Below are 113,534 nucleotides of genomic sequence, written 5' to 3' on the forward strand. Positions count from 1 at the left end.
CACCCACGAAGGCCGCGGCGCCCGCCGGTGCCCGGTGATCCGGCGAACCGGTCAGATAGCGGATGCGCAGCGGCTGTACGGCGGCCCCGGCGTCGATCGCGGCCTGGAACGCGGCGGGCCTGAACCGGCCGCCGGGTCCGCTGCCGCACCAGGTACTGCCCTCGGGGAAGACCACGACGCGGGCGCCGCCGCGCAGCGCCGAGGCGAGGCTCCGCACGGTGGCGGGCAGCGTGCGCAGCCGCTCGCGCTCGACGAACAGGGTGCCCCCGGCCGCCGCCAGCGGGCCGAGCACCGGCCAGTGCCGGATGCCGCTCTTGGCCAGCATCCGGCCGGGGCACACGGCCGCGACCAGCGGAATGTCCAGCCAGGAGACATGGTTGGCGACCACCAGCACCCCCGGAGCGCAGGCGTGCTCGCCCTCCGCGCGGCACCGCGCGACGGGCGGCCCGGTGATCCGCACCCGTACCCCGAACGCCCGCAGCACCGCGTGTGCCCAGCACCGGATCAGCCGCTCCCGCCGCGCCCCGCCGGTCAGCGGCAGCGCGAGCGGGGCGCACAGCACCCCGGCGAGGGTCAGCGCGCATCCGGCCAGCAGCAGGGCCGCCGCCGGTACCGGACGGCGGGCCGGGCCCGTGTGGACGGCGCAGCCGGGCGGGGTGCACGGGGAGGCGGGCAGCCAGTGGCTCATTGCTGCGGGGCGAGCGAGAGGAAGTGGCGGAGGTAGCGCGGGTCGGTGCCGCGCAGTGACAGGAGTACGTAGAGATCGGCGACGTTGAACTCGGGGTCGTGGGCGGGCGCCCCGCAGATCCGGGCGCCGAGGCGCAGATAGCCGCGCAGCAGCGGTGGCAGCGCGGTGAGCCCGCCGGGGCCGCCGGGAAGCGGCGCGGGGGCCTGCCAGAGGCGGTGCGGGGAGACCCAGTAGTCCTCGGGGGCCAGGTGCTTGTCCCGTACGGTCTCCCAGGCGCGGGCCGCGGCTCCGCCGCCGTCGGCGAGGGATATCGAGCAGCAGCCGGCCAGCCAGTTGTGGCCGGTGCGTTCCATGTAGCGGGCCAGTCCGGCCCAGATCAGGGCGATGACGGCGCCGTCGCGGTGGGCCGGGTGGACGCAGGAGCGGCCGACCTCGACCAGGTCGTCGCGGATCGGGGCGAGCCTGGCGAGGTCGAACTCCCCCTCCGCGTAGAGGCGTCCGGCGATCCGGGCCCGCTCGGGCGGCAGCAGGCGGTAGGTGGCGACGATGTCGCCCGTGGCCGTCTCCCGGACCAGCAGGTGGTCGCAGTACGCGTCGAACGCGTCGCTGTCCAGGCCGGGTTCCGGGCCCTCCAGCCGGGCGCCGAACTCGGCGGCGAAGACCTGGTGGCGCAGGCGCTGGGCGGCGCGCACCTCCTCCTGGTCCACGGCGAGGGAGACCCGGTAGCGCGGCGGGGCGGCGGGCCGTGGGGCAACCGGCGGTGCGGTGGTGAGGGGGACGGCGGCAGGGGCGGTGGAGGCGGTGGGCAGCGCGTGCATGACGGTCTCCGGGGACGGATCGGCAAGGGCGGCTGCCGGACCGCCGCGGCAGGCGCGGCGGTCCGGCTCCTTACTTCTTCCGTGACCGGCTGGATTCGACGTGACCGCCATGGAGAGGCGGGATGTGCGACGGCTGAATCCCGTGGTGCGCGCCGGCCCCGCTCACCGGCCGACCGCGCGGGTCAGCTGCCCGCGAGCGCTCCCGTGATCTTCTCCGAGGCGGTCTTCGCCTCGGCCGCCGGGTCACCGCCCTGGAGGACGGCCGTCATGTAGAGCTTGATCGGGTTGTCGGCCTCCACCGCCGCCCACTGGGGCGAGTTGGGGGTGGCGTGGCCCTCCGCGGCGCCCTCCGCCATCGCGGCGGTGCTCTCCTCGCCCTCGATGACGTGGGCCAGGGTGGTCTTGTTGGGCACGTAGCTCATGGTCTTGGCCAGTTCCTCCTGCCACTTGGCGCCGGCCAGTTCCTTGATCACGTCGATGCCGGCGCTCCGCCGGTGCGCCTTCTCCGGAACGATCAGATCGGATCCGCCGGTGAATACCGAGCCGGGGGACTTCGCGGTCTTGCCGGGGATCGGGAAGTATCCCAGTTTTCCCTTGAGTTCGGGATTCGTCTTCTCGATAAGCGTGGCCGTGCTGGGGGTGGAAATGATCTGTGCGACATCCCCCTTGGCGAACACATTGCCCTGCGGGGGCTTTTCCTCGTCCGCGTCCTTGGGGCCGTTGCCGAGCGCCTGGAGCTGCTGGTAGAACTTCATGCCGCGCAGGGCCGCGGCGGAGTTGAGAGTGCCCTTCCAGTCGCCGCTCTTCTCGCTCGCGAGTTCGCCGCCCTCGTCCCAGATGAACCCGGCGAGCACGTACCAGTTCTGGCCCGGCAGGTACATGCCCTGATTGCCGTCGCGGTTCAGTTTCTCGCTGTCCGCGATCCACTGCGCGCGCGTCTTCGGCAGGGTCTTGATGCCGGCCTCCTCGAAGAGGTCCTTGTTGTAGATGACCACCCGGTTGGCCGCGTACCAGGGGATTCCGTACTGGACGCCGCCGATGCTGCCCGGTTCGGCAAGGCCGGGCAGCCAGTCCTCGCTGCCGAGGTCCCGCATCGACTCCAGGGTCAGATCGCGCAGCCCGCCGCTCTCCGCGTACTGGGCGACCTGGGTGTTGCCGACCTCGATGACGTCCGGGGTGTCCTTGCCGCCCAGGGCGTCGATGACCTTCGGCCCGATACCGCTCCAGCTCTGGATTCTGAAGTCCAGTTCGACCGATGAGTGCGCCGCTTCGTACGACTTCTTGAAATTGGCCAGGAAGTCGGGGCTCACGCTGTCCTTCATCAGCCAGATCGTGACTTTTTTGCTGTCGGAGCCACCCGAACCGGGGATCACACCGCAGCCGCCGAGTGCGGCTACGGATATCAGGGCAACAGCTCCTACGAGCATGCGGTTCTTCACGGGGTCACCTTCTGCGAAACGGCACGACAAGATCAGGACCCGGTGTGGGGGACTGCGGGCTGCGCTCGCACGGGCGTGGCTGGATTTTGGTATGGACCAATACTTTGGTCAAGGCCGGTTCCGGCCGCGCGAACGCACCGCCAACTCTCGCGAACACCGCCAAGGTGGGGCACCTTGGTAGAGGCGAGAGGAGACATAAGATGTCAAACCATACGTATCGCGTCACAGAGATCGTAGGAACCTCCCATGAGGGCGTCGACGCGGCAGTCCGCAACGGGGTCGCGAGGGCTTCGGAAACGTTGCACAATCTCGATTGGTTCGAGATCACAGAGGTGCGCGGCCAGATCAAGGACGGCCGGATCGAGCACTATCAGGTCGGCCTGAAGGTCGGCTTCCGGCTCGACGACAAGGACTGACGCGGAGCGCGCGCGGCGGTGCCCGCGCACCCTGCGGCGCGGGCGCCGCCCGCAACCCGCAGCGGCCTGGAATCGGACTGTTTATCCTGGTCGGCCCGCCCCGAACCGTACGGAGTCCCCACCCCCATGCCCACCCCCCACGACCCGTACGTCAGGGTCCGCGGCGCCCGCGAGCACAACCTCCAGGACGTCCGGGTCGACATCCCGCGCGACACCCTCACCGTCTTCACCGGCGTCTCCGGCTCCGGAAAGTCTTCGCTGGCCTTCGGGACGATCTACGCGGAGGCGCAGCGCCGCTACTTCGAGTCCGTAGCCCCGTACGCCCGGCGGCTGATCCACCAGGTCGGCGCACCGGCGGTGGGCGAGATCACCGGGCTGCCACCGGCCGTGTCACTGGAGCAGCGCCGCTCCGCGCCCGGCGCCCGGTCCTCCGTGGGGACGGTGACCACGCTGTCCAACTCGCTGCGGATGCTCTTCTCCCGGGCCGGGACGTATCCGGAGGGTTCCGAGCGGCTGGACTCCGACTCCTTCTCGCCGAACACCGCCGCCGGGGCCTGTCCGCGCTGCCACGGTCTGGGCCGGGTGCACCGCACCACGGAGGAGCTGCTGGTCCCCGACCCCTCGCTGTCGATCAGGGACGGCGCGATCGCCGCCTGGCCGGGGGCCTGGCAGGGCAAGAACCTGCGCGATGTGCTGGACGCCCTGGGATACGACGTCGGCCGGCCGTGGCGCGAGCTCGACCCGGCAGACCGGGAGTGGATCCTGTTCACCGACGAGCAGCCGGTGGTGACGGTCCATCCGGTGCGTGACGCGGGCCGGATCCAACGCCCGTACCAGGGTACCTACATGAGCGCGCGCCGCTATGTGATGCACACCTTCGCGGACACCAAGAGCCGGTCCCTGCGGACGAAGGCCGAGCGCTTCCTGACCAGTGAGCCGTGTCCGGTCTGCGCGGGCAGCCGGCTGCGACCGGAGGCCATGGCGGTCACCTTCGCCGGCCGGACGATCGCGGAGCTGGCGGGGCTCCCCCTCACCGGGCTCGCCGAGGCACTGACGGCGGCCGGCGGAGGCGACACCGCCCGGGTGCTGACGGCTGATCTGCTGGCCCGGATCGAAACGGTCACCGAGCTGGGGCTCGGCTATCTCAGCCTGGACCGCACGGCCCCGACGCTCTCCTCCGGTGAGCTGCAACGGCTGCGGCTGGCGACCCAGTTGAGGTCGGGGCTGTTCGGCGTCGTCTACGTACTGGACGAGCCGTCCGCCGGTCTGCACCCGGCGGACACCGAGTCGCTGCTGGGGGTGCTCGGCCGGCTGAAGGAGGCCGGGAACACAGTGTTCGTCGTGGAGCACCAGATGGATGTGGTGCGGCGGGCGGACTGGCTGGTCGACGTGGGGCCGCTGGCCGGTGAGCACGGCGGCCGGGTGCTGCACAGCGGGCCGCCGGCCGGTCTCGCCGATGTCGGCGAGTCGGCGACGCGCCGCTTCCTCTTCGACGACGCGCCGGCCCCGGCGCGCGAGGTGCGGGAGCCCACCGGGTGGCTGCGGCTGCACGGGGTGGAGCGGCACAACGTGCGCGGCGTGGACGCCGCCTTCCCGCTCGGGGTGTTCACCGCCGTCACGGGGGTCTCCGGCTCCGGCAAATCGACGCTGGTGGGGCAGGTCCTGGCGGACGTGCTGGCCGACCGGCGGGCCCCGGCGCAGGCCGAGGCGGATCAGCCGCGCGAGCGGCCGGTACCCGGGTGCGCGTCGGCCGAGGGGCTGGCGGCGGTGGACCGTCTCGTCCAGGTCGACCAGAAGCCGATCGGCCGTACGCCGCGTTCCAACCTGGCGACGTACACCGGGCTGTTCGACGTCGTGCGCAAGCTGTTCGCCGGGACGGACACGGCGGTCGAGCGCGGTTACCGGGCAGGACGGTTCTCCTTCAACGTGGCGGGCGGACGGTGCGAGACCTGCCAGGGTGAGGGGTTCGTCTCCGTGGAGCTGCTCTTCCTGCCCAGCACGTACGCGCCCTGCCCGGACTGCCACGGGGCGCGGTACAACCCGCAGACCCTCGAAGTGACCCTGCGCGGGCTGAACATCGCCCAGGTGCTGGATCTCACGGTGGAGTCGGCGGCCGAATTCTTCGCCGGTACGCCAGGTGCCGAACGCAGTCTGCGGACCCTGCTGGATGTGGGGCTCGGCTATCTGCGGCTCGGGCAGCCGGCGACCGAGCTCTCCGGTGGCGAGGCCCAGCGGATCAAGCTGGCGGCCGAGCTCCAGCGCGCCCGCCGGGGCCACACCCTGTATCTGCTGGACGAGCCGACGACGGGGTTGCATCCGGCCGATGTCGAGGTGCTGATGCGGCAGTTGCACGGCCTGGTCGACGCGGGCAGCACCGTGGTGGTCGTCGAGCACGACATGACCGTGGTCGCGGGCGCCGACTGGGTGATCGACCTCGGGCCGGGCGGCGGCGACCGGGGCGGCCGGATCGTGGCGACGGGACCGCCCTCGGCCGTGGCGCGGGTGGAGGGCAGCCGGACGGCGCCGTACCTCCGGGCCGCGCTCCACCTCGGCTGACCATTCTTTCCTCCCCAACTTGCCTATTTGTCATGCCGGTTGCCGGTTCGGGCAGCCGAAGGAAATAAAACAGTAAAGAACGTTGACAGTTAGCTGGTCCAGACCAATTATGGGCATACCTCACGGCCGCTCCACGCCGTGCGGTACGTGACCCCCGGCCGGGATTCACAGGAACGGACCACGCCCTCCACGGGCGTGGCAGAGCCGTGCGATCCGCCCGTTGTCTCACTCCGCTGGGAGCTACCCCATGAGACGTCCAAGAACAGTCGCCGCCGTCCTGAGCGCGCTGGCCACGGCCGTCGCGTCCGCCGGCCTGGTCCTCGGATCAGGCGCCGGTGCGCAGGCCGCCGCCACCGCCGCCGCTCCCCTGCCCGCGCATGTCTTCGCCCCGTACTTCGAGGCGTACAACGGAGACAGCCCGGCCGCCCTCTCGCAGGCGTCCGGTGCCAAGTACCTGACCATGGCCTTCGTCCAGACAGAGGCCAAGGGTTCCTGCACCCCGTACTGGAACGGGGATTCGAGTACGCCGATCGCCCAGTCCGAGTACGGCGCCGACTTCACGACCATCCGGTCCCGCGGCGGCGACGTGATCCCGTCGTTCGGCGGCTTCGCGGCCGACAACGGCGGCACCGAGATCGCCGACAGTTGCACGAGCGTCGACTCCATCGCCGCCGCGTACGAGAAGGTCATCACGACCTACGACGTGTCCCGCCTCGACATGGACATCGAGGACAACTCGCTCACCAACAAGGCCGGGATAGACCGCCGCAACCAGGCGATCAAGAAGGTCCAGGACTGGGCCGCCGCCAACGGCCGCTCGGTGCAGATCTCGTACACCCTGCCCACCACGACCAGCGGTCTGGCCGCCAGCGGGCTCGCCGTGCTCAAGAGCGCGGTGGCCAACGGCGCGCAGGTCGACGTCGTGAACCTCATGACGTTCGACTACTACGACGGCGCCTCGCACAATATGGCGCAGGACACCCAGACGGCGATCACCGGCCTGAAGGGCCAGCTGGCCAAGCTCTACCCGTCGAAGACCGAGGCCCAGCTGTGGGGCATGACCGGGATCATCGAGATGCCGGGCATCGACGACTACGGCCCCGCCGAGACGTTCACCACGGCCGACGCCACCTCGGTCTACAACTGGGCCGTCTCCAAGGGCGTCAGCACCCTGTCGTTCTGGGCGCTGCAGCGCGACAACGGCGGCTGCCCCGGCACCGGCGGGAGCGACACCTGCTCCGGGATCGCGCAGGACACCTGGTACTTCAGCCACACGTTCGCGCCCTTCACCACGGGCGGCGGCACCGGTCCGGTGACGGACGACTACTCGGTGGCCGTGGCACCCGGTTCGGCGACGGTCGCGCCCGGCGGTTCGGCCACGGCGACCGTGAGCACCGCGGTCACCTCCGGCAGCGCGAAGACCGTGGCGCTGACGACGAGCGGGGCGCCGGCCGGTGTGACGGCCACGCTCAGCCCGACGTCGGTCACCGCGGGCGGGACGTCGAAGCTGACCGTCAACGCCTCGGCCTCTGCGGCGCCCGGCACGTACAAGGTCACTGTGACCGGTGCGGCGGGCACGCTGAGCCACGCGGCGACCTTCACGCTGACGGTCTCCGGTCCCGGGGGCGGTACCGGTTCGCTGGTGAACGGCGACTTCGAGACGGGGTCGCTCGGCCCCTGGACCTGTGAGTCCGGTGGCGCGGTCGTCTCCTCCCCGGTGCACGGCGGCTCGCACGCGCTCGCCGCGGCGGCCACCGCCTCGCAGACCGGCGAGTGCACGCAGACGCTGACGCTTTCCCCCAACACCAAGTACACGCTGAGCGGTTGGGTGCAGGGCAGCTATGGCTACCTCGGCGTCAAGGGCGGGGCCACGGCCAGCACCTGGGGCTCGTCCAGTGGTTACGCCAAGCAGTCGGTGGCCTTCACCACCGGGGCGAGCGGTGCGGTGACGGTGTATCTGCACGGCTGGTACGGGCAGGGCACGGTCTACGGCGACGACCTCTCCGTGACCTCCTGACCTACGGGACGGCGAAATGACGGAGCCCCGGCTCCGGGGGCGGGCGGCCTCCGGAGCCGGGGCTCCGTCGTCTCAGCGGTGGACCTTGCGGGTCGCCCGCAGCCATTCCTTGTTCATCGCGGAGATCGACGGCAGCGGGATGCCCTTCGGGCAGGCCGTGGCGCACTCCCCCGTGAGGGTGCAGCCGCCGAAGCCCTCTGCGTCCATCTGCCCCACCATGTCCAGTACCCGGGTCTCACGCTCCGGGGCGCCCTGCGGCAGCACGTTCAGGTGGTTGACCTTCGCCGAGGTGAAGAGCATCGCGGAGCCGTTGGGGCAGGCCGCCACGCAGGCTCCGCAGCCGATGCACTCGGCGTGCTCGAAGGCGAAGTCGGCGTCCGGCTTGGGCACCGGGGTGGCGTGCGCGTCCGGTGCCGTACCGGTCGGGGCGGAGATGTAGCCGCCGGCCTGGATGATCCGGTCGAAGGCCGAACGGTCCACGACCAGGTCCTTGACGACCGGGAAGGCCGAGGCGCGCCAGGGCTCGATGTCGATGGTGTCGCCGTCCTCGAAGGACCGCATGTGGAGCTGGCAGGTGGTGGTGCGCTCCGGGCCGTGGGCGTCCCCGTTGATGACCAGGCTGCACGCGCCGCAGATGCCTTCGCGGCAGTCGTGGTCGAACGCGACGGGGTCGTCCCCTTCGAGGATGAGTTCCTCGTTGAGGGTGTCGAGCATCTCCAGGAACGACATGTCCTGGGAGATGCCGTCCACTTGGTAGGTGGACATGGCGCCGGGGGCGTCGGTGTTCTTCTGGCGCCAGACGCGCAGGGTGAGCTTCATGCGTAGCTCCGCTGAGTGGGGTGGACGTACTCGAAGACCAGGTCTTCCTTGTGCAGGACGGGAGCGTCACCGGTCTCGGTGAACTCCCAGGCCGCGGCGTAGGAGAACTCCTCGTCGCGCCGGGCGGCCTCGCCGTCCGGGGTCTGCGACTCCTCGCGGAAGTGCCCGCCGCAGGACTCGGCGCGGTGCAGTGCGTCGAGGCACATCAGCTCGGCGAGCTCCAGGTAGTCGACGATGCGGTTGGCCTTCTCCAGCGACTGGTTGAACTCCTCGCCGGTGCCGGGGACCTTGATGCGCCGCCAGAACTCCTCGCGGATCAGCGGCAGCTTGCCGAGCGCCTTGCGCAGCCCCTCCTCGGTGCGGGCCATCCCGCAGTACTCCCACATGAGTTCACCGATCTCCCGGTGGAAGGAGTCGGGGGTGCGGTCGCCGTCGACGGCCAGCAGCAGGTTGATCCGGTCCTCGGTCTCGGCCACCGCCTCCTCCACCTCCGGGTGCGAGGCGTCGACCTTCTCGTGGTGCGGGTTGCGGGCCAGGTAGTCGTTGATCGTCGACGGGAGGACGAAATAGCCGTCCGCGAGGCCCTGCATCAGCGCGGAGGCGCCGAGCCGGTTCGCGCCGTGGTCGGAGAAGTTGGCCTCGCCGATCGCGAACAGGCCGGGGATCGTGGTCTGGAGGTCGTAGTCGACCCAGAGCCCGCCCATCGTGTAGTGCACGGCCGGGTAGATGCGCATCGGTGTCTCGTACGGGTTCTCCGCGGTGATCTGCGCGTACATGTCGAAGAGGTTCCCGTACTTCTCCTCGACCTTCGCCCGGCCCATCCGCTGGATGGCTTCCGCGAAGTCCAGGTAGACGCCCTGCCCGCCGGGGCCGACCCCGCGGCCCTCGTCGCAGACGTTCTTCGCCGCGCGGGAGGCGATGTCGCGGGGCACCAGGTTCCCGAAGGCGGGGTAGATGCGCTCCAGGTAGTAGTCGCGCTCGTCCTCGGGGATCTCGCCCGCGGGACGGGTGTCGCCCTTGGCCTTCGGGACCCAGATGCGGCCGTCGTTGCGCAGCGACTCGCTCATCAGTGTCAGCTTGGACTGGTGGTCACCGGTGCGCGGGATGCAGGTGGGGTGGATCTGGGTGAAGCACGGGTTGGCGAAGTAGGCGCCGCGCCGGTGGGCGCGCCAGATGGCGGTGGCGTTGGAGTTCATGGCGTTGGTCGACAGGTAGAAGACGTTGCCGTATCCGCCGCTGGCCAGCACGACCGCGTCGGCGAAGTACGTGTCGATCTTCCCGGTGACCAGGTCGCGGGCGACGATGCCGCGGGCCTTGCCGTCGACGACGATCAGGTCGAGCATCTCGGTACGGGAGTGCAGCTCGACGTTGCCCGCGGCGATCTGCCGGGACAGCGCCTGGTAGGCGCCGAGGAGCAGTTGCTGTCCGGTCTGGCCCCGGGCGTAGAAGGTGCGGGAGACCTGGACGCCGCCGAAGGAGCGGTTGTCGAGGAGTCCGCCGTACTCGCGGGCGAAGGGGACGCCCTGGGCCACGCACTGGTCGATGATCTCGACGGAGATCTGGGCGAGCCGGTGCACGTTGGACTCGCGGGCGCGGAAGTCGCCGCCCTTGACGGTGTCGTAGAAGAGCCGGTGGACCGAGTCGCCGTCGTTGCGGTAGTTCTTCGCGGCGTTGATGCCGCCCTGGGCGGCCACCGAGTGGGCCCGGCGGGGCGAGTCCTGGAAGCAGAACTGGACGACGTGGTAGCCCTGTTCGGCCAGGGTCGCGCCGGCCGAGCCGCCGGCCAGACCGGTGCCGATCACGATGACGGTGTGCTTGCGGCGGTTGGCCGGGTTGACCAGCTTCGCCTCGAAGCGGCGGGTGTCCCAGCATTCCGCGACGGGCCCGCCGGGGGCGCGGGTGTCGGCGAGGGGCTCGCCGGTCGCGTAGTGCGTGTAGTCGTTCATGTCAGCTCACCACTCCGGTCATGACGGCGACGGGTACGGAGACGAAGCCCACCGTCAGCACCAGCGCGAGCGCGTTGGCGAGGGTCTTCAGGACACGGTCGCGGGTCGCGCGGCCGGCGCCGAGGGTCTGTGCCGCGCTCCAGAACCCGTGCTGGACGTGCAGGCCCATGGCGAGCATGGCGACGATGTAGATGACGTTGCCGTACCAGGTGGAGAAGGTGTCGATGACGTTCTGGTACGGGTGTCCGGACTGGAATCCGCCCGAGTGCACGGTGCCCGTCGTCAGGTCCAGGATGTGCCAGACGATGAACAGCGCGAGGATGATGCCGCCGTAGCGCATGGTGTTGGTGGCATAGCTGGCGCGCGGCTTCCGGTGCACGTACTTGCTGGGCCGCGCCCTGAGGTCGCGGCGGCTGAGCTGGTACGCGGAGACGGCGTGCAGGACCACGGCGGCGACGAGCACCAGCCGGACGATCCACAGCGCCCACTCGTGGTGCAGGAACGGCTCGCCCATCACACGCAGCCAGTGCGCGTAGCCGTTGAACTCGCCCGGTCCGAAGAAGATCTTCAGGTTGCCGACCATGTGGACGACCAAGTAGAGGAGCATGATCAGACCGCTCACGGCCATGATCGTCTTCTTGCCGACGGACGAGTCCCAGAGCGAACGCGTCATGGACGGCCGTCGGTCCGTCCGTGTTGCCAATGCCATGGACACGACGCTAGAGCCGAAGGCGCCGATCAGTCCAAGACATGGAGCAGCTCATGTCCATAGCCGCTGACTATCGAGCGAGCTACGGTGGACGCATGCAGTTCCAGCAGCTGATGTACTTCGTGGCCGTGGCCGAGGCCCGCCACTTCACCCGCGCCGCCGAGGACGTACATGTGTCGCAGCCCTCGCTCTCGCAGCAGATCAGGGCGCTGGAGAGCGAGCTGGGGGCCGAGCTGTTCAGCCGAGCCCGGGGGAACATCGCGCTGACCGACGCGGGCGAGGCGCTGCTGCCGCTGGCCCGGCGCATCCTGGCCGACGCGGACACCGCCCGGCACGAGGTCCAGGAGCTGGCCCAGCTGCGCCGCGGCCGGGTCCGGCTCGGCGCGACGCCCAGCGTCTGCACGGGGCTGCTGCCCGACGTGCTGCGCGCCTTCCACGATCTGCACCCGGGCATCCAGCTGCTGCTGGAGGAGGGTGGTTCGCACGACCTGGTACGGGAGCTGGCGCGCGGCGCCCTCGATCTCGCCCTCGTGGTGCTTCCGCTCCCCGCGGCCTCACCGGCCCTGACCACGGTCGAGCTGCTCCACGAGGATCTGGTGGTCGTCTCCTCCGCGGCCGGACCCCGGCCCGGCCGGGGAGGGCGCGTCCGGATCGCGGATCTGCAGAGCGAGCCGCTCGTGATGTTCCGGCACGGCTACGACCTGCGGGAGCTGACCGTGGCCGCCTGCCGCGCCGAGGGCTTCGAGCCGTCGTTCACCGTGGAGGGCGGCGAGATGGACGCGGTGCTCGGTGTCGTACGGGCCGGTCTCGGCATCGCGGTGGTCCCGAGCATGGTGGCCACCCGGGCGGGCCACGACCTGCGGACGACGCCACTGGCGAAACCGGGGCTCCGCCGCACGATCGCGCTCGCGCACCGCAGTGACGTGGCTCCGCCACGGGCGGCGCGCGAGTTCCAGCGGTTGCTGCTGGCGAGCCGGGCGGACGCCTCGCCTCCGGGCGCCTGACGCGCCCGGGGCCGGAGCGTCCGCCGGCTCACACCGCGTCCGCCAGCAGCAGCGAGTGGATCCGGTCCGGGGCGCCGGGCCGGGCGTAGTACCAGCCCTGGGCCGTGTCGCAGCCCAGCTCCCGCAGCTGCTCCGCCTGGGCCCCCGTCTCCACGCCCTCGACCGTCACCGCCAGGTCCAGGCTGTGCGCGAGCGACACGATGCCCTCGACGATCTTCAGGTCCACCGGATCGGCCGGGTGGTGCTGCATCCCCTGGGTGAAGGAGCGGTCCAGCTTCAGCACACTCACCGGCAGCCGTCGCAGGTTCGCCAGGTTCGAATAACCCGTGCCGAAGTCGTCGAGCGCTATGCCGACGCCCATGTCGGCCAGCTGCCGCAGCGGCTTCAGCAGATCGTCGTCGGCGCCGATGAGCGCCGACTCGGTGACCTCCAGGCACAGCGCCGCGGGCTCCAGCCCGGAGCGCTCCAGGACGTCGACGGTCTCGGCGACCAGGCGCGGATGGTGCAGCTGGGCGGGCGAGAGGTTGACGTTGATCCGCAGCGGGCCGCCGTCGGTGTGCCGCTCCTGCCAGAAGTTGGCCTGCCGTACCGACTCCTCCAGCACCCAGCGGCCGAGCGGCACGATCAGCCCGGTGTGCTCGGCGAGCGCGATGAAGCGGTCGGGCCCCAGCACCCCGTGCTGCGGGTGGCACCAGCGCACCAGTGCCTCCGCACCGTGCACCGAACCGTCCCCGAGGTGCACCAGCGGCTGGTACTCGATGAAGAACTCGCCGCGCTCCAGCGCGGCCGGCAGCGCCGTGGTCAGCCCGTGCCGGGTGATGGCACGGGCGTCCGCCTCCGCGTCGGCCAGCTCGAAGCGGTTGCCGCCCGCCGACTTGGCCCGGTACATCGTGATGTCGGCGCTGCGCAGCACCTCGGCGGCGCTGCGCTCACCGGCCGGCCCCTCGACGACCCCGATGGACCCCCGGACGGTGAGCTCACGCCCGTCCAGCCGGATCGGTGTGCCGAGCACCCCGAGGATGCGGCAGGCCAGTTCGTCGACCTCCGAGGCGGTGTCGGGACCGGTCGTCAGCGCCACGAACTCGTCGCCGCCGAGCCGTGCCACCATCTCGCCCGGCGCGGTCGCGCAGCTCTGCAGCCGGTCCGCGACCTCGACGAGCAGCCGGTCGCCCGAGGCGTGACCCAGGCTGTCGTTGATCGCCTTGAAGCCGTCCAGGTCCAGGTAGCAGAGCCCGAAACGGCTGCCGTCACCGGCCGAGAGCGCTTTCTCAAGGCGCTCGAAAAAAAGCGTCCGGTTCGGTAGGCCGGTCAGCGCGTCGTGCGTGGCCTCGTAACGGAGGCGCAGATTCAGCAGCCTGCGCTCCGTGGTGTCCTCCATCAGCGCCAGCTGGTACTCCGGGTTGCCCTCCGCGTCGCGCAGCAGCGAAACCGTCAGATTGGTCCACAGGACCGTGCCGTCGTTGCGGTAGAACGCCTTCTCGACCCGGTAGTGGTCGCGCTCGCCGCTCACCAGCTCGTTGTAGTACTTCCAGACCTTCGGGGAGTCCTCCGGGTGGACCCACTCGTTGACCCGGTGGCTGCGCACGTGGTGGTCGAGCCCGCCGAACATCCGGGTGAGGGTGTCGTTGACCTCCAGCACGTTGCCTTCGAGGTCGGCGATCCCGATGCCGATGGCGGCGTCCTTGAAGACGGCCCGGAACCGCGCCTCCGTCGCGTGCAGCGCCTGTTCTGCGTGGGAGCGCGCGGCGAGCGCCGAGCGGGCGATGGCCTCCTGCTCGGCGAGGGTCCGCTCGCGCAGCGCCTGGCTGAAGCCGCCCGCGACGGCGTGCTGGATCCTGGCGCAGCGGGACCGGCTGTCCTCGGTCGCCAGTGCCACCGGGCCGTTGTTCCCGCAGTACAGGACGAGGTAGGAGTCGACGACGCCGAGCGTGGAGCTGAGCGCGTCCGGGTCCGTGCAGTGCGCGGCGACGAGCGCGCCGCCCACCCCGGCCGCCGACACGGCGTCGAAGGGGCGGGCGTGCAGGGTGTCGCTGAGCATGCGGGCCAGCGGGAGCAGATGGTGTTCGAACTCCGGGCGGGTCAGGGAGGTGGCCGTCGACGGGAATATGGCCCGGCTCCAGATCGTGGCGAATCGCCGGAGCCGGTCCTCGGGGCCGTCGGGCTCCGCGTCCGGCGCGCCGGACGACTGGGCGGGAATGCTCACGCCTTGCGTCCCACTCCCGCGAAGCCCGAGAAGGCGTACGGGTCTTCACCGCCCTGTGCCACCGGGGTGTCGGGGCGCCAGCTCGGCATCGGCACCAGGCCGGGGTCGACCATCTCGTACCCGTCGAAGAACCGGCCGATCTCGTCGGACGAGCGCATGACCAGCGGGTTGCGGATGTTCTTGTACACACCGACCGCGCCGCCGGCCTCCTCCCGCGTCAGCGGGATGCCCTCGTACGAGGCGTGGGTGACGACGAGGAGGCTGCCGGGGGCCAGGAGGTCCCGCAGTTCCGCGACCGCCTTGTGCGGTTCGTCGGAGTCCTCGATGAAGTGGAGTACGGCGACGAGCAGCAGCGCCACCGGCCGGTCGAAGTCGAGGAGTCCGGAGATCTCCGGGTTGTCCCGGATCTCCTGCGGGCGGCGCAGATCGGCGGTGGCGATCACCGCTGCGGAATTGCCCTCAAGTACGGCCTGGCTGTGGGCGACCGCGACCGGATCGTGGTCGACGTATGCCACCCGGGCCTCGGGGGCGATGCCCTGGGCGACCTCATGGACATTACCGAAGGTCGGTATCCCGGAACCGATGTCCAGGAACTGGGAGATCCCCTCATCGAGGGCGTAGCGCACTGCCCTGCGCATAAAGGCACGGTTCGCCTGCATGATCTTGGGAAGTCCCGGCATGAACTCCATGGCCTTGCGGGCCGCTTCCCGGTCCACCTCGAAATTGTGCGAGCCGCCCAGATAGAAGTCATACATTCGGGACACGCTCGGCACCGAAATGTCAATGCCTTGCGGTGCCCAGGCGGGACGCTCCATCGATCTCTCCAACAAGTCGCCACGGCGATCCGGCCATGTTCATGGTCAGTGTTGACCAGAGGCTACTGATCGCCCGCCAGGAGAGCGAGCGGAAACGGAAATTAGCGGTCCGTTATTGGTCACACTCGTGGCAACTGCAACCGCCTCGTCGCTGCGTGTGACATTCGACCGGCGGAACGCCTGAAAAAGGTTCGCAATAGAACTACTTTGACGTATCGGCCGACTCGGCATTGCGGGACACCGCGCGCCATCTCCCCACGGCTGCGGTGCTGTTGGCACCGGCCGGCCCGCCGGCTCCGGAGCGGGTGCGCGGCCGCCGCACGCGAGCCGCCCCGCCGGATGTGCATGCCAACTCTCCTTCCGACGCTGCCAGTTGCGATGCGAAATCGTGTGACGCATGCCCATGGAGGCGTCCCTGCGGGCCCTCTTTGTTCAATGCGTCCGCAGAATTTCCCCCGGCCGCAAACACCCAGTGCTTCAGGTCCCCACCATCAGGGGAATCGGGCGGCCGTGCGGCGTGCCGCCGTGCGGCCCGGAACATGCTCCCGGTCGTGTACGGATCACTCATCGGCCGGCTCTCGGCGGCCGTCGCACTCATCTGGCTGCTGACCGCCCCGGTGCCCGCGGTCGCGAGCAACTGCGGGTACGCCTCGATCGGTGACGACGGGGGCAGTTCGGCGGTCGCCAGCAGTGGTGACGGCAGTTGTCACGCGGGACCGAAGCCCGAGCCCACGCCACCGCCCGCGCCCCGGCCCCCACCGCCTCCGCCGCCACCACCGCCTCCTCCTCCGCCACCACCCCCGCCACCGCCTCCCCCTCCTCCATCACCGCCCCCACCAGCACCGGCGCCACCGCCGCCGCCCGTGCGGGAGCCGGCACCACCGCCTCCTCCCCCACCGCCGCCCCCTCCGTCGCCGACCCCCTCACCCTCGCCCTCGCCGTCCGTGCGCCCCTCGCCCCGGCCGGTGGCGCTGCCCGCCTACCGCAGACCGGTCCGGAAGGCCCCGGAGCGCCATACCTCCCTGGTCACGCTCACCTTGATGATCACAGCCCCCGCGGTGTTCGCCGTCGCCGTGCTGCGGCCCCGTTCCCGATGACCTTCGGAGACCCACATGTCGGAATGGCTTGTTCTCACCTTCGCCTTGGTCGCGGCCACCGCCGTGGTGCTGACCATCGCCGTACTCAACAACCGCCGGCTTCCCGAGGACGACGACCCGTCCGAAACCCCTGACGTCATCGAGTACATGACGATGATGATCGGCGTGGTCTACGCGATCGTGCTGGGCCTCGCCATCGCGGGCGTCTGGGAGGGCCGCGGAGCGGCCCAGGAGTACGTCCGCCAGGAGGCGCAGGCGCTCCACGAGGTCGACGCGCGCTCGTCCGTCTACCCGGTCGAGGTACGCACCCGGATCCGCGCCGATGTCGACGCCTATGTCAGCTTCGTCGTGCACGACGAGTGGCAGACCATGATCGACCACGGCAGGCTCGACAAACGCGGCTCGCAGCTCCTGGACCGGGTGCGCGCCGACGTCACCGACTACAAGCCGAAGACGGACCACGAGGGAGAGGCGTACCAGCCGCTCGTCGACCAGATCGCCGCGGCCGACGACGCCCGCAGCGCGCGCGGGCAGAGCGCCGGGGCCACCATGCCGGGGGTCGTCTGGTTCGGGCTGATCATCGGGGCGCTGGTGACCGTGGGACTGATCTTCACCCTGCAGATCCGGCGCACGTTCCGCGAACTCCTGCTGGCCGGCCTCTTCAGTGTCCTGATCGCCTTCCTGCTCTTCCTGATCTGGGACTTCGACTCACCGTTCGGCCGGGGCCTCTCGGCCACCGCCGCACCGTTCCTCGATCTGTTCCCCCGGGCCTCAGGGGGTTAGGTTCTTTCGTTCGGATCAGGGCCGTGCGCCGCTCGGGGGACAGCGGCGCACCATTGGACGACTCCGATCGCGGGCGAAATGCGCCACTTCTAGCGTTGGCGGCATCGAGGTGCATTTCTGACGCTTTGCGGGAATCCGTTCCGCAACTGCTCCTCGGGGACCCGGAGGAATCACCATGCGCGCAATACGTGTCGCTCCCCTCGCGCTGCTCGGCGCGGCGGCACTCGCCCTGACCGCCCCCGCCGTGACCGCGTATGCCGCGACCGAGGGCGGACCGCCCGGCGGCGGGAGCGGATACACCGTCACGCCCTCGGTGATCGCGCCGGGCGGTCAGGTGACCCTGGCCGCCAAGGGGTGCTCGACGACGGCCACGGCGTCCTCCGGGGTGTTCGACACCGTCACCATCCCCAGGGACGGCACCGCCAGGGCAACGGTCGACTGGGATGCCAAACCGGCCGCCGTGTACGAGGTGACGTTCACCTGCAACACATCGCCGAGCTCCACGGCGAAGGTGAACCTCACGATCAGCGCGGCCACGAGCACGCCCACCACCAGCTCCACGAGCACCACCAGTTCGACGGCCTCGCCCGCCGGCGTTCAGGGCGGTCTCGGCGGCAGCATCGACAGCCCGGACATGGCGATGATCGTGGGCGGCACCGCGCTGGCCGTGGCCGCCGCGACCAGCACCGTCTTCGTGGCGCGCCGGCGCAGGGAGAACCGCTCGCACTGACCGGCACCGCCGGCGGGAACGGCAGTCGCCCCGGGTCCTTTCACAGGACCCGGGGCGACGTGGTTATCGGTCCGGCAGGTATGTCCGTGAGGTCAGACCGCCCCATGACCGTTCCTCCGGCGGCGCATGATGTACATGCCTCCGCCGAGGGCCGCGGAGGCGACCAGGCCCGCGCCCACACCCATGTCCGCAGGGCTCGCGGCCATCGAGCCGCCGAGGCCGCCCTGCGCGCCGCGGCTGTTGAGCACGGTGAACCGGTGCCCGGCCGTCCGGTCGGTGCCGTCGCAGCGCACCGTCAGGTTGTAGGAGCCGGGCGTGGCGTCGTTGAAGATCCGGACCCTGGCGTGACCGACCCGGCCCGCCGAGAGCCGCGTGGTCCGGAAGGCGTTGGACGAGACGCTGCCGCCCCGGCCGCAGCCCTCCGCGCTGACCTGCATGGCCGCGCCCTGGTGCACGCGCTCGGGATCGACGGTCACGTTGTTCGGACCGTTGTTGCGGCCGTTCCCGTTCCCGTTGTTGTTCCCGTTGCCATTGCCGTTGTTGTTGCCGTTCCAGTTGTTGTTGCCGTTGCCGTTGTTGTTCCCGTTTCCGTTGCCATTGCCGTTGTCCCAGTTGCCCGGGTCGTTCCAGTCGTTCTGGCTGTTCCCGTTGTTCTGGCCGTTCCCGACATCTCCACCGGCCGCAGCCATCGGGGCGCCGATCCCGAGGGCGGCGACGGCGGTCGCGGCGACAACGAGAGCGCGTGTAGCACGCATCGTTCGAACCTCCAGCGGGAAGCGCCCCCGGAGCTCGGTGCGCCGGGATGGATCGACGAGAACGCCTCCCATGACGAACCCTCACCAGATCCTTGATCCACCGCATTTCGACGCTGCTCCACCCCGGTGATCCGACACACCGTGCGCACACCGGTGGAACTGATGGATTCGCAGGTCACAGAGCGTCAGAACTTTTATCCGCGCACTACTCCGATACGCAGCCGCCCGCCCGGCCGCCACCCGTTCGCCCCTCCCTGATCGCCGCCCGGCCGCCCCGCGCCTAGCGTTCCCCTCGTCGCGACGAAGGGAGAACCATGGGCCGGGACAACTGGCACCCCGAACGGATCAGACACTCGCCCTGGGGCGCGCTCGCCCTGGTGATGCTCACCGGTCTCGCACTGATGCGGAACGGCGCGGACCTCTCACCGGGACCGCCGCAGCCGGTCGCCGCCACGTCGGTCGGCCACCAGAAGGCGGTGCCCTCGGCGCCCGCGTCGGGGCCGGTGGTCAAGCCGCTGGCGTACGCCCCCGTCGACCGCGTCGCCATCCCCTCGATCCAGGTGGACGCGCCGGTCATCGACGTGAACCTGGACCCGGACGGCTGGATCGAGACGCCGCCCCCGCAGGACCCCAACCTCGCCGGCTGGTACCAGAACGGCATCGCGCCGGGGCAGCCGGGCACCTCGGTCGTCGTCGGCCACGTGGACAACGAGGCGGGCCCGGCGGTCTTCTACAGCCTGGGCTCGCTGAAGAAGGGCAACCGCATCGAGGTCACCCGCAGCGACGACCGGGTCGCCGTGTTCGAGGTGTACGGGGTAGAGGTGTTCGCGAAGAACGACTTCCCCGGCGCCCGGGTGTACGGCGACACCGGCAAGGCGGAACTGCGGGTCATCACCTGCGGCGGCGGATTCACCAAGGCCAACGGCTACGACGGCAACGTCGTGGTCTTCGCCCGGCTGGTCGCGACGCGCTGACGACCGCTGCCGGGTGGCGGTCCCGTCCCCCGGCAGCAGCCGCCGCACGGCTCAGCGGCGCTGCGGCACGGTGAGCCGGTAGCCCTCGTCCAGCAGCTCGGGCAGATAGCGCCCCAGCGCGGCCACGCTCTGCGAACGGTTGCCGCCCGCGTCGTGCGACAGCACCACGACGCCGGGTGCGGCCCCCTCCCTGACCCGGTCGACGATGCTGTCGGTACCGGGAACCGTCCAGTCCAGCGTGTCCACCGTCCAGGCCATCGGCTCCATGCCCATCGCCGCGCCGATCTCGAAGGAATTGCGGTTCCAGGCCCCGTAGGGCGCCCGGTACCAGAGCGGCGGCGCGCCGGTGATCTTCTCGATCACCTCGCTGGTGCGCCCCAGTTCATCGGTGATGCCCGCCCGGGAGAGCTTGGTGACCAGCGGATGCGTCCACGAGTGGTTGCCCACCGTGTGCCCGTCGTCGGAGATCCTGCGCACCAGGTCCTGGTTGTCGTTGGCCATCTCCCCGCAGAGGAAGAACATGGCCCGCACGTCGTGCTCGCGCAGCGTGTCCAGGATGTGCGGGGTGTAGAGCGGGTCCGGGCCGTCGTCGAAGGTCAGCACCATCGCGTGCCCGATGTCGGGCAGCTGCTCGAACGGCCGGGTACGCACGGGCGGCGCCGCGGGGCGGTAGCGGGGCGGGGTGTTCGCTGTCATGGGGCTCAGACGATAGGACAGCGGCTCGGTCCTGAGGGCCGCGGGCGGCCCCGCCGCGGCGTCGGACGGCGCCACGGGGCGCCGGAAGGGAGTGCCTGCGGTGTCCGCGGCGACCAGGCGCACGACGGAGGCCGCGCCCAGCCCGGCGGCCAGTCTCAGCAGCGTCCTGCGCATCGGCAGCCTCTGATCATTTTTCATGACCAACTGCTCGCACGTCCTGGCTGCCACCCCCCTCAACGACACCGGTCGTGCGGCGTTTTGCACCCAATGGGGGGAGCCCGTCCGTGGCAACCGGCGTCCGCGCACCCCGGTCGCCGGGAGCCCGCACGGGCGGGCCGCGCGGCAGCGGATAGCCTCACTGCCGTGACAGACCAGCAGCCTCACCAGTTCGAACGTGGCACAGACGGCCCAAAAGTGATCGTCGCGGGCCTCGACGGTTCGGAGTCGTCCATGCGTGCCGCGGCCTATGCCGCCGGGCTCGCCCGTCGGCAGCGGGCCATGCTCGCCCTCGTCTACGTACAGCCCGTGCTGCCCGCGGGTGCCGCACTCGGTGCGCCGGTCGGTGATACGACCGGGGAGGTCGCGGAGGGTCTGGTGAACGAGATCCGGGAGTCGACCGAGCGGATGAAGGACATATGGGATGTGCGCTGGGAGTTCCACACCTTCCGCGGTGATCCGTACAACGGTCTGGTGACGGCAGCGGACGAACTCAAGGCGGACGCCGTGGTGGTGGGCGCGTCGGAGTCGGCGGGCCACCGTTTCATCGGATCGGTCGCCGTCCGTCTGGTGAAGGCCGGTCGCTGGCCCGTCACTGTCGTCCCGTAACGCCCTCTCCCCCGCGCTCCCGCACTCGCCGCCCGACCGCTCACCGCACCATTCGCCGCCCCGTGCGACCGCTCGTCGCACGGGGCGGCGTTTGTCCTGTTGCCAGGGGCCCGGATGCGTTCGTATACGCGAGTCAGCAGCGAGGCGGCAGGGCCTCCGCGGGGAAGGGCGTTCACCATGACCACGACGACGACCGACGAGCGGGCCCTCGCGGATCTGCAGCGTGAGCACGGCCCGGCCCTGTTCCACTTCCTGCTCGGTCTGACCTTCGGCGACCGGCAGCGGGCCGAGGATCTGCTCCAGGAGACCCTGGTGCGGGCCTGGCAGCACCCGGAGGCCTTCGAAGCCCCGTACGAGTCCATGCGGCCCTGGCTGTTCACCGTGGGCCGGCGGCTGGCGATCGACGCCCGCAGGTCGCGGCTGGCCCGGCCCGCGGAGGTGGGCGACGCGGTGCTGGAGAGCGCCCCGTGCGCGCAGGACACCGCCGAGTCCGCGGTCGCCGCCCTCGATGTGCGCGAGGCGGTGCGCGGCCTCAGCCCGGAGCACCGGGCGGTGCTGGTCCAGATCTACTTCCGGGGCCTGAGCGTGGGCGAGACGGCCGAGGTGCTCGGGATTCCGGCCGGGACCGTGAAGTCCCGTTCGTACTACGCGCTGCGTCTGCTCTCCCGCAATCTGCCGGGCTACTCAAGGAGGTCCTCCTCGCTGAGCAGCGGGAGCAGGGCCGCGGCCTCCGCCACCGCCACGTAGTCGGCGGCGCAGCGGTCGCAGCTCCGCAGATGGCGGGATACCTCCAGCGCCTCCGGGGCCGGGAGCGCGTCCAGCACGTAGGCGCCGAGCAGTTGCCTCATGTGCGGTCCCTCTCCGGGCTCTGCGGTCATCACACCCTCTTGTCTGTGACGCATCCGGTGCGACGGATCCTGTCCTTCTGGCCACGCGGGGCGCGCTCCCCCGGTTCAATGCTGCGTGTGGGGGCGTACCGAGAACGGAATGGGGCGAGACGCGATGCGTCCGGAACGTCAGGACGGATCCAGTGGCGGCGGGCTGCTGATCCCGATGGCCTGGATGTACGCGGAGTACATCGCAGACGAGCTGCTGCGGACCGGGGAGCTGATGGAACCGGCCACGCTGGAGTACCGGGCGGGGCGTGACGCGCTCGCCCTCACGGTCTTCCTCTCGGACGGCGCGGCGGCGCGGGCGCTGCCCGCCACCCGGGTGGACGAGCTGCGGCTGCTGACGGCGTACGGGGCCCCGTGGCGCGGCTGGGTCTGTGAGCGGCTCGACGCGCTGGAGGCGGCGCGGGGCGGCCCCGATCCAGATCTGGCGCTGGCACGGGCGGCGTGGCGGTGGCTGGAGGACACCGAACTGCTGGCGGCCGACCTCGACGCGATCGGCCCGCCGCCCGGGGAGCCGGCCGACGGCCCTCCGGACCCGGAGGAGGAGGGGGCGGCGGCCCAGGTGTGGACGCCGGCCTGGCAGCTGGGACTGCCGCTGGGTCACCTGTCGATCCATCTGTACTGAGAGGCTGTCCGTCCGTACCGAGAGCCTGCCGGCCACCGCTCAGGAGCCGTGCACCCCGGCTCGGTACTTCGGCAGCCGTACCGTGATCCGCATTCCGGCGCCGATGCCCGTCTCGATGACGAGCCCGTAGTCGTCGCCGTACACCTGGCGCAGCCGTTCGTCCACGTTGAGCAGGCCGACACCGGTGGACTTGCCGCCCTCGCCGCGCAGGATGTGGCGCAGCCGTTCGGGGTCCATGCCGATGCCGTCGTCCTCGATGACCACCTCGGCCTCTGAACCGGCGTCCAGGGCGCTGATGGTGATGCGGCTGGAGGTGACCGCTCCTTCGAGTCCGTGTTTGACGGCGTTCTCGACGAGGGGCTGGAGGCAGAGGAACGGCAGGGCGACGGGCAGCACCTCCGGGGCGACCTGGAGGGTGACCGCGAGCCGTTCGCCGAAGCGGGCCCGGACCAGGGCCAGGTACTGGTCGATGGAGTGCAGTTCGTCCGCGAGGGTGGTGAAGTCGCCGTGGCTGCGGAACGAGTAGCGGGTGAAGTCCGCGAACTCCAGGAGCAGTTCGCGGGCCTGCTCGGGGTCGGTGCGGACGAAGGAGGCGATGGCGGCGAGTGAGTTGAAGATGAAGTGCGGGGAGATCTGCGCGCGCAGGGCCCTGATCTCGGCCTCGATGAGCTGGGTGCGTGAGCGGTCGAGCTCGGCGAGTTCCAGCTGTACGCAGACCCAACGGGCGACCTCTCCGGCCGCTCTCGCCAGGACGGCCGACTCCCTCGGCGCGTAGGCGATCAGGGCGCCCAGGACGCGGTGGTCGACGGTGAGCGGCACGGCGACGGCCCACCGCAGCGGGCAGTCCAGATCGTCGCAGTCGCTGCGGAAGGCGGTGTCGCGGCCGCTGGCGAGCAGCTCCGCCACCTGTTCCATGACGTGTTCGCCGTGGTGGCCGCCCTCGCCGTCCCAGACGAGGACCCGCTCCCGGTCGGTGAGGCACAGGGCGTCGGTGCCGAGCAGGGAACGCAGCCTGCGGGCGGACTTGCGGGCGCTGTCCTCCGTGAGTCCGGCGCGCAGCGGGGGCGCGGCCAGCGAGGCGGTGTGCAGGGTCTCGAAGGTGGCGTGCTCGACGGGGGTGCCGACGTCGCTGGTGCGGACGGGGCGGGCGGTACGGCGACCGGTCAGCAGCCCGGCCCCGAACAGCAGGACGCCCAGGAGCACGATGACGGCGTATCCGGCCCCGGTCACCGGTGCCTCCCGGAGGTCAGCGCTTCGGGCAGGTGGAAGCGGGTCATGGCGGCGTTGGTCCCGGCGGGTATCCGGCCGGGCGTGGCCAGCGACACGAGGATCATCGCGAGGAAGCCGACGGGCACGGACCAGACTGCGGGCCAGGCGAGCAGGGCGTGCGGCCAGCCGGGCGGGCGCACCGCGCCGCTGACGGTGATCGCGACGGAGAGCATGGCGGAGCCGCCGCCGAGCAGGAGTCCGGCGACGGCGCCGGGCGGGGTGAGGCGTCGCCACCAGATCCCGAGGACCAGCAGCGGGCAGAAGGAGGACGCGGAGACCGCGAACGCCATCCCCACGGAGTCCGCCACCGGCACCCGGCTGACCAGCAGGGAGCCGGCCAGCGGGACGGAGATGGCGAGGACGGTGGCCAGCCGGAAGTGCCGTACGCCGCGCGAGGGCAGGACGTCCTGGGTGATGACTCCGGCGACGGCCATGGTCAGTCCGGAGGCGGTGGACAGGAACGCGGCGAAGGCGCCGCCCGCGATGAGCGCGCCGAGCAGGTCGCCGCCGAGGCCGCCGATGACCCGGCCGGGCAGCAGCAGTACGGCGGCGTCCGCGTCGCCGCCGTGGATGAGCTCGGGGGCGTACAGCCGGCCGAGTGCGCCGTAGACGGGCGGCAGCAGGTAGAAGACGCCGATCAGGGCGAGGACGGCGACGGTGGTGCGGCGGGCGTCGCGGCCGTTGGGGCTGGTGTAGAAGCGGACGACGACGTGCGGCAGGCCCATGGTGCCGAGGAAGGTGGCGACGATGAGCCCGTAGGTGGCGTACAGCGGGTGGTCGGCGCGGAAGACGGACAGCTGCTCGTCGAAGGTGACGCGGGGCCGTCCGTCGCCTTGCCAGGCCAGCACCAGGAAGAGGGCGGGGACCAGGAGCGCGGTCAGCTTCAGCCAGTACTGGAAGACCTGGACGAAGGTGATGGAGCGCATGCCGCCCGCGGCGACGGCCAGCACGACCACGGAGGCGACCAGGACGTCCCCGAGCCAGCCGGGTGCCCCGGTGAGGATCTTCAGGGTCAGCCCGGCACCCTGGAGCTGCGGCACGAGGTAGAGCCAGCCGGCTCCGACGACGAGCACGCTGACGAGCCGGCGCACCTGCCGGGATTCGAGCCGTCCCTCGGCGAAGTCGGGCAGGGTGTAGGCCCCGGAGCGGCGCAGCGGCGCGGCGACGAAGACCAGCAGGACGAGGTACCCGGCCGTGTAGCCGACGGGGTACCAGAGCATGTCGGGGCCGTGCACGAGGACCAGTCCGGCGATGCCGAGGAAGGAGGCGGCGGAGAGGTACTCGCCGCTGATCGCGGCCGCGTTGAGGCGGGGGCGTACGGTGCGGGAAGCGACGTAGAAGTCGGACGTGGTGCGGGATATGCGCAGTCCGAATCCGCCGACGAGGACGGTGGCGGAGACGACGGCGGCGACCGCCGTCACCGCGTAGGCGCGGCTCACTGTGCGGGGCGGCCTTCCACGAGCCGGGCGAAGTCGTGTTCGTTGCGCTCGGCCCGGCGCACGTACCACCAGGCGATCAGGGTGAGCGGCGGGTAGGCGGCGAAGCCGAGGACGGCCCATACGACGGCGTCGCTGCGCAGTGCCGCGAAGACCAGCGGCAGGGTGCCCGCGACGACGGCGAGCGCGGCGAAGGCGGTGAGCCCGGCGCGCAGTTGGCTGCGCATCAGCGAGCGCACGTAGGCACCGCCGAGCGCGGTCTGTTCGTCGATCTCCGACTGGGTGCGGTAGCGCGGCAGCGGCCGTACCCGCCGGGGCTCCCCCGTCACCACTTCGCGCCGGGGCGTTGACTCTGCGGACATGGGGCCGGAGTGTACGCAGCACCGGACCCCGCTGGGAAGGGCTTCGAAACGCGGGTAGCCGCTGGTCAGCGGCCGCCCTGCCGCATCAGCAGATCGCGCAGCGCACGGGTGTGGCGGCGGCTGACGGCGAGTTCGGCGGTGCCGATGCGCACGCTCATGCTGCCCGCGTCGAGCCGCAGTTCGTCGATCCGGCCCAGCGCCACGAGGTGGCGGCGGTGGATGCGGACGAAGCCGCGGGTCCGCCAGCGCTCCTCCAGGGTGGTCAGGGGCACCCGGACCAGGTGGCTTCCGGTGGCGGTGTGCAGCCGCGCGTAGTCGCCCTGGGCCTCGGCGTAGGCGATGTCGTCGATCGGGACGAAGCGGATGACGCCGCCCAGTTCGACCGGGATCTGGTCCTGTGCGGTGTCGTGGACGGGTGCGGAGCGCTCCCCGACCTGTTCGGCGACGCGGCGCACGGCTTCGGCCAGGCGCTCGCGGCGTACCGGTTTCAGGACGTAGTCGACGGCCTTGAGGTCGAAGGCCTGTACGGCGAAGTCCTCGTGGGCGGTGACGAAGACGATGAGCGGGGGCGCGGCGAATCCGGCCAGCAGCTGGGCGACGTCGAGGCCGGTCAGCCCGGCCATGTGGATGTCGAGGAAGACGACGTCGATGGCGGCGGGGTCCTCCGGCCCCGCGTCGACCGCGCCGCCGATGCGGCGCAGCGCCTCGGTGGCTCCGGTGGCTCCTTCGGCGCTGCGGATGCGGGGATCGGCGCGCAGGAGGTACAGGAGCTCCTCCAGGGCGGGTTCTTCGTCGTCGACGGCGAGTACGCGCAGCATGAGGCCGGAGTGTAGACCGGCCGGGCGGCGTGGGAACCCGGCGGCCGGGCGGCTACTTGAGCAGTTTGGAGAGCCTGCGGTCGGCGAGCGGCTTTCCGCCGGTCTGGCAGGTCGGGCAGTACTGGAGCGAGGAGTCGCTGAAGGAGACCTCGCGGATGGTGTCGCCGCAGACCGGGCAGGCTTCTCCGGTACGTCCGTGGACCCGCATGCCGCTGCGTTTCTCGGCCTTGAGCTTCTTCGCCGCGAGGCCGCTGGAGCGGGCGACGGCATCGTCGAGGGTGGTGCGCAGGGCGGTGTGCAGCCGGGTGATCTCGTCGTCGGTGAGGTGCGCGGTGAGTTTGAAGGGTGACATCTTCGCGACGTGCAGGATCTCGTCGCTGTAGGCGTTGCCGATGCCGGCGATGAGCGACTGGTCGCGCAGTGCGCCCTTGATCTGGCGGCGCTCCCCTTCGAGCAGTGCGGCGAACGTGTCCCGGTCGAAGGACGGGTCGAGCGGGTCGGGCCCGAGGCGGGCCACGCCGGGCACCTCTGCCGGGTCGTGGACGAGGTGGACGGCGAGGCGCTTGGTGGTGCCCGCCTCCGTGAGGTCGAAGCCGTCGCCGCCGGTGAGTTCGGTGCGCAGCGCCAGCGGCCCCTTGCCGGGGCGCGGCGGGGTGGCGGGGAAGCTGTCCTTCCACTGGAGCCAGCCGGCCCGTGCGAGGTGGGTGAGCAGGTGCAGGGGGCCGACGGCGATGTCCAGGAACTTGCCGTGCCGCCGGACTGCGGTGACCGTGCCGCCGTGCAGGGCGGTGAGCTGCGGGTCGTACGTCTTCAGGACGCTGATGGCGAGCGGGAGGACGCGGTCGATCTCCCTGCCGACGAGGTGCTCGTCGAGGAAGACCCGCAGGGCTTCGACTTCCGGCAGTTCTGGCATGTTCCCAGCCTGCCGCAGGCGGCGCCGGGGTGGCTACCGGAGGCCGTACACCCGCTCGGCGGTGGTGGCGAGGACGGCGGCCCTTTCATCGGGCCCGAGGCCGCTGATCAGGGTGTGGGCGGCCTCGACGACCTCGGTGTACGTGGCCGCGAGCCGGCACACCGGCCAGTCCGAGCCGAACATCAGCCGGGTCGGCCCGAAGGCATCGATGACGGTGTCCGCGTAGGGGCGCAGGTCCTTGACGGTCCAGTTGTGCGGATCGGCCTCCGTGACCAGGCCGGAGAGTTTGCACACGGTGTTGGGGAGGGCGGCCAGCGCCCGCACGTCCTCGGCCCAGGGGTGCGGGCCGCCGGTGGCGATGGGCGGTTTGCCCGCGTGGTCGAGGACGAAGGTGAGGCCGGGCAGCAGTTCGGCGGCCCGGACGGTGGCGGGCAGCTGGTGGGGCTGGACCACCAGGTCGTAGACGAGTCCGGCGTCGGCCACCGCCGCCAGACCGCGCAGGACGTCGGCGCGCAGGAGCCATTCGGGGTCGGGTTCGCCCTGGACCTGGTGGCGCAGCGAGACGAGCCGGTCGCCGCCCGGCAGCGCGCGCAGGGCGGCGAGGGTGTCGGCGATGTCCGGCGCGGTGAGGTCGCTCCAGCCGACGACGCCGGCGACCAGATCGCTGCCGTCGGCCAGCGCGAGGAACTCGGGGGTCTCCTCCGGGGCGGTGACGGTCTGCACGAGCACGGTGGCGGTCACGCCGTTGGCGCGGGCCTCCGGTTCCAGGTCTGTGAGGGAGAAGTCGCGGCGCAGGGGCGCCAGTTCCTCGCCGGTGATCCACTCCTGGTCGCGTACCGAGAGGTCCCAGACGTGGTGGTGGGCGTCGACGATCCGTGGGGTGGCGGTCATCTCACAGCTCCCAGGCGACGGGGAGTCCGGCCTGCGCGCCGTCCGAGGAGTAGTCGTGCGTGACGTCGAGGAGCTCGTCCATCCTGGCCTGCCAGGCGACGTTGACGGGGAGTTCCTCCAGTTCGGCGAGGAGGCGGGCGTAGTCCTCGCACTCGATGACGTGGAACAGCTCGGTGCCGCTGCGCCAGATCGTCCAGGAGGTGGCGCCCGCCGCGCGGATCGCCCGGGTCAGTTCGGCCGGGACCTCGCGGTGGGCGGCCTCGTACTGGGCTATGCGGTCCGCGCGGACCTTGGTGTGCAGGGCGATGCGCATGTCAGTTTCCGTTCTCGGGCAGCAGTCCCTCTTCGCGCAGCTCGTCCCAGAGCGCGTCGGGGACCGGGTCGCGCAGCAGGGCGGCCGCGTCGCGCACCTCGTCCGGGGAGCGGGTGCCGACGAGGACACCGGCGACGGCGGGGTGGGTGAGCGGGTAGTGCAGGGCGGCGGCGCGCAGCGGTACGCCGTGGCCCTCGGTGACGGCCTTGAGGCGCAGGGCCCGGTCCAGGAGGGTCAGGGGTGCGGCGGTGTAGTCGTACGTCGCGCCGGGGCGCGGGTCGGCGAGGAGGCCGGAGTTGAAGACCCCGCCGACGACGACGCTGCGGCCGCGCGCGGCGGCCTCCGGCAGCAGAGTGCTCAGGGCGGACTGGTCGAGGAGGGTGAAGCGGCCTGCGCAGAGCACCACGTCGGCGTCGGTGTCGCGGACGAAGCGGGTGAGCATCGCGGTCTGGTTCATGCCGGCTCCGATGGCGCCGATCACGCCCTCCGCGCGCAGCTTCTCCAGCTCCGGATAGGCCTCCTGGAAGGCGGCTTCCGCGTGGTCGTCCGGGTCGTGCAGGTAGGCGATGTCGATGCGGTCGAGGCCGAGCCGTTCCAGGCTGTCCTCGATGCTGCGGCGGACACCGGCGGCGCTGAAGTCCCAGCGGCGGCGGTGGGTGGCCGGCACGGCGAAGCCCTCCGAGAGCTCTTCCGACGGGGCCGACCCGCCGTCGGGCAGCGGGTCGAGGACCCGGCCGACCTTGGTGGACAGCACGTACGAGTCGCGGGGGCGGGCGCGCAGCGCCTCACCGAGCCGCCGCTCCGAAAGGCCCAGTCCGTAGTGCGGGGCGGTGTCGAAGTAGCGGACGCCCTCGTCCCAGGCGGCGTCGACGGCGGCCGCGGCCCGCGCCGGTTCGACGGCGGTGAAGAGATTGCCGATCGCGGCCGCCCCGAAGGACAGCTCGGTGACCTCTACCGCGCTGTTTCCCAGCCTGTTGCGCCGCATCGCTGTGCCGCCCTCCCCGATGATCGCTCTGCCCTCTCCGCAATATTCATCGGATCACTCGGATGCGTCAACACCCAGGAGACGATCAAGTAGGGCGATTTCCCGGAAACCTGTCCGATCTATGGCGTCGCGCTCGGCCCGCCGGACGAGACCTGCCCGCCGGACGAGACCCGCAGACCGGACGAGCCCCTGCCGACACGGGCCGGGGCCGGTCAGCGGACGGGCAGCGCAGCGAGCAGCTCCGCCACCTCTTCCTCCGCGCAGCGCCCGAGCCGCTCCAGATCGGGCAGCGCCTTGCCGTCGGCCACCAGACCGACCTGAACCCGGCCGCCGTACGTCGTGAGCGCTACGGCCAGTGACTGGCCCCGGGCCAGCGGCGCCATCGGGTAGAGCGCGCGCAGCGGGCAGCCGGCGAGGGAGAGCGCGGAGCGCGGCAGCGGCACGCTGGTGACCAGGACGTCGAAGAGCATCCGGGCCGCGTTGCCGGCGAGCGGGGCGCCGAAGCGGTGGGCCAGCGAAGGAAGCTGGTCGGCGAGTACGGCGACCGCGCCGGCCCCGCGCAGCGGCCCGGCGGCCTTGTTGCGGTCCATGGCGCCGCGTACCGCCCGCAGCCGCTCCCAGGGGTCGGGTTCGGAGACGGGGAGGCCGAGCAGATAGGCGGACAGCCGGTTCCCGGTGGCGGCGCCTCCCGGGCGGCGCCGGGAGACGGGGACCAGGGCGCGCGGATCGGCGCCGGGCAGCGGCTCGCCGCGCTCCAGCATCCAGCGGCGCAGCGCTCCGGCGACGACCGCGAGCAGCACGTCGTTGGATGTGCCGCCCGCGACCCGGCGGATGCGCTGCACGGCGTCGAGGTCCAGATCGGCGGTGGCCAGCCGGCGGGTGCCGCTGGAGCTGGCGCTGAGCGCCGTCGCCCCGCGTAGGTCGAGGCGGCTGGCCCGTACCAGGGAGGCGCCGACGCCGAACGCCCGGCCGAGGTCCTCGATGCGGCCGAGCGCGAGACCGGCGACCTGGCGCGGACCGGGCATCCAGGAGCGCGGCGGCACCGGCCCGGTCCGGCCGGCCGGTACTCCGGTGCGGCCGCGGCTCGTGACGGAGGCGATCTCGTCGAAGATCCCGGCCCCGATGGCGACCGCGCGCATCCCGTCGGCGAGCGCGTGGTGGAGCTTGACCAGGACGGCGAAGGGTCCGTCGGCGGCGCCGCCGATCACGTACATCTGCCAGGGCGGCAGCCCCCTGCGCAGGGGCTGTTCCATCAGTTCGCCGGCGAGCCGGGTGGCCGCCGCCATGAACGCGTCCTCGCCGCCGGTCTCCGTACCGGGCAGCTCCACCCGTCTGACGTGCCGGTGGACGTCGAAGTCCTTGTCGGCCGACCAGGCGGCGCCGCCGACCGGCAGCAGTACGTCGCGCACCCGCATCCGCAGCCGGGGGATCGCGGCGGCGCGGGCGCCGAGCAGCTCCAGCAGGTCGTCCAGGCCGGGCGCGGGGCCGGCCTCCGGGGAGAAGACGGCGAGTGCGCCGAGGTGCATGGGGTGGGCATCGGACTCAAGGTGCCAGAAGGCCAGATCGAGAGGTGCCAGAAGCTCAGTGCCCAACGGGTCCTCATGTCATCGAAGACAAAGACTGACGGAGATCACGAAACCGCGAAGTCACGAAACCGCGAAACCGCGAAACCGCGAAACCGCGAAACCGCGAAACCGTGAAAACAACAGTCAATCCCTCTCGATCGGTTACGGTCAAGTACAGACATGTTACGTTCTGTTACTTTTCAGTAGTGTTCATCGCCGCCGCCCGTCGCGTCGATCCGGCAGCTCAGTCGCGGGGCGGAATGCCGAATTCGCACCAGACGCACTTGCCGGTGCCCCGGGACTCGACGCCCCAGGCGTCCGCGAGCTGGTCCACCAGCATCAGCCCCCGGCCCGACACCCCGGATTCGCCCGCGTCCCGGCGGCGCGGCAGCGCACTCGACCGGTCCTCGACATCGACCCGGAGCCGCCGCCCGGCCCCGGTGAGCACCCGGATGGTGACGATCGCGCCGCCGTCGGTGTGCATCAGCGCGTTGGTGGTCAGTTCGTCGGCGGCCAGCTCGACCTCGTCGGCCCGGTCCTTCGCGCCCCAGGCCCGCACCGCCGCACGGATCATGTGGCGCGCCGAGCTCAGCGCCTCCGGGTCGTTCTGCGCCACGTGCTGCTGGAGCCGGCCGCCGGGCTGCGGCGCGTGGGCGGCCCTGCGGCGAAGCAGCAGCACGGCGACATCGTCGTCCCCGCCGCGCTCGTCGACCCATTCGCAGAGCCGGTCGGCCAGCTCCTGGAGATCCTGCGGACCGTTCCTGACCATGTCGGCCAGCAGCTGCGTGCCCTCGTCGAGATCCGCTCCGGGGAGCTCCACCAGCCCGTCGGTGAACAGCACCATGGTCTGGCCGGGATCCAGCTCGACCGTGCTGACCGGGTACTCCAGCCGGCCGAACATCGCGGAGAGGCCCAGCGGCAGCCCGCCCTCGACGGGCACCTTGCGGCAGGTCCCGTCGGCCTCCCGGACCAGCGGGTCCACATGACCGGCCCTGACCAGCTGCACGACCCCGGTGGTCAGGTCGGCCTCCGCGTAGGTGCAGGTGGCGAAGCGGTCGGTGTCCAGCTCGTGCAGGAAGACGGAGGCCCGCGCCATCACCGTCGCGGGGCTGTGGCCCTCTGCGGCGTAGGCGCGCAGCACGATGCGCAGTTGCCCCATGACGGCCGCGGCGTGGGTGTCGTGCCCCTGTACGTCACCGATGACGGCGCCCACCCTGCCGCCGGGCAGCGGGATGACGTCGTACCAGTCGCCGCCAATGTCCCGGCCGAGGCGGGCCGAGCGGTAACGGACGGCGGTCTGCGCGCCGGGCACCTCGGGGATCCGGCGCGGCAGCATGGCCTGCTGGAGCCCCTCGGCGAGGTCGTGCTCCTGCTCGTAGAGCATGGCGCGCTGGAGGCTCTGGGCGATGGAGCTGCCGAGGGCGACGAGCAGATTGCGTTCGTCGCCGGTGAAGCCGTCCTTGTCGCTGTAGAGCAGCCCGAGCGCGCCGATCGGGCGGGCCTGGGCGATCAGGGGCAGATAGGCGGCGGAGGTGATGCCGAGATGGCTGATGTTGGTCCACAGGATCGGGTACGAGGTCGCGAAGTCCTCGGCGGACTCGATGAAGCGCGGGGTGAGCGTGCGCACGACCTCGCTCATCGGGTACGGCTCGTCCGTCCGGGTGTAGCGGGTGCCGGGCACGAAGGAGCCCTCCGGTCCGTCCGCCACCAGGTGGATGCGCCCGGCCTCTATCAGCCCCATGACCAGGCTCGTCGCGCCCAGGTGCGCGAGCCCCTGGGAGTTCTTGAGCACGTCGGTGACGTCCCGGACGGTACGGGCGTGCGCCAGCGCGGCGGTGGTGGCCTCCACCAGACTGGTCCGGCGCCTGCGCTCCCGGTCCAGCTCACGGCGGGCGGTGGAGTCGGCCAGCTCCTGGGTGGCGTCCCGGACGATGCCGATGATCCGGTGGGGCCGCCCGTTGGCGTCGCGCTGGACGAAGCCCTGGGTATGGGTCCAGCGCAGGCTCCCGTCGCGGCGCAGGCTGCGGAAGTACGCCCCGTAGTTGGTCCGGCCGCTCTTGAGCGCCTGCGCGACCAGCGCGTCCAGCCGTACGCCCTCGTCCGGGGGCACTCGCACGGCGAGCGACTCCGGCCGGTCGTCGTACTCGTCGGCCCGCAGGTCGAACACGTCCAGGGCGGGCTCGTCCATGTGCATGAGGCCACTGTCGAGGTCCCAGTCGAAGCTGCCCATTCGGTTCAGGGCGAGACTGAGGTCCGGGTGGGCGGGCCAGTCGTCCGGGAGTGACAGGGCACCCGCGACCCGATCATCCATGTGGGTCACTCTGCCACCATTTGTCCGATTCTTCGAGTGTGCTGTCCACCAGCTGAACGTGCGATGGGACACATTCCCCGGGCCGGCCCACAGCCCTGTATCCCAAGGATTCGGCGTGCGGAGCCGCGCCCGGGAGTACCGGATACCCCCGCAGAGCGCCGACCCGCCCCGAAACCGGACGCGGGCAGCGGCTAACGTGTGCGGGGGCGAACTAAGCCAAGCCTTACCAAGGCGATCCCTGTCCGTGTTCGCCCGCCGTCCAGCTGTCCGTCCACCGTTGTCCGCCCGCTCTTCGCCCGTTCTAAGGAACAGCCCTCCATGACACGCCCCGTCCGCGTAGCCATCGTCGGAGCCGGTCCCGCCGGAATCTACGCAGCGGACGCGCTGCTCAAATCCGAGGCCGCCGCGGAGCCTGGCGTGTCCATCGACCTGTTCGAGCGGATGCCCGCCCCCTTCGGCCTGATCCGGTACGGCGTGGCGCCGGACCACCCGCGGATCAAGGGCATCGTGCAGGCGCTGCACCAGGTCCTGGACAAGCCGCAGCTGCGGCTCTTCGGCAATGTCGACTACCCGAACGACATCGGCCTGGACGAGCTGCGGTCCTTCTACGACGCCGTGATCTTCTCCACCGGCGCCGACGCGGACCGGGCCCTGGACATACCGGGCAGCGAGCTGGACGGCTCGCACGGTGCCGCCGACTTCGTCTCCTGGTACGACGGCCACCCGGACGTGGCGCGCACCTGGCCGCTGGAGGCCGAGAAGGTCGCGGTCCTGGGCGTCGGCAACGTGGCCCTGGACGTGGCCCGGATGCTCGCCAAGACCGGCGACGAGCTGCTGCCGACCGAGATCCCCGCCAACGTGTACGAGGGCCTCAAGGCCAACAAGGCGCTGGAGGTGCACGTCTTCGGGCGGCGCGGTCCGGCCCAGGCCAAGTTCAGCCCGATGGAGCTGCGCGAGCTGGACCACTCGCCCAACATCGAGGTCATCGTCAACCCCGAGGACATCGACTACGACCAGGGCTCGATCGAGACCCGGCGCGGCAACAAGCAGGCCAACATGGTCGCCTCCACGCTGGAGAACTGGGCGATCCGCGACATCGGCGACCGGCCGCACAAGCTCTTCCTGCACTTCTTCGAGTCCCCCGTCGAGATCCTCGGCGAGGACGGCCGGGTCGTCGGCCTGCGCACCGAGCGCACCGAACTGGACGGCACCGGCAACGTACGCGGCACCGGCCGCTTCAACGACTGGGACGTGCAGAGCGTCTACCGCGCGGTCGGCTACTACTCGCAGGAGCTGTCCAAGCTCCCCTTCGACGTCGCCTCCGGCACCGTCCCGCACGCCGCCGGACGGGTCCTGGCCGGTGACGAGCCGATGGAATCGGTGTACGTCACGGGCTGGATCAAGCGGGGCCCGATCGGCCTGATCGGCCACACCAAGGGCGACGCCAACGAGACCGTCGCCTGCCTGCTGGAGGACCACACCAACGGCCGGCTGGCCGCTCCGGCGCAGCCCGAGCCGGAGGCCGTCACCGAGTTCCTGCGGGCCCGCGGCGTCCGCTACACCACCCGTGAGGGCTGGTACCGCCTGGACGCCCACGAGCGCGCCCTCGGTGCGGAGCAGGACCGCGAACGGGTCAAGGTCGTGGAGCGCGACGCCATGCTCGACGCCTCCGAGCCCGGCAACTGACACGACGGCGAAGGCCCCGGAGCCCCCCTGCGCGGGGATGGCTCCGGGGCCTTCGCCGTGGCCCGGATGTCAGCGGCCCTGGAGTGCCTTCACGTTGTCACCGAAGGTCCAGTTCTTGGACCCGTCCCAGTTCAGCGACCAGTCCATCAGGCCCTTCAGGCTGCCGCCGTAGTGGTTCCAGGCCTGGGACACCAGCCCCGGCGCCATGTAGCCGCCGCCCGCGCCCGGCTGGGCGGGCAGTCCCGGGACCTGCTTGTCGTAGGGCACCTTGACGGTGGTGCCCTGGATGACGAGTCCCTTGTCGAGACAGTCCGTCTGCGCGGTGAACCCCTCGACGGTGCCGGCTTCGTACGAGTCGCCGGAGCAGCCGTACATGCTGCCGTTGTAGTACTGCATGTTCAGCCACCAGAGCCGGCCGTTGTCCGCGTACTTCTTCACGATGGGCAGGTACGCGCCCCAGATCGAGCCGTAGGTGACGCTGCCGCCGGTGACGTAGGCCGTCTCCGGAGCCATCGTCAGGCCGAAGTTCGACGGCATCCTGGCCAGCACCCCGTCGATGATGCGGATCAGGTTGGACTGCGAGGCCGAGAGCTGGTTGATGTCGCCGCTGCCGCTCAGCCCGGTCTCGATGTCGATGTCGATGCCGTCGAAGTTGTACTTCTTGAGGATCGGCACCACCGTGTCGACGAAGCGGTCGGCCACCGCGCTGGAGCTGAGGTCGATCCCGGCCGCCGCGCCGCCGATGGACATCAGGGTGGTGAGCCCGGACGCCTTCGCCTGGCACATCTCGGCCGGGGTGGGGACCTTGACGGTCGAGTCCATCCCGTCCTCCCACAGCACGGTGCCGTCGGAGAGGATGACCGGGAAGGCCGCGTTGATCACGTTGTAGCCGTGCTGGGTGATGCGGCTGTCGGTGACGGGGATCCAGCCCAGCGGCGGGTGCACCCCGTTGGAGGCGCCGTCCCAGTTCTCCCAGTACCCCTGGAGCACCTTGCCCGCGGGCTTCGACTTGACGGCGCAGGTGTCGTCCTGCGCGGAGCTCGGTGTCGCCGCGACCAGCATCTGTACGACGCATGCCGCCGCGATGCCGACGCCCAGCAGACGTGATGTCCGACCGAACATTTCCGGTTCCCTTCGTGGGGTGGAGACCAGAGAAGCCGAAATCGCCATGGTCCTGACAAGTCAGAGCCCTGGCATCCCGGCCGCCACAACGCGGCACACGCTAAAGTGGTCCAGACCTTCCGTCAATAGGTCTGGACCATACGCGGGAACGCCGGGCTCATCCGGTGACGGGCACCGGGGCCTCGCCCTCGCCGTCCGGCCACGGCAGCCGGATCGCCGTCTGCGGCTCCCCCGTCATCGACGGCACCAGCTCCTCGGGCGGATCGTCCGGCTCCGCCGGGGTACCGGTCGGCTCCTCCGTCGGGAGATCCGGGGGTTCGGTCGCCTCGCCCGAAGGCACCCCGCTCGGACAGCCCGCCATCCGTCCGGCTTCCGGCGCCCCCGAGGGGCTCGCGGTCACGGCGGCCTCCTCCCCCGGCGGAGTCGGGACGCCGGGAGTGGGGCAGTCCGTCGGCTCCCCGGGCGGCACCTTCGGCAGCGGTCCGGTGATGTCGGCGTCCGGGGCGTACGGCGGCGGCACCCGGGGGGTGCGGTCCCGGGCGCCCTCGTCCCCGGTCCGCCGCTCGATCCAGGCGTCGTTCACCACATCGACGATCACCAGACCCGAGACCTCGCGCGGGGCGGGCCCGACAGCGACGATGCGGGCCGGGTCGTAACCCGTCCACTCCCCCGCCCGGCCGTCCGGCACGCGTGCCCGGTCCGGCGCGGTCAGCGGGTTCCCGCAGGCACACCTCACCCTCGGCAGCCCGTAACCGTCCGCCAGCACGGCGGTGCCCGCCTGGAGCACGGACTGGAACGTGGTCACCGACCCCCCGTCGAAGCCGTGGTTGGCGACCCGGGTGTCGGCGCGCAGCAGGACCGGGGTCAGCCCGCGCAGGAATCCGGGAATCCCGGCCGTGGAGACGCTCGCCGCCCGCGCGAACGCCGCCCCCTTGCCGCGGTCGGCGGTGAGCAGCCGGATCTGCTTCTCGACATCGCAGGAGGCCACGGACCGGACGCCGCCGTAGAGACCGGGCGTGGCGCCGGTGATCTCGTGGACCGCTCCACCACCGGAGCCGGGGGACTTCTTGGGGGCGGTGCGCGAGGGCGTCGGCGCCGCACCGGACGGCCGGGCCGTCGACGCGGTGAAGGGGTGCGGCCCCCGCGACGCGGCGGGCTGGAGCAGGACCGCCCGGACGTCGGCCGTCCCCTTGGTGCCGTTGCTGCTGCCGTGGGTGGCCTGTGCGCAGCCCGCGGCGAGGAGTATCCCGGCGGACAGGGTGGCGCCGGCGGCGCGGCGCAGGCGTATGGGTGAGCGCACGAAGAGATCTCCTGCCGGTTCACCGGTCCCGAGTTGTCCCCTCATGTCTGCCGCAGTTGCCCCCGCCCCGCAAGCCGGGGGCGGACGGCGGGCGCGACAGCGGCACAGCGCCGGAACCATTCACTTGAACACGTTCAAGAAAGTCTCTAGAGTCGGCGCGAGCAAGCAGTTGAACGTGTTCAACAGGGGGTGGGTCATGTCTGTTCTGGTCGGCCTGATCGTGATGCTCGGCATGCTGGTGATCGTGCCGGCCGGGCTGCGGCTGGCGGGCGTGCCGGAGCTCGACCGGATCCGGCGGCTGTGGCCGGTCTTCGCCGTGCCCGGAGCCGTCTCCCTCTGGCTGCCGCGCGGCCCCGCCGCCACGGCCCTCGCGCTCTGCTACGCGCTCGGGGCCGTGCTCCTCGCGCTGCACGCCCCGCCCCGGCTCGTCCGCCGCTCCGCGCCGATCCGTGCCCGGCGTACGGCACCGGCCGAGACAGCGCTGCTCACCGCTCTCGTGACGCCCTCGATCGCGGCCGTCGCGCTGGTCGCGGAGCGTTCCGGCAGTCCGCTGTTCGGATTCGGCCCCGGCATCCTGGCGCTGACCGTGCCGCACTTCCACTTCGCCGGGTTCGCCGCCGCACTGGTCTCCGGACTGCTCTGCCGGCTCGTGGACAGCCCGGCGGGCCGGTTCGCGGCGATGAGCGTGCCGCTGGGCACCCTGCTCGTCCTGATCGGCTATTTCGTCGGGGACTGGGCCGAACTCGCCGGGGCGGTCGTGCTGACGGCGGGGATGTGGACCACCGCCCTGCTGACCTGGCGGCGGCTCCGCACCGGCCGCGACCGGGCCACCCGGCTGCTGCTCGGCACCTCGGCCGGTGTGCTCGCGGTGACCATGGCGCTGGCGCTCAGTTGGGCCCTGGGCGAGGCCACCGGACTGCCCCACCCCACCCTGACCTGGATGGCCGCCACCCACGGCGTCGGCAACGCGCTGGGCTTCGCGCTCTGCTCGGTGCTCGCCTGGAAGCGGCTCCGCGACCGCACCGACCACGAAGGACGCATCGCATGAGCTCCCTGACCTACCCGGAGGCGGGCGCCACCCGTCTCGGCCCGCTCCCCGACGGCTACCACCACCTCCACCACCGCGACCGGGTCGGCCACGGCCGCGCGGACTTCGAGGCCGCCGGGGCCGCCGTCACCGGGTTCCGTATGCACCGGGCCTCCGGCGCCGGGGTCGAGGCCTCGGCACCACGCGCCGAGCCCGGCGGGGCCGTTCGGGTGTCCCTCGGCGTCGGCCCGGTCCGGTTCTCCGCACCCTGCCGGGTCGTCTGGACCGAGTACGGACCGCGGCGCATCGGATTCGCCTACGGGACGCTGGCCCGGCACCCCGAGTGCGGTGAGGAGTCCTTCGTGGTCGACCTGGCCGACGACGGGACGGTGTCGTTCACCGTCATGGCGTTCAGCCGCCCGGCCCGCTGGTACACCCGGCTCGCCGGTCCGCTCGTACCGGTGGCCCAGCGCTGGTACGCGCGCAGGCTCGGCCGCACCCTGCGCCGGATCGTCACACGGGAGCGCCGGCGGCCGAACTGACGCGCCGGAAGGCGCAGCGGGCCCGATACTGGGCGCGATGGAGTGGTTCAACGCAGACGGGTACTGGCTCAGCCGGCTGATCTTTCAGCGGGCGCTCGCCGTCATCTATCTGACCGCCTTCCTCACCGCCGCGCTCCAGTTCCGGGCGCTGACCGGTGAGCGCGGCATGCTGCCCGTTCCCGCGCTGCTGCGGCGCACCGACTGGCGCACCGCCCCCGGGCTCTTCCGGCTCCACTACTCCGACCGGTTCTTCGTACTGGTGGCGTGGACCGGCTGCGCGCTCTCCGCCGCCCTGATCGCGGGCGTGGACGGCCTGCTGCCGCTGTGGGCGGCGATGCTGCTGTGGGCCCTGCCCTGGGCGCTGTACCTGTCGATCGTCCAGGTGGGGGACGTCTGGTACGGCTTCGGCTGGGAGTCGCTGCTGCTGGAGACCGGGTTCCTCGCCGTCTTCCTCGGCAACGGGGACACCGCTCCGCCGGTGCTGGTCCTGTGGCTGCTGCGCTGGGTGCTGTTCCGGGTCGAGTTCGGGGCCGGGATGATCAAGATCCGCGGCGACGCGTGCTGGCGCGGGCTGACGTGTCTGTACTTCCACCACGAGACCCAGCCGATGCCGGGGCCGCTGAGCTGGTTCTTCCACCATCTGCCCCGGCCTCTGCACCGGGCGGAGGCGGCGGCCAACCATGTGACCCAGCTGCTGGTACCGGTGCTGCTCTTCACCCCGCAGCCGGTGGCGAGCGCGGCGGCGGGGCTGATGGTCCTGACCCAGTTGTGGCTGGTGCTGTCCGGGAACTTCGCGTGGCTCAACTGGCTGACGATCGTGCTCGCCCTGTCGGCCGTCGACTGGTCCCGGGTGGCGGAGCCGCCCGCACAGTCCGCCGCGCCCCTCTGGTACGAGGTGGTGGTCATCGCCGTCACCGCGCTGGTGCTGTTCCTCAGTTACCGGCCGGCCCGCAATCTGGTCTCGCGGCGCCAGGTGATGAACCGCTCCTTCGACCCGCTGCACCTGGTCAACACCTACGGCGCCTTCGGCAGCATCAGCCGGGTCCGGCTGGAGGTGGTGGTGGAGGGGACGGACGAGCGGACCGTGGGTCCGGACACGGTCTGGCGGGAGTACGGCTTCCGGGGGAAGCCCGGCGATCCGCGGCGGCTGCCGCGCCAGTTCGCCCCGTACCACCTGCGGCTCGACTGGATGATGTGGTTCGCCGCGCTCTCGCCCGCCTATGCCCGCCCCTGGTTCGGGCCGTTCGTCCAGCGGCTGCTGGAGAACGACCGGGACACGCTGCGGCTGCTGCGGCACAACCCGTTCCCGGACGCGCCGCCGGAGCACGTCCGCGCCAGGGTGTACCGCTACCGGTACACGACCTGGCGCGAACTGCGGGACACCGGGCACTGGTGGCACCGCACCTATGTGCGGGAGTTCATGCGCCCGGTGCCGCGCCCCGGACCGGTCAGCCCTTCCAGTCGACCTTGAACACCCAGGCGTGCTCGCCGGTCCTGCGGGCCGCCGCCGGTACGTCGATCACCAGCGAGTCGCCGGTGGTGCGCCAGCTCAGCGGCCGGTCGTACCCGAGCAGCGTGATCCGGTCGCCGCCGCGGACCGGTACCGGCGCCTGGACGGTCAGGGTCGCGCCGGGCCGGACCAGCGAGTGGATGTAGAACGCCCGGTCCGGCCGGACGGTGAACCGCAGGTCCTCGCCCAGCTGCGGCATCCGCGACCAGTACGTGGTGTCGTAGATCGCCTCTCCGTTGGTCCTGAGCCACTGCCCCGTCTCGCGCAGCCTGCGCTGCATGATGTCGGGGATGGTGCCGTCGGCCTTCGGCCCGATGTCGAGCAGGAAGTTGCCGTTCTTGGAAACGATGTCGACGAGCGAGTGCACGATCTCCTCCGCCGTCATGTACTTCTCGTCCGGGGTCTGCGCGTTGTAGCCGTAACTGAACGGATCGAGGCCCCGGCTTGACTCCCACTTGGCGGTGACGATCTGGTCGTACGTCGTGTACTCGGGCGTGGTGAAGTCGTGCGAGCCGATCCCGGAGCGGTCGTTGACGGTCACGTCGATCGGCCGGGCCCGGTTCTTGGCGTGGTTGAAGTACTCGGCGAGCACCCGGTGGCTGTCGTTGTCGCCGCCGATGTCGCACCAGATGATCTCGGGGTCGTACCCCTCGATCAGCTCCAGCATCTGCGGGCCCTGGAACTCGGTGACGTAGTCCTTGCCCGCCGTGTGACCGGTGTACGGGACGGGCTCCAGGGTGTACGGATTGCGCGGGGCGTGGCCCATCCACGGGTGGTCCGGGTTGAACCACTCGGGCATGGAGAAGTACAGCCCCCGGTGGAGCTCTGGGGCGTAGCGCCGTGAGGCGTCGAAGAGTTCCCTGATCACATCGCGTTTGGGGCCCATCTTCACCGAGTTGCGGTCGGAGAGCTTGGTGTCCCAGAGCGCGAAGCCCTCATGGTGTTTCGAGGTGAGGACGTGGTACTGCGCGCCCGCGTCCCGGAACAGTTCCACCCAGGCGCGGGGGTCGAAGCGCTCGGCACGGAACCGCGGGATGAAGTCGTCGTAGGCGAAGGACTCGCCGTAGGTGTCGCGGTGGTGGGCGTAGGTGGGGTTGGCCGGGTCCTGCATCTGGTTCCAGTACCACTCGGCGTACTGCGTGCCGACCGGAGCCCAGGCCGGGACGGAGTAGACGCCCCAGTGGATGAAGATCCCGAACTTCGCGTCCTGGTACCAGTACGGCGCCTGGTGGGTGGAGAGGGAGGCGTCCGTGGGCGTGTAGTCGGGGACGCCGAGGGTCAGCGAGCGCCGGACCGTCGCCGCCTGCTGACCCCGGCCGCGCGCGACCACGCTGCCGTCCCGGGCCGTCCCGGCGGCGGTGCCCGGTCTGTTGCGGATGCCGATGCGGACGCGGGCCTGGTCACCGGGGGCGAGCCGGGTGATGCGGGCGGGTGCGACGGTGCGCGCCCCCGGCACGTCCACCGAGAGGCTGAGTCCGTCGGCGGCGAGGATGCCCACGGTGCCCGCGTTGACGACGGTGGCCTCGACGCTCTGGGCGCCGTTGTCGAGCAGCGAGGTGGTGGAGTGCGCGTCCCGTACGGCCAGGGCCCGTCCCTCTGCGGCCGGCTGGAGGGAGAGCGCGAAGATGTGCAGCGCGGACTTGTTCTCCTGTGCGGGCTGGGTGGTGGGGAGCGTCAGCGCGACGGCCTGCCTCGCCGGGTCGAGCGGGATCTCGGACACGGCGATGGAGACCGGGTGCGGGTCCTTCGTGCCGTCGGGGGTGTAGCGGTAGGCGGAGGTCAGGTCGCCGCTGCCGGAGTACCAGTCGGGTCCGGCGAGGGCCGGTTCGGAGGTGGTGCCGTCGGCGTAGTGCACCGTCGCCCTGCCGGAGGCGGCTCCGTAGCTGCACGCGGTGAGGAAGAGGCCGGACAGGTAGCGGCCCGGCGGGAGGTCGATGCGCTGGCCGAGGGCGACGACGTTGTTCTTCGCCCCGGCCCCCGCTGCCGGGAAGCGGAAGAGGGTTCCGGCTATCTCCCGTTCTCCTGCCGGGAGTTCCTCGCCGGGGAAGGTGTAGCCGGAGCCGTCGAAGCTGCCGCCCCGGTCCTGCGCGGTGTCGATGCCGTCGTTGTCGAACCAGTCGTCGAGGGGGACGGGGACGGCCGGGGGTACGGCCCCCCAGTCACCGCCGTGCCGGGTCTCGGGCGCGGTCCCGGTTCGCGGGGCCGCTTCGGCGGTGGCGGGGGTGAGCAGGGCGGCGCCGACTGCCGCCCCTGCCGTCATTCCGAGTACATGGCGCCTGGGAAGTTCGGTCATGACGTCCGATGATTGGAGCAGGACGTGAACCTGTCAATGCAATCTTCCAGACAGAACGAAACTTCTCTCCCACATCCATCGGATGACTCGGCGGACGGAACGGGGCGGTCCGGAGATCCGGCGTCCGCCCCGCCCGCTGTCGGCTACCTCTCCTGCTCGCGGGCCCGCAGCAGCCTGCTGATCTGCTTGACGAGTTCGTCGTCGCTGGTCACCGGCTTGCTGGAGACCAGCGCGCCGAGCCGCTCCGCGGTCTGGAAGTCGTACGCCCGCTCCTGCTCCTCGCCGGGAACCCGGTCGTACTCCTCCTTGGCGCGGAAACCGACGGTCAGGTCCACGGCCTTGGCGATGAGCCAGGTCAGGATGAAGGAGAAGGCGATCACGGCGACGATCGCGACGAGCTGCTTGCCCAGCAGCCCCCAGCCGCCCCCGTAGAAGAGCCCCTTCTTGCCGCTGATGCGCGCGGTGGCGAACAGCCCGACCATGATCAGGCCGATCAGACCGCCGACCCCGTGCACACCCACCACGTCGAGTGTGTCGTCCACGTTGAAACGGAACTTCAGGGTGATAGCGAACGCGCAGACCGCGCCGACCACGAGGCCGGTGATGACCGCGCCCAGCGTGTTGATCTCACCGCAGGCCGGGGTGATCGCGACCATGCCCGCGACGGCGGAGGAGACGACCCCCATCGTGGTGACCCGGCCGGTGCGCCACTTCTCCACCAGCGGCCATGTGACCATCGCGCCCGCGGCACCGAGCTGGGTGTTGATGAAGGCCGCGGCCGCGGTGCCCTGGTCGCTCAGCGCCGAGCCGGAGTTGAAGCCGAACCAGCCGAACCAGAGCAGGCCCACCCCGATGACCACAAGCGGAATGTTGTTGGGGCGCTCCTCACGGCGGGCGAAGTCGCGCGGTGCCCGCAGGACGAGCGCGACGGCCAGGCCCGCCACACCGGAGTTGAGCTCCACCGGGAGACCGCCGGCGAAGTCGAGGGCGCCGAGGTGCCTGACGATCCAGCCGTCCGTGTCGAACACCCAGTGCGCGATGGGGATGTAGACGATGAGCAGCCACAGCACAACGAAGATCAGCCAGCCCCGCATCGTGGCGCGGTCCGCGATCGAACCGCTGATCAGCGCCACCGTGATGATCGCGAAGCCCATCTGGAAGGTGCTGTAGACGTAGGTGGGGATCGACCCGCTCAGCGTGGTCAGGCCGATGTCGTGCATGAACACGTGATCGAGGTTGCCGATGACTCCGGCGCCTCCGACATCGGGCCCGAAGGCGAGGGTGTATCCGATGACCCACCAGACGAGGGTGCCGAACGCGAGCGCGGCGAAGCTCATCTTGATCATCATCAGCACGTGCTTGGTGCGCACCATGCCGCCGTAGAAGAACGCGAGACCGGGCGTCATCAGCAGCACCATGGCGGTGGAGGCGAGCAGCCAGGCGGTGTCACCGGAGTCGTACGCGGGTGGCATCGGCGCGGGAGCGGTGTTCATCGGCGGATACCTCGTGGGTGTCGTGGGGGCGGGCAGGGCGCGGGCATCGGCGCTACGGCTTGCGCAGGTCGGGGACCGGATGGCCGGTGAGCAGCCGGCGCACGGACTGCCAGGCGGCCCGGTGCGCCGCGGCGACCCGGATCGGGCTGTCGTCCAGCAGCCGCACCCAGGCGCCGCACTCCCGGGGCAGGACGCTCACCCCGTAAAGGACGCCGAGCGGTGCCAGCGCCCCGTGCAGGGCGTCGGCCACTTCGGCGGCGGGGGCGCGGTCGGTCACCACGAAGAGCGAGGCGACATGGTCGTGGCCGGCGAACACACCGGGGCCGAGGACTCCCGCACCGTCCGGACCGGGGGCCAGGCGCAGGGTGTCGAGGGCGAGCAGGGTGCCGTCGGGCCTGCTGACGCGCAGGTCGGTGGCGAGCACCCGGTAGGCGTGGCGTTCCCCCCGGGCGAGCCGCCCGGCGGTGAGGGTGTCACCCACGACGACGGTCGCGCCGCTCGCCACCGTGACCTCGGTGCGCTGGTAGAAGCGCGCGTCCGCGAACGGGATCAGCGGGTCCGGCAGGTACTCGACGTAGCTCCCGGCCTCCGCCGTCAGGTGCACCCGCTGGCTCGCGTAGTCGTGCTCCATCCGGAAGACCTTGGTGGCGGCCTGGGTGGTCAGATGGACCTGGGTGTCCGGGCCGCAGCGGAAGTCCATGCGGTAGCGGTCGGCCTGCGCGTAGCCGCCGCCGGTCGCCATCAGGTAGACGTAGCTCATGCCGGGCAGCGCGGGATCGATCCAGAGCGGCCGCATGATCTGCAGCGGTGTCTTCTGGTAGCGCTCGACGAGTTCGGTGCGGCCGCCCCGCACGGCGAAGGCCAGATCGAGGATGCCGACCTTGGCCGGGGACCCGGGCGCGAGCGTGTCGGGCACGGAGGCCAGGGCCGCCACGTCCGGCGGGATCCGGACGGCGGCGTAGTACTCCTCTGCCAGCCGGTCGGCCGGTGGCCGGTGCGGGGCGAGCGTCATCTCAGATCAGCACCTTGCGGCGCGATTCGAGGTAGACCGCGATGTCGTCGATGCCGACGCCGGTCAGGCAGTCGGTGAGGACGACGGGGCGGTTGTCCCGGACCCGGTGGGCGTCGGACTCCATGACGTTGATGTCCGTGCGCACGTACTGGGCGATATCGATCTTGTTGATGACGAGCAGATCGCACTCGGTGATGCCGGGGCCGCGCTTACGGGGCATCTTCTCGCCCTCCGCGGTGTCCAGCACGAAGAGGAAGAGGTCCACGAGGGCCGGGCTGAACGTCAGCGTGAGGTTGTCGCCGCCGGACTCGTAGAGCAGCGTGTCGGTGTCCGGGAAGCGCTCCAGCATCTCGGCGCCGGCCGCCAGGTTCATCGTGGGGTCGTCGCGTACGGCGGTGTGCGGGCAGGCGCCCGTCTCGACGCCGACGACCCGTTCCGGTTCCAGCACACCGGCCAGGGTGCGGCGGACGTGCTGGGCGTCCTCCTGGGTGTAGATGTCGTTGGTGATGACGGCGGGGCGGTGGCCGCGCTCGATCAGCATCGGCACCAGCGCCTCGATGAGCGCCGTCTTGCCGGAGCCGACCGGTCCGCCGATGCCGACCCGCAGTACGTTGTCGTCCATGGTGCTCCCTGGTGTGAGACGGGGTGAAGGTTTCAGCTGGCGAAGAGCCGGGCCTCGGCACGTTCATGACGGCCCGACATGATGTCCGAGGCGAAGACGGTGGCTCCCACGTCGTCGAGTTCGCGCCGCAGCGCCGCCTCGACGGCCTCCTCGATGACGGGCGCGGCACCCCGCAGGAGCGTCTGCGCCGAGCGGTGGTCGGTCAGCCTGAGGCGCAGGGCCGCGCCCGCGAAGCTGACGCAGAAGGCGAAGAGGTCGGAGGCGACGGCCTGCCGGACCGGGACGCCGGTCGCCGCGTAGATGACGCCCGCGGCGACCGCCTGGGTGCCGGGCGCCTCCCGGCGCACCACGCGGCCGAGGTAGTCGCCGATCTCCGGGCGGTCGAAGACCTCCTGCCCGAGGTCGAGCAGCTGGCGTCCGGTCCGGGTCGCGGCCTGGCGCATCTCGCGGCCCAGCTTGGTCGCGAAGAGGTGCTCGTCGATCCGGACGACGGCCGCCGGGTCGCCCGCCGCCGTCGCGCGGTGGGCGAGGGCGAGCGCCGTGGCGTCGGCGGGACCGACGCCGTGCAGCAGCAGGTCGTGGAGCAGCTGCGGAACGGTGGCGGTATCGACGGCCCCGGCCTGGGCGAAGCCCTCCAGGCTGTGCGACAGCGTGTAGAAGCCGCTCGGGAACGCCGAGTCGGTCAGCTGGAGGCTGACCAGCAGCGGCCCCAGGGCGGTGGCGCCCGCGATCACGGCGGGCGGGGGTTCGCCCACACTGCCGTCCTCGTTGCGGTACATCGGCCCTAGACCAGGAAGTACAGGTGGTTGAGGGGCAGCGACTCGGCCGGCTCGATGGTGGCGACCTTGCCGTTGAGCGTGACCTTGAACGTCTCCGGGTCGACCTGGATGTCCGGCAGGGCGTCGTTGCGGACCATGTTGTGCTTGCCGATGGTGCGGGTGCGCCGGACCGGCAGGATCTTGCGTTCCAGGCCGAGTTCGGCGGGGACACCGGCGGCGATGCCCGCCTGGGACATGAAGGTGACGTGGGTGGACTGCAGCGCCTTGCCGTACTGGCCGAACATCGGCCGGTAGATGACCGGTTGCGGAGTGGGCAGTGAGGCGTTGGGGTCGCCCATCTGGGCCCAGGAGACGATGCCTCCCTTGATCACCATCTTCGGCTTGGCCGCGAAGGAGTGGATGGGCCACAGCACGATGTCGGCGATCTTGCCCTTCTCGATCGAGCCGACGTGCTCGGCGATGCCGGAGGCGATGGCCGGGTTGATGGTGACCTTGGCGAGGTAGCGCAGCACCCGCTGGTTGTCGTTGCGCGCCGAGTCGCCCTCCAGCCTGCCGAGCTTGTCCTTGCAGTGGTGCGCGGTCTGGAACGCCCGGGTGACGGACTCCCCGACCCGGCCCATGGCCTGGGAGTCGGAGGAGAACATGCTGATCACGCCGAGGTCGTGCAGCACGGACTCGGCGGCGATCGTCTCGGCCCGCACCCGGCTGTCCGCGAAGGACACGTCCTCGGGGATGTCGTGGCTGAGGTGGTGGCAGACCATGACCATGTCCAGGAGCTCGTCCACCGAGTTCTTGGTGTAGGGCAGGGTCGGGTTGGTGGAGGACGGCAGGATGTTCGGCTCGCCCGCGACCCGCATGATGTCGGGGGCGTGGCCGCCGCCCGCGCCCTCGCTGTGGAAGGTGTGGATGGCCCGGCCGTCGATCGCGGAGCGGGTGTCCTCGAAGAAGCCGCTCTCGTTCAGGCTGTCGGTGTGGATGGAGACCTGGATGTCGTGGGCGTCCGCGACGTTCAGGGCGTTGTCGATGACGGCCGGGGTGGCGCCCCAGTCCTCGTGCACCTTGAGGCCGCAGGCGCCCGCCACGATCTGCTCGTTGAGCGCTTCCGGCAGGCTGCCGTTGCCCTTGCCCATGATGCCGAGGTTGACCGGGAAGCCCTCGGCGGCCTGGAGGAACCTGGCGATGTTGAAGGGGCCGGGGGTGCAGGTGGTGCCGTTGGTGCCGTCCGTCGGTCCGGTGCCGCCACCGATGAGGGTGGTGATGCCGTTGGTGAGCGCCTGTTCGGCCTGTTGCGGGGCGATCAGGTGGACGTGGGTGTCGATGGCGCCCGCGGTGGCGATGAGGTGCTCCCCCGCGATGGCCTCGGTGCCCGCGCCGATGACCAGGTTCGGATCGACGTTGTTCTGGGTCTGCGGATTGCCGGACTTGCCGATGCCGACGATGAAGCCGTCCTTGATGCCGATGTCGCACTTGACCACACCGACCATCGGGTCGATGACCACGACGTTGGTGATGACGGTGTCGAGGGCGCCCTGGGCGGCGGTGATCTGCGGGTCGGAGGCCATGCCGTCCCGCATCGTCTTGCCGCCGCCGTAGAGGACCTCGTCGCCGTACTGGCCCTCGCTGTAGTCCTTCTCGACCTCGACGACGAGGTTGGTGTCGGCCAGGTGGAAGCGGTCTCCGACCGTCGGGCCGAACATGTCGGTGTACTGCTTGCGGGGCAGGATGGGCATCAGCGCGAACCCTTCTTCTTTTCCTTGGCGGCCTTGGCGGCTTTACCGGCGGGCTTGGCGGCGGGTTTGGCAGCGGGTTTGGCGGCCGGCTTCGAGGCGGGCCTGCCGGCCCCGGTGCTCCTGGCGGCGGTGTTCTGCGCGCCCTGGAAGCCCTGCTCGATGGCCTTGCGGACGGCTTCGACCCGTGCGGGGTGGGAGGCGAGGCTGCCGTTGAGCAGCCCGCTGAAGCCGATCAGCCGGCCGGTCCCCCCGTACGCGCACAGCTCGACCTCGCGGGAGCCGCCGGGCTCGAAGCGCACCGAGGTGCCGGCGGGGATGTTGAGGTGCATGCCGAGCGTCTCCTCGCGGTCGAACGACAGCGCCGAGTTGACCTCGAAGAAGTGGTAGTGCGAGCCGATCTGCACCGCACGGTCACCGGTGTTGCTGACGGTGACCTTCAGTGTGCGGCGGCCCGCGTTGATCTCGATGGGGTCCTTGCCGTAGAGGTACTTCTGACGGAACGTCATGCGATGCTCCTGATGACTTGGCCCGCTCCATCGGCGGACGGCTGCTGATGCGGGTGCGGATGGCCGGGGCCGTGATGGTGGTGACCGTGGCCGTGGCCGTGGTCGTGTCCCCCGCCCGGTGGGTGGGTGTGGGAGTGGCCGTGGTTGTCGGCCGCCGTCAGCCCGGCCGCGATGCCGTCGTCGCCGTGTTCGCGCCGGCGCAGCCGGGCGTCGGCCACCCGTTCGGCCAGCACCCTTCGCAGCGCGGACGCGGACACGAGGGGGCCGGCGCCGTCCACCGCGGGGCCGGCCGGTCCGGTGGGCTCGGGCACCTCGGCCGGCGCGAACCCGGCCGGAAGCAGCGTCACCCGCTCCGCGCCGAGCAGCCGGCAGCGCCGGACGCCCTCGGCCGGGTCCGGGTCCCCGCCGGTGAACGCCACCTCGACCAGGGCGTGCCGCCCGTAGCGGCGTACGAGTGCGGCGGTCCGGTACAGCTCCGCGTCCTCGAACGGGTCGCCGGACGGAGCCGTGACCAGCAGGGCGGAGTCCGCAGGTACTCGGCACGCCGCCGCGCGCAGCCAGCCGACGAGGTGCTGCGCGGTGCCGAACGGCTCGGTGAGCACGGTCGCCCCCAGGTCGCCGCCGGCGACGGCTCGCAGCGTCCTGGCGGCGTCCGCGACGAGTCCGGGGTCCCGGCCGAGCGTCATCGGGACGACCGCGGTCTCCTCACCCCGGCGCCGGTGCGCGGAGATGCTCCGGAACAGCTCGCGCCCGCTCGGCACGACGCTCACCCCGGGGTCCACGAGTCCCGCCAGCGCACGCCCGTAACCGGCTTCGTGGCCGCACACGGCGATGACGGCGCAGCGCTCGGCCACCGGGGTCAGCCCCCGATCGGGTCGTGGCAGGACACCAGCTTCGTACCGTCCACGAAGGACGCCTCGACCTGGAGCAGGCCGAGCATCTCCCGTACGCCGGGCATGGTGTCGGGCTCGCCCACGACATGGCGGCCCAACTCCATACAGTCCGCGACGCTCCTGCCGTCACGCGCGGCTTCGAGGATCGCCTCCGTGATCAGCGCGACGGACTCGCTGTAGTTGAGCTTGAGGCCGCGCTCCTGGCGTTTGCGGGCCAGGTCGGCCACCACGTACACCAGCAGCTTGTCGATCTCGCGAGGGGCGAGGTTCATCGTCGGTACCTTCCTCGGGTTGTACGGGCTGAGGGCTCGGGAGCGGGGCCGGGACGGTCAGCCGCTCCGGCGGAGCCGGGGCAGCAGCGGCACGGCGGCCATCAGCGCCCAGGTCGTGAGAATGAACGGCCAGGTGAAGGTGTGGCCGCCGAAGGTCTTGAAGATGGACGTCAGCGACGCCGTGAGCCCGGTGCTGACGGCCGCGCCGAACAGGGCGTAGGCACCGTTCCAGACCGTGTTCGCCAGGAACACCGCGCCGAGGGCGATGGCCACGAGCACCGCGTTGTATCCGTAGATGCCGTTGGCGATCAGCGCCGTCGGGGCGCCGAGCACCCACGCGGCGACGATGCCGACCACGCTGCCGCCCGCCGCGTAGAGCACGACGCGCGGGCCGGCCAGGGCGAGGCCGACGAGCATGATCAGCCCGACGTACCAGCTGTCGATCAGGAAGACCTGCGAGACGTTGTTGAAGAACGCGTGCCACAGGGCGGTCCAGGTCCACCCGGTCTCACCGGTCGTGGTGCTGGCCACGGAGGCCGGGTCGCCGTGCCAGACCCGTGCGAACGAGGGGGCGCCGACCACCATCACTCCGGAGACCAGGCAGAAGGGCGCGGTGAGCGGGGTGAGCCCGTAGGGCGCGAGGAGGGTGCCCAGGGCGGCCATCAGAACGGTGCACATGACGGCGCCGACGACGGTCAGCACATAGGTGGCGAGATGGTTGCCCAGCGAGGAGACGAGGGCGATGCCCGTGAGGCAGCCCGCGTATCCCTGGAGTCCGAGCGCGATTCCCGACCGGTCGACGGCGAGGGCATAGGCGGTCGCGGTGGCGATCAGGGTGCCGAGCGTGGCGTAGAGGCCGTTCTGCCAGCCCGACACCCACAGCGCGACGAGGATCGCCACACCGGTCAGCAGCCCGGCCTGGAGATCGACCTGCCCGAACCCCCGCAGGGAGGCCAGTAAGTACGCGGACGGCTGGCGGCTCTCCAACCGCCGGACGATGTCCGGCTCGGCGAGGGGCAAGGCAGACTCCAGCGGCTCGGCAGCGCGGAGGCCCGTCGGCCCGACAGGCCGGGAGCGCATCCCTACATCTGCCATCAAGGCACAGAGTGTTCGGATAATCGCGCTGCGGGCTCTCCGGTTGACCCACCCGGGTACGGGCTCGGCGGGGCAGGCGTGCTGCGTCCCGGCCGGGCCCGCCCGTTCCATAGGTTCGCGGGATGTCATCCAGGATGAGGCTGCACCTGCACAGTCACCCCGACCATCACCCGGGGGTGCAGCTCTCCGTGGTCGGTGCCGTCGCGGTCGGCGGCGCCGCCGGAGCCGTCGCCCGGTACGGCGCCGACCGCATCTGGCCCACCGGCACCTCGGCCTTCCCATGGACGATTCTGCTGGTCAACACGGTGGGCTGCTTTCTGATGGGCGTCCTGATGGTCACTCTGAAGCTGCGTTTCCCCGGCGCGCCCCGGCTGATCAGTCCGCTGCTCGGCACCGGCGTGCTCGGCGGGTTCACCTCGTTCTCGCACTACACCGACAACGTCCGGCAGCTGTTCGAGAACCATCAGCCCGGGTACGCGGTCGGCTGCCTGGTGCTGACCGTGGTGGCCGCGCTGACCGCTGTGACGGTGGGCGCGTTCGCCACTCACTTCGCCTTCGGGCGTTCCTACGCCACGGAGAGCGGCGCGTCATGACCGACTGGCTGCTTGTCATCGCGGGCGGACTCGTGGGCGCGCCCCTGCGCTACTACCTCGGGGTCGACGCGAAGTTCCGCCTGCACAGCGTCTTCCCGTGGGGCACCTTCGCCGCCAACTCCGGCGCCGCCCTCTTCCTCGGCTTCGTCGCGGAGGCGGTGACGGGCGGGGACCTGGGCGCCCGGCTCAATCTGCTGCTCGCCACCGGGTTCTGCGGGGCCCTGTCGACCTGGTCGACGTTCTCCTACGAGCTGCTGACCCTGAGCTCCGCCCGCCGGCTGATCCTGGCGGCGGGCTATCTGGTGCTCACCGTGGGCGCGGGGGTCGGCCTCTCGTTCGCCGGGGCCGCCGTGGCCCGCGCGGCCTTCTGAACGGGGTCGCGCCCGCCACACGGACGAGCTCCGGCCCGCACCCGGGAACGGGGTGCGGGCCGGAGCTCGGTGGCGCGGACGCTCAGTCGATGCCGGGCAGGATGTGCGGCTCGGCGAGGTCGTCCTCGTAGCCGGCCAGCCGGATCGGTGCGGACCTGGCCCAGACTTCGATGTTCCGGAGCTTCTCGGGCCTGCGGGCCCGCTCTCCGGACCGTTCGGCCGGTCGCTTCTCGTACTTCGTCAGTTCCGGTGTCGTCACCGCGCACTCCTTTGTGTCGCGTAACCCCGGGCGTCGCCTACGCTCCGGCTCCAATACCGGCACGTCGACCGCCCGCCGGGGCGGGGGAAGGATCAGCTTCGGTCGCGGTGGCGCCGGGTACGGGGCGGGACGGCGGCCTGGTTGACAGGCCTGTCCCAGGACGGCCGGGGAATCTTCGTGGATCCCTCGGTGGCGTCCGTTCCTCTCAGAGTAACCAAATGAGCGCCGCTACGCTCGATGGAACGTGTGCCCTGGGTCACTTTCAGCCACCGGGCACGGAAAAGACCCGGCCCGGGAGGCTTCCCGGGCCGGGTCCGCGACTCTGTGAAGGTGCGCTGTTCCCTGCCGCTACCAGTTCGCCGGTGCGTAGTCCTTGAGGAAGCAGCCGTACAGCTCCTCGCCCGCCTCGCCGCGCACGATCGGGTCGTAGACACGAGCGGCGCCGTCTACCAGGTCGAGCGGGGCGTGGAAGCCCTCCTCCGCCAGCCGCATCTTGTCGGGGTGCGGCCGCTCGTCGGTGATCCAGCCGGTGTCGACGGCGGTCATCAGGATGCCGTCCTTCTCGAACATCTCCTGGGCGCTGGTGCGGGTGAGCATGTTCAGCGCGGCCTTGGCCATGTTGGTGTGCGGGTGCCCCGCTCCCTTGTAGCCGCGGCCGAACACCCCCTCCATCGCGGAGACGTTGACCACGTAGGAGTGGGCCGACGCCGTCGCGGCCATGGCCGGGCGGAGCCGGCTGATCAGGATGAACGGCGCGGTCGAGTTGCAGAGCTGGACCTCCAGCAGCTCGATCGGCTCGACCTCGTCGACTGTCTGGATCCAGCTGTTGCTGTGGTGCAGGTCAGGGACCAGGCCTCCCGCGTCGATGGCGGTGCCCGCGGCGATGCGTTCGAGCGAGGCGGATCCGGTGACCAGCGCGAGATCGGTGACGTCCTGCGCGCTGAGCCCCTCCTTGCGGGCGGCGGGCAGCGCGGCCACGCGGTCGACGGTGCCGCTGCCGAAGGTGCCGATCACCTCGGCGGCGGGGAGTTCGCCCGCGGGCAGCGGGGCGGACTCGGCACCGAGCAGTTCGCTGTACGCCTGCGGTGAGCGGCGCACCGTCTGGGCGGCGTTGTTGATCAGGATGTCCAGCGGGCCCTCCGCGGCGACGGAGTCGGCGAGCGCGACGACCTGGGCGGGGTCACGGAGATCGATGCCGACGATCTTCAGCCGGTGGATCCACTCGTCGCTGTCCTCCATCGCCTTGAAGCGGCGGATCGCGTCGTTGGGGAACCGGGTGGTGATCGTGGTGTGCGCGCCGTCCCGCAGCAGGCGCAGCGCGATGTACATACCGATCTTGGCGCGGCCCCCGGTGAGCAGCGCCCGGCGGCCGGTCAGATCGGTGCGCGCGTCACGGCGGGAGCGGTTCTCCCGGGCGCACGGCTGGCAGAGCTGGTGGTAGAACGCGTCGACCTCGACGTACCGCGTCTTGCAGATGTAGCAGGACCTGGGGCGCTGGAGAACACCCGCGATCTCGGCGGAGGCGGAGGAGGACGGCAGGACGCCCTGCGTCTCGTCGTCGATCCGCTCGGCGGAACCGGTCGCGGTGGCCTCGGTGACGGCCTTGTCGTGCGCGGTTTTGGCGGCCCGGCGCTCCTGGCGGCGGCGCTGCTTCACGGTCCGGTAGATACCGGCGGTGGCGCGGCGCACCGCGATGGCGTCCGGGTGGTCGACCTCGATGGCGTCGAGCTCGTCGAGCACGCTCAGGCAGACGGCCAGCCGCTGCGGGTCGATACCGGGACCGAACTCCGCGGCACCGGGCACGAGCTCCTCGGTACCGAGCTCGGGGCCGTCCTCTGTCACCGTCATTGCCGTTCCTCTGTTGCTTGTGCCGCCGGATTCTCCCGGCGACCGTGGCGCGCCGCCGAGCCGGACTCACGAGGACTCGCATCCACGGGACTGAAGGTCCGGCCGCGGGCTCTGCGCGAAGCCGCCGCACTGCGGGCCGAACGCCCCCACCAAGTTTGCCATGCTCCGGCGGCTGCTCCATTCGAGTGCGTCAGCCGGGTTCGCCCGAGGACGCGGCGGAGGGCCGCGTCCCGCTTCCGCCCGCGTCCTCGCGGCTGCTCAGCGGCGCGGCGATGTCCTCAAGGGACCGGCCCTCCGCCGCCACCGCGAAGAAGCAGGCCACCAGCCCGGCCGCGATCATGAGCACGGCCCCGATGCAGAAGGCCAGCGCGGTGTCGGCCACCACGCCGCTCTCCGTGAGGTCGGCGAAGACGAGGGGTCCGGAGATTCCGCCGGCGGCGGTGCCGATGGCGTAGAAGAAGGCGATCGCCATGGCGCGGGTCTCCATCGGGAAGATCTCGCTGACGGTCAGGTAGGCGGAGCTGGCACCGGCGGACGCGAAGAACAGCACGACGCACCAGCACGCGGTCATGGTGACGGCCGAGAGCCACCCGCTGTTGAAGAACCACGCGGTGACCAGGAGCAGGACGCCGGACAGGATGTACGTCCCGGCGATCATGGGTTTGCGGCCTGCGGTGTCGAAGAACCGGCTCAGCAGGAGCGGTCCGAGGAAGTTGCACGCGGCGATGACGGCGAAGTAGTAGCCGGTGGCGCCGCTCGACACGTCGAAGAACGTGACGAGGATCGAGCCGAAGCCGAACGTGACGGCGTTGTAGAGGAACGCCTGCCCGATGAAGAGCGAGAAGCCCAGCACGGCCCTTTTCGGGTAGGACCGGAAGACGGTCCTGGCGATCAGGCCGAAGCCGATCCCGCCCCGCTGCTCGACGGTGATGCTCCCCTCGGCCTCCGGGAGCTTCCGTCCCGTCTCCGACTCCACCTCGCGTTCCACCTCGGCCACGAGCTTCTCCGCTTCCTCGTCACGGCCGTGGATGAACATCCAGCGGGGGCTCTCCGGCACGTGGCGGCGTACGAGGAGGATGACGAGTCCGAGGACGACCCCCAGGGCGAAGGTGAGGCGCCAGCCCACGTCCTTCGGGAAGATGGACGTGTTCAGGGCGAGCACGGAGAGCAGCGAGCCGGCCACGGCACCGAGCCAGAAGCTGCCGTTGATGATGAGGTCGACACGTCCCCGGTACTTGCTAGGGATGAGTTCGTCGATGGCGGAGTTGATCGCGGCGTACTCCCCGCCGATTCCGAAGCCGGTGAGGAACCGGAAGAGGAAGAACCACCAGACGGAGAAGGAGACCGCGGTGAGCGCCGTGGCCAGGAGGTAGACGGCGAGCGTGATCAGGAAGAGCTTCTTCCTGCCGTAGCGGTCGGTGAGCCAGCCGAAGACGAGTGCGCCCGAGCACGCCCCCGCGACGTACATCGCCGCGGCGATCCCGGTGACCTGCCCCGCGCTGATCGGCAGACCGCTGCCGTCCTCGGAGAGCCGGCTCGCGATGTTGCCGACGACCGTGACCTCCAGGCCGTCCAGGATCCAGACCGTCCCGAGCCCGATCACGATCATCCAGTGCCACCCCGACCAGGGGAGCCTGTCCAGTCTCGCCGGAATCCTGGTGGTGACGGTGGCCGTGGCCGGGCCCGCGGAATCGCTGTTCGCCATGACTTCTCCCCGCATCGGATACAAGACAGTGCCCGCGAATACGGGCCGGCAACATCCCGGATCCAATCAGAATTCACCCACAAAGTGGGCATAACGGTCACTCATATCCGTTGCCGCCACGACGGCGAGAATGAATTGCATCCACGACGCATGACCTCGCCGATGCGGGGCACACGAGGTCTGACGCACTTGGCTAGCAGGAGGGGCGACAGCATGGCGGCCACGACGGAGCAGACCGGCGCAGTTCTTGGTGCCACACGCACGTTCTCGGAGCAGACCGGTATCCGTTCGGAGCCCGGTTCCGCGGAACTGCCGTGGATCGAGGACACCGGAAAGGTGGCTCCGAAGGACGCCCGCGCCCTGTCGAAGCTGTTCCTCGACCGGCTCCAGGTCCTCGAAGAGGGCACCCACGAATACCAGTACGCGCGCAACACCCTCATCGAGATGAACCTCTCGCTGGTGCGGTACGCCGCCTCCCGGTTCCGCAACCGCGGCGGCGACGACACCGAGGACATCATCCAGGTCGGCACCATCGGGCTGATCAAGGCGATCGACCGGTTCGACCTCTCCCGTGACGTCGAGTTCGCCACCTTCGCGGTCCCCTACATCGTCGGGGAGATCAAGCGGTTCTTCCGGGACACGACCTGGGCGGTGCACGTGCCGCGGCGGCTCCAGGAGCTCCGTGTCGACCTGGCGAAGGCGAAGGAACAGCTCTCGGCGAAGCTCGACCGCGATCCGACGGTCAAGGAGCTGGCAGAGCTCATCGACCTGCCGGAGGAAGAGATCATCGAGGGACTCGTCGCGGCCAACGGCTATTCGGCGGGATCCCTGGACTCCCCCTCGGCCGAGACCGATTCCGGGAGCGACCAGCGGTCGTTCGCCGAGATGATCGGTGAGGCCGACCCCGGCATGGAGACCGTCGAGAACCTCCACACGCTGGCACCGCTGCTGGAACAGCTCGACGAGCGCGAGCGCAGCATCGTGCGGATGCGCTTCGGCCAGGAGATGACGCAGTCCCAGATCGGTGCCGAGCTCGGCGTCTCGCAGATGCATGTGTCACGGCTCCTCGCCCGCATCGTCAAGCAATTGCGTGCCGGAATGTCCATCGAGGCGTGACGCCCGGCCCCGGGGACGTCCGGCGCCGGTAAGGCCCGTAGCGCCTCACACAGCAGCTGAATGACGCCCGCCCGCACTAGGGCGGGCGTCATTCACATATGCTGCCTGGCGACGGCGGGCGGCCCGCTCGATCACAACGAGAGGGTGAGGCGTGGCTGAGACGCGTACTGGCTCCCACGCGCGGTATCCGGTGAGCTCGGTTCTCCCGGTCCAGACCGGGGCTCAAACCGAGGCCCGGACCGGGGCTCAGCCGGGCGGCCGGGCTTCCGTGTGGGACGTCAATGCCGCCATCCTGCTGGTGGAGGACGACGCGGGCGACGCCCTCCTCGTCGAGGAGATGCTCGCCGACAGCGAGCTGGACTCCGCGCTCACCTGGTGCAAGACGCTGACCGAGGCCCTGACCTTTCTGCGCGGACACCGGACACCCGTCTGCGTCCTGCTGGACCTGCACCTTCCCGATGTGCACGGGCTGAGCGCCGTCACGCAGATCGTGGAGACCACTCCGGACGCCGCGATCGTGGTGCTGACCGGGCTGGCGGAGGCCGAGGCCGGACTGGACGCGGTGGCCACCGGTGCGCAGGACTACCTGGTCAAGGGGCGGCTCGACCCGCAGGCCCTGTCCCGCGCCGTCCGCTACGCCCTCCAGCGCAAGCAGGTCGAACGGGCGGCGGCGGCCCTGCGCGCCAACCAGCAGATGGCCCAGGAGAACGCCCGCCTCGAACGCGGGCTGCTGCCCGTACCGCTCCTGAACGACGACGGTTTCGAGGCGGTCGCCCGCTACGAGCCCGGCCGCGCCCACGGTCTGCTCAGCGGTGACTTCTACGACGTGGTCCAGACGTCCGACGGCACGGTGCACGCCGTGATCGGTGATGTGTCGGGGCACGGCGCGGCGGAGGCCGCGCTGGGGGTGTGCCTGCGGGTGGCCTGGCGCACGGCTGTGCTGTGCCGCACCGACCAGCTGGAACAGATCGGCCTGCTTGAGGAGATCCTGGTCGCGGAGCGGTCCGACCCGCATGTCTTCGCGACCGTCACCTCTCTCGTCTTCCCGCCCGACGGGGACCACGTCCGGATCGTGCGGGCGGGACACCCGGGGCTGCTGCTGCTCCAGGGCCCGGACATCGAGTGGGTGGAGCCCGAGGGCGGCATCGCGCTCGGACTGCTGCCCGGCCACGGTCAGTGGATCTCCACCGACCTGCCGCTGGCGCCCGGTGCCCGTCTCGTACTCTTCAGTGACGGCCTGTTCGAGGGGCGCACCGGCCCCGACACCCGGCTGGGCGAGGACGGTCTGCTCGCGATGGCCCGGAGCCGGGCCGCGCTGCCGGCCCGTCCGTTCATCGACGCGCTGGTCGACGGGGCCGCCGACGCGGCGGCTCCCCACGGCGGCCTCGCCGACGACGTGGCCGTGCTGCATCTCGCCTGGAACAGGACACCTCATGACCAGTGACTCACCCGTGGACGCCCCGCTGCGGCCGGGACGGCTGGCACGGCTCTCGGTCCAGAACTGGGTCCATCTGATCCTGGGCTGCTTCGTGATAGTCGTGTGCGGCTGCCTGGTCGTCGGCGGACTCGTGCTGGCCCGGATATCCGACCGGACCACCGAACTGGTGGACCGCATCCAGCCCGCCCGCTCCGCCTCCTTCCAGCTCCAGAACGCGCTGCTCGACCAGGAGACCGGGGTCCGGGGCTACGCCCTCAGCGGCGACCCCGCCTTCCTCCAGCCCTACGCGACGGGCAAGCGCGACGAACAGCTGCGGCTGGCCCGGGTCCGTTCCGCGATGGGCGGCGCCGAGCCGTACGCCCGTGATCTGGACCGGATCGCCGCGGCCTCCGCGCAGTGGCGCAAGGAGCACGCGGAGCCGCTGATCGCCGCCGTCCGGCGCGACGGCCGGCAGAACCGCGCTTCCGCCAGGACCTCCGAGAGCAAGACCGCCTTCGACACGCTGCGGCGGCTCTACACCGCGCAGCAGTCGCATCTGGACACGGCCCGCGACCACGCCCGCGACCAGCTCAACGACGCGCGCGCCACCCGCGACCGGACCCTGATCGCGCTCGTGGCCTGCTTCGTGTTGTGCGTGATCGCCCTGAGCCTGCTGCTGCACCGGGTGGTGGGACGGCCGCTCGACGCGCTGGCAGAGGCCTCCCGGCACGTACGGTCCGGTTCCTTCCGCCGCCGGATCGACGTGCGCGGCCCGTCCGATGTCAGGGCGGTGGCCGCCGCCGTCGAGGACATGCGGTGCCGGCTGGTCGAGGAGCTCGACGCCGCCGCGGAGCGGGAGGAGCTGCTGGCCCAGCAGGCGGAGGAGCTCCGCCGTTCCAACTCGGAGCTGGAGCAGTTCGCGTACGTCGCCTCGCACGACCTCCAGGAGCCGCTGCGCAAGGTCGCGTCCTTCTGCCAGCTCCTGGAGAAGCGCTACGGGACGGAACTGGACGCGCGCGGCAAGCAGTACATCGACTTCGCGGTCGACGGCGCCAAGCGCATGCAGGTGCTCATCAACGACCTGCTGACCTTCTCCCGGGTCGGCCGGGTCCACGACAGCTGGAGCGCCGTCGACCTGGACCGCTCGCTGGACCGGGCGCTCGCCAACCTGACCCTGGTCATCGAGGAGTCCGGGACCACGGTCGTGCGCGAGGAAACACTGCCCGAGGTGAACGGCGACGGCACGACGCTCGCCATGATCTGGCAGAACCTGATCGGGAACGCGGTGAAGTTCCGCCGCCCGGACGAGCCGTGCGTGATCACGGTCGGCTGTGTCCGGGAGGACGACGTCTGGCACTTCACCGTGACGGACAACGGGATCGGGATCGCCCCCGAGTTCGCCGAGAAGGTCTTCGTGATCTTCCAGCGTCTGCACGCCCGTGACGAGTACGACGGCACCGGGATCGGACTGGCCCTCTGCCGCAAGATCATCGAGTTCCACGGCGGCCGGATCTGGCTTGATCCCGAGCCCCGCCAGGGCACCCGCATCCACTTCAGCCTGCCTGCCGAGGACCACGGTTCGCCGGCCGAAGCCACCCCACCCGCCGAGATTCCCGGAGATACCGCGTGACCCATCCCGCACAGCCCATCGAGGTCCTGCTCGTCGAGGACGACCCCGGTGACGAGCTGATGACGCGTGAGGCGTTCGAGGACAACAAGATCCGCAACACCCTCCACGTGGTCCGTGACGGACAGGAGGCGCTCGACTTCCTCTACCGCCGGGGCGAGCACAGCGAGGCGCCGCGCCCCGACCTGATCCTGCTCGACCTGAACCTGCCCAAGTACGACGGGCGCCAGGTGCTGGAGCAGATCAAGCAGGACGCGGAACTCTCCCTCATCCCGGTGGTCGTGCTGACGACCTCCTCCGCGGAGGAGGACATCCTGCGCAGCTACAAACTGCACGCCAACGCCTATGTCACGAAGCCGGTGGACCTCGATCAGTTCATCGCGGCGGTCCGCCAGATCGACGAGTTCTTCGTGACCGTGGTCCGGCTTCCCGGACGTGCCTGAAATCTACTGACACCGGCCGGGAATGGGATCTCCCGGCGCGGGTACACGAGCAGCGAGAAGAGGGGCCCCACGGCCCCTCCCGCAGCGCCCTGGCTGGAGCACATGAACGAACAGGCCATCTCCCGGCCGGACGACTCCCCGATGAGGCGTCCGCCCACGGAGACACTGCACGCCGCCGAGGTGTTCGACGGCGAGCCCGGGTGCATCTCTCTGGCACGGGCGCTGGCCGACCGATTTCTCGCGCGGCTCGTCTCCGAGTGGATGGCCGTGCTCGGCACCCACACCCGCAACGATCTGATGCTGGCCGTGAGCGAGCTCGTCACCAACGCCGACCGCTACAGCCACGGCCCCTACCTGCTGGAGCTGGAGGGCACGGCCGAGCGGATCAGCGTCACCGTGTACGACAGCAGCAGCGCGCTCCCGGTCTTCTACTCACCCGACCCGAGCCGGCTGGGCGGTCACGGCATGGAGATCGTGGTGGCCCTGTGCGACCGGCTGACGGCCGAGCGGGTGCCCGTCGGCAAGCGCATCCGCGCCGAGTTCACCCTCAGCAGCTGATCCGGGCGGTCCCGGGCTCCGGCGGCCCGCGCGACCACGGCGGTCAGCCGTCGCTCGCGTGCCTGCCGAACCAGTCGACGCAGACGACCAGCGCGTCGTCGAGCGGATCCGATTCGCGGTAGTCCGCGAGTTCACGCAGCACGGCGCCGGGCACCGAGGCGGCGGGCAGCAGCCTCGTCGCCAGAATCGCCCTGGCCAGGCCGCGCTCGGCGTAGACCTCGCCGAGCGGCGAGACGGTGTCGTACACCCCGTCGCTGACGAGCAGCAGCCGGTCGCCCGGGACCAGCTGGAGGTACTGGACGTCGTACCGCGACTCCTCGAACATGCCGAGCGGCAGCTGCGCGTCCAGTTCGATGCGGGCGACCTTCCTGCCGCGCAGCCGCCACAGCTGCGGAGAGCCCGCGTCCACCGCGCCGACCGTCCCGGTGGCGAGGTCGAAGCGGAGCAACAGGGTCGAGACATGGACGGCGCCGCGGTGCTGGTCGTAGAGCGCCTGGTCGGCGAGTGCGGCCTGGTCCTCGATGCCGATGCCGGCCCTTCTGGCGTTGCGCAGGGCGTTCACGGCGAGGTTGGTGAGCAGGGAGGCCTGGATGCCCTCGCCCATGCCGTTGGTCACGGAGACGGTCAGCTGGTCGCCGTCCGCGGCCCAGTCGAAGTTGTCGCCGTGGATGGCGTAGGCCGGCTCCAGCTGGGCGCCGATGGCGTACTCGGCCGCGGTGAAGGCGCGGGCGGGGAGCAGCTGCCACTGCATCTCGGCGGCCAGGGTGAGCCGGGCGATGCGGCGGGCGCCCTGGTACAGGTCGGTGTCGCGTTCGGCGACGATGATCTCGTGGCCCAGCAGGTCGGCCACCTGGGCCAGCTCGTCCATGGTCCGCGGGGTGGAGCCTCCTGCCGGGAGGCGGACGGTGAGGATGCCTAGGCGCTCGCCCCGTACGGTGACGGGGAAGTGGTGGTCGACGGCGCCGCCGCGGCCCGCCGGCTCCTCGTGCGGGAGCTGGCTGCCGAACGCCCGGCCCTGCGGGCTGTTGTGCATCGACAGGGCGTGTTCACGCCCCGGCGCGGAGCCGACCGGCTTGAGGACCGTCATTCCGTAGTCCGCCAGCAGCAGTTCCACGGACCGGGCGTCGTACGCCGCGGCGAGCGCGGCGCGCACCGCCTCGACCAGGGCGTGCGGTGCGGCCGCGCGTACGGCTCTCTCGATTTCGGTACGGACGTTCACGGTCTTGCGCTCATTCCTCTTCGGGGCGCGGGGGCGGGGGCGGGCTGACAGGAGGGTGTGCAGGATGACAGAGTGGATGGATGCGCCACCGCACCGACCCTCCTCACCGCCTTGAGCGGGTGTCCGAGGATGTGTGTGCCGCATCGGAACTGCTGGAGGTGCTGTGGGGCCGCGGCCAGGACGCCGCGCCGCCGGGCACGGTGTCGACCTCGCAGTTGCGGGCCCTGCTCGTCATCGAGAAGCAGGAGGGCAGCAACCTCCGCTCGCTCGGTGAGGCGCTCGGCTCGCGGGCTCCGTCGGTGAGCCGGCTCTGCGACCGGATGGAGGCCATGGGCCTCGTCCAGCGGGACCCGAGCCAGACGAGCCGCCGTGAGGTCGAGCTGCGGCTGACCGGACGGGGCCGCGCCCTGCTGGAGGAGTACCGGGCGATCCGTACGCGTGAGCTCTCCGCCGTGCTGGAGCGGATGCAGCCTTCCGACGTGGCGGCGCTCGCCGGGGGGCTGGCCGCCTTCCGGTCGGCCGCGGCGCAGCGGCTCACGGCCGACCGGCTCCGTGACGACATCGCGGACAGCGCTTAGGGCGTGTCCGCGAAGTCGCGTCGTCCGCCCGGAGGGCGGGCCCGGCGGCGTCCGGAGAGTGCGTGCCAGGTGTCGCCGGTCAGGCGAGACTTCGCGGACACGTGCTGGCCCAGGCTGACGCGTCACTTGCTTCATCCAGCCTCTGCTTCAGCGTTTCCGAGGTACGCCCCGAGGGGATGCGTCCATTGATCGTTCAAGTACAGATTGTTGCCCCATGGAGAATGTTGTCAAATGGCAACTATTACTTCTATCGTTGGCCTCCACCCGCCGCGAGCAGGACGGACATGCACCGGACCGTCCGCGTCAACCGGTGTTCTCCCCCGCCGTCCAGTGCTTCATGAGGTGACCGTGCTCCCATCCCCCAGTGCCGGCAGAGCCATGAGAATCGTCCCACGCGAGGACCGGGGTGCGCTGGTACTCGCCGTGACCGGTGACCTCGACATCGACAACGTCGCCCCGCTCGGCGCCGCCCTGGAGAGCGCGGCCACGAGCGGCGAAGGCCTCGTCGTCGTCGACCTCTCGGACGTGAGCTTCGCGGACTCGACGACGGTGAACGTGCTGCTCCAGGGGCAGACCCTGCTGGGCCCCAGGCTGCGGCTCGCGGAGCCGTCCCCGTTCATGGAGCGGCTCATCGGAGTGCTGGGCCTCGACAGCGCGCTGCCGGTCTTCCCGACCGTCACCGAGGCGATCGACCCCCCGCTCCCGCACTGAGCCCCGAACGCCGGGCGCCCTTCCCCCGTGGTGCGGGGGAAGGGCGCCCGGCGTTGCCGCGGACCGGCCGGGTCAGCCGAGCGCGGGCGGAGCGTCCTCGGGCGAGGTGCCCCAGGCCGACGGCGCGTCGCCCACCGTGAAGGAGAGCGAGCGGGCCGAGCGGATGTCGTCCGTGGTCAGGTAGGTGCGCGACTGCTTCGCACCGTCGAGCCTGGCGGACTGGATGTAGCGGTCGGTGTCCGAGGCGCCGGGGGCGCTCACCGTGAGCGATCCGCGCGGGTAGTACCGGCGGTCGAGCTTGATGTCGACGCGCTCGAACGCGGGCGTGGACAGTCCCCAGGTGTCGGTGCCGGGCTGGACCGGGAAGACCCCGATCGAGGACAGCACCATCCAGGCGGACATGGTGCCCAGGTCGTCATTGCCCGTCATCCCGGTCGGGCCGTTGGTGAAGAGCGTCAGGGCAGCGTGGACCACGTCGGTCGTCTTCCACGGCTGGCCGGTGGAGAGATAGGTGTACGGGGCGATGAGGTCGGGCTCGTTCTGCGGGTTGTACTTGTCGGCGTTGTAGTACGCGTACGGGCCGTTGACCCAGACCTCGCGGGCGGTCTTCGCCGGGTCGGCCAGCAGCTTGTCGTACGCGAAGAAGGAGTCGAGCCGCTGGTTGGCGGCGTCCTTGCCGCCGATCAGGTCGACCATGCCGGGGATGTCCTGCGGCACCATCCACTGGTACTGCCAGGACGTGCCCTCGTGGAAGCCCTCGCTCTCGGCCGGGTCGGCCGGGCCGGTGAAGGCACCCGAGGCGTCGCGGGCGCGGAAGAAGCCGGTCGAGGGGTCGAAGATCTTCCGGTAGTTCTGGGCGCGGGCCTCGTAGCGGGCGGCGTCGGCCTTGTGGCCGAGGTCACGGGCCATCTCGGCGAGCATTCCGTCGGACAGGGCGTACTCCAGGGTGGCGGAGGCGCCGTGGTCGTAGTCGGAGTCGCCGGGCTTGGCGTGCTCACGGTCCTTGATGTACGGGGCGAAGCCGTCCTTCAGGTACTCGGCGTTGGCCTCCCGGCCGACCGGGGCGGATTCCGTGGGCGGCACACCGTCCGCGTTCTTCTTCAGGGCGCGGTACGCCTCCTCCTCGTACCCCTTCAGCAGCCCCTGCTGGTAGGCGTTGGTGAGGAAGGGGGTGACCGGGTCGCCGGTCATGATGTTCGTCTCGACCGTGCCGTAGCCCCACTTGGGCAGCCAGCCGCTCTCCGCGTCGATCCGCAGCACGGATATCGCCATGTCGCGCGATTCGCGCGGGGCGAGCAGCGAGAGGAGCTGGGCCTGGGTGCGGTAGGTGTCCCAGAGCGACCAGTTCTGGTAGTACGTGAACGTTCCCTTGCCGGAGACAGCGCGGTGCTTCTTCTGGTCCCAGCCGGTGTAGCGGCCGTCCACGTCACTGCCGATGTTGGGCGCGAGGAAGGACCGGTAGAGGGAGGAGTAGAAGGTGCGGCGCAGTTCGTCGCTGCCTCCTTGCGCCTTCACGCCTTCGAGGCGGTCCTCCCAGTCCCGCTGCGCGGCGCGCTCGACGCGGTCGAAGCCGCGGCCGCCCTCGGCGCGGAGGTTGAGCGCGGCGCCCTTGGCGTCGACGTAGCTCAGCGCGGTGGTGGCCTCGACCGTGCGGTCCTTGCTGGTGTCGAAGCGCAGCCAGGCGCCGTTGCGGGCGTCGGTGGCGGAGGACGTCTTCGAGCCCTCGGTGACGGTGTCGCCGTTCCAGGTGCCGGAGGTGGTGAACGGCCGGTCGAAGTGGGTGACGGTGTAGACCGTGTACGGCTTGGTGTCCTGGCAGAAGCCGCTGCCGGTGATCGCGGTGCGCACGGTGCGGCTGTCCAGGATCTCGACCTTGGACGCGAGCGTCTTGTGCAGCGACTGCCCGGCGTTGAGCAGGACGTTGGCCTTGTCGGTGGCCGGGAAGGTGTAGCGCTGGACCCCGGTGCGCTTCGAGGCGGTCAGCTCGGCGTCGATGCCGGTCTTGAGCCCGACCCTGTAGTAGCCGGGGCTCGCCTTCTCGTCGTCGTGGCTGAACTCGGCCGCGTACTTCGCGTAGTCGGTCTCGGTGACGTCGCCGGTGGTGGGCAGGGTCGGCAGGTCGCCGCCGAGTCCGCAGCCGACGCCGGAGAGGTGGACGGCGGAGAAGCCGCGGATGTGGTTCTCGCCGTAGTCGTAACCGGTGTTGTGGCCGGTGTCCGGGGAGAGCTGCACCATGCCGAAGGGCACGGAGGCGCCGGGGTAGGTGTTGCCCTCGTTCTGGGTGCCGATGAACGGGTTGACCAGGTCGGTCAGCCGGCCCTCGTTGCGCGGCGCGGCCTCGGCCGTGGCCGTGGCCCCCGTGGTGAGGACACCGCCCAGGAGGGCTGCGGCCGCGAGTGCGGCCGCCGGGCCGCGCAGTCGCGGCCGTGGGGTCCGGTGCATGGGAATACTCCTTCGGACAACGTTGTCAGAGCGCGATCATTCTTGGTTCCCCGTCAGCCGCCGTCAAGGGGGCGGACGGGCCCGCTCCGGTCCGCCCCGCGAGGGACGGACCGGAGCGGGCCGTAGCGGTCAGCCAGCGGGGCATCCCGCCACGTCGGGCTTCGACGCGTCGCGGATCAGCGCCTGCTGGGCGTCGTGCACCCGCTTCACATCGGGCTTGACGACCCTGCGGTCGTAGGTGAGCAGACCGTTCAACTCACCCTCCACATCGGAGATCTGCGTGTACACGGCGCCATTGCTGCCCTTGCAGGCCAGCGCGCGCACCTCGTCGAGCTTGGCGAGGTAGTCGTCCGTGTAGGTCGCCGGGTCGACGGCGATGTAAGACTGCTGCACGGCCCAGGCGTGGCCCGGCACCGCCAGTCCCAGTCCGCCGTACTCGCCGCTGATCAGGGCACGTCGACCGTCCGGCTTCGGCAGCGCCGGGCTCGGGTAGCCGTGCTCGTCGATGATGTCCCCGGTGCCGCCGTCGACGCCCAGGTTGATCCCGGACATGCTGTTGACCAGGCGCGTCGGGTCCCAGGACTTGGCCTGGTCGGCGATGCGGGCCTCGTCGTACTGGCCCCAGCCCTCGTTGAAGGTGACCCACATGACGACGGACGGGTGGCTGGAGTGTTCGTCGATCATCTCCTTCATCTCGTGCTCGTACTCGGTGCGGGCGGCGGCCGACGGGTTCACGGTGTTCATCGCCGGCATGTCCTGCCAGACCATCAGGCCCAGCTTGTCCGCCCAGTAGAACCAGCGGTCGGGCTCGACCTTGATGTGCTTGCGCACCGAGTTGAAGCCCATCGCCTTGTGCATCTTCAGGTCGTAAGCGAGTGCCTCGTCGGTGGGCGCGGTGTGCAGCCCGTCCGGCCAGAACCCCTGGTCGAGGGTGGCCATCAGGAAGACCGGCTTGCCGTTGAGAACGGTGCGCGGGGTGCCGTTCACCTTCTCGACGGCGATGGACCGCATCCCGAAGTAGCTGCCGACCCGGTCGGAGCCGACGGTGACCTTGAGCTGGTAGAGGTGCGGATCGTCGGCGGACCACAGGTGCGGGTCCGGGATCCGCACCTTCAGCGCCGATCCGGTCCGCCCGGTGGCGGTGCCGACCTTGCGCTTGCCGTCGTACGCGGTCGCTGTGACGGGGACACCGTCACGTGCGCCGCGCACCTCGACGGCGACGCTCTTGCCGGGGACGTCCGGGGTGATCTTCAGCGAGTCCGCGTGGTCTGCGGCGACCGGCTCCATCCAGACGGTCTGCCAGATGCCCGACGACGGCGTGTACCAGATGCCGCTGGGGTCCAGGCGCTGCTTGCCCATCGGCGGGTTCTCGCCGTCCTTGGCGTCCGTCGGGTCGTAGACGCCGACGATCAGCTCCTGGGTACGGCCGGGCTTCAGCGCGTCGGTGACATCAGCGCTGAACTTGTCGTAGCCACCCTTGTGTTCGGTGACCTTGTGCCCGTTGACGTACACCTCGGCCTGCCAGTCGACGGCGCCGAAGTTCAGCTGGAGCCGCTTGCCCGAGCCGACCTTCCAGTTCTTCGGGACGGTGAAGGTACGGCGGTACCACATCCGGTCCTCGTGCCGTTCGATCCCGGAGAGCTGGGATTCGACCGGGTACGGGACGAGGATCTTCTCGCCGAGCTTCCTGCCGACCGGGGGCCGCTCCCCCGCCTTCGCCGCGGCGAACTCCCAGGAGCCGTTGAGGTTCTGCCAGTTGTCACGGGTGAGCTGGGGGCGCGGGTACTCGGGGAGCGCGTTCTTCGGCCCCACCTCTTCGGCCCACTTCGTGCTCAGCTCGTGCGTGGAGTGGTTCGGACCGCTGGACCAGAAGGCACCGACCCGCTTGCCGTCCTCACCGGCCAGTGCGCCGTCGCCGTCGTAGCGGATGTCGGCCAGGCCGGTGGCGTTCCCGGCCTTGTTGCCGACGACCGGCTCCTTGAGGGCCACGGTCAGGCTGCGCGGGTCCTTAGGGTCGGCCTTGACCGCGCCGAGCGGCCACTCTGCGCCGCCGATCACGGCGTCGAGGTGGTTCACCAGACCGGCCGGAACCTTCCCGAGCTTCTGCGCGAAGTCCAGCTTGAGGGTGCGGCCGTCCGCGAGCACGGTCGCGGCGATCGCCCCGTCATACGCGAAGTCGTCGGGCAGCCGGAAGGCGGACTGCGGGACAGGCACCTTCGTGCCGCCGGGCTCGGTCCACTTGAGGTGGAGGTTCGAGCCGCCCTCGTGCTCGAAGTACTCGACCTTGAAGTCGTAGGCCTTGCCCGCGGTCAACTCGACCGGCTCGGAGGTCTGTTCCTTCTCCCAGTCGTCGACCCAGTGGTCGATGACCGGCTTCCCGTCGATCCAGAGACGGAAGCCGTTGTCCCCGATCATGGAGAAGACGTGGGCGCCGGACTTCTCCGGCACGATCTTCCCGGTCCACCGGATGCTGGCGTCGTCGGCCTGACCGGTGGCGGAGGACAGCCGCGACTCCAGGCTCTGGAAGTCGATGCCCGGGTCGAATCCGGTGGCCTTCAGCTCACCGAAGTCGAAGGCTCCCGGGGCGGACTGGGTGTAGTACTCCCCCTTGAGCCCATGCACGTCGGCAGAGCTCCCGGGGTCCTGGTCCGCCGCGGAAGCGGCGGGTACGGCGGACAGTCCGGCGGCGCCGACGACGGCGGCGAGCAGCAGGACAAGCCTTTTTCTGATGCGCACGGATCCTCCTTGTGAGGAAGGGTGGCGGCTCGTTGCAACAGGATGTACAACGTTGGAAGGAATGGCAGTTGGCATGACAGCACGACCGATACGGCCCTGTCCAGGTGCATGACATTCGACTCTTCGGAGGGAGCAACACCGGGAAAAACAGCGGCACATCGGCGCGGCAAGGGGCAGCAGGCGCCCCGCCACGCCGCCCCTCGGCACGCCCGCGACCAGGCCTTTCCGACCCTGATCCGCCAGGGATTACGGGACAGCCCTCAGGTGCGCGACGCCGCGCCGGGCGCGCTGTCGAAGACGCAGTCACCGCACAGCCCGCCGCCCGGAACGCGGTAGTAGAGGCAGCAGGTGTTCCGGCGGAATCCGTGGCCGTGCGGGGCGCCGGTGTCGCGCAGTTCGTGGTGGTCGAAGAGTTCGGCCGCCAGGGTTCTGGTGCGGGCGGCGACATCCGGCCTGCCGTGCGTACGCGCCCAGCCGGTCAGCTGGCGTACGGTTCCGGCCAGTGCGGATCCGGCGTTGCCCCGCAGGAGCCGGGACGAGACCGCCGTGTCACGGCGGACCGCCTCGGCTAGCGGTTCGAGATGGCCGTACAGGACGACCTCCCTGATCCGGGCCGCGGTGCCCGGCAGCGGTTCGGCGGAGTCCGTCCACAGGTCCTCCGGCGCCGCCCGGCGCGGGTCCCAGTGGAGGTTCTCGGGCCGCAGGTCGGGGAACCGGCCCGAGAGCGCCGCGGGGCCGAGCGCGCAGGACCAGAGCCGCGCGGCCAGGCCCAGCTGCGCGACGGAGGCGGCCACCCGGCGCTCCGCCGTGCCGAGCCGCTCGGCGACGGTGTCGATCCGTGAGGTCAGCGGCGCCGTGTCGCCCTCGTACAGGCGGGCCAGCGCGCCGTGTCCGTCGTCCGGCGACGGGGGCGCCCCCAGCGCGAAGAACACGCTCACCGAGTCAGCTCGCGGCTCGTCCATCGTGCTGTCGCCCTCCGCTCCCCGGCCACCTGTCGTGACGCCCCGGACACCAGGAGTGCCACGGCTCGCGGTCCACCGTATCCGTACGGGATGATCGTTCTGACGCCGGTCGCAGGGGGGACTACCGTCGGGAGGAGGACACCGTAACCACTGCCGTACTACCAAAGCAGTACGCCGGATCGCCGTCTCAGGGACGACGACGCGGCGGCTTTGAAGGGCCATCGTGGTGTACATGAGTTCCCTCGCGCTGTCCGTGCTGCTGTCACTGGTCTCCGCGGTCGCTTACGCGGCCGGCGCGATCGTCCAGGAGCGCGTCGCCATGGCCTCCGACGGCCGCTCGCTCGCTCCGCTGCGCAACCGGGTCTGGTGGGCCGCAGTCGCCCTGAACGGCGTGGGAGCGCTTCTGCACGTGGTGGCGCTGGCCTACGGACCGCTCAGCCTCGTGCAGCCGCTGGGCGCCCTGACCATCGTCTTCGCCCTGCCGATGGCCGCCCTCTTCGTCCACCGCAGGGCCGGGGCGACGGCCTGGCGCGGCGCGGTCATGGCGACCGTCGGGCTGGCGGGTCTGCTCGCCCTCACCGGAAGCTCCGACACGCACACCCTGGGCGGCCCTCAGCAGCTGATGCTCGGCACGGTGACGTTCGGCGCGGTGGCGGCGCTCGTCCTGCTCTCGAAGGCGATGCGCCGGCCGGTGATGCGAAGTGTCGTGCTGGCCGGGGCCGCCGGTGTGGCGTTCGGTATCGCCTCCGTGTTCACCAAGACCGTGGCGATGGAGTGGACCTCGGGCTCCGTGGGGTCCGGGCTGCCGGCCCTGCTGGTGATCGCCGCGCTTGCCGCCACCGGGCTGCTGCTGTCGCAGGCCGCGTACCGGGGCGCGGGTCTGACCGCCCCGCTCGCCACGGTCACCGTGGTGAACCCGGTCGTCGCGGCGGTCGTCGGCCTCACGCTGTTCGGTGAGTCGTTCCGGCACGGCACCGCGGGCGCCATGCTCGCCCTCGCCTGCGGGATCGTCGCGGCCGGCGGGCTGATCCTGCTCACCACGGAACGGATGGGCGCGGAGCGCCGACGGGCCCAGGAAGCGGCGGACGGCGGATCACGGCGGGCCGGGAAGAGCGCGGACGAGGCTCCGGGCACCCCGGGCTCACCCACCGGGCCCGGAGCGGGTGCCTCGCCCGGAGCCGGTTCCTCGCCCGTGTCCGGTGCGGAGGCCGGGGATTTCAGCGGGCCCGCCGGCTCCCCGGATCCGGGGGGCGCGGTACGGCGGCCGGCCGGGGCGCCGCAGGGCCCGGTGGCGTTCCCCGGTCCCGCGGGGCCGGATCCCTCGGTTCCGGCAGCGCTTCCCAGCCGGCTGTCGCTGCCTGTCCGGACCCCGACGGAGCTCCGCTCGGTGCAGGTCGAGTTCGGTCCGGGCCCCCGGCCGCCGCACACCGGCGGCGCCGGGCGCGGCGGATCGCCCGCCGGGTCCACCACCTCGCCCACCGCTGCCGGCGCCACAGCCGTGACGGCCGATGACGCCGGTCGGGGCGGGGCCGTTCAGACCTTGACGCCGCCCGCCCTGAGGTAGGCCAGCGGGTCGATGTCGGAGCCGTACTCGGGGCCGGTGCGGACCTCGAAGTGCAGGTGCGGACCCGTCACGTTGCCGGTGGCGCCGGAACGGGCGATGCGCTGGCCCTCGCCGACCCGCTGTCCGGCGCGCACGTGGAGCGCCGACAGGTGCGCGTACTGGCTGTACTTGCCGTCGCTGTGCCGGATGACGATCTGGTAGCCGTACGCCCCTCCCCAGCCGGCCGTGACGACCGTGCCGGACGACATCGCCTTGACCGAGGTGCCGGTGGGCACCGGGAAGTCGACGCCCGTGTGGTAGCCGCTCGACCAGGCACCGGACTGCCGGTACTGGGTTCCGGTACGGGCCTCGACCGGGGCCGTGATCCCCGCGTGCTTCGCGGTGTGCCCGCTCTTGTGGGCCTGGGTCTTATGGGCCTCGGTCTTGTGAGCCTGCGTCTTGTGGGTCTCGGTCTTGTGGGTCTCGGTCTTCTTCGGTGCGGGCCGGGCCTGCTGCTTGGGCTGGGCCACCGGCTTGGGGTGCGACGGCCTGGCCGTCTGCTTGGGGTGCGCCTGCTTCTGAGCGGGCTGCGCCGTCCGCTTCGCCGCCGGCTTCCGCTCGGCCTTCGGGGCGCTCTTCGTGGCCGCCCTCGGGGTCCCGGCCAGGTCGAGGCTCAGCCGCTGGCCGGGGAAGATCAGGTCCGGGTCGTCACCGACGACCTTGCGGTTCGCCGAGTAGAGCCGCTGCCAGGCGCCGAGGTCCCGGTCTGCCGCGATCCCGGAGAGCGAGTCGCCGCTCGCCACGGTGTACGAGTCGCGCTTGCCCGGCACCGATGTCGGCGTGCCGGCCGCCGGGGCCTGTTTCGGCCGGGCCTTCGCGGGTGCCGACGCCTTGGTTTCGGTGGCCGCCCGTTTCGGCGCCGCGACCTTGGTCGTCCGCTCGGTCTGCGGGCTGATGTCGGGGGAGTCACCGCCCCGTGCCAGTCCCGCCCGCGCGGAACAGACCGGCCAGGCGCCCGGCCCCTGGCCCTTCAGGACCTTCTCCGCGATGGCGATCTGCTGGTCCCTGCTGGCCAGGTCGGCGCGTGGCGCGTACTCCGCGCCGCCGTACGCCGCCCAGGTCGACCGGGTGAACTGGAGCCCGCCGAAATAGCCGTTGCCGTTATTGATGTGCCAGTTGCCGGTGGACTCGCACGCGGCCACCTTCTCCCAGACATCGCCAGAGGCCGCACCCGCGGAGGCGGCCGTGATCAGCGGGAGTGCTAGTCCCGCACCGCCCGCTGTGACCAGCACCGAGGCGCGGTTGATGCGGCTCGGCTGGTATCTGCGGTGCCGTCCGTTCGCGGCCATGACTTGGCTCCCCCACTGACAGTAGGACACGTCGCAAGCGGTCAACTTATGTGCTGACAACGGGTGATGACAAGAGCGCGACCGGTAACCCGCTTCAACCCCCGCGCAACCGTTCCCCATTGACACGGTCGACATCGGCCAGCGACGCTGACCCAGGCACGACGGGAGAGCGCTCTCCGGATACGGGGGGCGCTTGGGTGAAGGGACATGGCCGTCATGACGGACGAAGAGATCGATCCGCTGCTGGAGAAGCTCGACGCCACGCAGAAGGTGCGTCTGCTGACCGGCGGGAGCACCTGGCGCACCCACCCCGAACCGGCTGTCGGACTGCGCGCCCTCACCCTCTCCGACGGACCCGCGGGGGTGCGCGGCGAGACGTGGGACGAGCGCGAGACCTCGCTCGTACTCCCCTCCCCGACCGCGCTGGCGGCCTCCTGGGACGAGCGGCTGCTCACGGATCTCGGCGCGCTGCTCGCCGCGGAGGCCCGCCGCAAGGGGGTGGACGTGGTCCTCGCCCCGACCCTGAACCTGCACCGCTCCCCGCTGGGCGGGCGGCACTTCGAGTGCTTCTCCGAGGACCCGCTGCTCACCGGGCGGTCCGGGGCCGCGCTCATCAGGGGCATCCAGTCCGGCGGGGTCGCCGCCACCGCCAAGCACTTCGTCGCCAACGACGCCGAGACGGACCGGCTGACCGTCGACGTGCGGATGGACGAACAGACCCTGCACGAGGTCTACCTCGCCCCCTTCGAGGCCGCGGTGGAGGCCGGGGTCTGGGCCGTGATGTCGGCGTACAACAAGGTCGACGGCGTGACCATGTCCGCGTCTCCGCTGCTGGAGAGCCCGCTCAAGAGCGACTGGGGGTTCGACGGGACCGTCGTCTCCGACTGGGGAGGGGTGCGGACCCTCCTGGACACCGCCCGCTCCGCACAGGACCTGGTGATGCCCGGACCCGACGGCCCCTGGGCGAGCGGCCTGCTCTCCGCCCTGGAGAAGGGGCTGGTCCCCGCGGAGGTGATCGACGACAAGGTGCGGCGGCTGCTGCGGCTGGCGCGACGCGTGGGGGCGCTCGGCTCCCCCGGGCCGGCGCGGCGGCCCGCGGTGGCTCCCGCCGCCCGGCGTGCCCTGCTGCGCCGCGCCGTCGCCGCCGGTTCGGTGCTGCTCCGCAACGACGGGCGGCTGCTCCCGCTCGATCCGGCGGCCCTGCGCTCGGTCGCGGTGATCGGCCCGCACGCCGCCGCCGTACGGATCCAGGGCGGCGGCAGCGCGGAGGTTTTCCCCGACTCCGTGGTGACTCCGCTGGCGGGGATACAGGAGGCGCTGGGCGGGGACGCCGAGGTGATCTACCGGCCGGGGCTGCCGCCGTCGCCGCTGCCGCGCCCCCTCGGCCGGGACTGGTCGCGCGACCCCCGGTCCGGGGAACCGGGCGTACTCGTGCGGCTGCTGGACGCGAACGGGGCCGAACTCCACGCGGAGCACCGGCTGTCCGGCCGGATCGTGGAGCCCTCCGTCGTGGTCGAGGGCGCCGCGGCCGTGGAGATCCGGGCGCTGGTCCGGCCGCCCGTGGGCGGGGTGTGGACCTGGGCGGTGGGCGGCTGGGGCGACATCTCGCTGTCCGTCGGCGGCCGGGAGGTGCTGGCCGGGACCTTCCCGCTGGACAGTGACGATCCGACCCGGGTCCATGTCGCGCCGCCCGAGCACGGCGCGCGGACCGAACTCGCGGCGGGCGAGGAGGTGGAGGTGGTGGCGCTGCGCTCGCTCGCGCCGCGTTCCGGAGTCGCGACGATCCTCGCCGCCGCCCCGCCCGCCGGGGACGCGCCCGCCGCGCTCGCCGAGGCGGTGGCCGCCGCACGGGCGGCGGAGGTCGCGGTGGTGGTCGTGGGGACCACGGAGCAGAGCGAGTCCGAGGGGCACGACCGCGAGAGCCTCGGACTGCCGCAGGGGCAGGACGCGCTCGTCCGGGCCGTGGTGCGGGCCAATCCGCGCACGGTGGTCGTGGTCAACTCGGGCGGCCCGGTCGCCCTGCCCTGGCACAGCCGGGTGCCCGCGCTGCTGCTCGCCTGGTTCCCGGGGCAGGAGGCCGGGAGCGGGCTGGCGGACGTGCTGTTCGGCCGGGAAGAGCCGGGCGGCCGGCTGCCGACCACCTGGGGCGCCGCGCAGGACGACGTACCGGTGCTCGACACCCTGCCCGCCCCCGACGGGCGGCTGCGCTACGAGGAGGGCCAGCACATCGGCTACCGCGCCTGGCTGCGCTCCCGCTCCGCGCCCGCCTACTGGTTCGGCCACGGGCTGGGCTACACGGACTGGGAGTACGAGGAGCTGACCGCCCCGGCCGGGGTACGGGCCGGGGAGCCGTTCGACGTGCGGGTACGGGTGCGCAACTCGGGCCGCCGGTCCGGCCGCGAGGTGGTCCAGGTCTATCTCGCCAGGAGCGGGTCCTCGGTGGAGCGGCCGGTGCGTCGGCTGATCGGCTACGCGGCGGTCCGGGCGAGGCCCGGGGAGAGCGCGGTCGCGGTGGTGCGGGTGTCCGGGCGGGCCCTGGCGCACTGGTCGGCGGAGCGGCACGGCTGGGAGACGGAGCCCGGTGGGTTCACGCTGCTGGCCGGCCGCTCGGCGGGCGAACTGCCGCTCAGTGCGACGCTTACGGCGACCGGGGCGGCGCCCTCGCCGGGCACCGGTGTTCCGGAGGCGCCGCACCGCGATGGAGAGCGCTCTCCGTCGGTGCTATAAATGCGCTCATGACGGATGATCTGCGCTCGGCCGGTACACCTACCCTGGAGGACGTGGCGAGGGCGGCCGGAGTCTCCCGCGCCACCGTCTCCCGGGTGATCAACGGAGTCCGCAATGTCGATCCGGTGATCCAGGAGGCCGTGCGCCGGGCGGTCGCCAGCACCGGATACGCCCCCAACCGCGCGGCGCGCTCGCTGGTGACCCGGCGCACCGACGCCATCGCGCTGGTGGTCTCGGGCGCCGGGGTGGAGACCGAGCCGGCGGACGCGGCGCGCCCGTCCGGCTCCGGGCCCGCGGAGACCGGCGAGCCCGACAGCGGTTCCGCCTTCACCGCGCAGGTGTTCGCGGACCCGTTCTTCGGCCGGGTGGTGACCGGGGTGGTCAACTACCTGCGGCCGCGCGGCATGCACCCGGTGCTGATGTTCGCCGAGACGTCACGGGCCCGGGAGGACGTGGTCTCGTTCCTCCGCCAGGGCAGCGCGGACGGCGCCCTGGTCGTCTCGACACACGCGGAGGACCCGCTGCCGGGCCTGCTGACGGACGCGGGGCTGCCCTCGGTGCTTTACGCGCGGCCGGCCCGCCCGGTCCGGATCAGCTATGTCGACCTCGCCCACCAGGACGGGGCACGGCTGGCGGCCGAGCATCTGCTGTCGCGGGGCTGCCGCCGCATCGCGACCATCACCGGCCCGCTCGACGTACCCGCCGGGCAGGAACGGCTGGCGGGGTTCCGGGACACGATGACGGGGCTCGGGCACCCGTACATCCCGATCGCGGAGGGACAGTTCACCCAGGAGAGCGGCGAGGCCGCGATGGAGCGGCTGCTGGTCGAACACCCCGACGTGGACGGGGTGTTCGCGGCCAACGACCTGATGGCGGTGGGCGCCTGCCACGTGCTGCGGGAACACGGGAAGCGGGTGCCGGAGGACGTGGCGGTGATCGGGTTCGACGACAGCAGCGCGGCGTCCGCCTGCCGCCCGCCGCTGACCACGATCCGGCAGCCAGTAGAGGCGATGGCCGCCGAGATGGCCCGGCTGCTCATCGAACGGCTGGCGAAACCGGACGGTGCGACCACCTCCGTGATCTTCGAACCGGCCCTGGTGGTGCGGGACTCGGCGTAGGAGCTGTCCGGCGCGTGGACACTTCCTGGGGGTCGCGGCGCCGTTCGGGGTTGCGCGATCATGGCCGCCGCGGAAAGTATCGGGCGGTCGCCGCGCCGTCGCGCCACCTGATCGGAGTTCCCTGTGAGTCTGGCCGACCGGATACTCCCTCTCGCGGGTGTCGCCCTCGGGGCGCTCATGTCGTACGTGATGACGGGCCTGAACGAGCGGACCAGGTGGCGCAGGCAGCAGGCCGTGCGGTGGGACGAACGCCGGCTGACGGCCTACGCCGAGTACGCCCACGCCGTCAAGGAGCTGGCGGCCGGCTACCGGACCCTGGCCGTCGCCCGCGGCCTGACCCCTGGCCCGACGTCTCCGGAGCCGGCATCCGGCGTGCTCGTGGAGCTCGGCGCGCTGGAGTCCCGTCGCTCCGCGCTCTCCGAGACGCTCGCGCTGCTCGGTGACACCGAGGCGAACACCGCCTCCAAGACGCTGGACCACTGCGTGTGGCGGCTGGAGTGCCTGGCCCGTGGGATCCCCACGGAGGCCGAACAGGACTGGGACCAGGCGTATCTGGAGTTCCGCCAGGCCCGGGACCGCTACGTCGCGCACGCTCGGGCCGATCTCGGCGTCCCGGGGGCCGTGGCCCGGGACGTGGTCTGGCCGGCCGCGTGGCGTCCCACGGGCCGGTCGTCGTCCTCGCCGTGAACAGTCCACGTCCCTCTCCCCCGCGCCGTCCGCGCCCCCTCAGCCCGGCGCGTCCGAAGCGGTCTGCGGGTGCTCGCGCTTGCGCACCTCGTCCGCGGCGGTCCGGAATCCCGGTGCCGGGGCGGTGGGCCGGGGCTCGGGGGCCGGGCGGCTGCCGCCCCTGGCGAGGAAGTCGGCCAGCGGGAGCGTCGCGGCGCCGACCGTGACCGCGTCGGGACCCAGGCGGCCCATCTCGATCGTGGTGCGGGCCGCCGCGTGCCGGAGCGCGTACTCCTGGGCGTAGCGGCGGATGTCGGGCAGCAGGTGCGGCCCGATCAGCAGGCCCGCCCAGCCGCCGAGCAGGATGCGTTCGGGCAGGAAGAGGTTGATCAGGTCTCCCAGCGCCGCGCCCAGGCATTCGGCCGTCTCGTCCAGGAGCGACACCGCCAGCGGGTCGGGCTCGCCGCCGGGGCCGGGGTAGGCCGCGGCCAGCAGCGCGGCGAGCGCGGTCTCGTCGTCGGCGTCGGCGGCGAGCGGGCCGCCCGCCTCGCGCCAGCGTTCGCGCATCGCCTCCGCGCCCGCGTACGCCTCCAGGCAGCCGATGGAGCCGCACCGGCAGCGGCGTCCACGTAGCTGAACGGTGGTGTGGCCCCATTCGAGGGCCATGCTGCTGCGGTCCTCGTCGAGCAGATCGCCGTGGTTCACGCAGGCGCCGACACCGGAGCCGATGAGCGCGATGGCCGAGGCTCCCGCGCCCCGGCCGCCGCCGAACCACATCTCGGCCTGGCCCAGCGTCTTGGCGCCGTTGTCGATGAAGAACGGCACCTCCGGCGGGACCCGTACGGCTTCGCGGAGCAGCTGTTCGAAGGGGACGGCGCTCCAGTCGATCGTCTGGCCGTGGACGACGGAGCCCACATCACCGACGGCACCGTCCGGGGCGGCCCGCTCGATGATTCCCGGGACGCCGATCCCGATGCCGAGCAGCCGGCGCGGATCGGCCCCGGCGTCGCGCAGCACATCGGCGACCCCGCTGCGGACGTGGCCGACGATCCGGCTGACGTCGTAACCGTGCTGGGCCAGCAGCCTTTCGGTGCGGGCGAGTTCGGTGAGGGCGAGATCGAAGAGCTCCACCCTGATCCGGGTCTCCCCGATGTCGATGCCGATCAGGAGACCGCCCGCGGGTGCGACGCGCAGCAGTGTGCGGGGGCGGCCGCCGTCGGAATCGACGACTCCGGCCTCCTCCAGGAGGCCTTCGGCGTCAAGTTCCGTAACAACGTTGCTGATGGAACCCGAGCTCAGCCCGGTGGCGGGACCGAGCTCCTGGCGGCTCAGCGGGCCGTCGAAATACAACCGTTGCAATACCCTTGCCCGGTTGCCCCGTCGCAGGTCACGCACGGTCCGTCTGTTGCGCTCAGCCATGTGGCTCCTTCCCTTCCCGCAACATACCGTGACCGCGGGACTTGACGCGACCTTCTCTCAGCTCTTAAATCACGTCATAAATTAAGTCCTGAAGACCGTTCGGTTCTCGAACACGGCCTTCCTCCCCGGAAAGGGGCCATCCAGCATGCGCAACGTCAGAGCCGCAGCAGCAGTCACCCTCGCGATCTCCATCGCCGCCGGCGTCACCGGCTGCGGAGGCGGTTCGTCCGCCTCGGGCGGCAGCAACGATTCGCCGAAGACCCTCACCTACTGGGCGTCCAACCAGGGCCCCAGCATCGAGGCCGACAAGAAGATCCTCACCCCCGAGCTGAAGAAGTTCGAGAAGCAGACCGGCATCAAGGTCAAGCTGGAGGTCGTGCCCTGGGCCGATCTGCTCAACCGGATCCTCGCCGCCACCACGTCCGGCCAGGGCCCGGACGTGCTGAACATCGGCAACACCTGGTCGGCATCGCTGCAGGCGACGGGTGCGCTGCTCCCCTGGAACAAGGAGAACTTCGACGCGATCGGCGGCCGGGACCGCTTCGTCGAGTCGGCGGTCGCCTCGGCCGGCGCGGAGGGCAAGGACCCCTCCGCGGTGCCGCTGTACTCCCTCGCGTACGCCCTCTACTACAACAAGAAGAGCTTCGCGGACGCGGGCATCAGCAAGCCGCCGGCCACCTGGGACGAGCTGGTCGCGGACGGCAAGAAGCTCTCCAAGGACGGCAAGTGGGGGCTGGGCGCCGAGGGCTCCAACCTCTCCAACAACATCCACCAGACCTTCGTCCTGGGCCAGCAGCACGGCGCGGACTTCTTCGACAAGTCCGGCAAGGCCACCTTCACCTCGGACGGCGCCGTCGCCGCCGTGAAGCAGTACATCGACTTCATGGCCAAGGACAAGATCGTCGCTCCGGGCAACGCGGAGTACGCCCAGAACCAGTCCCTGACGGACTTCGCCAAGGGCAAGACCGCGATGGTGCTGTGGCAGGCCGCCGCGTCCACCTTCGCCTCCCAGGGCATGAAGCCCGAGGACTGGGGCGCGGCCCCGGTCCCGGTCGCCGCGGGCACTCCGGGCACCGGCAAGGCCACCAACTCCATGGTCGCCGGCATCAACATGGCGGTGTTCAAGAACACCAAGAACATCGACGGCGCCAAGAAGTTCGTGAAGTTCATGACCAGCGACGCCGAACAGAAGCTGCTCAACAAGACCTACGGATCGATTCCGCCGGTCAAGGCCGCCCAGGCCGACGAGGCGTTCTCCGCCCCCGACCTCGCGGTCCTGCGCGACACGCTGGCCAAGAGCGCGGCCCCGCTGCCGCAGGTGCCGAACGAGTCGCAGTTCGAGACGGCCGTGGGTACGGCGGTCAAGGAGCTGTGGGCCGATGCCGCAGCCGGACGCCCCGTGACCACCGAATCCGTCAAGGCGCGCCTCGAAAAGGCCCAGCAGACGATGCAGCAGTAAGGCTCTCTCATGACCGCCACCGTGACCACCGACAGCCGGACGGAAAAGTCGGACAGGGTGACGAGCCGGGGCAACGGGGGTGCGCGCAGGAGACTGCCGCGCATCCCCGACCGGATCCGCCAGGGCGGACTGCCCTATCTCCTGCTCCTGCCGGCCGTCCTGCTCGAACTCCTCGTCCACGTGATTCCGATGATCATCGGAATCGTGATGAGCTTCCGCCAGCTCACGCAGTTCTACATCAACAACTGGGGCGGAGCGCCCTGGAGCGGCTTCGACAACTACAAGATCGCCGTGGACGTCAACGCCCCGATCGGCGAGGCGCTGCTCCACTCGTTCTTCGTCACCTGTGTCTTCACGTTCTTCGCCGTCGGCCTGGCCTGGCTGTTCGGGGTCGCGGCGGCGATCATGCTGCAGGAGAACTTCCGCGGCCGGGGCTTCCTCCGGGCGATCTTCCTGGTGCCGTACGCCCTGCCGGTCTACGCGGCCGTCATCACCTGGGCGTTCATGTTCCAGCGGGACAACGGCCTGGTCAACCACGTGCTGCACGACCAGCTCGGGCTGACCGACCAGCCGTCCTTCTGGCTGATCGGTGACAACAGCATCTACGCCCTGATCATCGTCTCGGTCTGGAAGGGCTGGCCGTTCGCCTTCCTCATCGTGATGGCCGGGCTCCAGAACATCCCGCGCGAGCTGTACGAGGCCTCCGCGATCGACGGCGCCGGCATCTGGCAGCAGATCCGCAAGATCACCCTGCCCGCGCTGCGCCCGGTCAACCAGGTCCTCGTGCTCGTCCTGTTCCTGTGGACGTTCAACGACTTCAACACCCCGTACGTGCTGTTCGGGAAGGCGGCGCCGGAGAACGCGGACCTGATCTCGATCCACATCTACCAGTCGTCGTTCGTCACCTGGAACTTCGGCACCGGATCCGCCATGTCCGTCCTGCTGCTGCTCTTCCTGCTGCTCGTGACGGCCGGCTACCTGCTCATCACCTCACGCGGAAGGAAGGGCGCCGATGCCTAGCCATGCCCAGTCGGCCGTGGGGCCCGGGGTATCGAAGTCCCGGGCCCGGAGGCGGTCCCCGATGGCCGCCCCGCAGTCCTTCCTCTGGACCCGCCGCGTCATCCTGACCTTCCTGGCCGCCTTCGCGCTGCTGCCCGTCTACGTGATGATCAGCAGTTCGCTCAAGCCGCTCCAGGACGTCTCCGGGAAGTTCCACTGGATACCGTCCGGGCTGACGGTGCAGCCGTACTTCGACATCTGGGACACCGTCCCGCTGGCCCGGTACTTCGTCAACTCGCTGGTCGTGGCGGGCTCTGCGACGGTCCTCTCGGTGATCATCGCGGTGTTCTCCGCGTACGCCGTGAGCCGCTACAAGTTCCGCGGCAAGCGCGTCTTCACCGTCACGGTGCTCTCCACCCAGATGTTCCCCGGCATCCTCTTCCTGCTCCCGCTGTTCCTCATCTTCGTCAACATCGGGAACAGCACCGGCATCGCGCTGTACGGCTCGCGCGGCGGGCTGATCCTCACGTATCTGACGTTCTCGCTGCCGTTCTCCATCTGGATGCTCATCGGCTACTTCGACTCGATCCCGAAGGATCTGGACGAGGCAGCTCTGGTGGACGGCTGCGGACCGCTCGGCGCCCTGTTCCGGGTCGTCGTGCCGGCCGCCGTGCCGGGCATCGTCGCCGTCGCCGTGTACGCCTTCATGACGGCCTGGGGCGAGGTGCTCTTCGCGTCCGTCATGACCAACGACACCACCCGCACCCTGGCCGTCGGCCTCCAGGGCTACGCCACCCAGAACGACGTGTACTGGAACCAGGTCATGGCCGCCTCGCTCGTCGTCAGTGTCCCGATCGTCGCCGGGTTCCTGCTGCTCCAGCGGTACCTCGTCGCGGGCCTCACCGCGGGAGCCGTCAAGTGACCACATCGGAAAGGAAGTCCGTGAACGACCTCAGCGCCCTCCCGGCCGACTTCACCTGGGGCGTCGCCACCGCCGCGTACCAGATCGAGGGCGCCGTGGCGGAGGACGGCCGTGCCCCGTCGATCTGGGACACCTTCTCCCACATCCCCGGCAAGATCGCCGGCAACGACACCGGGGACGTGGCCTGCGACCACTACCACCGGGTGCCGGAGGACATCGGCCTGATCAAGGAGGTGGGGGCGGGCGCGTACCGCTTCTCGCTCGCCTGGCCGAGGATCGTCCCGGGCGGCGACGGCCCCGTCAACAAGGCCGGGCTCGACTTCTACGACCGGCTGGTCGACGGGCTCCTGGACGCCGGGATCACCCCGTTCGCCACGCTGTACCACTGGGACCTGCCGCAGGCGCTCCAGGACCGGGGCGGCTGGACGGTCCGGGAGACGGCCGAGCACTTCGCCGCGTACGCCTCGGTCGTCGTGGAACGCCTCGGTGACCGGGTGAAGGACTGGGCGACCCTCAACGAGCCGCTCTGCTCCGCCTGGATCGGTCACCTGGAGGGCACCATGGCGCCGGGTCTCACCGACCTGACCGCCGCCGTCCGGGCCTCGTACCACCTGCACCTCGGGCACGGTCTCGCCGTGCGGGCGATCCGTGCGGCGTCCTCGGACGCCCGCGTCGGCATCGTCAACAACCTCAGCCCGGTGGAGGCGGCCACCGACCGCGAGGCGGACCGCGCGGCGGCCGTACGCGGCGACGGCCACATCAACCGCTGGTGGCTCGACCCGATCCTCGGGCGCGGTTACCCGCAGGACATGGTCGATCTGTACGGCGTCGAACTCCCCGTCCAGGACGGCGACATGGACCTGATCTCGGCGCCGCTCGACTGGATGGGCGTGAACTACTACTTCCGCCAGGTCGTCACCGCCGACGCGACCGGTCCCGTCCCGCACGCCAAGCAGGTCTACCTCCCCGGCTCCCGCCACACCCACATGGACTGGGAGGTGCACGCCCAGGGCCTGGAGCAGCTGCTGCTGCGCCTCACCCAGGAGTACGGCGTCGAGCGCATCTACGTCACGGAGAACGGCTCGGCGTACCAGGACGTCGTCCTGGCCGACGGTTCGGTGCACGACCCGGAGCGCACCCAGTACCTGGAGGAGCACCTCGCCGCCTGCGCACGCGCCGTCCGCAAGGGCGCGCCGCTGGCCGGGTACTTCGCCTGGTCGCTGCTGGACAACTTCGAGTGGGCGTACGGCTACGACAAGCGCTTCGGCCTGGTCCACGTGGACTACGCGACGCAGCGCCGCACGGTCAAGAGCAGTGGCCGGCGCTACGCCGAGCTGATCCGCGAGGCCGCGGCGGGCCGCCCGGGCAGGGCCGCCTGACCCCGGCCCTTAAGGCCGGCCTGCCTCCGGCCGCGGCGGACGACCGCCGCGGCCGGAGGTTTCGCGTTTCCACCGGGAATCTTCCACCGCGAACCTTTCGCCGCGAACCTTTCGCCGGGAATCTTCCACTGCGAATCTTCCGCCGGGAATCCTCCGCCGGGATTCGGCACGCGGCCGGGTCCGGGCATGAGTCCGCGGTGGTCACGCATTTCCGTGACCACCGCGGACTTCCTCACCGCACCGACAGCGGGGATGGGACGGTGCGGGCGGACTGCGGGATCGGCGGCCCGGCCGGGTGTGGAACCCGCCCGGGAGAGCGCTCTCCCAGCCGGAACCAGTGTTGCTCCGCCGCTCAGCGAGTGTCAAGACGAGCGACACCGGCGCGCACCCGGCTGCCCGGCTGAACAGGCCGTCCGCCGGTCCCGTATCCATACTGGAGACACCCCGGCGCCGCGACATCCCGGCGCCTCCGCGTCCCCGACAGATTGCAGGAGCACCCAGATGAGCGGCACCGCGCAGATCGGCGTCACCGGGCTCGCGGTGATGGGCCGCAACCTCGCCCGCAACTTCGCCCGCAACGGCTTCACGGTCGCGGTGCACAACCGCACGGCGGCCAAGACCGATGCCCTGGTCGAGGACTTCGGCGACGAGGGAAACTTCGTCGCCGCGCACACGCCGCAGAAGTTCGTCGCGGCGCTGGAGCGGCCCCGCTGCCTGGTCGTCATGGTGAAGGCGGGCGATCCCACGGACGCGGTGATCCAGGAGTTCGCGGCGCTGCTGGAGGAGGGCGACGTCATCATCGACGGCGGCAACGCCCACTTCGAGGACACCCGGCGCCGGGAGAAGCAGCTGCGCGAACGCGGTATCCACTTCGTCGGCGCCGGCATCTCCGGTGGCGAGGAGGGCGCGCTGAACGGGCCGAGCATCATGCCCGGCGGCAGCGACGAATCGTACGCCTCGCTCGGCCCGATGCTGGAGAAGATCTCCGCGAAGGCCAAGGACGGGGCGCCGTGCGTCACGCACATCGGCCCCGACGGCGCCGGTCATTTCGTGAAGATGACGCACAACGGCATCGAGTACGCGGACATGCAGCTGATCGGTGAGGCCTATCAGCTGCTCCGCGACGTGGCGGGCTACTCCCCCGCGCAGATCGCGGACACCTTCCGCACCTGGAACACCGGGCGCCTGGACTCCTACCTCATCGAGATCACCGCGGAGGTCCTCTCCCAGGTGGACGCGGCGACCGGCAAGCCGTTCGTGGACGTGGTGCTCGACCAGGCGGAGCAGAAGGGCACCGGCCGCTGGACCGTGCAGATCGCCCTGGACCTGGGCGTTCCCGTCTCCGCCATCGCCGAGGCCGTCTTCGCCCGCTCCGTCTCCGGCCACGCCGCGCTCCGCGAAGCCTCACGCCACCTCGCCGGACCGACCGCCCGCCGGCTCGGCAAGGACGAGGCGGCGGCCTTCGCCGACCGGGTCGAGCAGGCCCTGTACGCCTCGAAGATCGTCTCCTACACCCAGGGCTTCCACGAGATCGCGGCCGGCAGCGAGACGTACGACTGGGACATCGACCTCGGCAGGGTCGCAGCGATCTGGCGCGGCGGCTGCATCATCCGGGCCGCGTTCCTCGACCGGATCACCAGCGCCTACGAGGCGCGGGCCGGGCTGCCGAGCCTGCTGGCCGACAAGAGCTTCGCCCAGGAGATCGCCACCGCACAGGACGACTGGCGCGCCGTGGTCGCCACCGCCGTCACCCAGGGCGTCCCCACGCCCGCCTTCGCCGCCACCCTCGCCTACTACGACTCGCTGCGCGCCGAACGCCTGCCCGCCGCGCTCACCCAGGGCCAGCGCGACTACTTCGGCGCCCACACCTACCGCCGGGTCGACCGCGAAGGCGTCTTCCACACCCTCTGGGGCGGCGACAGGACGGAAGTCGAGAGCTGACGGGCAGGCCCGGACCGGCTCACATCTTCGCGCCGAAGTCCTGGGTCCACCACGGCCCGCCGGGTCCCTGGTGGATGCCGATGCCGATGTCCTTGAAGTCACAGTTGAGGATGTTGGCGCGGTGGCCGGGGCTGTTCATCCAGGACTCCATCACCGATTCGGGACTCTGCTGGCCCCGGGCTATGTTCTCGCCGTACGTCGACCAGTGGTAGCCGGCGTCGGTGATGCGGCGTCCGGGATCGGCGCCGTCGGGGTTGGTGTGCTCGAAGAAGTCGCGGGCGGCCATGTCGTCGGAGTGCCGCAACGCCGCGTCCGTGAGCTGCTGGTCCTCCTCGACCGGTCCGCATCCGGCCTTCGCCCGCTCCTGGTTGACCAGGGCGACGACCTGGGCCGTGTCGCCCACGGGGGCGGGTCGCGTGGCGGGGGCGCTCGACGGAGGCGGTACGGGCGTCTTCTTCGGCGCCGGGGCGACGCTCTTGTGCGGTGTCCGGGCCGGAGGCGGGGAGGCGCTCCGCTTCTTGGACGGCGAGGGCGAGGCCGAGGGTGAGGGCGAGGCGGATGCCGGCGGCGGCGACGAGGTGGTGGCCGGGCTTCCGGACGCCGTGAGGTCGGCGATCGGCTCCGCCGACGTACGCGAGGCGCTGTCTCCCCCGGTACCCGCTCCGGGCCCCAGGGACGCGTACCAGAGGCCCCCGCCGGTCATGCACGCCACCACCACCGCGCCGCCGACCGCCCGGCGCTGGATCCGGCGCCGCCGGCGGGCGGCGGCGCGGGAGGGGGTGCGTCCGCCCGTGTGCCGCCCGCCCCCGGAGCGGTGTCGGCCGGGCGGGCCGGATGTCGCACCGCCGGCCGACGCGCCGCCGGCCGACGCGGTGTCGAGGGCGTGTGCGGCGGCGACCGGTGCGGTGTCGTCGCTGCCGGGCCACCGCACGAGGAGCGCCGCGGGCACGGCGACCAGGGCCAGCCCGGCCAGCAGACCCTCCGCGGGCATCAGGCCGCTCCACAGCCCGGAGCACCGGAAGCAGTCACGGGCGTGCCGGGCTATTCGCTTGCGCCACAGCGCGGAGGGGCGGCCGTCCCAGGCCGCGCAGACGCCACGGAGTTCCTCGCACGGCGGCTGCGCGCCGAGTGCCCGCACGACCACGCGGGCGGTCTCCAGCTGCGCCTTCATCCGCTGGACCCGGACCGCCGCGTACTGCGGCGACAGCTCCAGCGCCTCGGCCACCTCGGTCCGGGTCAGCTCACCGGCGCACTCCAGCCACCACAGCGACAGCAGGCCCCGGTCGTCGGGCTCCAGCCACCGGGTCGCGCACGCCGTCTCCCGGCGCTGTCCGGACAACTGCAGGCGCATCATCGTCAGGTCGACGAAGTCGGCTCCCGGATCCGCGATCTCCCCGGCCTCCTCCAGCGTGCCGGGCGCGATGTCGCGGTCCCGCCAGTGCGCACGTATCTGGTTCATCGCGATCGCCACCAGCCAGGAGCGGAAGCTCTCCGGGGTGCGCAGACCGCCGAGGCCGTCCAGTGCGCGGAGCATGGTCTCCTGCACCACGTCGTCGACGTCGGCGGAACCGTTCAGCGCCCGGCCCACGATGTTGTAGACGAGCGGGAGGTACGCACTGGCCAGTGCGTCCTGCGCCCCCGCGTCCCCGTTGCGCGCGGCGATCACCAGTGGCACCGGATCCACCGTGTGGTGATGACTGCTCATGAATTAGGTCCCTGTCCTGTAGGCCGCCGATGATGCCCGATGACTGGGAGACCACGGAGGGCGGCCGGGATATCAGTTCCTCGGAACGGAGTTTCCGGCCCGCGTTCCGGAGCGGCCGACCCGGTGGCGTCAGCCGAGCTTCTTGAGCAGCTCGCCCGCGAGCGGGGCGGCGGAGGCCGGGTTCTGGCCGGTGACCAGATTGCGGTCGACAACCACGTACGGGGCCCACGGCTCGCCCTCCTGGAAGTCGGTGCCGATCTCGACGAGGCGGTCCTGGAGCAGCCACGCGGCCTTGTCCGCGAACCCGGCCTGGCTCTCCTCCGTGTTGGTGAAGCCGGTGAGCCGGTACCCGGCGAACGCGTTGGTCCCGTCGTCCTTCGTGGCGGCCAGCAAGGCGGCCGGGGCGTGGCAGACGATGCCGAGGGGCAGGCCCGATTCCAGCGCGCCGACCAGCAGCTTTCCGGAGTCCGCGTTCACCGCCAGGTCCTCCATCGGGCCGTGGCCGCCGGGGTAGAACACCGCCGCGTAGTCCGCCAGGTCCACGTCCGCCAGGCTCAGCGGCTGCTGGAGCTCGCTCATGGAGGCGAGGACGCTCGCCACCCGGTCGGCGTTCTCCTGGCCGTCGTTGAACTCCGGCGCCAGGCTCCCCCGGTCGACGGTCGGCACCACCCCGCCGGGGGTGGCGACGACGATCTCGTACCCGGCGGCCTTGAACCTCTCGTACGGGGCGACCGCCTCCTCGGCCCAGAAGCCGGTCGGGTGCAGGGAACCGTCGGCGAGGGTCCAGTGGTCGGAACCGGTCATCACGAAAAGGATCTTTGCCATGTCACATCTTCCGCAGGGCCCTGGCGTCGGCCGCCCGGGACGCTTCGCGCGAATTCGCGCCTACGGACCCGACCGTACGGTGCGCACCCCCCGGAGCCCGGCAGGGGCGGCTACGGTGGGGCGCGCGAGAGCCATGGGGGTGACGTGGGTGGAGCAGACGGCGGGGGCACCCGCCGGCCGCCGGACCAGGCCCCGGTCAGAAGACGGCGTGTGCCGTCGTTCAGCGGACGGAGAGCCGGTCATGCCCGCCCAACCAATCGACGCGGTGCTGTGCGACATCGACGGCGTGATCCGGCACTGGCCCGCGCAGGACGCCCTCGAAGACGCACATGGACTGCCCCGAGGCGCACTCGCGGCTGCCGCGTTCGCCCCGCGACGGCTGCTCCCAGCGATCACGGGCGCGGTGACCGACGAGCAGTGGCGGTCCGCCGTCGCGGCCGACCTGACCACGGTCTGCGGCTCCGCGGACCGGGCCGGGGCCGCGGTCGCCGCCTGGGCCCGGCTCGTACCGCTCGTCGATCCTGAGGTGGTCGCCCTCCTGGCCTCGGCCCGGGAGGTGGCGACGGTGGCTCTGGTCTCCAACGCCACCACGAGGCTGGAGCTGGATCTCGACCGGCAGGGCCTGAGCGGGGTGGCCGACGCCGTCATCAACACCGCGCGCATCGGCGTCGCCAAACCCGACCCGAGGGTCTACCGCATCGCAGCCGAGCGCGTCGGGACCGCGGTGGACCGCTGTCTGTTCGTGGACGACACCGAGGCCAACGTGGCCGCTGCCCGGCGGGCGGGCATGGCCGCGCTCCACTACCGCCGGCCGGAGGATCTGCGGGCCGTCCTCGCCCCGCTGCTCGACGGCGCCGGCTCCCGGGCGCCACAGGCCTGACGAGGCGTAACGCGCTCCGGACCGGCTGGGCGCGGCCGGTACGGTGGGGCATCGCGCCGCCGCAACCGTCGCGCCGCCCGGCACGGCGGAGTGACGGCGCTCTCCTTCCGGCGGCGGCTGCCCGGAAGGTCCCAAGGGGATCGGAGGCTCTGTGGCAATCGACATCAATGAACCGTTCGGCCAGAACTGGACGCACGCGGCGCAGTTCGGCATCGCGTTCGGGCTCTCCTGCGCGATCGGGATCGAACGCGAGATCCGCCAGAAGGCGGCCGGGCTGCGCACGTACACGATCGTCGGGCTCGGGGCCGCGCTGTTCACCCTGGTCAGCAAGTTCGGCTTCTCCGACGTACTGGTCACCGGACAGGTCGAGTTGGACCCGTCCCGGGTGGCGGCGCAGATCGTCTCCGGGCTCGGGTTCATCGGCGGTGGCGTCATCTTCGTCCACCGCGGCTCGGTCAAGGGGCTGACCACGGCCGCGTCGATCTGGCTGACCGCGGCGGTCGGCTGCGCGGCCGGCGCGGGGCTGCCCGTGCTCGCCACCCTCGCCACGCTCGCCTACTTCCTGGTCTCGTACGGCGTCCGCCCGCTGGCCCACCGGCTGCCCGCGCTGCGCAACGCCTCGATCGGCTACCGGATCACCTACACGGAGGGGGTGGGCGCGCTGCGGGAGCTGGTCAAGCACTGCACGGAGGCGGGGTTCGCGATCTCCGAGCTGACCACGCTCGCCGCCGACGGCGAGGGGATGTTCCGGCGCCGCCGCCGGTCGGAGACCGTGCCGCCGCCCGAGCGGACCGTGGAGGTCGCGCTCAGCGTGCAGGGCAGGGGCGATCCGGACGCGCTGATGGCCCGGCTGTCGGGCACCACCGGGGTGCTGGCGTGCAGCCGGAGCGACCTCGCCGACGAGTGACCGGAGCGGGGCACCCCCGGCCACGCGAGCGCGGGAGCGGCGCGACACATCGGCACATCGCGTGGTCGGACGGGGCCGAGGCGCGGTGCACATGTCACCCGGACGGACGGGCCCGGGGTGCGGCGCGCACGTCGCCCGGTCGGACGCGCCGGGGTGCGGCGCACCGCCGGGTGTGGGTAAGTGGCAGCGGGCCCCGCCGTCCTCACCCGCGCGGGTACCGCCGTGCCGCCTTGTCGCCCACGCCACCTGATGGAGCCGCCGCATGCCCGGGACCACCGAGGGAGCGGCCGCGGCGCAGCCCGTCGTCGCACCGCTGACCAGTGCCGCGCTGATCCTGGTCGCCACGATCGAGCCGGGCGGTGAGCCCGCTGTCCGTGAGGCGCTGCCGGATCTGGCGGCCCTCGCCCGCTCCATCGGGTTCCGCTTCCCCGGCTCCGGGCTGGCCTGTGTGACCGGCTTCGGTTCCGATGCCTGGGGCCGGCTGTTCGCGGGGCCGCGGCCCGCCTCGCTCCATCCCTTCCAGGAACTGCGCGGAACCCGCCACCACGCCCCCGCCACCCCTGGCGACCTGCTGTTCCACATCCGGGCCGAGCGGATGGACGTGTGCTACGAGTGGGCCTCCCAGCTGCTCGGCCGGCTCGGCGGTGCGGTGAAGGTCGTCGACGAGACGCACGGGTTCCGTTACTTCGACCACCGGGATCTGCTGGGCTTCGTCGACGGCACCGAGAATCCGGTGGGTCCGGACGCGCTCTCGGCGGCGCTGGTCGGTGACGAGGACCCGGACTTCGCGGGCGGCAGTTATGTCGTCGTGCAGAAGTACCTGCACGATCTGACGTCGTGGAACGCGCTGAGCACCGAGGAGCAGGAGCGGGTGATCGGGCGGACCAAGTTCACCGACATCGAGTTCGCCGACGACGTCAAACCCGCCGACTCCCACGTGGCGCTGAACACCATCACGGACCCGGACGGCACGGAGCGCGACATCCTGCGTGCCAACATGCCGTTCGGCAGCTTCGAGCAGGGTGAGTTCGGTACGTACTTCATCGCGTACGCCGCTGATCCCGGCGTCACGGAACAGATGCTCCGGAACATGTTCCTGGGCAGTCCCCCCGGCACCCACGACCGCATTCTCGACTTCTCGACAGCGGTCACCGGCACGCTCTTCCACGCCCCCGGCGCCGACTTCCTCGACGCCCCGCCGCCGTCGCCCGCGTCCGCAGAGGCCGGGACCGGGGCACTGCCGGAGCCGGCGTCCGCGCCGGCGGGGCAGTCCCTGATCCCGCCGGACTCCCGTGACGGTTCGCTGCACATCGGCAGCCTGCAAGAAAGCGCCCAGTGATGAACAACCTCCACCGCGCACTCGCCCCCGTCACGCAAGCCGCCTGGGACCAGATCGAGGAGGAGGCCAGGCGCACCTTCAGCCGCCATCTGGCGGGCCGTCGCGTCGTCGACGTCAGCGGGCCGGAAGGCCCTGGGCTGGCGGCCGTCGGTGACGGCCACCTCCGGGAGATCGACCCGCCCACCCCCGACGTGCTGGCCCGCGCCCGCACCTCGGTACCGGTCATCGAGTGGCGGGTGCCGTTCACCCTGAGCAGGGCGGCGGTGGACGATGTCGAGCGCGGCTCCGACGACAGTGACTGGCAGCCGGTGAAGGACGCCGCCCGGACCTGTGCGTTCGCGGAGGACATGGCGCTCATCGACGGCTACGCGGCGGCCGGGATCACCGGTCTGCGGGACGGTTCCTCACACACCCCGCTGCCGCTTCCGGCGGACGCCCGGGACTACCCGGCCACCGTCAGCCAGGCGCTGACGCGGTTGCGGCTGGCCGGTGTGGACGGGCCCTACCGGCTGCTGCTGGGCGCGGACGCGTTCACGGAGGCGACCGAGACGTCCGACCACGGATATCCCGTCTCCACCCATCTGGCCCGGCTGCTCGACGACCAGATCCTGTGGGCGCCCGCCGTGGCGGGCGGGGTGCTGCTGTCCACCCGGGGCGGCGACTTCGAGCTGTGCCTGGGCGAGGATCTGTCGATCGGCTATCAGGAGCACGACGCGACGACCGTCAGCCTGTACTTCCACCAGTCGTTCACGTTCCGGATGCTGACGCCGGAAGCCGTGGTCCCGATCATCGCCTGATCGCAGCTCGTGCCGGAGGCTCGTAACGGTGAGCCTCCGGCACGAGCCCGGAGAGCGGCGGTGTTCATCGGGCCGCCGGTGCGCCGGGACGGCCTCTGCCGGTCACCCGCGTCGGTCACCCGCACGGCTCAGCCCACCGGTGAGGGTTCCGGCTCCGGCGGCGGCACCGGCTCGGGATTCGGCGCGGGCGGCTGCGGGATCGGGTCGGGCGAGGGCCCCGGCGGCGTGGGGACGGGCGGCGTCGGCCCCGGACCCGGCGGCACGGGCTCCGGTTCCGGGAGCGGCTGGGGCGGCCCCGGGATGGGCCCCGGAGTGGGCACCGGCGGGACGGGGTCGGGAAACGGATGGGTCATCTCGGTCCTCCGAACGGTCTGGGTGGATCTCCTCCACCGTCTCCCGGAGCGGCTGCCCGCGCCCGGCGAGTCCATACGTTCCGCCTACGAAAGATCCGTACGGCCCAGCGGACCGGCCACTGCCGCCGCGGCGGCCAGGCCCGGCCGCGGACTGGAGAGCACCGGAATCCGGGTGGCCGTACGGGTGACGGCACCGGCCATGGACGCCTGGGCCAGCACGATCACATCGGCGTCCACCACCGCGTCGGCTGCCTCGGCCACCAGATCCAGATAGCCGTCACGCTCGCCCGCCTCGAAGCGCTCCCAGGCGCCCTCGACCAGCACGGTACGGACCGCGGCCGGACGCCGGCCCGCCGCGGCCGCCTCCTCCGCGATCAGCGCGAGAGTGGGCGCCACGGTGGCGGCGACCGCCGCGATGACGGTCACCCGCTCCGCACGGGCCGCGACCGCCGCCATCGGGCGGTCGACCCGCAGCACCGGGACGCCGAGCGCCGGGCCGAGCGCCTCCGCGACGCCCCCGATCGTCGAGCACGTACAGAGCACCGCGGTGGCCCCCTCGGCGACCGCCCCGGCGAGCACCGCCTCGACCTCGCCCGTCACCGCCTGCGGCCCCCTCTCCCCGGCCCGTTCGAGGAGGCCCTCGTGCACGAGGTGGCGCAGCGCGAGCCCCGGACAGTCGGCGTCGCGCAGGGCGTCGAAGACCGGGATGTGGGCCGGGGAGGTGTGCAGCAGGGCGAGAGGCATGAGCGAAACGCTATCGGCCCGCCGCCGGGCCTCAGTCAGGGCCGGGCCCACCGGCCCTCCCACCGGCCCCGCGATCCGTCAGCGCGCCGCCGGGACGGCGTGCGGGCTGCGCGCGGTGTCGGTGCCCGGGACGGGAGCGGAGGCGTCGGCGCCGAGCGCGACGATCCGGTTGGCCGCGTCGACATGGACGACGCTCGGGACCAGGCCGCGCGCCTCCGCGTCGTCGACCTGCGCGTAGCTGATCAGGATGACCAGGTCACCGGGGTGGACGAGGTGGGCGGCGGCGCCGTTGATCCCGATGACCCCGGAGCCGCGTTCCCCCTCGATGACGTACGTCTCCAGCCGGGCCCCGTTGTCGATGTCCACGATGTGCACGAGCTCGCCGGGCAGCAGATCCGCGGCCTCCATCAGCTCGGCGTCGATGGTGACGGAACCGACGTAATGCAGGTCGGCCTGGGTCACGGTGGCCCGGTGGATTTTGGACTTGAACATGGTGCGCATCATCGAGACAACTCCTGAACGTAGGCTCCCTGCCTGCGTTTTCGCAGGTCAAGTGCTGTTATCACATCCTACAACGAGTCGCGATTTCAGACAGCTGTTCCCAGGTCTTCGAGGCTCACGGTGACCGTTCGCCTCAGGCGCGAGCCCGTGTTCGATCCACCTCCCCCACCCGCGACCGCGACCGCGCCCGCGCCCGCGCCCGGGCGAGCAGAGCCGATGCGTCCGGGTCCGCCAGGAGAGACTTCAGTATCAGCAGCCACCACTGATCCAGCTCTTCACTCCAGCCACGCCCGCCCGGCAGGTCATCGGTCAGTACGCAGAGCCCGAAGAAACCGCACACCAGGGTTACAGCCGCAGCCGCCGGCTCGACCCCTGCCGCGAGTTCTCCTCTCATGCGGGCCTGAGCCAGGAGCCTGGTCGCAGCCGACGCCCAGACATCGAACGGCGTGGGCAGAGTGGCCGCGATGCCCTGGCGTTCCGCCCACAACCGCGCGCCCGCGCGTGCCACGACGTCCTCACTGAGAGCGCGCGCGACATGGAAGCTGAGGCCGACCAGTTTCTCCAGCGGAGGAACACCGGGCGCGGCATAGGGGGCGGCGAGCTGCGGCCAGGTGGCGAACTGCTCGCGCACCACGGCCAGCGCGAGCTTCTCCTTGCTGTAGTAATGGAAATAGATGGCCCCACTCGTTTTTCCCGAGTGATCACTTATGTCATTGACACTCGTTCCCGCATATCCCCGTTCGACAAATAGATGTGCTGCGGATTCCAGCAGCAGCCTGCGGGTCGCACGCGCCCTTTCCTGCACTCCAGTTCCACCTTCGCTCAAACGTGCCAACACTGCGCCGACTTACTTAAAGCCCTCCCCATGGAGGGTTCAGTCGCATCGCGCGAAGATCTTATTATTCGTCGCCCGCACGTGAGCGGTGGAGTATTCACACAATCCGTCACCCCGCCGAGCAGGATCGATTCGCCAGAGTGCGGCGACTCCACCCGCACACAGTCGCGACAGCACCTCCCGCCAGGCACTTTGGCGGCGCCACGGGCGTGAGGGGCTCATTCTTCGCATCACACGCCGAGACCGGCCGCCCTCGGCCCCGGCGCTTCCGTCCACTCGAATTGGTGATTGCGGAAATCGGAGACGCCAAATTAACGTAACGGCCACGATGTTTTCGGCTTCGGCCGAAAGCGGCGACGCGCGTTCTCCATGGCGCGCCCCGGTCACAGCCCCACGGCCACAACAGCCGTGCGACATCACTCGCGCTCTCTCATTTACGCGAGTGGACCACGAATCATCCCGACACCCTCGTGTGTCCCGCCTGCGCCCGCACCGCACAACGGCCGGCGCAGCCTCCGAGATCGGCAATGACATGACAGCTCGAAACATCCTTTTATGGTCGCCGTCCGCCATCGTCTTCGACTGTGACGGGACGCTGATGGACACGGAACAGCACTGGCAGGAGGCCCGGAACATCACCTTCCGGCTCTTCGGCCTCGAACCGCCCGCCGGGTTCGCCGACCGCGCCAAGGGCGTGCACTACAGCGAGTGCGGCGAGCTCATGGCCAAGGAGACCGGAAAGCCGGATCTCGGCGGCGATTTGGCCGACACACTGCTCACCACCTTCACCGCACTGGTCGACGAGAACCCGGTGACCATGCCGGGCGCCGCCGCGCTGGTCCGGCTGGCCGCCCGCCATCTCCCGCTCGCGGTGGCGAGCAACTGCCCCCGGGAGATGGTGGAAACGTGCCTCGGCCGGGCCGGGCTCCTCAGCTCCTTCGGCCATGTCGTGGTCGCGGGCGAGGACATCAGTCCGAAACCCCGGCCCGACGTGTACAGCGTCGCCGCCCGTCTCTGCGGCGTGCCCCCCGAGGAGGCTCTGGCCGTGGAGGACTCGTTCACGGGCATGGAATCGGCCCGCCGGGCCGGCCTGCGCGTCATCGGCATCGGACCTCGTCCGGACGGGGCGGAGGCGGGGCTCGCCGATCTGTGGGTGCACAGCCTTGCCGACAAGGAGTTGGTGAGATGGGCCAGTAGCTGGATCGACGGCCAGAGCGTGTCCGCGAAGTAGGCCCGATGGGTGGGCGGGCGCACCGTCAGCCGGACGCCAGATGGGATTCCAGGCTGTGCACGACCTCCCCGGCCGCGGCGAACAGCAGGGCGATGCCCACCGCTCCGGGGTCCGGAATGCCGGTCGCCCGTTCACCCAGATAGCTCGCCCGGCCCATGCGTGCCGTCAGCGAGGCCGTGTCCCGTACCCCGTACCACGCGCTTTCCGCCGCGTTGGCCAGAGCCGTCGCGGGCGATTGGTCCGCCGCCGCACGCAACGCGTCGGCGGCCGGGGCCAGCGCGTCGACCAGCGTCTTGTCCCCCGGCGAGGCCTCACCCACACGACGGATGGCGGCCAGGCCCTGGGCGGTGCCCTCTGCGATGGCCGCGGCCGTCAGACCGGCACCGGAGCCGTCCGCACCCCTGCTCAACTCCTGGAACAGCAGACCGAACAGGGGACCGCTGGTCCCACCGACCTCGTCGAGAAAGGCCGTTGCCATGGAGCCCAGCACCTCCGCCGGCCCGGCCGAATCATCCATCCGGTCGAGCAGCAGCCCGGCTGCCCGGACCCCGGCAGCGAGATTGGTCCCGAAGTCTCCGTCTCCTGCCCGCTGGTCGAGCGCGGTCAGCTCCGCCTCTGTGGCGTACACCGATTCGGTGAAGCGAAGCATCCAGCCACGGGTCAGCACGCCGTCGAATGTGGCGATCGTCATGGCGCCGTCCTCCTGCTCCCGTCGGGGACTGCGGGAGCCCCGGCCCGCCCGGTGCTCACCATTGCAACACCGGGGTCCGGACCGGAGCATCGTAGAAATCCAGGGTGTCGCGGTCGGCGACCATGAGGGTCAGGGAGAAGCCCCGCATGTCCAGTGCCGTGACGTAGTCGCCGACGAGGTACCGGGCGAGCCGCACCCGCCGGGCGTCAAGAACCCGGGCCAGTTCGCCGAAGATGCCGTAGAGCTCCAGCGAGGTGACCGAGCCCAGTCCGTTGACCAGCGCGACAACCGGTTCCTCGGGGCCGGGGCGCAGCGCGTCCAGCAGCGCGCCCGCCATGTCATCCACCAGGGCGCCCACCGGCCCCTGCCGCCGGGTGCGGTCGGCACGTTCCCCGTGGATTCCCACGCCGTACTCCAGTTCGCCGTGCGGCAGCCGGAACGCCGGCTCGCCGGTCATCGGTGCGTGATGGGCGGCGGAAGCAGCGGCGAGCGTCCGACAGCGGCCTGCCACATTGGCGCCTATCTCGACCAGTTCGGCGAGCCCTTTTCCGGCGTCCGCGGCGGCGCCCAGCACCTTCTCCACGAGCATCGCGGCACCCGTGCCACGACGCCCGGCGGCAATCTCCTCGGAGTCGGAGGCCAGGTCGTCGTCGACGAGAACCCGCGCACAGGTGATCCCCGCGTCGGCGAGGCGCTCGGCGGCGATCCCGAAATTGATCCGGTCCCCCGTGTAGTTCTTCACGATGTGCAGGACGCCCTCCGGCCTCGCCACCATGCGGGAGGCCCGGAAGATCTGCCGGTTGTGCGGCGAGGCGAAGATCCTGCCGGGACAGGCGGCGTCGAGCATGCCCTGGCCGACATACCCCGCGTGCAGGGGCTCATGCCCGGAGCCGCCGCCGGAGACCAGCCCCACCCGCCGTGCCGGCGCGGTGTGCCGGGCGGTGAAGAACCCGTCGGCACGGTCGTAGTCGAGGAGGCCCGCGTGTGCGCGGGCGAAGCCGGACAGCGCGTCGGAGACGAGCTCACCGACACCGTTCTCGAAGTACCTGGTCATGGGCGGCACCCCTTCTGTCCCAAGCCGGAAGGCTGGACAGACCTGCCTCCGGACGAGACCTCCATGGTGCGGCTGACTATGCGCATACGGCAACTCGCTGAGCGTATCGAGCGACCGCGGAGACCCCGTGCTGCCGCCCGGCCACGCCTTCGGGGCCTGGGCCGGGCGGGCTCGCCGGGGCCGGCGCGAGGAGCCCGGCCGGACCACCATGTGGGCGATCTCCCCGGGCTCGACGCGGTGCCGGAGCAGCGGCTGCGGCCGGCGCGTGCGTCGCGAAGCCGCAGCCGGCGGCCGGGAGCGCCGCCCTGGGCCCATCGGCCCCTTCCGCTTCCCCCCGTGGCACCGCGCCCGGCCCGCGGACCGTGTCGGCTACCAGCCGGCCTTCACTCCGTTGTAGGCCGTGCGGCAGTCGGCGTTGGTGGCCTCCGTGGCGAGCTTCTCCATGGCGCTCTTCCAGACCTTCTTGGCCAGCGCCTCCAGGTCACGGGTCGCGGCGGGTACGTTCGGGGCGTACTTCTTGATCGACCCGATCGAGGCCTTGGCGAACTTGTTGCAGGCGGGCGCTGCGGCGTTGCGGTAGCGGGTGTCCAGGTCCGCGGCGACGGCCTGGCCGTTGTTGGTCGCCCAGGTGTTCCAGGCCGCGCATCCCGCCTCCGTGAAGGCCGCCTGGTCGGCCTCGCTCAGCCCCAGCACTTCGCCCAGTAGGGCGTTCTTGGCCTTGTCGGGGACCGTGAAGTCCACGACGGGGAACTTGTCCAGGGTTTCGAGCAGCGCCTCCTGACACGCGGGCGGCAGCGGGGCCGCCTGTGCGGCGGCCGGGGCGGCAGCGCGGGCGGCGGGCTCGGCCACGGCGCTGGAGGAGACGGTCAGCGCGGAGACGGACAGCAGAGCGGCGGTCAGGACGGTCCGCCGGACGGTACGCGAAAGAGTCATGGAGTAGTGCTCCTTGCACGGAATGATCTGTCGTTCCGGGCGCCGCGTCGGCACCCGGCGGCTACTGAACGATCACCGCGTCCCGCAGGTCACGGCTCCGTTCGGCGGGCCGGACGGTGGCACAAAGAGGCGTCGGGCGTCCGTGCGACAGGGGCCTCCGGGGCGGTGTCCGCGGCGGTTCCGCGCCCCTGGGGAGCCGGGACCCATGGCCGCGTGTCCGGCGGGAGCGCGTTTCCGGTCCGCCGGCGGAAGACCAGGAACCCGGCCGACGCGGCGGCGACGAGCCAGAGGCACTGGATCAGGAGGCCGTGGACGGCGGAGGCGTCGGAGAACGCCGCCGACATGCCCGCCTGCACAGCTCCGTACGTCGGCAGGAAGCGCACCACCGCGCTGTCGGACCCGGAGCTGGAGAGCGGGTTCTGCAGTGCGACATCGAGGATGCTGATCATCAGGATGGCGAACATGCCCTCCACCTCGCGGCGGAGTACCGATCCGAAGACCACCCCGAGCGCGCCGTAGGTCAGCGCCGCGCAGAACAGCGCGGCGGTGAGCACGAGGGGCTGGCGCGGCGGCCAGGAGAATCCGACGGTGACCGTGGCGTACCCGGCGATGGCGGCGCAGACCAGCGTGAGCGCGGAGAGCTTGGCGAGGACGAGGTGGTACCGGGGGTAGCCGGCCATCGCGAGCCGGCGGTCGAAGGCGCCTCCCGTGAAGGTGGCGGCGAACATCATGAATCCGGCGATCAGCGTGACCGCGTTCAGCGCGCCGGTGATCTGGGTCAGGTGGTTTCCGGGCGGGGACAGCACCTCGCCGGTGGCCCGGAGCCGGAAGGGTGCGGGCCGGTCGGGGATGGTCACGTAGGCGAGCGCGATCCACACGGGGATGTACACGACCACCAGCAGCATCGCGAAGCGGTTGCGGCTGTGCCCGATCAGGGCGTACCGCGACGCCGTGGTGAACAGGGACCAGTGCCGCCTCATGCCACCGCCTCCGCGCGCGGCTCCTGGCGGTGCAGCCGCCCGTTCTCCAGGCGCCAGAGCACGTCGAGCCGGTTGATGTCGTACGCCAGGTGGGAGACGACCAGGACCGAGCGCCCGGCGTCGCGCAGTCGGGTGGCCAGCTCCCAGAAGCGCAGGTACGTCTCCCAGTCGAAGCCCTGGTAGGGCTCGTCCAACAGCAGGACGTCCGGATCGTGCATGAGCGCGAGGGTCAGATTCAGCTTCTGCCGGGAGCCCCCGCTGAGCAGTCCCGCGCGCTGGTCGAGGTACTCGGTGAAGGCCAGGACCTCCATCACCTCCTCGGCCGGCCGCAGGTCGGGGAGGTCGAACGCGTTCTTGAAGAAGTCGAGGTGCTGGCGGACGGTGAAGGAGTCGTCCAGGACCACGGACTGCGGGCAGTAGCCGAACCTCCCCCGGTGACGCACCGAACCCCGGTCCGGCCTGAGTTCACCGGAGACGATCTTCAGCAGGGTGGTCTTGCCCGAGCCGTTCTCCCCGACGATGCCGGCGAGGGTGCCGGGCCGTAGCCGGAGGTCGACGCCCCGGAGAACCTCGTGCTGGCGGTAGGAGTGGTGCACATCTGTGACGTCCATGGTGTCGCTCCGTCGTGCCGGGTCCGGCTGTCGGCCGCGAGCGCGGTCCGCGTCCTGCCGGTGTACGGGAATGCGTCGGCCGGGCGTTCGGTGGCGCGTCCGGTCCGCCCGTGCCCAACGAGCAGGCCGGGCGGCGGAAACGGTGCCGCGACGAGTGCCCGGCCCGCTGTCGTCAACCCCGTGCACGGCGGGTTCATCCACGCGACGGGTCCACCGCCGAAGACCGGTTCCGGGGGCCGCGGGGTGGATAGCGTGACCCGCTCCGGAGCACCGTGCTCGGTGTAGGCGAAGGGGCGGTCAGCCATGCGGAGAACGTGTGTGATCGGAGCGGGCCCGTCCGGTCTGGCCGCGAGCAAGGTCCTCGCCTCGCACGGTGTTCCGTTCGACTGCTACGAGGCCGGTTCGGGCATCGGCGGGCTCTGGCGGTACGGCAACGACAACGGCATGTCGGGGGCGTACGCGTCACTGCACGCGAACATCTCGAAGGAGAGCATGTCCTTCTCCTCACTGCCGATGCCGGAGAACTACCCGGTCTTCCCGCACCACAGCAGGGTCCTCGCCTACTTGGAGGACTACGCCGCGACGTTCGGTCTGCACCGCCACATCACGTTCGGCACGGAGGTCACCTCGGTGCGGCCCCTGGACGACGGCGGCTGGGAGGTCGGCCGGCGGCGCCGCGGGGATACGGCGGCGGAGGTGACGACGCGGCGGTACACCGACGTGGTGGTGGCCAACGGGCACCACTGGGACCCGCGCCTCCCCGGCCCCGCCGTGCCGGGGGCCGAGGAGTTCGAGGGGTCCGCCCTCCACTCGCACGCGTACCGCTCCCCCGAGCCGTACGCCGGCCGGCGGGTCCTGGTGGTCGGCATGGGCAACTCCGGGTGCGAGATCGCGGCGGAGATCTCGCGAACGGCGGCCCGGACCTTCCTCTCCGCACGCGACGCGACGCACGTGTTCCCCAAGATGCTGCTCGGCCGGCCTGCGGACCACCTGGTCCGGAGCCCGCTGTCCCGAATCCCGCGATTTCTCCAGGGCCCCGCGATGGCGCTTCTCCTGCGCCTGACCCGAGGCGCCCCGGCCCAGTACGGGCTGGCCGAACCGGTCCGCGGACCCCTCGCCGCCCACCCGTCCACCTCGGACGAGCTCCTCGTCCAGCTGGCCAGGGGCGCGGTGACGCCCAAGCCCGGCGTCAGCTCCTTCGGCCGGGACACGGCGGCCTTCACGGACGGCAGCCGCGAAGGCGTGGACGCCGTGGTGTACGCCACCGGATACTCCCTCTCCTTCCCCTTCCTCGACCCCGCCGTCTTCGCGGCACGGGACGGCCGCACGGAGCTCTATCTGCGTACCGTGCCGCCGAGGCTTCCCGGCCTGTACTTCATGGGGCTCGCGCAACCCGCGGGCGCGGCCTTCCCGTTGCTCGAACCGCAGGCGGAATGGGTCAGCGGCCTGATCACGGGAACGCTCGCCCTGCCGTCGCCGCAGGACATGACGCGGGCGATCGGCCGCGAGCGGCGGTCCCATGAACGGACCTACGCGGCCAGCTACCGCCACGGGATCGAGATCGACATCCGCTCCTACCAGCGGGCCCTTCGCCGGGAGCTCCGGGCGGGGCGGCGCCGGGCACGCGGTGGCGTCCCGCCCGTGCCGGTGCCGGCCGCCGCCCGGCCCGGTCCGGCAGCCGAGGTCCCGTAAGCCGGTTCCGCACGACGGCCGGCCGCGAGCGCCCCGCCCGGCTCAGACGGGCGGGGCGCTCTCCTCCAGCTCGCCCACGGCCCGCTCCCACAGCTCCGGCAGCGACTCCCCGAGCGGAAGGGCGCCATCGGCCACGAACGACACCTCGGCCCAGTCGCCGAAGAACGACAGCCCCACCCCGAAGAGATGTCCGGGCACGACCAGGGGCAGCAGGGCGGTGCCCGTCACCCGCGTCTCGCCCAGGCTGCCCTTCTCGGCGAGCGGCATGGAGGTGGCCATGACGTTGGTGACGCGCGGCGAGAGGACCCGTCGCAGATACCACTCGGTGGGGCGGCCCGGCATGAAGCGGACCAGGTCCTGGATGGCCTGCCGCCATGACTCGCCCCGCAACTTCCGGGTCTCCGCCATGACATGGTCCAGTCGCCGCAGTGCGGCGTCACCGCCGCCGGTCCCGTCCGGGGCCTTGCTGACGGTCCGCACCGGCAGCTCCAGCGGCACGGCGAAGCAGCGGTTGCCCCACGTCTGGTCCTCGTCGGGACGGCGTGCGTCGATGGGCAGCACGGCCGTCACCCGAGGGAGCGGTACGCCGGAGCGGGCCGACCAGGCGGACAACGCCCCGGCGAGTGCGGCCAGATGCACGTCGTGGGCGGAGCCTCCGCGTGCGGCGCCGATCCGGCGCAGGGTGTCCGCCGGTACCCGCCCGCGCCACAGCCGCCGCTCCCCGGAGGGGGTGAAGACGGCACCCGGCCGGTGGCCCCGGACGGCGAGGGTGCCCGCGACGAACTTCGTGGCCAGCCCGACTGCCGCGCCCACCCGCCGGGGCACCCCGGCCCGACGGCTCCGTCCCGGTACCGGGCGCGCCGACGGCTCCCCCTCGCCCAGCATGGCGCGGAAGGTCATGGCGGCGGCCGAACCGTCCTGGCAGGCGTGACGGAAGCGGTAGCACACGGCGTACGCGTCGGGTTCGTGCCCGTGGACAAGCCACACCCCCCACAGGGCGCCGGGCGCGAACGGGGCGTTGAGCGCGGTGTGCAGGGCGGAGTCCCAGGCGGCGGGGCCGTCGGCGACCACCTCGTGGACATGCTGCTCGATGTCGAACTCCGCGTCGGGCTGCCACCGGGGCCGCCTGCCGCCCTCGACCCGGCTCGTGTGCAGGGGCAGCCCGCCCAGACGGAAGCCCACGTACGCGCGAAGGTCCGACAGGGCCGGGGGCGGACCGCTGAGATACGCGACACCGCCGGCGTCCCAGCGGACATCGGGCCGCCGCCGCTCCATGCTGAGGAACGCACGGTCGACCGAGTGCGTGGGGTGGCGGGGCGAGGGAATGGACGGAGCGGAGCGCTCGCGGGGCGCGGGCGGCTCCGGCTGAACCGACTCGGCGGGCTCAGCGGACTGTTCGAGATCAGGCATGGGGATTCGGGGCTCCGATTCTGGCCGAAGGCCTTGGCAGGGCAACCTCGGTGCCACGGCTGGGCGACAGCACCGGCGGCGGGTGAGACGGGGCGGCAGGGACGGGCAGGCACGAGCGGACGTACGGCGGGATTCCACCGACGCCGGGCCTGCCGCCCTCCGCCCCGGCCGGCAGCGGCGCGACGCTCGCCCCGGACCGGCCGGACAACAGAATGGCCACCGGTCGGAACCGGTCCGCCCGCGCCCGCACGCCGCCGCACCCTCAGCAACCCGGTTCCGCTCGGAGCTCCTGGCGGTCGGCCGGCGTCCGCCCCGCAGGTGCCCGCGGCCCGTGTTCCCGTGCCAGGGCTGGCCTGCCGCCCCGCACCACCGGCAGCCGCGAACGACGCGCCGGGCCTCGGCGGGCGTGCCCGGATCCCCCGGCCGTTCCAGGACGCCCACCGGCAGGTTCCCCCGAAAGGAGGACGGCGCCCGTACGGCTCCGCCCGCGTCCCGCCATCGCGCCCGCCGGGGCGGCCGGGCTCGGGGCGAGCGCTCTCCGGACGGGCGGCTCGCACGGTTCCCGGTGTGGCGTACTTCGTTCGGGTGAGCAGCGGGAATCGGGGGTCTCGGTCCGCCCGCCGTCTGACATTGTGTGCCGTGCGCCGGAGGTCACCGGTCTGGGGCAGGCCCCGGGGAACTCCTGCCGGACGGGGCATCGGAGCACCCGCGAGCACCGAACCGCACCGCGCGATGCCTCCGCCAGTGGCACTCCGCCCCGCAGGACGACCAGCGGCACCCCGCACCGGCGGCACCCCGCCTCCGCACTCGGTCCCGGGACCGCCTTCTCACCGCCCTTGGAGCCACACCCGTGCACGTCGCCCTCACCGGCGCCACCGGATTTCTCGGACTGCGCCTGTTACGCCGCCTGCTCGGCACGCACCCGTCCGTGACGGTGCTCGCCCACGCGGGATCGGCCGACGCGCTGGACCGCATCACCCGGTTCTTCGAACTGACCGGCTCACCGGAGGCGTTCACCGCAGAGCTGCCCGGCCGGCTGCGGGTGGTGGAGACCGATCTGGCACAGCCCCGGCTGGGACTGTCCGGGCGGAGCTTCCAGAAGCTGGCCGACGGATTGGGCACGATCTGGCACAGCGCGGGCAGCATCAACCTGGAGGGGGACCTCCCCGAGCTGCGCCGCATCAACGTCGAGGGCACCCGGCAGGTGCTGGCGCTGGCGGCCGCGGGCCGCCGGGCGCCCCTGATCCGTCACGTGAGCACCGCGTTCGTCGCCGGGGCGCGGCGGGACGGAGTGGCGTACGAGGACGAGCTGGACGACGCCTGCGGCTTCGAGAACGCCTACGAGCGGTCCAAGTACGAGGCGGAGCTGCTGGTGCACGCGTGGTCCAGGAAGCACGGCCGCCCGGCCCTGGTCCTGCGGCCGAGCATCCTCGTCACGGATCTGCCGCCGCACCCCGAACTGCCCTCGCACCCCTTGCAGGTCATCGAACGGATCCTGCGGGACGCGCGGTGCACCGCCGGTCCCGGAGAGCCCGACGGCCCCGCCGGTAGACCGCTCGTGCGGACGGTGGGGCACCGGAGCGGGCGGCTGAATCTGCTGCAGGTGGAGCACGCGGCCGAGGTCATGGTGCGGCTGGCCGGTCTGACGCCCTCGGGCGGCGTCGACACGTACCACGTCGTCCACGACCGCGATGTGCCCGTTCCCACGGTCGTGACGCTGCTGGAGCGGCTGGTCCCGCTCTCGATCGACCTGGTCGCGACCAAGCCGGACACCCCGTCGGCGCTGGAGGCGCTGCTGGACTTCTATCCGGGCATGACGGCCTACCTCGCCCACCGGCGGCGGTTCGACGACACCAGAGTCAGGACCCGGCTGGGGCCGTCGGCGGCCTCCGCCCCGGTCGGCCTGGACTACCTCTGGTCCGGTCTCGCCCCGAGGGGCCGGCCCCTCGCCCCGGCGCCGGGCACTTGCCCGGTTGTCGTTCCACACGCCTGACCAGCAGATCCGTACGCCTGACCAGCTCACGTCCTCTCCCGTTGGAGCCCTCGCGTGTCCGTCCTCACCGTTCCCGGCGCCCCCGCCGGGTCCCCGCCGGTCGCCTTGTCCGTCCCGTCGCCTGTCTTCTCGCCCGAGGAGATCACGGCCGGTGCCCGGCAGATCCGGAGAGCCGTCCACATCGTCAGTGCGCCGGACGGCCGTGAGCTGGGGATCGCGACCGGGCAGGTACCCGGCGGCCAGGTGCTCGGCACGCTGCCGCCGCTGTACCCCGAGTGGCTCGGCGGCCGTACCTTCTGCGAGGCGCACGGCGTCCGCTTCCCCTATGTCGCGGGGGAGATGGCGAACGGCATCGCGACCACCCGGATGGTCGCGGCGATGGCGCGGGCGGAGATGCTCGGCTTCTTCGGGGCAGGGGGGCTGGCCTATCCCGATGTGGAGCGGGCCGTGCACGCGCTCGCGCGGGAGCTGGACACCCGGAGCAATTGGGGCGTCAACCTCATCCACTCACCTGCGGAGCCGGAACTGGAGTTCCGGGTGGCCGAGTTGCTGGTGGGCACGGGAGTCCCCCGGATCTCCGCGTCGGCGTTCATGGAGCTGACCCCGGCCGTCGTGCTGTGCTCCGCGCACGGGCTGCGCCGGGACCCGGACGGCTCCGTCGTCCGGCGCACCCGGCTGCTCGCCAAGGTCTCCCGGCCCGAGGTGGCCGAGCGGTTCCTCTCCCCCGCTCCGCCCGTACTGCTCGACCAGCTCGTCGCGCGGGGGAAGCTGACCCCGCAGGAAGCGGATCTGGCGGCCCTGGTGCCGGTGGCCGAGGACATCACCGTGGAGGCGGACAGCGGCGGGCACACCGACAACCGGCCGCTGCAGGCGCTGCTGCCGAGGATCGCGGCCCTGCGCGACACGCTGTGCCGCCGGTTCGGATACCCGAGGCCGGTCCGGCTCGGCGCGGCCGGCGGCCTCGGCACACCGGACGCGGTGGCCGCCGCCTTCGCCCTCGGCGCGTCCTACGTCGTCATCGGCTCCGTGAACCAGACGGCCACGGAGGCGGGCCTGTCGGACGAGGCCAAGACGATGCTCTGCGACGCGGACATCTCCGATGTGACCATGGCACCCGCGGCCGACATGTTCGAGCTGGGCGTGAAGCTCCAAGTGCTCTCCCGGGGAACGATGTTCGCCCAGCGGGCCGGGCGGCTCCACTCCGCGTACCGGGCCCACGGCTCACTGGAGGAGATTCCGGCCGCGCTGCGGTCCTCTATCGAACGGGACGTGCTGCGCGCCCCGTTCGACGAGGTCTGGCAGCGCACGCGCGCGTTCTGGGCCCGGCGCGACCCTGCGGAGATCACCCGCGCCGAGGCCGATCCGAAGCACCGGATGGCCCTGGTCTTCCGCTGGTACCTGGGGAGTTCCAGCCAGTGGGCGATCACCGGGGAGCCATCGCGACGGGCCGACTACCAGATCTGGTGCGGTCCCGCGATGGGCGCGTTCAACCGGTGGGTGGCGGGCTCGTTCCTGGCCTCCCCGGCGAACCGCTCCGTGGTGCAGATCGCGCTCAACCTCCTCGAAGGGGCGGCGGTCGTCACGCGCGCCCATCAACTGCGCACCTACGGCGTCCCCCTGACGGCCGATGCGTTCAACTTCGCGCCGCGCGAGCTGGCGTGAGCGGGACCGGCGCCGCCCCGGCGTCAGCAACGACAGACCGACCCGGAGGAGAGACCGTGCCCGGCCCACCCCACCACCAGGTCCCCGTCGCCGTGGTCGGCGTCGGGGCCCTGGTGCCCGGCGCGACGGACGCGGCCGGCTACTGGCGGATCGTGACCGGCGGCCGCGACCTGATGACCGAGGTGCCCGCCTCGCGCTGGAGCGTGGCGGACCACTACGACCCGGACCCGGCCGCTCCCGACAAGACGTACGCCCGGCGGGGCGCGTTCCTGCCGGAGGTCGACTTCGATCCGATGACCTACGGGGTGCCGCCCACCAGTCTGCCGACGACGGACACCTCCCAGCTGCTCGCCCTGATGGTCGCCGACCAGGTGCTGAAGGACGCGGGCGGCCCGGCCGGGGTGGACCGGGACCGGACCGGTGTGGTCCTCGGCGCCGCCGCCCTGGAACTGCTCCCGCACATGTACGGGCGCGCCCAGCGCCCGGTATGGCTCGCGGCGCTGCGGGAGAGCGGACTCGGTGAGGCCGAGGCGCAGGCCGTGTGCGACCGCATCTCGGCGAGCTTCACACCGTGGCGGGAGTCGACCTTTCCGGGGCTGCTCGGCAATGTCGTCGCGGGCCGGATCGCCAACCGGTTCGACCTGCACGGCATCAACCACACCACCGACGCCGCCTGCGCCAGCTCGCTGGCGGCCCTGTCGACCTCGGTCGGTGAGCTGTCCCTCGGCCGGGCCGACCTGGTGATCAGCGGAGGTGTGGACACCGGGAACGACATCGGCATGTTCCTGTGCTTCTCCAAGACGCCCGCCCTGTCCCCCAGCGGCGACTGCCGGCCGTTCTCGGCCTCGGCCGACGGCACCATGCTGGGCGAAGCGGTCGTCATGTACGCCTTGAAGCGGCTGGCCGACGCCGAGCGGGACGGCGACCGGATCCACGCCGTGATCCGGGGCATCGGCACGTCGTCCGACGGCAGGAGCACGGCGATCTACGCCCCGCTCCCCGGCGGCCAGGCGCGGGCCCTGCGCCGCGCCTACGAGGAGGCCGGCTACGGACCGGAGACCGTGGAGCTGGTGGAGGCTCACGGGACCGGCACGAAGGCCGGGGACACCGCGGAACTGGCCGCGCTCAGCGAGGTGTTCGGCGCGACGGGGCGTACGGACGGCCAGTGGTGCGCCATCGGCTCGGTCAAGTCGCAGATCGGCCACACCAAGTGCGCGGCGGGCGCGGCGGGGCTGCTGAAGGCCGTCCTGGCGCTGCACCACAAGGTGCTGCCGCCGACGGTGAAGGTCGACCGGCCGAACCCGGCGGCCGCCACCGCGGACGGCCCGTTCTACGTCAACACCGAGACCCGCCCGTGGGTGCGGCCCGCCGGGCATCCACGCCGGGCGTCGGTGTCGAGCTTCGGTTTCGGCGGCAGCAACTTCCACGTCACGCTTGAGGAGTACACGCCCCGGGCCGCCGGGGGCCGTACGGCTCTGCGCCACCGCTCCGCCCCGAGCGAGCTCGTCCTGTTCAGCGGCGAGTCCCCGGCGGAGCTCGCGGTGCCGGGGGCCGACGACGGCCGCCCGCTGGCCGCGCTGGCGCGGGAGAGCCACAGCTCCTTCTCACCGGCCGCCCGGATGCGGCTGGCCGTCGTCGCCACCGACGCCGACGACCTGCGGGAGAAGCACGCGCGGGCCCTCGCGCTGATCCGGCGGAGCCCCGGCTACGCGTTCGCCACCCCAGCCGGTGTCCGGTACGCCTGCGGGGACGCCGAACCCGGCCGCATCGGCTTCCTGTTCCCGGGACAGGGGTCCCAGTACGTCGGGATGGGTGCCGATCTCGCGATGCTGGCGCCGGCCGCCCAGTCCGTGTGGGACCGGCTGGGCGGCACCCGCTTCGACGGACGCCCCCTGCACCGGGTCGTGTTCCCGCCGCCCGCCTTCACCGACGGGGAACGGGCCGCCCGGCGGGACCTGCTGGACGCCACCGAGTGGGCGCAGCCCGCTTTGGCGGTGCACGCGCTCGCGCTGCTGGAGGTGGTGGGCGGGCTGGGTCTGCGGCCGGACTGCGTGGCGGGTCACAGCTTCGGTGAGCTGGTGGCGCTGCACTGCGCGGGAGCTCTGGACGCCGGCTCGCTGGTGGACCTGGCCCGCCGCCGTGGTGAGCTGATGCGCGACGCGGCGGTCACCCCGGGCGGGATGCTGGCGGTGGCGGCGGATCGCGCGCACGTGGCTCGGGTGCTGGCCGGGGGCGGGTTCGGCGACATCTGGCCGGCCAATCACAACTCCCCCCGCCAAGTGGTGCTTTCGGGGTCCTCGGAGGCGATCGCGCGGGCCGAGAAGGCGTTCTCCGCAGAGGGGACCGGCACCCGCCGGCTGGCCGCGTCGACCGCCTTCCACAGTCCGTTGGTCGGGCCGGCCGTCGAGCCGCTCGCCGAGTACCTGCGCACGGTGTCTCTCACCGCGCCCCGGACCGAGGTCTACGGCAACGCGGACGCGGCACCGTACCCGTCGTCGCCCGAGGAGGTACGCGGCCGGATCGCCCGCCATGCCGCTTCCCCGGTCTTCTTCCAGGACCAGATCGAGGCCATGTACGCGGCCGGGGTGCGGACCTTCGTCGAGGTCGGCGCGGGCGCGGCGCTGACCGGCCTGGTCGGACAGATCCTCGGTGACCGCGAGCACGCGGCCGTCCCCCTGGACCGGCCGGCCCGGCCCGGCGCCGACACCCTGCACGCCGCGCTCGGGGAACTCGCCGTACGCGGCGTCCCCCTCGATCTCGACACCCTCTGGGCGCCGTACGCCCACGAGGGCCCAGTGAAGGAGCACGAACCCCGAATGACCGTGAAGATCAGCGGAGCCAACTACGGTCAGTCCCCGCCGCCCCGCACCGCGCCCGCGGAACCGCCGCCCGCTCCGGAACAGGAGCCGGAACACCTGTCCCGGCCCGCGCCCGCCCCCGTATCCGTACCCGCGTCCGACACCCCGGCGGTTCCCATGCCCGCGTATGTCCCCTCCCCGGCCCACCCCCCGGTCCAGCCCGCGCAGCCGTCGGAGCACGGGGCGGCATCCGCGCCGTGGCGGCCGGAGCTCGAACCGGCGTCCGGGGCAGGGGCCGTCGCCGACGGCAGCTGGTACGCCGCCGTCGAGAGTGTCCAGCGGCAGACCGCACAGGCCCACGCGGCGTGCCAACGCATGCTGACGGACAGCCACATCGCCTTCCTGCGGATGACCGAGACGACCCTGGCGGCCATGCTCGGGCATTCGCACCCGGACGGATCCTCAGAAGTACCCGTCGGCGGTGCTTCGGACGACACGTACGCCGGCGGGGACCTGGACCTGTCCGTCCCCGCGCCGCCGCTGCCGCTCCCCCGCCCCTCCTCGCCGCTCCCCGCACCGGCACCGGCTCCCGTATCCGTGGCTCCGTCGGCACCGGCTGTGAACCACGCGCCGGCAGCGGTGCCTTCGCCCGCGTCCTCACCGGAGACCGTCCCTGCCCCGGCGCCCGCGCCCGCTGATGAGGCGATGCCCCTGTCGCCGTCCGAACTGGAGGAGTTGCTCCTGTCCGTGGTGGCCCGGCTGACCGGCTATCCCACCGCGATGCTCAACATGGACATGGAACTGGAGGCGGATCTGGGCGTCGACTCGATCAAGCGCGTCGAGATCCTCTCCGTCATGCGCCGAGAGGTGCGCGACGTGGGAGCGGGCGACATCGGCAGGCTCGGCAAGCTCCGTACGCTGCGCGAGATCGTCGACGCGCTCACCGATGGCGCCCCGGCTTCCGGGACCACGGTGCCGGAGGCCGCCGAACCCTCCGGGGACGCTGGAGGCACCGAGGTCGCCGCGGCATCCGCACTGCCCGCCCCGCGCACCGGATCCGGCGAGCGGACGCCGCTGACCAGGCTGGTCCCGCGCACCGTGGAGTCGCCACCGTCCGGGCTGGCCACGGCGGGGCTGTTCGACGGGCCCGTCGTGGTCACCGGCGGCGGGGCGGCCGGGTCCGCCATGGCGGGACTCGTCGCGCGGAATCTGGCGGAACACGGCGTGGACGCCACCGCCGTGGACGAGGTGGCCTCGGACGCGCGCGCGGTCATCCATCTCGGCGCGCTCACCTCCGACCCCACTCCGGACGGGGCACGCGAGGTCCACCGGTCCGCGCTGCGGGCTGCGCGTGCGGTCTCGGCGGCACGGGCGGCCGGGGGCGGCGGGCTGTTCGTGACCGTCCAGGACACCGGGGGCGACTTCGGGCTCGGCGGCGGCGAGCCCGGCCGTGCGTGGCTGGGCGGGGTCGCCGGCCTGGCCAGGACCGCGGCGAAGGAGTGGCCGGACGCCTCGGTCAAGGTCATCGACTGCCGGCGCGGCGGCCGGGGCGACGAGGAGGTCGCCACCGCGATCGTGCGGGAACTGCTGGATGGCGGAACCGATCCGGAGGTGGGTCTGGGCGCGGACGGCACCCGGATCCTCCTGCGGCTGGTGGCTGAGCGGGTGACACCCGGCGGCACACCGCGGATCTCCTCCGATTCGGTGATCGTGGCGACCGGAGGGGCCCGCGGGGTGACCGCCGCGGCCCTGCTCGACCTGGCCAGGACCCACCGCCCACGGATCGTGCTGCTCGGCAGGACGGAGCCGGCCGCCGAACCCGCCGGCCTGGCCTCCGCGACCGACGAACCGGCCCTCACCCGGCTGCTCGCGGAGCGCTCAGGACCGGACGCGGCGGACACGTCGCCCGCCCGGATCGCGGAGCGGGCCCGGTCGATCCTGGCCGCGCGCGAGGTGCGGGCGACGGTGGCGGGGCTGGAGGCCGCGGGGTCGCCCGTCCGGTACATCCGGGTGGACGCCCGTGACGGTGACGCCCTCGCCGCCGCCCTGCGCGACGTACGCGAGACGTGGGGGCCGGTCACCGGCATCGTGCACGGCGCGGGGGTACTGGCCGACAGCCGGATCGCCGACAAGACCGACGCGCAGGCCGAGTTGGTGATGTCCAGCAAGGTGGACAGCCTGCGGGCGCTCCTGGCGGCGACGGCGGACGACCCCCTGGACACGATCTGCCTCTTCTCCTCCGTGGCCGCCGTGTTCGGCAATCCGGGCCAGGGCGACTACGCGATGGCCAATGAGGTGCTCCACCAGGTCGCGTCGGCCGAACAGTCCGCCCGCCCCGGCTCGCTGGTGCGGTGCGTGGCCTGGGGCCCCTGGCAGGGCGGCATGGTCACCCCGGCCCTGGCCGCCCACTTCGACCGGTCCGGGGTCCCGCTCATCCCGCTGGACCAGGGCGCCGCGGCGTTCACGGCCGAGCTGGACGGCGCCGCCGGGCAGGCCCGCGTCGTGCTGGTGGCCGGGGACGACCCGGCCGCCCTGTCCCCGGCGGGTGATCCGCGTCGCGCACAGGTGCTGCTCAGCTCCGACACCCTTCCGCAGCTGGCCGACCACGCGCCCGCCGGGGTTCCCGTGCTGCCGGTGGCGATGGTGCTGAACTGGTTCGCCGCCGCGGCCGCGGCCTGGCTGCCGGATGCCGGACAGCTGGTCCTGCGCGATCTGCGGGTGTACAAGAAGTACGCCCTGCCCGAACTGCGGGGCGCCGGCCACCGGATCACCGTGCTCTGCGGCCGCGCGCCCGGTTCGTTCCCGGAGCTGGAGGCGGAGCTGCTGGGCGAGGACGGCTCCGCGCACTTCCGGGCGGTCCTGGACACCGGGGACGGCAGCCCCGATGCGGCCGCCTGGGACATCCCGGACGGCCTGGAGCCGCTCGCGCGGGCCGAGTCGTACGACGGGAAGGTCCTCTTCCACGGCCCCCGCTTCCAGGCACTGCGCTCGGTGCGCGGCGTCTCCGAACACGGCGCGGAGGCGGCCGTCGCGGGCCTGCGCGCCCTGGACTGGGCAGGTGAGCACCGCTGGCCGCTCGATCCGGCCGCTGTGGACGGCGCGCTGCAACTCGCCCTGCTCTGGGGCGAGGAGGTGCTCGGCGCGGCGACGCTGCCGATGGCCGTCGCCGAATGCAGGGTCTACCGGCGCGGCCCGGTGGACGGCACCGTGCGGTGTGTGGTGCGGGGGCGGAAGGCCCACGACACGGGGGCGCGCTGCGACGCGGCACTGATCGACGCGGACGGGTCCGTCCGGCTGGAACTGATCGGTGTCGAACTCGTCCGCCGTCCCTCCTGATCCCTTCCCCCGACTCCGCCCTGCCGTGAAGTGAGACCCGCATGCCTGTCGAACCCATCGCCGTCGTAGGCCGGGGCTGCGTGCTGCCCGGCGCGCTCGACCCGGACACGTTCTGGGAGAACATCGCCGCCGGGCGCCTGAGTCTGTCGGCCGCCCCCGCCGACCGGTGGCGGCTGCCGCGTCACTGGGCCATGGGTTCGGTGGACGACCATCTCGACCGCACCTGGACCGATGTCGGCGGATACGTCCACGGGTTCGAATCCGTCTTCGATCCGACCGGCTTCCGGATCTCCCCGGAGCGGATCGCGCCGCTGGACCCGCTCTTCCACTGGGTCCTGTACGGCGTGCGGCAGGCGCTTACCGAGGCGGGCCGCACCGGGCCGCTGCCGCGCGGGGGTCTGGTGCTGGGGAACCTGTCGTATCCCACGCCCGCAGGTGCGGCCTTCGCCGAGCACGTCTGGCTGTCCGCGCAGCAACCGCCGCTCCGTAACGCCCTGCTGACGGATGAGCGCGGCGCGCGCCCCGACGCGCGTAACCGCTTCTCGTCCGGGCTGCCCGCCCGGCTGGCGGCCGAGGCGCTCGGCCTCGGTGCCGGGG

The 113,534-nt window shown here is 71.6% G+C and carries 95 protein-coding genes (2 of these 95 cut by a window edge); 42 read left to right on the forward strand and 53 right to left on the reverse strand.

Features of this window, described 5'->3' with window-relative positions:
- The 3 genes from ACFVQ0_RS02305 to ACFVQ0_RS02315 all read right to left on the reverse strand — a co-directional run.
- On the reverse strand, positions 1-688 hold the 5' portion of the coding sequence (locus tag ACFVQ0_RS02305) for a lysophospholipid acyltransferase family protein (protein ID WP_390083718.1). The gene continues 182 nt to the left of window position 1, outside the view; 688 of the gene's 870 nt are visible here — the first part of the coding sequence; its start codon is at positions 686-688; the stop codon falls past the left edge of the window.
- Positions 685-1,506 carry a GNAT family N-acetyltransferase gene (locus tag ACFVQ0_RS02310; protein ID WP_390083720.1) on the reverse strand — a complete coding sequence of 274 codons (822 nt, stop codon included), beginning with the start codon at positions 1,504-1,506 and terminating at the stop codon, positions 685-687. Before ACFVQ0_RS02310 ends, ACFVQ0_RS02305 begins: the two co-directional genes overlap by 4 nt.
- Positions 1,507-1,688: 182 nt before the next feature.
- The gene (locus ACFVQ0_RS02315) at positions 1,689-2,945 is read right to left on the reverse strand and encodes an extracellular solute-binding protein (protein WP_390083722.1); all 1,257 of its coding nucleotides are present in this window, start codon (positions 2,943-2,945) and stop codon (positions 1,689-1,691) included.
- 200 nt (positions 2,946-3,145) lie between these two features.
- On the opposite strand from ACFVQ0_RS02315, the gene ACFVQ0_RS02320 reads away from it, so the two are divergent.
- From ACFVQ0_RS02320 to ACFVQ0_RS02330, 3 genes are all read left to right on the forward strand, one after another.
- On the forward strand, positions 3,146-3,361 hold the full coding sequence (locus tag ACFVQ0_RS02320; RefSeq protein WP_073734639.1) for a dodecin: 216 nt from the start codon (positions 3,146-3,148) through the stop codon (positions 3,359-3,361).
- 126 nt (positions 3,362-3,487) lie between these two features.
- Positions 3,488-5,917 (forward strand): ABC transporter, encoded by a 2,430-nt coding sequence (locus tag ACFVQ0_RS02325; RefSeq protein WP_390083724.1) that lies wholly within the window; start codon positions 3,488-3,490, stop codon positions 5,915-5,917.
- 247 nt (positions 5,918-6,164) lie between these two features.
- Positions 6,165-7,934 carry a glycosyl hydrolase family 18 protein gene (locus ACFVQ0_RS02330; RefSeq protein WP_390083726.1) on the forward strand — a complete coding sequence of 590 codons (1,770 nt, stop codon included), beginning with the start codon at positions 6,165-6,167 and terminating at the stop codon, positions 7,932-7,934.
- Positions 7,935-8,006: 72 nt separating this feature from the next.
- Here the strand turns inward: ACFVQ0_RS02330 and ACFVQ0_RS02335 are convergent, their stop codons facing one another.
- From ACFVQ0_RS02335 to ACFVQ0_RS02345, 3 genes are read right to left on the reverse strand one after another with little or no spacing between them, the layout of a single operon-like run.
- The gene (locus ACFVQ0_RS02335; protein WP_390083728.1) at positions 8,007-8,753 is read right to left on the reverse strand and encodes a succinate dehydrogenase/fumarate reductase iron-sulfur subunit; all 747 of its coding nucleotides are present in this window, start codon (positions 8,751-8,753) and stop codon (positions 8,007-8,009) included.
- Positions 8,750-10,699 (reverse strand): fumarate reductase/succinate dehydrogenase flavoprotein subunit, encoded by a 1,950-nt coding sequence (locus ACFVQ0_RS02340; protein ID WP_390083730.1) that lies wholly within the window; start codon positions 10,697-10,699, stop codon positions 8,750-8,752. The genes ACFVQ0_RS02335 and ACFVQ0_RS02340 overlap by 4 nt, the downstream gene beginning before the upstream one ends.
- Position 10,700: 1 nt before the next feature.
- Positions 10,701-11,408, reverse strand: coding sequence for a succinate dehydrogenase (locus ACFVQ0_RS02345; RefSeq protein WP_390083732.1), 708 nt, complete (start codon positions 11,406-11,408; stop codon positions 10,701-10,703).
- Positions 11,409-11,503: 95 nt separating this feature from the next.
- On the opposite strand from ACFVQ0_RS02345, the gene ACFVQ0_RS02350 reads away from it, so the two are divergent.
- Positions 11,504-12,412 (forward strand): LysR family transcriptional regulator, encoded by a 909-nt coding sequence (locus ACFVQ0_RS02350; RefSeq protein ID WP_390083734.1) that lies wholly within the window; start codon positions 11,504-11,506, stop codon positions 12,410-12,412.
- A 28-nt stretch (positions 12,413-12,440) separates the two neighbouring features.
- Here ACFVQ0_RS02350 and ACFVQ0_RS02355 read toward each other — a convergent pair whose 3' ends face one another.
- On the reverse strand, positions 12,441-14,615 hold the full coding sequence (locus ACFVQ0_RS02355; RefSeq protein WP_390083736.1) for a putative bifunctional diguanylate cyclase/phosphodiesterase: 2,175 nt from the start codon (positions 14,613-14,615) through the stop codon (positions 12,441-12,443).
- Complete coding sequence (locus ACFVQ0_RS02360; protein WP_073734632.1) at positions 14,612-15,430, reverse strand: SAM-dependent methyltransferase; 819 nt, start codon at positions 15,428-15,430, stop codon at positions 14,612-14,614. The genes ACFVQ0_RS02355 and ACFVQ0_RS02360 overlap by 4 nt, the downstream gene beginning before the upstream one ends.
- A gap of 1,112 nt (positions 15,431-16,542) precedes the next feature.
- On the opposite strand from ACFVQ0_RS02360, the gene ACFVQ0_RS02365 reads away from it, so the two are divergent.
- Both ACFVQ0_RS02365 and ACFVQ0_RS02370 read left to right on the forward strand, forming a co-directional pair.
- On the forward strand, positions 16,543-17,310 hold the full coding sequence (locus ACFVQ0_RS02365) for a hypothetical protein (protein ID WP_390083738.1): 768 nt from the start codon (positions 16,543-16,545) through the stop codon (positions 17,308-17,310).
- 175 nt (positions 17,311-17,485) lie between these two features.
- Positions 17,486-18,040: a hypothetical protein gene (locus ACFVQ0_RS02370; RefSeq protein ID WP_390083740.1), complete on the forward strand. Its 555-nt coding sequence runs from the start codon at positions 17,486-17,488 to the stop codon at positions 18,038-18,040.
- Positions 18,041-18,132: 92 nt separating this feature from the next.
- Here ACFVQ0_RS02370 and ACFVQ0_RS02375 read toward each other — a convergent pair whose 3' ends face one another.
- Positions 18,133-18,795 (reverse strand): hypothetical protein, encoded by a 663-nt coding sequence (locus tag ACFVQ0_RS02375; RefSeq protein ID WP_390083742.1) that lies wholly within the window; start codon positions 18,793-18,795, stop codon positions 18,133-18,135.
- Positions 18,796-19,109: 314 nt separating this feature from the next.
- On the opposite strand from ACFVQ0_RS02375, the gene ACFVQ0_RS02380 reads away from it, so the two are divergent.
- The gene (locus ACFVQ0_RS02380) at positions 19,110-19,769 is read left to right on the forward strand and encodes a class F sortase (protein ID WP_390083744.1); all 660 of its coding nucleotides are present in this window, start codon (positions 19,110-19,112) and stop codon (positions 19,767-19,769) included.
- Positions 19,770-19,820: 51 nt separating this feature from the next.
- Here ACFVQ0_RS02380 and ACFVQ0_RS02385 read toward each other — a convergent pair whose 3' ends face one another.
- Positions 19,821-20,663, reverse strand: coding sequence for a polysaccharide deacetylase family protein (locus ACFVQ0_RS02385; RefSeq protein ID WP_390083746.1), 843 nt, complete (start codon positions 20,661-20,663; stop codon positions 19,821-19,823).
- Between the two features lie 165 nt (positions 20,664-20,828).
- Here ACFVQ0_RS02385 and ACFVQ0_RS02390 point away from each other — a divergent pair, with 165 nt between their 5' ends.
- The gene (locus ACFVQ0_RS02390) at positions 20,829-21,290 is read left to right on the forward strand and encodes a universal stress protein (RefSeq protein WP_024491783.1); all 462 of its coding nucleotides are present in this window, start codon (positions 20,829-20,831) and stop codon (positions 21,288-21,290) included.
- A 177-nt stretch (positions 21,291-21,467) separates the two neighbouring features.
- A complete protein-coding gene (locus tag ACFVQ0_RS02395) occupies positions 21,468-22,037 on the forward strand; it encodes a sigma-70 family RNA polymerase sigma factor (protein WP_390083748.1) in 570 nt (189 codons plus the stop codon).
- On the opposite strand, the gene ACFVQ0_RS02400 is transcribed toward ACFVQ0_RS02395, so the two are convergent.
- Positions 21,971-22,168: a zf-HC2 domain-containing protein gene (locus ACFVQ0_RS02400; protein WP_390083750.1), complete on the reverse strand. Its 198-nt coding sequence runs from the start codon at positions 22,166-22,168 to the stop codon at positions 21,971-21,973. The two genes, ACFVQ0_RS02395 and ACFVQ0_RS02400, sit on opposite strands and share 67 nt — an antisense overlap.
- Positions 22,169-22,292: 124 nt before the next feature.
- On the opposite strand from ACFVQ0_RS02400, the gene ACFVQ0_RS02405 reads away from it, so the two are divergent.
- A complete protein-coding gene (locus ACFVQ0_RS02405) occupies positions 22,293-22,808 on the forward strand; it encodes a hypothetical protein (protein ID WP_390085351.1) in 516 nt (171 codons plus the stop codon).
- A 39-nt stretch (positions 22,809-22,847) separates the two neighbouring features.
- On the opposite strand, the gene ACFVQ0_RS02410 is transcribed toward ACFVQ0_RS02405, so the two are convergent.
- From ACFVQ0_RS02410 to ACFVQ0_RS02455, 10 genes are all read right to left on the reverse strand, one after another.
- Positions 22,848-24,038, reverse strand: a complete 1,191-nt coding sequence (locus ACFVQ0_RS02410) for a sensor histidine kinase (RefSeq protein ID WP_390083752.1) — start codon at positions 24,036-24,038, stop codon at positions 22,848-22,850.
- Positions 24,035-25,516 carry a cation acetate symporter gene (locus ACFVQ0_RS02415; RefSeq protein WP_390083753.1) on the reverse strand — a complete coding sequence of 494 codons (1,482 nt, stop codon included), beginning with the start codon at positions 25,514-25,516 and terminating at the stop codon, positions 24,035-24,037. The genes ACFVQ0_RS02410 and ACFVQ0_RS02415 overlap by 4 nt, the downstream gene beginning before the upstream one ends.
- Complete coding sequence (locus tag ACFVQ0_RS02420; protein ID WP_024491788.1) at positions 25,513-25,875, reverse strand: hypothetical protein; 363 nt, start codon at positions 25,873-25,875, stop codon at positions 25,513-25,515. Before ACFVQ0_RS02420 ends, ACFVQ0_RS02415 begins: the two co-directional genes overlap by 4 nt.
- Before the next feature lie 65 nt (positions 25,876-25,940).
- Entirely contained in the window at positions 25,941-26,693 is a 753-nt protein-coding gene (locus ACFVQ0_RS02425) for a LytR/AlgR family response regulator transcription factor (protein ID WP_371634052.1), read from the reverse strand.
- A gap of 52 nt (positions 26,694-26,745) precedes the next feature.
- Positions 26,746-27,606 carry an Fpg/Nei family DNA glycosylase gene (locus ACFVQ0_RS02430; protein WP_390083756.1) on the reverse strand — a complete coding sequence of 287 codons (861 nt, stop codon included), beginning with the start codon at positions 27,604-27,606 and terminating at the stop codon, positions 26,746-26,748.
- A 33-nt stretch (positions 27,607-27,639) separates the two neighbouring features.
- Complete coding sequence (locus tag ACFVQ0_RS02435) at positions 27,640-28,497, reverse strand: amidohydrolase family protein (protein ID WP_390083758.1); 858 nt, start codon at positions 28,495-28,497, stop codon at positions 27,640-27,642.
- A 1-nt stretch (position 28,498) separates the two neighbouring features.
- The gene (locus ACFVQ0_RS02440; RefSeq protein ID WP_390083760.1) at positions 28,499-28,810 is read right to left on the reverse strand and encodes an L-rhamnose mutarotase; all 312 of its coding nucleotides are present in this window, start codon (positions 28,808-28,810) and stop codon (positions 28,499-28,501) included.
- A 1-nt stretch (position 28,811) separates the two neighbouring features.
- A complete protein-coding gene (locus tag ACFVQ0_RS02445; protein ID WP_390083762.1) occupies positions 28,812-29,795 on the reverse strand; it encodes an aldo/keto reductase in 984 nt (327 codons plus the stop codon).
- A gap of 212 nt (positions 29,796-30,007) precedes the next feature.
- Positions 30,008-31,387, reverse strand: a complete 1,380-nt coding sequence (locus ACFVQ0_RS02450) for a wax ester/triacylglycerol synthase family O-acyltransferase (protein WP_390083764.1) — start codon at positions 31,385-31,387, stop codon at positions 30,008-30,010.
- A gap of 217 nt (positions 31,388-31,604) precedes the next feature.
- Entirely contained in the window at positions 31,605-33,671 is a 2,067-nt protein-coding gene (locus ACFVQ0_RS02455; RefSeq protein WP_390083766.1) for a SpoIIE family protein phosphatase, read from the reverse strand.
- 318 nt (positions 33,672-33,989) lie between these two features.
- Here ACFVQ0_RS02455 and ACFVQ0_RS02460 point away from each other — a divergent pair, with 318 nt between their 5' ends.
- Positions 33,990-35,357, forward strand: coding sequence for an FAD-dependent oxidoreductase (locus ACFVQ0_RS02460; protein ID WP_390083768.1), 1,368 nt, complete (start codon positions 33,990-33,992; stop codon positions 35,355-35,357).
- 69 nt (positions 35,358-35,426) lie between these two features.
- Here the strand turns inward: ACFVQ0_RS02460 and ACFVQ0_RS02465 are convergent, their stop codons facing one another.
- Entirely contained in the window at positions 35,427-36,479 is a 1,053-nt protein-coding gene (locus ACFVQ0_RS02465; protein WP_390083770.1) for a chitinase, read from the reverse strand.
- A 157-nt stretch (positions 36,480-36,636) separates the two neighbouring features.
- Positions 36,637-37,779 (reverse strand): DUF6777 domain-containing protein, encoded by a 1,143-nt coding sequence (locus ACFVQ0_RS02470; RefSeq protein ID WP_390083772.1) that lies wholly within the window; start codon positions 37,777-37,779, stop codon positions 36,637-36,639.
- A gap of 196 nt (positions 37,780-37,975) precedes the next feature.
- On the opposite strand from ACFVQ0_RS02470, the gene ACFVQ0_RS02475 reads away from it, so the two are divergent.
- From ACFVQ0_RS02475 to ACFVQ0_RS02485, 3 genes are read left to right on the forward strand one after another with little or no spacing between them, the layout of a single operon-like run.
- A complete protein-coding gene (locus ACFVQ0_RS02475) occupies positions 37,976-38,827 on the forward strand; it encodes a YndJ family protein (protein ID WP_390083774.1) in 852 nt (283 codons plus the stop codon).
- Complete coding sequence (locus ACFVQ0_RS02480) at positions 38,824-39,348, forward strand: DUF1990 family protein (protein WP_390083776.1); 525 nt, start codon at positions 38,824-38,826, stop codon at positions 39,346-39,348. Before ACFVQ0_RS02475 ends, ACFVQ0_RS02480 begins: the two co-directional genes overlap by 4 nt.
- A gap of 37 nt (positions 39,349-39,385) precedes the next feature.
- Positions 39,386-40,819 carry a lipase maturation factor family protein gene (locus ACFVQ0_RS02485; RefSeq protein WP_390083778.1) on the forward strand — a complete coding sequence of 478 codons (1,434 nt, stop codon included), beginning with the start codon at positions 39,386-39,388 and terminating at the stop codon, positions 40,817-40,819.
- Here ACFVQ0_RS02485 and ACFVQ0_RS02490 read toward each other — a convergent pair.
- From ACFVQ0_RS02490 to ACFVQ0_RS02535, 10 genes are all read right to left on the reverse strand, one after another.
- Positions 40,797-43,151, reverse strand: coding sequence for an alpha-L-fucosidase (locus ACFVQ0_RS02490; protein ID WP_390083779.1), 2,355 nt, complete (start codon positions 43,149-43,151; stop codon positions 40,797-40,799). The genes ACFVQ0_RS02485 and ACFVQ0_RS02490 overlap by 23 nt on opposite strands.
- A 143-nt stretch (positions 43,152-43,294) precedes the next feature.
- Entirely contained in the window at positions 43,295-44,644 is a 1,350-nt protein-coding gene (locus tag ACFVQ0_RS02495) for an ammonium transporter (RefSeq protein ID WP_390083781.1), read from the reverse strand.
- 52 nt (positions 44,645-44,696) lie between these two features.
- The gene (locus ACFVQ0_RS02500) at positions 44,697-45,656 is read right to left on the reverse strand and encodes an urease accessory protein UreD (protein ID WP_390083783.1); all 960 of its coding nucleotides are present in this window, start codon (positions 45,654-45,656) and stop codon (positions 44,697-44,699) included.
- 1 nt (position 45,657) lies between these two features.
- Positions 45,658-46,278: an urease accessory protein UreG gene (gene ureG / locus ACFVQ0_RS02505; RefSeq protein ID WP_073734604.1), complete on the reverse strand. Its 621-nt coding sequence runs from the start codon at positions 46,276-46,278 to the stop codon at positions 45,658-45,660.
- A 32-nt stretch (positions 46,279-46,310) separates the two neighbouring features.
- On the reverse strand, positions 46,311-47,057 hold the full coding sequence (locus tag ACFVQ0_RS02510) for an urease accessory protein UreF (protein WP_390083785.1): 747 nt from the start codon (positions 47,055-47,057) through the stop codon (positions 46,311-46,313).
- Positions 47,058-47,062: 5 nt separating this feature from the next.
- Complete coding sequence (ureC, locus tag ACFVQ0_RS02515) at positions 47,063-48,787, reverse strand: urease subunit alpha (RefSeq protein ID WP_390083787.1); 1,725 nt, start codon at positions 48,785-48,787, stop codon at positions 47,063-47,065.
- Complete coding sequence (locus tag ACFVQ0_RS02520) at positions 48,787-49,293, reverse strand: urease subunit beta (protein WP_390083789.1); 507 nt, start codon at positions 49,291-49,293, stop codon at positions 48,787-48,789. Before ACFVQ0_RS02520 ends, ureC begins: the two co-directional genes overlap by 1 nt.
- Positions 49,290-50,147 (reverse strand): sirohydrochlorin chelatase, encoded by an 858-nt coding sequence (locus ACFVQ0_RS02525; protein ID WP_390083791.1) that lies wholly within the window; start codon positions 50,145-50,147, stop codon positions 49,290-49,292. The genes ACFVQ0_RS02520 and ACFVQ0_RS02525 overlap by 4 nt, the downstream gene beginning before the upstream one ends.
- A 5-nt stretch (positions 50,148-50,152) precedes the next feature.
- Positions 50,153-50,458: an urease subunit gamma gene (locus tag ACFVQ0_RS02530; protein WP_024492193.1), complete on the reverse strand. Its 306-nt coding sequence runs from the start codon at positions 50,456-50,458 to the stop codon at positions 50,153-50,155.
- A gap of 57 nt (positions 50,459-50,515) precedes the next feature.
- Positions 50,516-51,478 carry an urea transporter gene (locus ACFVQ0_RS02535; RefSeq protein WP_390083793.1) on the reverse strand — a complete coding sequence of 321 codons (963 nt, stop codon included), beginning with the start codon at positions 51,476-51,478 and terminating at the stop codon, positions 50,516-50,518.
- A gap of 197 nt (positions 51,479-51,675) precedes the next feature.
- On the opposite strand from ACFVQ0_RS02535, the gene ACFVQ0_RS02540 reads away from it, so the two are divergent.
- Entirely contained in the window at positions 51,676-52,146 is a 471-nt protein-coding gene (locus ACFVQ0_RS02540) for a fluoride efflux transporter FluC (RefSeq protein WP_390083795.1), read from the forward strand.
- The gene (locus tag ACFVQ0_RS02545; protein ID WP_390083797.1) at positions 52,143-52,517 is read left to right on the forward strand and encodes a fluoride efflux transporter FluC; all 375 of its coding nucleotides are present in this window, start codon (positions 52,143-52,145) and stop codon (positions 52,515-52,517) included. The genes ACFVQ0_RS02540 and ACFVQ0_RS02545 overlap by 4 nt, the downstream gene beginning before the upstream one ends.
- 82 nt (positions 52,518-52,599) lie before the next feature.
- Here the strand turns inward: ACFVQ0_RS02545 and ACFVQ0_RS02550 are convergent, their stop codons facing one another.
- The 3 genes from ACFVQ0_RS02550 to ACFVQ0_RS02560 form a co-directional block, all read right to left on the reverse strand.
- The gene (locus ACFVQ0_RS02550) at positions 52,600-52,776 is read right to left on the reverse strand and encodes a hypothetical protein (protein ID WP_199884350.1); all 177 of its coding nucleotides are present in this window, start codon (positions 52,774-52,776) and stop codon (positions 52,600-52,602) included.
- Positions 52,777-53,124: 348 nt separating this feature from the next.
- On the reverse strand, positions 53,125-54,624 hold the full coding sequence (locus ACFVQ0_RS02555; protein WP_390083799.1) for an SDR family NAD(P)-dependent oxidoreductase: 1,500 nt from the start codon (positions 54,622-54,624) through the stop codon (positions 53,125-53,127).
- Between the two features lie 190 nt (positions 54,625-54,814).
- Positions 54,815-56,329, reverse strand: a complete 1,515-nt coding sequence (locus tag ACFVQ0_RS02560; RefSeq protein WP_390083801.1) for an MFS transporter — start codon at positions 56,327-56,329, stop codon at positions 54,815-54,817.
- A gap of 213 nt (positions 56,330-56,542) precedes the next feature.
- On the opposite strand from ACFVQ0_RS02560, the gene ACFVQ0_RS02565 reads away from it, so the two are divergent.
- From ACFVQ0_RS02565 to ACFVQ0_RS02585, 5 genes are all read left to right on the forward strand, one after another.
- A complete protein-coding gene (locus tag ACFVQ0_RS02565) occupies positions 56,543-57,445 on the forward strand; it encodes an RNA polymerase sigma factor SigF (protein WP_390083802.1) in 903 nt (300 codons plus the stop codon).
- Between the two features lie 268 nt (positions 57,446-57,713).
- Complete coding sequence (locus ACFVQ0_RS02570) at positions 57,714-58,889, forward strand: PP2C family protein-serine/threonine phosphatase (RefSeq protein ID WP_390083804.1); 1,176 nt, start codon at positions 57,714-57,716, stop codon at positions 58,887-58,889.
- Positions 58,879-60,492 (forward strand): CHASE3 domain-containing protein, encoded by a 1,614-nt coding sequence (locus ACFVQ0_RS02575; RefSeq protein ID WP_390083806.1) that lies wholly within the window; start codon positions 58,879-58,881, stop codon positions 60,490-60,492. Before ACFVQ0_RS02570 ends, ACFVQ0_RS02575 begins: the two co-directional genes overlap by 11 nt.
- Positions 60,489-60,932, forward strand: a complete 444-nt coding sequence (locus tag ACFVQ0_RS02580; RefSeq protein ID WP_390083808.1) for a response regulator — start codon at positions 60,489-60,491, stop codon at positions 60,930-60,932. Before ACFVQ0_RS02575 ends, ACFVQ0_RS02580 begins: the two co-directional genes overlap by 4 nt.
- A 102-nt stretch (positions 60,933-61,034) precedes the next feature.
- On the forward strand, positions 61,035-61,490 hold the full coding sequence (locus ACFVQ0_RS02585; RefSeq protein ID WP_390083810.1) for an ATP-binding protein: 456 nt from the start codon (positions 61,035-61,037) through the stop codon (positions 61,488-61,490).
- A gap of 43 nt (positions 61,491-61,533) precedes the next feature.
- Here the strand turns inward: ACFVQ0_RS02585 and ACFVQ0_RS02590 are convergent, their stop codons facing one another.
- On the reverse strand, positions 61,534-62,709 hold the full coding sequence (locus ACFVQ0_RS02590; protein WP_390083812.1) for a PP2C family protein-serine/threonine phosphatase: 1,176 nt from the start codon (positions 62,707-62,709) through the stop codon (positions 61,534-61,536).
- Positions 62,710-62,789: 80 nt separating this feature from the next.
- Between ACFVQ0_RS02590 and ACFVQ0_RS02595 the strand changes: the two genes are divergently transcribed.
- Together ACFVQ0_RS02595 and ACFVQ0_RS02600 are read left to right on the forward strand one after the other, a co-directional pair.
- Positions 62,790-63,287: a MarR family transcriptional regulator gene (locus ACFVQ0_RS02595; protein WP_390083814.1), complete on the forward strand. Its 498-nt coding sequence runs from the start codon at positions 62,790-62,792 to the stop codon at positions 63,285-63,287.
- Between the two features lie 378 nt (positions 63,288-63,665).
- Complete coding sequence (locus tag ACFVQ0_RS02600) at positions 63,666-63,998, forward strand: STAS domain-containing protein (RefSeq protein WP_390083816.1); 333 nt, start codon at positions 63,666-63,668, stop codon at positions 63,996-63,998.
- A gap of 72 nt (positions 63,999-64,070) precedes the next feature.
- Here the strand turns inward: ACFVQ0_RS02600 and ACFVQ0_RS02605 are convergent, their stop codons facing one another.
- From ACFVQ0_RS02605 to ACFVQ0_RS02615, 3 genes are all read right to left on the reverse strand, one after another.
- Complete coding sequence (locus tag ACFVQ0_RS02605; RefSeq protein WP_390083818.1) at positions 64,071-66,440, reverse strand: GH92 family glycosyl hydrolase; 2,370 nt, start codon at positions 66,438-66,440, stop codon at positions 64,071-64,073.
- Positions 66,441-66,569: 129 nt separating this feature from the next.
- The gene (locus tag ACFVQ0_RS02610; protein ID WP_390083820.1) at positions 66,570-69,251 is read right to left on the reverse strand and encodes a PA14 domain-containing protein; all 2,682 of its coding nucleotides are present in this window, start codon (positions 69,249-69,251) and stop codon (positions 66,570-66,572) included.
- Between the two features lie 185 nt (positions 69,252-69,436).
- Positions 69,437-70,138 (reverse strand): (2Fe-2S)-binding protein, encoded by a 702-nt coding sequence (locus ACFVQ0_RS02615; protein ID WP_390083822.1) that lies wholly within the window; start codon positions 70,136-70,138, stop codon positions 69,437-69,439.
- 223 nt (positions 70,139-70,361) lie between these two features.
- On the opposite strand from ACFVQ0_RS02615, the gene ACFVQ0_RS02620 reads away from it, so the two are divergent.
- A complete protein-coding gene (locus tag ACFVQ0_RS02620; protein ID WP_390083824.1) occupies positions 70,362-71,702 on the forward strand; it encodes a DMT family transporter in 1,341 nt (446 codons plus the stop codon).
- On the opposite strand, the gene ACFVQ0_RS02625 is transcribed toward ACFVQ0_RS02620, so the two are convergent.
- Positions 71,672-73,030, reverse strand: a complete 1,359-nt coding sequence (locus ACFVQ0_RS02625) for a transglycosylase family protein (RefSeq protein ID WP_390083826.1) — start codon at positions 73,028-73,030, stop codon at positions 71,672-71,674. The genes ACFVQ0_RS02620 and ACFVQ0_RS02625 overlap by 31 nt on opposite strands.
- Before the next feature lie 207 nt (positions 73,031-73,237).
- Between ACFVQ0_RS02625 and ACFVQ0_RS02630 the strand changes: the two genes are divergently transcribed.
- The 3 genes from ACFVQ0_RS02630 to ACFVQ0_RS02640 all read left to right on the forward strand — a co-directional run bounded on the left by ACFVQ0_RS02630 (position 73,238) and on the right by ACFVQ0_RS02640 (position 77,562).
- Positions 73,238-75,757 (forward strand): glycoside hydrolase family 3 C-terminal domain-containing protein, encoded by a 2,520-nt coding sequence (locus tag ACFVQ0_RS02630; RefSeq protein ID WP_390083828.1) that lies wholly within the window; start codon positions 73,238-73,240, stop codon positions 75,755-75,757.
- 8 nt (positions 75,758-75,765) lie between these two features.
- The gene (locus ACFVQ0_RS02635) at positions 75,766-76,875 is read left to right on the forward strand and encodes a LacI family DNA-binding transcriptional regulator (protein WP_390083830.1); all 1,110 of its coding nucleotides are present in this window, start codon (positions 75,766-75,768) and stop codon (positions 76,873-76,875) included.
- 123 nt (positions 76,876-76,998) lie between these two features.
- Positions 76,999-77,562 (forward strand): hypothetical protein, encoded by a 564-nt coding sequence (locus tag ACFVQ0_RS02640; RefSeq protein ID WP_390083832.1) that lies wholly within the window; start codon positions 76,999-77,001, stop codon positions 77,560-77,562.
- A 39-nt stretch (positions 77,563-77,601) separates the two neighbouring features.
- Here the strand turns inward: ACFVQ0_RS02640 and ACFVQ0_RS02645 are convergent, their stop codons facing one another.
- Complete coding sequence (locus tag ACFVQ0_RS02645) at positions 77,602-78,960, reverse strand: ROK family protein (RefSeq protein ID WP_390083834.1); 1,359 nt, start codon at positions 78,958-78,960, stop codon at positions 77,602-77,604.
- Positions 78,961-79,105: 145 nt separating this feature from the next.
- Between ACFVQ0_RS02645 and ACFVQ0_RS02650 the strand changes: the two genes are divergently transcribed.
- The 5 genes from ACFVQ0_RS02650 to gndA all read left to right on the forward strand — a co-directional run bounded on the left by ACFVQ0_RS02650 (position 79,106) and on the right by gndA (position 85,660).
- A complete protein-coding gene (locus tag ACFVQ0_RS02650; protein ID WP_390083836.1) occupies positions 79,106-80,419 on the forward strand; it encodes an ABC transporter substrate-binding protein in 1,314 nt (437 codons plus the stop codon).
- A gap of 9 nt (positions 80,420-80,428) precedes the next feature.
- Complete coding sequence (locus ACFVQ0_RS02655) at positions 80,429-81,439, forward strand: carbohydrate ABC transporter permease (protein ID WP_390083838.1); 1,011 nt, start codon at positions 80,429-80,431, stop codon at positions 81,437-81,439.
- 61 nt (positions 81,440-81,500) lie between these two features.
- Positions 81,501-82,340 carry a carbohydrate ABC transporter permease gene (locus ACFVQ0_RS02660; protein ID WP_073734574.1) on the forward strand — a complete coding sequence of 280 codons (840 nt, stop codon included), beginning with the start codon at positions 81,501-81,503 and terminating at the stop codon, positions 82,338-82,340.
- 20 nt (positions 82,341-82,360) lie between these two features.
- On the forward strand, positions 82,361-83,719 hold the full coding sequence (locus ACFVQ0_RS02665) for a GH1 family beta-glucosidase (protein ID WP_390083840.1): 1,359 nt from the start codon (positions 82,361-82,363) through the stop codon (positions 83,717-83,719).
- 501 nt (positions 83,720-84,220) lie between these two features.
- Positions 84,221-85,660: an NADP-dependent phosphogluconate dehydrogenase gene (gene gndA / locus ACFVQ0_RS02670; protein WP_390083842.1), complete on the forward strand. Its 1,440-nt coding sequence runs from the start codon at positions 84,221-84,223 to the stop codon at positions 85,658-85,660.
- Positions 85,661-85,679: 19 nt separating this feature from the next.
- Here the strand turns inward: gndA and ACFVQ0_RS02675 are convergent, their stop codons facing one another.
- Positions 85,680-87,365, reverse strand: a complete 1,686-nt coding sequence (locus ACFVQ0_RS02675; protein WP_390083844.1) for a sigma-70 family RNA polymerase sigma factor — start codon at positions 87,363-87,365, stop codon at positions 85,680-85,682.
- 129 nt (positions 87,366-87,494) lie between these two features.
- Positions 87,495-88,190 (reverse strand): type 1 glutamine amidotransferase domain-containing protein, encoded by a 696-nt coding sequence (locus tag ACFVQ0_RS02680; RefSeq protein ID WP_390083846.1) that lies wholly within the window; start codon positions 88,188-88,190, stop codon positions 87,495-87,497.
- A gap of 241 nt (positions 88,191-88,431) precedes the next feature.
- On the opposite strand from ACFVQ0_RS02680, the gene ACFVQ0_RS02685 reads away from it, so the two are divergent.
- From ACFVQ0_RS02685 to ACFVQ0_RS02700, 4 genes are all read left to right on the forward strand, one after another.
- Positions 88,432-89,070 carry an HAD-IA family hydrolase gene (locus ACFVQ0_RS02685; RefSeq protein WP_390083848.1) on the forward strand — a complete coding sequence of 213 codons (639 nt, stop codon included), beginning with the start codon at positions 88,432-88,434 and terminating at the stop codon, positions 89,068-89,070.
- A gap of 151 nt (positions 89,071-89,221) precedes the next feature.
- Positions 89,222-89,977: an MgtC/SapB family protein gene (locus tag ACFVQ0_RS02690; RefSeq protein ID WP_371774891.1), complete on the forward strand. Its 756-nt coding sequence runs from the start codon at positions 89,222-89,224 to the stop codon at positions 89,975-89,977.
- Between the two features lie 262 nt (positions 89,978-90,239).
- On the forward strand, positions 90,240-91,316 hold the full coding sequence (locus ACFVQ0_RS02695) for a Dyp-type peroxidase (RefSeq protein WP_390083850.1): 1,077 nt from the start codon (positions 90,240-90,242) through the stop codon (positions 91,314-91,316).
- A complete protein-coding gene (locus ACFVQ0_RS02700) occupies positions 91,316-92,113 on the forward strand; it encodes a family 1 encapsulin nanocompartment shell protein (RefSeq protein ID WP_390083852.1) in 798 nt (265 codons plus the stop codon). Before ACFVQ0_RS02695 ends, ACFVQ0_RS02700 begins: the two co-directional genes overlap by 1 nt.
- Before the next feature lie 437 nt (positions 92,114-92,550).
- Here the strand turns inward: ACFVQ0_RS02700 and ACFVQ0_RS02705 are convergent, their stop codons facing one another.
- The 3 genes from ACFVQ0_RS02705 to ACFVQ0_RS02715 form a co-directional block, all read right to left on the reverse strand.
- Positions 92,551-93,210, reverse strand: coding sequence for an arylsulfatase (locus ACFVQ0_RS02705; protein ID WP_390083854.1), 660 nt, complete (start codon positions 93,208-93,210; stop codon positions 92,551-92,553).
- Positions 93,211-93,288: 78 nt separating this feature from the next.
- The gene (panD, locus tag ACFVQ0_RS02710; protein ID WP_390083856.1) at positions 93,289-93,714 is read right to left on the reverse strand and encodes an aspartate 1-decarboxylase; all 426 of its coding nucleotides are present in this window, start codon (positions 93,712-93,714) and stop codon (positions 93,289-93,291) included.
- A 130-nt stretch (positions 93,715-93,844) separates the two neighbouring features.
- Positions 93,845-94,516, reverse strand: coding sequence for a ScbR family autoregulator-binding transcription factor (locus ACFVQ0_RS02715; protein WP_390083858.1), 672 nt, complete (start codon positions 94,514-94,516; stop codon positions 93,845-93,847).
- 562 nt (positions 94,517-95,078) lie between these two features.
- On the opposite strand from ACFVQ0_RS02715, the gene ACFVQ0_RS02720 reads away from it, so the two are divergent.
- Positions 95,079-95,777, forward strand: a complete 699-nt coding sequence (locus tag ACFVQ0_RS02720; protein WP_390083860.1) for an HAD family hydrolase — start codon at positions 95,079-95,081, stop codon at positions 95,775-95,777.
- Between the two features lie 25 nt (positions 95,778-95,802).
- On the opposite strand, the gene dhaL is transcribed toward ACFVQ0_RS02720, so the two are convergent.
- The 5 genes from dhaL to ACFVQ0_RS02745 all read right to left on the reverse strand — a co-directional run bounded on the left by dhaL (position 95,803) and on the right by ACFVQ0_RS02745 (position 100,046).
- Positions 95,803-96,468 (reverse strand): dihydroxyacetone kinase subunit DhaL, encoded by a 666-nt coding sequence (dhaL, locus tag ACFVQ0_RS02725; protein WP_390083862.1) that lies wholly within the window; start codon positions 96,466-96,468, stop codon positions 95,803-95,805.
- A 55-nt stretch (positions 96,469-96,523) separates the two neighbouring features.
- Positions 96,524-97,522, reverse strand: coding sequence for a dihydroxyacetone kinase subunit DhaK (locus ACFVQ0_RS02730; protein ID WP_390083864.1), 999 nt, complete (start codon positions 97,520-97,522; stop codon positions 96,524-96,526).
- Positions 97,523-97,891: 369 nt separating this feature from the next.
- On the reverse strand, positions 97,892-98,455 hold the full coding sequence (locus tag ACFVQ0_RS02735; RefSeq protein WP_390083866.1) for a hypothetical protein: 564 nt from the start codon (positions 98,453-98,455) through the stop codon (positions 97,892-97,894).
- Positions 98,456-98,544: 89 nt separating this feature from the next.
- On the reverse strand, positions 98,545-99,435 hold the full coding sequence (locus ACFVQ0_RS02740; RefSeq protein WP_390083868.1) for an ABC transporter permease: 891 nt from the start codon (positions 99,433-99,435) through the stop codon (positions 98,545-98,547).
- Positions 99,432-100,046 (reverse strand): ABC transporter ATP-binding protein, encoded by a 615-nt coding sequence (locus ACFVQ0_RS02745; protein WP_390083870.1) that lies wholly within the window; start codon positions 100,044-100,046, stop codon positions 99,432-99,434. The genes ACFVQ0_RS02740 and ACFVQ0_RS02745 overlap by 4 nt, the downstream gene beginning before the upstream one ends.
- Before the next feature lie 318 nt (positions 100,047-100,364).
- Between ACFVQ0_RS02745 and ACFVQ0_RS02750 the strand changes: the two genes are divergently transcribed.
- Positions 100,365-101,738 carry a flavin-containing monooxygenase gene (locus tag ACFVQ0_RS02750; RefSeq protein ID WP_390083871.1) on the forward strand — a complete coding sequence of 458 codons (1,374 nt, stop codon included), beginning with the start codon at positions 100,365-100,367 and terminating at the stop codon, positions 101,736-101,738.
- 42 nt (positions 101,739-101,780) lie between these two features.
- Here ACFVQ0_RS02750 and ACFVQ0_RS02755 read toward each other — a convergent pair whose 3' ends face one another.
- Entirely contained in the window at positions 101,781-103,148 is a 1,368-nt protein-coding gene (locus ACFVQ0_RS02755; RefSeq protein WP_390083873.1) for a wax ester/triacylglycerol synthase domain-containing protein, read from the reverse strand.
- Between the two features lie 850 nt (positions 103,149-103,998).
- Here ACFVQ0_RS02755 and ACFVQ0_RS02760 point away from each other — a divergent pair.
- The 4 genes in view from ACFVQ0_RS02760 to ACFVQ0_RS02775 are tightly spaced (at most 56 nt apart) and all read left to right on the forward strand, a layout consistent with a single transcriptional unit that may run on beyond the window.
- On the forward strand, positions 103,999-105,141 hold the full coding sequence (locus tag ACFVQ0_RS02760; protein ID WP_390083875.1) for an SDR family oxidoreductase: 1,143 nt from the start codon (positions 103,999-104,001) through the stop codon (positions 105,139-105,141).
- A 54-nt stretch (positions 105,142-105,195) separates the two neighbouring features.
- The gene (locus ACFVQ0_RS02765) at positions 105,196-106,803 is read left to right on the forward strand and encodes a PfaD family polyunsaturated fatty acid/polyketide biosynthesis protein (protein ID WP_390083877.1); all 1,608 of its coding nucleotides are present in this window, start codon (positions 105,196-105,198) and stop codon (positions 106,801-106,803) included.
- 56 nt (positions 106,804-106,859) lie between these two features.
- On the forward strand, positions 106,860-112,937 hold the full coding sequence (locus ACFVQ0_RS02770) for an SDR family oxidoreductase (RefSeq protein ID WP_390083879.1): 6,078 nt from the start codon (positions 106,860-106,862) through the stop codon (positions 112,935-112,937).
- A 41-nt stretch (positions 112,938-112,978) separates the two neighbouring features.
- Positions 112,979-113,534 carry the 5' end (the start) of a beta-ketoacyl synthase N-terminal-like domain-containing protein gene (locus ACFVQ0_RS02775; protein ID WP_390083881.1) on the forward strand. The gene runs 5,990 nt beyond the window's last position, so the window shows 556 of its 6,546 coding nt (coding positions 1-556); it begins with the start codon at positions 112,979-112,981; the stop codon falls past the right edge of the window.

The organism is Streptomyces sp. NPDC057900 (assembly GCF_042887885.1).
GTDB lineage: Bacteria > Actinomycetota > Actinomycetes > Streptomycetales > Streptomycetaceae > Streptomyces.

What these genes read in the sequence shown, in the direction of transcription:
- ACFVQ0_RS02395 (WP_390083748.1), top strand. Translation starts at nt 21,468, where the DNA reads ATGACCACGACGACGACCGACGAGCGGGCCCTCGCGGATCTGCAGCGT.
- ACFVQ0_RS02625 (WP_390083826.1), bottom strand. Translation starts at nt 73,030, where the DNA reads ATGGCCGCGAACGGACGGCACCGCAGATACCAGCCGAGCCGCATCAAC.
- ACFVQ0_RS02705 (WP_390083854.1), bottom strand. Translation starts at nt 93,210, where the DNA reads ATGCCTCTCGCCCTGCTGCACACCTCCCCGGCCCACATCCCGGTCTTC.
- ACFVQ0_RS02480 (WP_390083776.1), top strand. Translation starts at nt 38,824, where the DNA reads ATGAGCTCCCTGACCTACCCGGAGGCGGGCGCCACCCGTCTCGGCCCG.
- ACFVQ0_RS02310 (WP_390083720.1), bottom strand. Translation starts at nt 1,506, where the DNA reads ATGCACGCGCTGCCCACCGCCTCCACCGCCCCTGCCGCCGTCCCCCTC.
- ACFVQ0_RS02645 (WP_390083834.1), bottom strand. Translation starts at nt 78,960, where the DNA reads ATGGCTGAGCGCAACAGACGGACCGTGCGTGACCTGCGACGGGGCAAC.
- ACFVQ0_RS02430 (WP_390083756.1), bottom strand. Translation starts at nt 27,606, where the DNA reads ATGCCAGAACTGCCGGAAGTCGAAGCCCTGCGGGTCTTCCTCGACGAG.
- ACFVQ0_RS02565 (WP_390083802.1), top strand. Translation starts at nt 56,543, where the DNA reads ATGGCGGCCACGACGGAGCAGACCGGCGCAGTTCTTGGTGCCACACGC.
- ACFVQ0_RS02735 (WP_390083866.1), bottom strand. Translation starts at nt 98,455, where the DNA reads ATGACTCTTTCGCGTACCGTCCGGCGGACCGTCCTGACCGCCGCTCTG.
- ACFVQ0_RS02340 (WP_390083730.1), bottom strand. Translation starts at nt 10,699, where the DNA reads ATGAACGACTACACGCACTACGCGACCGGCGAGCCCCTCGCCGACACC.
- ACFVQ0_RS02325 (WP_390083724.1), top strand. Translation starts at nt 3,488, where the DNA reads ATGCCCACCCCCCACGACCCGTACGTCAGGGTCCGCGGCGCCCGCGAG.
- ACFVQ0_RS02695 (WP_390083850.1), top strand. Translation starts at nt 90,240, where the DNA reads ATGCCCGGGACCACCGAGGGAGCGGCCGCGGCGCAGCCCGTCGTCGCA.
- ureC (WP_390083787.1), bottom strand. Translation starts at nt 48,787, where the DNA reads ATGCCCATCCTGCCCCGCAAGCAGTACACCGACATGTTCGGCCCGACG.
- ACFVQ0_RS02335 (WP_390083728.1), bottom strand. Translation starts at nt 8,753, where the DNA reads ATGAAGCTCACCCTGCGCGTCTGGCGCCAGAAGAACACCGACGCCCCC.
- ACFVQ0_RS02345 (WP_390083732.1), bottom strand. Translation starts at nt 11,408, where the DNA reads ATGGCATTGGCAACACGGACGGACCGACGGCCGTCCATGACGCGTTCG.
- ACFVQ0_RS02425 (WP_371634052.1), bottom strand. Translation starts at nt 26,693, where the DNA reads ATGCTGCGCGTACTCGCCGTCGACGACGAAGAACCCGCCCTGGAGGAG.
- ACFVQ0_RS02500 (WP_390083783.1), bottom strand. Translation starts at nt 45,656, where the DNA reads ATGACGCTCGCCCCGCACCGGCCACCGGCCGACCGGCTGGCAGAGGAG.
- ACFVQ0_RS02610 (WP_390083820.1), bottom strand. Translation starts at nt 69,251, where the DNA reads ATGCCAACTGCCATTCCTTCCAACGTTGTACATCCTGTTGCAACGAGC.
- ACFVQ0_RS02660 (WP_073734574.1), top strand. Translation starts at nt 81,501, where the DNA reads ATGGCCGCCCCGCAGTCCTTCCTCTGGACCCGCCGCGTCATCCTGACC.
- ACFVQ0_RS02455 (WP_390083766.1), bottom strand. Translation starts at nt 33,671, where the DNA reads ATGGATGATCGGGTCGCGGGTGCCCTGTCACTCCCGGACGACTGGCCC.
- ACFVQ0_RS02385 (WP_390083746.1), bottom strand. Translation starts at nt 20,663, where the DNA reads ATGAAAAATGATCAGAGGCTGCCGATGCGCAGGACGCTGCTGAGACTG.
- ACFVQ0_RS02650 (WP_390083836.1), top strand. Translation starts at nt 79,106, where the DNA reads ATGCGCAACGTCAGAGCCGCAGCAGCAGTCACCCTCGCGATCTCCATC.
- ACFVQ0_RS02575 (WP_390083806.1), top strand. Translation starts at nt 58,879, where the DNA reads ATGACCAGTGACTCACCCGTGGACGCCCCGCTGCGGCCGGGACGGCTG.
- ACFVQ0_RS02485 (WP_390083778.1), top strand. Translation starts at nt 39,386, where the DNA reads ATGGAGTGGTTCAACGCAGACGGGTACTGGCTCAGCCGGCTGATCTTT.
- ACFVQ0_RS02560 (WP_390083801.1), bottom strand. Translation starts at nt 56,329, where the DNA reads ATGGCGAACAGCGATTCCGCGGGCCCGGCCACGGCCACCGTCACCACC.
- ACFVQ0_RS02615 (WP_390083822.1), bottom strand. Translation starts at nt 70,138, where the DNA reads ATGGACGAGCCGCGAGCTGACTCGGTGAGCGTGTTCTTCGCGCTGGGG.
- ACFVQ0_RS02730 (WP_390083864.1), bottom strand. Translation starts at nt 97,522, where the DNA reads ATGACCAGGTACTTCGAGAACGGTGTCGGTGAGCTCGTCTCCGACGCG.
- ACFVQ0_RS02605 (WP_390083818.1), bottom strand. Translation starts at nt 66,440, where the DNA reads ATGCACCGGACCCCACGGCCGCGACTGCGCGGCCCGGCGGCCGCACTC.
- ACFVQ0_RS02495 (WP_390083781.1), bottom strand. Translation starts at nt 44,644, where the DNA reads ATGAACACCGCTCCCGCGCCGATGCCACCCGCGTACGACTCCGGTGAC.
- ACFVQ0_RS02520 (WP_390083789.1), bottom strand. Translation starts at nt 49,293, where the DNA reads ATGACGTTCCGTCAGAAGTACCTCTACGGCAAGGACCCCATCGAGATC.
- ACFVQ0_RS02435 (WP_390083758.1), bottom strand. Translation starts at nt 28,497, where the DNA reads ATGACCGCCACCCCACGGATCGTCGACGCCCACCACCACGTCTGGGAC.
- ACFVQ0_RS02320 (WP_073734639.1), top strand. Translation starts at nt 3,146, where the DNA reads ATGTCAAACCATACGTATCGCGTCACAGAGATCGTAGGAACCTCCCAT.
- dhaL (WP_390083862.1), bottom strand. Translation starts at nt 96,468, where the DNA reads ATGACGATCGCCACATTCGACGGCGTGCTGACCCGTGGCTGGATGCTT.
- ACFVQ0_RS02600 (WP_390083816.1), top strand. Translation starts at nt 63,666, where the DNA reads ATGAGAATCGTCCCACGCGAGGACCGGGGTGCGCTGGTACTCGCCGTG.
- ACFVQ0_RS02685 (WP_390083848.1), top strand. Translation starts at nt 88,432, where the DNA reads ATGCCCGCCCAACCAATCGACGCGGTGCTGTGCGACATCGACGGCGTG.
- ACFVQ0_RS02380 (WP_390083744.1), top strand. Translation starts at nt 19,110, where the DNA reads ATGGGCCGGGACAACTGGCACCCCGAACGGATCAGACACTCGCCCTGG.
- panD (WP_390083856.1), bottom strand. Translation starts at nt 93,714, where the DNA reads ATGATGCGCACCATGTTCAAGTCCAAAATCCACCGGGCCACCGTGACC.
- ACFVQ0_RS02680 (WP_390083846.1), bottom strand. Translation starts at nt 88,190, where the DNA reads ATGGCAAAGATCCTTTTCGTGATGACCGGTTCCGACCACTGGACCCTC.
- ACFVQ0_RS02745 (WP_390083870.1), bottom strand. Translation starts at nt 100,046, where the DNA reads ATGGACGTCACAGATGTGCACCACTCCTACCGCCAGCACGAGGTTCTC.
- ACFVQ0_RS02350 (WP_390083734.1), top strand. Translation starts at nt 11,504, where the DNA reads ATGCAGTTCCAGCAGCTGATGTACTTCGTGGCCGTGGCCGAGGCCCGC.
- ACFVQ0_RS02440 (WP_390083760.1), bottom strand. Translation starts at nt 28,810, where the DNA reads ATGCGCATCGCCCTGCACACCAAGGTCCGCGCGGACCGCATAGCCCAG.
- ACFVQ0_RS02720 (WP_390083860.1), top strand. Translation starts at nt 95,079, where the DNA reads ATGACAGCTCGAAACATCCTTTTATGGTCGCCGTCCGCCATCGTCTTC.
- ACFVQ0_RS02655 (WP_390083838.1), top strand. Translation starts at nt 80,429, where the DNA reads ATGACCGCCACCGTGACCACCGACAGCCGGACGGAAAAGTCGGACAGG.
- ACFVQ0_RS02400 (WP_390083750.1), bottom strand. Translation starts at nt 22,168, where the DNA reads ATGACCGCAGAGCCCGGAGAGGGACCGCACATGAGGCAACTGCTCGGC.
- ureG (WP_073734604.1), bottom strand. Translation starts at nt 46,278, where the DNA reads ATGGACGACAACGTACTGCGGGTCGGCATCGGCGGACCGGTCGGCTCC.
- ACFVQ0_RS02740 (WP_390083868.1), bottom strand. Translation starts at nt 99,435, where the DNA reads ATGAGGCGGCACTGGTCCCTGTTCACCACGGCGTCGCGGTACGCCCTG.
- ACFVQ0_RS02420 (WP_024491788.1), bottom strand. Translation starts at nt 25,875, where the DNA reads ATGTCCGCAGAGTCAACGCCCCGGCGCGAAGTGGTGACGGGGGAGCCC.
- ACFVQ0_RS02595 (WP_390083814.1), top strand. Translation starts at nt 62,790, where the DNA reads ATGCGCCACCGCACCGACCCTCCTCACCGCCTTGAGCGGGTGTCCGAG.
- ACFVQ0_RS02375 (WP_390083742.1), bottom strand. Translation starts at nt 18,795, where the DNA reads ATGCGTGCTACACGCGCTCTCGTTGTCGCCGCGACCGCCGTCGCCGCC.
- ACFVQ0_RS02675 (WP_390083844.1), bottom strand. Translation starts at nt 87,365, where the DNA reads ATGAGCAGTCATCACCACACGGTGGATCCGGTGCCACTGGTGATCGCC.
- ACFVQ0_RS02545 (WP_390083797.1), top strand. Translation starts at nt 52,143, where the DNA reads ATGACCGACTGGCTGCTTGTCATCGCGGGCGGACTCGTGGGCGCGCCC.
- ACFVQ0_RS02445 (WP_390083762.1), bottom strand. Translation starts at nt 29,795, where the DNA reads ATGCGGCGCAACAGGCTGGGAAACAGCGCGGTAGAGGTCACCGAGCTG.
- ACFVQ0_RS02700 (WP_390083852.1), top strand. Translation starts at nt 91,316, where the DNA reads ATGAACAACCTCCACCGCGCACTCGCCCCCGTCACGCAAGCCGCCTGG.
- ACFVQ0_RS02555 (WP_390083799.1), bottom strand. Translation starts at nt 54,624, where the DNA reads ATGACGGTGACAGAGGACGGCCCCGAGCTCGGTACCGAGGAGCTCGTG.
- ACFVQ0_RS02540 (WP_390083795.1), top strand. Translation starts at nt 51,676, where the DNA reads ATGTCATCCAGGATGAGGCTGCACCTGCACAGTCACCCCGACCATCAC.
- ACFVQ0_RS02635 (WP_390083830.1), top strand. Translation starts at nt 75,766, where the DNA reads ATGACGGATGATCTGCGCTCGGCCGGTACACCTACCCTGGAGGACGTG.
- ACFVQ0_RS02630 (WP_390083828.1), top strand. Translation starts at nt 73,238, where the DNA reads ATGGCCGTCATGACGGACGAAGAGATCGATCCGCTGCTGGAGAAGCTC.
- ACFVQ0_RS02585 (WP_390083810.1), top strand. Translation starts at nt 61,035, where the DNA reads ATGAACGAACAGGCCATCTCCCGGCCGGACGACTCCCCGATGAGGCGT.
- gndA (WP_390083842.1), top strand. Translation starts at nt 84,221, where the DNA reads ATGAGCGGCACCGCGCAGATCGGCGTCACCGGGCTCGCGGTGATGGGC.
- ACFVQ0_RS02755 (WP_390083873.1), bottom strand. Translation starts at nt 103,148, where the DNA reads ATGCCTGATCTCGAACAGTCCGCTGAGCCCGCCGAGTCGGTTCAGCCG.
- ACFVQ0_RS02405 (WP_390085351.1), top strand. Translation starts at nt 22,293, where the DNA reads ATGCGTCCGGAACGTCAGGACGGATCCAGTGGCGGCGGGCTGCTGATC.
- ACFVQ0_RS02490 (WP_390083779.1), bottom strand. Translation starts at nt 43,151, where the DNA reads ATGACCGAACTTCCCAGGCGCCATGTACTCGGAATGACGGCAGGGGCG.
- ACFVQ0_RS02365 (WP_390083738.1), top strand. Translation starts at nt 16,543, where the DNA reads ATGTCGGAATGGCTTGTTCTCACCTTCGCCTTGGTCGCGGCCACCGCC.
- ACFVQ0_RS02530 (WP_024492193.1), bottom strand. Translation starts at nt 50,458, where the DNA reads ATGAACCTCGCCCCTCGCGAGATCGACAAGCTGCTGGTGTACGTGGTG.
- ACFVQ0_RS02460 (WP_390083768.1), top strand. Translation starts at nt 33,990, where the DNA reads ATGACACGCCCCGTCCGCGTAGCCATCGTCGGAGCCGGTCCCGCCGGA.
- ACFVQ0_RS02370 (WP_390083740.1), top strand. Translation starts at nt 17,486, where the DNA reads ATGCGCGCAATACGTGTCGCTCCCCTCGCGCTGCTCGGCGCGGCGGCA.
- ACFVQ0_RS02465 (WP_390083770.1), bottom strand. Translation starts at nt 36,479, where the DNA reads ATGTTCGGTCGGACATCACGTCTGCTGGGCGTCGGCATCGCGGCGGCA.
- ACFVQ0_RS02475 (WP_390083774.1), top strand. Translation starts at nt 37,976, where the DNA reads ATGTCTGTTCTGGTCGGCCTGATCGTGATGCTCGGCATGCTGGTGATC.
- ACFVQ0_RS02330 (WP_390083726.1), top strand. Translation starts at nt 6,165, where the DNA reads ATGAGACGTCCAAGAACAGTCGCCGCCGTCCTGAGCGCGCTGGCCACG.
- ACFVQ0_RS02360 (WP_073734632.1), bottom strand. Translation starts at nt 15,430, where the DNA reads ATGGAGCGTCCCGCCTGGGCACCGCAAGGCATTGACATTTCGGTGCCG.
- ACFVQ0_RS02510 (WP_390083785.1), bottom strand. Translation starts at nt 47,057, where the DNA reads ATGTACCGCAACGAGGACGGCAGTGTGGGCGAACCCCCGCCCGCCGTG.